At 46.1% G+C, this 82,752-nt stretch carries 67 protein-coding genes, 2 tRNA genes, 1 pseudogene and 1 riboswitch; of the genes and pseudogenes, 42 read left to right on the top strand and 28 right to left on the bottom strand.

The features are described from left to right. The 5 genes and pseudogenes from VM802_RS32500 to VM802_RS15575 form a co-directional block, all read right to left on the bottom strand. A partial coding sequence (locus VM802_RS32500) for a DUF6377 domain-containing protein (protein WP_524537095.1) occupies positions 1-463 on the bottom strand: 463 nt, incomplete at its 3' end. Positions 464-508: 45 nt separating this feature from the next. Further along, positions 509-1,372 (bottom strand): annotated as a pseudogene (locus VM802_RS15560) (SusR-related protein); the annotation flags it as partial. Positions 1,373-1,494: 122 nt separating this feature from the next. Next, positions 1,495-1,938, bottom strand: a complete 444-nt coding sequence (locus tag VM802_RS15565; protein ID WP_325532072.1) for a copper resistance protein NlpE N-terminal domain-containing protein — start codon at positions 1,936-1,938, stop codon at positions 1,495-1,497. Positions 1,939-1,989: 51 nt separating this feature from the next. Then, on the bottom strand, positions 1,990-3,141 hold the full coding sequence (locus VM802_RS15570) for an esterase-like activity of phytase family protein (protein WP_325532074.1): 1,152 nt from the start codon (positions 3,139-3,141) through the stop codon (positions 1,990-1,992). A 34-nt stretch (positions 3,142-3,175) separates the two neighbouring features. Next, the gene (locus tag VM802_RS15575; protein ID WP_325532075.1) at positions 3,176-3,328 is read right to left on the bottom strand and encodes a lmo0937 family membrane protein; all 153 of its coding nucleotides are present in this window, start codon (positions 3,326-3,328) and stop codon (positions 3,176-3,178) included. 259 nt (positions 3,329-3,587) lie between these two features. Between VM802_RS15575 and VM802_RS15580 the strand changes: the two genes are divergently transcribed. Next, entirely contained in the window at positions 3,588-4,049 is a 462-nt protein-coding gene (locus VM802_RS15580) for a ferritin-like domain-containing protein (protein WP_325532077.1), read from the top strand. Between the two features lie 448 nt (positions 4,050-4,497). Here the strand turns inward: VM802_RS15580 and thiH are convergent, their stop codons facing one another. From thiH to thiS, 7 genes are all read right to left on the bottom strand, one after another. Beyond that, positions 4,498-5,604 carry a 2-iminoacetate synthase ThiH gene (gene thiH / locus VM802_RS15585; protein WP_325532079.1) on the bottom strand — a complete coding sequence of 369 codons (1,107 nt, stop codon included), beginning with the start codon at positions 5,602-5,604 and terminating at the stop codon, positions 4,498-4,500. A 34-nt stretch (positions 5,605-5,638) separates the two neighbouring features. After that, the gene (locus VM802_RS15590) at positions 5,639-6,412 is read right to left on the bottom strand and encodes a thiazole synthase (protein ID WP_325532081.1); all 774 of its coding nucleotides are present in this window, start codon (positions 6,410-6,412) and stop codon (positions 5,639-5,641) included. After that, positions 6,400-7,044 carry a thiamine phosphate synthase gene (locus VM802_RS15595; RefSeq protein WP_325532083.1) on the bottom strand — a complete coding sequence of 215 codons (645 nt, stop codon included), beginning with the start codon at positions 7,042-7,044 and terminating at the stop codon, positions 6,400-6,402. Before VM802_RS15595 ends, VM802_RS15590 begins: the two co-directional genes overlap by 13 nt. After that, positions 7,041-7,793 (bottom strand): hydroxymethylpyrimidine/phosphomethylpyrimidine kinase, encoded by a 753-nt coding sequence (locus VM802_RS15600; RefSeq protein ID WP_325532085.1) that lies wholly within the window; start codon positions 7,791-7,793, stop codon positions 7,041-7,043. Before VM802_RS15600 ends, VM802_RS15595 begins: the two co-directional genes overlap by 4 nt. Then, complete coding sequence (locus tag VM802_RS15605; RefSeq protein WP_325532087.1) at positions 7,766-8,371, bottom strand: thiamine phosphate synthase; 606 nt, start codon at positions 8,369-8,371, stop codon at positions 7,766-7,768. Before VM802_RS15605 ends, VM802_RS15600 begins: the two co-directional genes overlap by 28 nt. 3 nt (positions 8,372-8,374) lie before the next feature. After that, the gene (thiC, locus tag VM802_RS15610; protein WP_325532089.1) at positions 8,375-10,219 is read right to left on the bottom strand and encodes a phosphomethylpyrimidine synthase ThiC; all 1,845 of its coding nucleotides are present in this window, start codon (positions 10,217-10,219) and stop codon (positions 8,375-8,377) included. Between the two features lie 83 nt (positions 10,220-10,302). Beyond that, positions 10,303-10,506, bottom strand: coding sequence for a sulfur carrier protein ThiS (gene thiS, locus VM802_RS15615; protein ID WP_325532091.1), 204 nt, complete (start codon positions 10,504-10,506; stop codon positions 10,303-10,305). A gap of 52 nt (positions 10,507-10,558) precedes the next feature. Then, positions 10,559-10,660: riboswitch (TPP riboswitch) on the bottom strand. A gap of 202 nt (positions 10,661-10,862) precedes the next feature. Here thiS and VM802_RS15620 point away from each other — a divergent pair. Further along, the gene (locus VM802_RS15620) at positions 10,863-11,339 is read left to right on the top strand and encodes a lipocalin-like domain-containing protein (RefSeq protein ID WP_325532093.1); all 477 of its coding nucleotides are present in this window, start codon (positions 10,863-10,865) and stop codon (positions 11,337-11,339) included. A gap of 13 nt (positions 11,340-11,352) precedes the next feature. Here the strand turns inward: VM802_RS15620 and VM802_RS15625 are convergent, their stop codons facing one another. From VM802_RS15625 to dnaN, 3 genes are all read right to left on the bottom strand, one after another. After that, complete coding sequence (locus tag VM802_RS15625) at positions 11,353-11,604, bottom strand: hypothetical protein (RefSeq protein WP_325532095.1); 252 nt, start codon at positions 11,602-11,604, stop codon at positions 11,353-11,355. Between the two features lie 41 nt (positions 11,605-11,645). Continuing rightward, positions 11,646-12,491, bottom strand: a complete 846-nt coding sequence (locus tag VM802_RS15630) for a sterol desaturase family protein (RefSeq protein WP_325532097.1) — start codon at positions 12,489-12,491, stop codon at positions 11,646-11,648. 315 nt (positions 12,492-12,806) lie between these two features. After that, on the bottom strand, positions 12,807-13,925 hold the full coding sequence (gene dnaN / locus VM802_RS15635) for a DNA polymerase III subunit beta (RefSeq protein ID WP_325532099.1): 1,119 nt from the start codon (positions 13,923-13,925) through the stop codon (positions 12,807-12,809). A gap of 382 nt (positions 13,926-14,307) precedes the next feature. On the opposite strand from dnaN, the gene VM802_RS15640 reads away from it, so the two are divergent. From VM802_RS15640 to VM802_RS15670, 7 genes are all read left to right on the top strand, one after another. Next, positions 14,308-15,567, top strand: coding sequence for a pyridoxal phosphate-dependent aminotransferase (locus tag VM802_RS15640; RefSeq protein WP_325532101.1), 1,260 nt, complete (start codon positions 14,308-14,310; stop codon positions 15,565-15,567). 283 nt (positions 15,568-15,850) lie between these two features. Then, complete coding sequence (locus tag VM802_RS15645; protein ID WP_325532103.1) at positions 15,851-16,516, top strand: TetR/AcrR family transcriptional regulator; 666 nt, start codon at positions 15,851-15,853, stop codon at positions 16,514-16,516. A gap of 11 nt (positions 16,517-16,527) precedes the next feature. Next, entirely contained in the window at positions 16,528-17,142 is a 615-nt protein-coding gene (locus VM802_RS15650; protein WP_325532105.1) for a TetR/AcrR family transcriptional regulator, read from the top strand. Between the two features lie 10 nt (positions 17,143-17,152). After that, positions 17,153-18,511: a TolC family protein gene (locus VM802_RS15655; protein WP_325532107.1), complete on the top strand. Its 1,359-nt coding sequence runs from the start codon at positions 17,153-17,155 to the stop codon at positions 18,509-18,511. Positions 18,512-18,579: 68 nt separating this feature from the next. Then, positions 18,580-19,650, top strand: coding sequence for an efflux RND transporter periplasmic adaptor subunit (locus VM802_RS15660; protein WP_325532109.1), 1,071 nt, complete (start codon positions 18,580-18,582; stop codon positions 19,648-19,650). 39 nt (positions 19,651-19,689) lie between these two features. Further along, a complete protein-coding gene (locus tag VM802_RS15665; RefSeq protein WP_325532111.1) occupies positions 19,690-22,872 on the top strand; it encodes an efflux RND transporter permease subunit in 3,183 nt (1,060 codons plus the stop codon). 282 nt (positions 22,873-23,154) lie between these two features. Further along, positions 23,155-24,027: an SMP-30/gluconolactonase/LRE family protein gene (locus tag VM802_RS15670; RefSeq protein WP_325532113.1), complete on the top strand. Its 873-nt coding sequence runs from the start codon at positions 23,155-23,157 to the stop codon at positions 24,025-24,027. 3 nt (positions 24,028-24,030) lie between these two features. Here VM802_RS15670 and VM802_RS15675 read toward each other — a convergent pair whose 3' ends face one another. The 6 genes from VM802_RS15675 to VM802_RS15700 all read right to left on the bottom strand — a co-directional run bounded on the left by VM802_RS15675 (position 24,031) and on the right by VM802_RS15700 (position 31,298). Further along, entirely contained in the window at positions 24,031-25,617 is a 1,587-nt protein-coding gene (locus VM802_RS15675; protein ID WP_325532115.1) for a class I SAM-dependent methyltransferase, read from the bottom strand. An 83-nt stretch (positions 25,618-25,700) separates the two neighbouring features. Continuing rightward, positions 25,701-27,116, bottom strand: coding sequence for a nicotinate phosphoribosyltransferase (locus VM802_RS15680; RefSeq protein WP_325532117.1), 1,416 nt, complete (start codon positions 27,114-27,116; stop codon positions 25,701-25,703). Between the two features lie 12 nt (positions 27,117-27,128). Further along, on the bottom strand, positions 27,129-28,037 hold the full coding sequence (locus VM802_RS15685) for an NUDIX domain-containing protein (protein WP_325532119.1): 909 nt from the start codon (positions 28,035-28,037) through the stop codon (positions 27,129-27,131). A 351-nt stretch (positions 28,038-28,388) separates the two neighbouring features. After that, positions 28,389-29,075 (bottom strand): NUDIX hydrolase, encoded by a 687-nt coding sequence (locus VM802_RS15690; RefSeq protein WP_325532121.1) that lies wholly within the window; start codon positions 29,073-29,075, stop codon positions 28,389-28,391. A gap of 11 nt (positions 29,076-29,086) precedes the next feature. Next, positions 29,087-29,494, bottom strand: coding sequence for a hypothetical protein (locus VM802_RS15695; RefSeq protein ID WP_325532123.1), 408 nt, complete (start codon positions 29,492-29,494; stop codon positions 29,087-29,089). Between the two features lie 451 nt (positions 29,495-29,945). After that, positions 29,946-31,298, bottom strand: a complete 1,353-nt coding sequence (locus tag VM802_RS15700) for a M28 family peptidase (RefSeq protein WP_325532125.1) — start codon at positions 31,296-31,298, stop codon at positions 29,946-29,948. 202 nt (positions 31,299-31,500) lie between these two features. On the opposite strand from VM802_RS15700, the gene gcvT reads away from it, so the two are divergent. The 13 genes from gcvT (at position 31,501) to VM802_RS15765 (ending at position 47,978) form a co-directional block, all read left to right on the top strand. Further along, positions 31,501-32,589 carry a glycine cleavage system aminomethyltransferase GcvT gene (gcvT, locus tag VM802_RS15705; protein ID WP_325532127.1) on the top strand — a complete coding sequence of 363 codons (1,089 nt, stop codon included), beginning with the start codon at positions 31,501-31,503 and terminating at the stop codon, positions 32,587-32,589. A gap of 100 nt (positions 32,590-32,689) precedes the next feature. Next, a complete protein-coding gene (locus VM802_RS15710; protein ID WP_325532129.1) occupies positions 32,690-33,163 on the top strand; it encodes an SRPBCC family protein in 474 nt (157 codons plus the stop codon). 19 nt (positions 33,164-33,182) lie between these two features. Next, positions 33,183-33,908 carry a 2-phosphosulfolactate phosphatase gene (locus VM802_RS15715; protein ID WP_325532130.1) on the top strand — a complete coding sequence of 242 codons (726 nt, stop codon included), beginning with the start codon at positions 33,183-33,185 and terminating at the stop codon, positions 33,906-33,908. A gap of 42 nt (positions 33,909-33,950) precedes the next feature. Continuing rightward, positions 33,951-34,745, top strand: coding sequence for an MBL fold metallo-hydrolase (locus tag VM802_RS15720; RefSeq protein ID WP_325532131.1), 795 nt, complete (start codon positions 33,951-33,953; stop codon positions 34,743-34,745). 186 nt (positions 34,746-34,931) lie between these two features. Further along, entirely contained in the window at positions 34,932-38,669 is a 3,738-nt protein-coding gene (locus VM802_RS15725) for a DEAD/DEAH box helicase (protein WP_325532133.1), read from the top strand. A 257-nt stretch (positions 38,670-38,926) separates the two neighbouring features. After that, positions 38,927-39,268 (top strand): DUF7674 family protein, encoded by a 342-nt coding sequence (locus VM802_RS15730; RefSeq protein WP_325532135.1) that lies wholly within the window; start codon positions 38,927-38,929, stop codon positions 39,266-39,268. A 122-nt stretch (positions 39,269-39,390) separates the two neighbouring features. Then, complete coding sequence (locus VM802_RS15735; protein WP_211092629.1) at positions 39,391-39,468, top strand: potassium-transporting ATPase subunit F; 78 nt, start codon at positions 39,391-39,393, stop codon at positions 39,466-39,468. Between the two features lie 40 nt (positions 39,469-39,508). Further along, complete coding sequence (gene kdpA / locus VM802_RS15740) at positions 39,509-41,227, top strand: potassium-transporting ATPase subunit KdpA (RefSeq protein WP_325532137.1); 1,719 nt, start codon at positions 39,509-39,511, stop codon at positions 41,225-41,227. 23 nt (positions 41,228-41,250) lie between these two features. Further along, a complete protein-coding gene (gene kdpB, locus VM802_RS15745) occupies positions 41,251-43,296 on the top strand; it encodes a potassium-transporting ATPase subunit KdpB (protein ID WP_325532139.1) in 2,046 nt (681 codons plus the stop codon). A 27-nt stretch (positions 43,297-43,323) separates the two neighbouring features. Continuing rightward, positions 43,324-43,887 carry a K(+)-transporting ATPase subunit C gene (locus VM802_RS15750; RefSeq protein WP_325532141.1) on the top strand — a complete coding sequence of 188 codons (564 nt, stop codon included), beginning with the start codon at positions 43,324-43,326 and terminating at the stop codon, positions 43,885-43,887. 162 nt (positions 43,888-44,049) lie between these two features. Further along, complete coding sequence (locus tag VM802_RS15755) at positions 44,050-45,132, top strand: porin (protein WP_325532143.1); 1,083 nt, start codon at positions 44,050-44,052, stop codon at positions 45,130-45,132. Between the two features lie 9 nt (positions 45,133-45,141). Beyond that, positions 45,142-46,266, top strand: coding sequence for a sensor protein KdpD (locus VM802_RS15760; RefSeq protein WP_325532145.1), 1,125 nt, complete (start codon positions 45,142-45,144; stop codon positions 46,264-46,266). After that, positions 46,263-47,978 (top strand): HAMP domain-containing sensor histidine kinase, encoded by a 1,716-nt coding sequence (locus VM802_RS15765; RefSeq protein ID WP_325532147.1) that lies wholly within the window; start codon positions 46,263-46,265, stop codon positions 47,976-47,978. The genes VM802_RS15760 and VM802_RS15765 overlap by 4 nt, the downstream gene beginning before the upstream one ends. Here VM802_RS15765 and VM802_RS15770 read toward each other — a convergent pair. Further along, a complete protein-coding gene (locus tag VM802_RS15770) occupies positions 47,954-50,926 on the bottom strand; it encodes a hybrid sensor histidine kinase/response regulator (RefSeq protein WP_325532149.1) in 2,973 nt (990 codons plus the stop codon). The genes VM802_RS15765 and VM802_RS15770 overlap by 25 nt on opposite strands. Positions 50,927-51,197: 271 nt before the next feature. On the opposite strand from VM802_RS15770, the gene VM802_RS15775 reads away from it, so the two are divergent. Beyond that, complete coding sequence (locus tag VM802_RS15775; protein ID WP_325532151.1) at positions 51,198-51,899, top strand: porin family protein; 702 nt, start codon at positions 51,198-51,200, stop codon at positions 51,897-51,899. Positions 51,900-51,978: 79 nt separating this feature from the next. Here the strand turns inward: VM802_RS15775 and VM802_RS15780 are convergent, their stop codons facing one another. Together VM802_RS15780 and VM802_RS15785 are read right to left on the bottom strand one after the other, a co-directional pair. Then, complete coding sequence (locus tag VM802_RS15780; RefSeq protein ID WP_325532153.1) at positions 51,979-52,752, bottom strand: enoyl-CoA hydratase-related protein; 774 nt, start codon at positions 52,750-52,752, stop codon at positions 51,979-51,981. A 22-nt stretch (positions 52,753-52,774) separates the two neighbouring features. Further along, positions 52,775-54,763 (bottom strand): S9 family peptidase, encoded by a 1,989-nt coding sequence (locus tag VM802_RS15785; protein WP_325532155.1) that lies wholly within the window; start codon positions 54,761-54,763, stop codon positions 52,775-52,777. A gap of 192 nt (positions 54,764-54,955) precedes the next feature. Here VM802_RS15785 and hflX point away from each other — a divergent pair, with 192 nt between their 5' ends. From hflX to VM802_RS15805, 4 genes are all read left to right on the top strand, one after another. Next, positions 54,956-56,146: a GTPase HflX gene (hflX, locus tag VM802_RS15790; protein ID WP_325532157.1), complete on the top strand. Its 1,191-nt coding sequence runs from the start codon at positions 54,956-54,958 to the stop codon at positions 56,144-56,146. Beyond that, positions 56,146-56,487: a Rieske (2Fe-2S) protein gene (locus VM802_RS15795; RefSeq protein WP_325532159.1), complete on the top strand. Its 342-nt coding sequence runs from the start codon at positions 56,146-56,148 to the stop codon at positions 56,485-56,487. The genes hflX and VM802_RS15795 overlap by 1 nt, the downstream gene beginning before the upstream one ends. 80 nt (positions 56,488-56,567) lie before the next feature. Continuing rightward, positions 56,568-58,208: an ArnT family glycosyltransferase gene (locus VM802_RS15800; RefSeq protein ID WP_325532161.1), complete on the top strand. Its 1,641-nt coding sequence runs from the start codon at positions 56,568-56,570 to the stop codon at positions 58,206-58,208. A 137-nt stretch (positions 58,209-58,345) separates the two neighbouring features. Further along, a tRNA-Asn gene (locus tag VM802_RS15805) sits at positions 58,346-58,419 on the top strand. A 900-nt stretch (positions 58,420-59,319) separates the two neighbouring features. Here VM802_RS15805 and VM802_RS15810 read toward each other — a convergent pair. Together VM802_RS15810 and VM802_RS15815 are read right to left on the bottom strand one after the other, a co-directional pair. Next, positions 59,320-60,084, bottom strand: coding sequence for a hypothetical protein (locus VM802_RS15810; RefSeq protein ID WP_325532163.1), 765 nt, complete (start codon positions 60,082-60,084; stop codon positions 59,320-59,322). A 564-nt stretch (positions 60,085-60,648) separates the two neighbouring features. Continuing rightward, positions 60,649-61,050, bottom strand: coding sequence for a nuclear transport factor 2 family protein (locus VM802_RS15815; RefSeq protein WP_325532165.1), 402 nt, complete (start codon positions 61,048-61,050; stop codon positions 60,649-60,651). Between the two features lie 87 nt (positions 61,051-61,137). On the opposite strand from VM802_RS15815, the gene VM802_RS15820 reads away from it, so the two are divergent. The 3 genes from VM802_RS15820 to VM802_RS15830 all read left to right on the top strand — a co-directional run bounded on the left by VM802_RS15820 (position 61,138) and on the right by VM802_RS15830 (position 62,921). After that, positions 61,138-62,106: an AraC family transcriptional regulator gene (locus VM802_RS15820; RefSeq protein WP_325532167.1), complete on the top strand. Its 969-nt coding sequence runs from the start codon at positions 61,138-61,140 to the stop codon at positions 62,104-62,106. Between the two features lie 258 nt (positions 62,107-62,364). Next, entirely contained in the window at positions 62,365-62,556 is a 192-nt protein-coding gene (locus tag VM802_RS15825; RefSeq protein WP_325532169.1) for a class I lanthipeptide, read from the top strand. A gap of 176 nt (positions 62,557-62,732) precedes the next feature. After that, the gene (locus VM802_RS15830) at positions 62,733-62,921 is read left to right on the top strand and encodes a class I lanthipeptide (protein ID WP_325532171.1); all 189 of its coding nucleotides are present in this window, start codon (positions 62,733-62,735) and stop codon (positions 62,919-62,921) included. Positions 62,922-62,989: 68 nt separating this feature from the next. On the opposite strand, the gene VM802_RS15835 is transcribed toward VM802_RS15830, so the two are convergent. Further along, positions 62,990-65,512, bottom strand: coding sequence for an eCIS core domain-containing protein (locus tag VM802_RS15835; protein ID WP_325532173.1), 2,523 nt, complete (start codon positions 65,510-65,512; stop codon positions 62,990-62,992). Between the two features lie 104 nt (positions 65,513-65,616). Next, complete coding sequence (locus VM802_RS15840) at positions 65,617-66,108, bottom strand: GNAT family N-acetyltransferase (protein ID WP_325532175.1); 492 nt, start codon at positions 66,106-66,108, stop codon at positions 65,617-65,619. 168 nt (positions 66,109-66,276) lie between these two features. On the opposite strand from VM802_RS15840, the gene VM802_RS15845 reads away from it, so the two are divergent. The 12 genes from VM802_RS15845 (at position 66,277) to VM802_RS15900 (ending at position 82,248) form a co-directional block, all read left to right on the top strand. After that, the gene (locus VM802_RS15845) at positions 66,277-66,801 is read left to right on the top strand and encodes an RNA polymerase sigma factor (protein WP_325532177.1); all 525 of its coding nucleotides are present in this window, start codon (positions 66,277-66,279) and stop codon (positions 66,799-66,801) included. A gap of 107 nt (positions 66,802-66,908) precedes the next feature. Then, entirely contained in the window at positions 66,909-68,093 is a 1,185-nt protein-coding gene (locus VM802_RS15850; RefSeq protein WP_325532179.1) for a FecR family protein, read from the top strand. Positions 68,094-68,402: 309 nt separating this feature from the next. Next, entirely contained in the window at positions 68,403-71,966 is a 3,564-nt protein-coding gene (locus VM802_RS15855; protein WP_325532181.1) for a SusC/RagA family TonB-linked outer membrane protein, read from the top strand. Between the two features lie 10 nt (positions 71,967-71,976). After that, on the top strand, positions 71,977-73,452 hold the full coding sequence (locus VM802_RS15860; RefSeq protein ID WP_325532183.1) for a RagB/SusD family nutrient uptake outer membrane protein: 1,476 nt from the start codon (positions 71,977-71,979) through the stop codon (positions 73,450-73,452). A 25-nt stretch (positions 73,453-73,477) separates the two neighbouring features. After that, positions 73,478-74,326 carry a putative zinc-binding metallopeptidase gene (locus tag VM802_RS15865; protein ID WP_325532185.1) on the top strand — a complete coding sequence of 283 codons (849 nt, stop codon included), beginning with the start codon at positions 73,478-73,480 and terminating at the stop codon, positions 74,324-74,326. A 40-nt stretch (positions 74,327-74,366) separates the two neighbouring features. Then, entirely contained in the window at positions 74,367-75,341 is a 975-nt protein-coding gene (locus VM802_RS15870; RefSeq protein WP_325532187.1) for a DUF4302 domain-containing protein, read from the top strand. Between the two features lie 533 nt (positions 75,342-75,874). Beyond that, on the top strand, positions 75,875-76,990 hold the full coding sequence (locus tag VM802_RS15875; protein ID WP_325532189.1) for a glycosyltransferase family 2 protein: 1,116 nt from the start codon (positions 75,875-75,877) through the stop codon (positions 76,988-76,990). Between the two features lie 136 nt (positions 76,991-77,126). Next, positions 77,127-77,636 carry a methyltransferase family protein gene (locus tag VM802_RS15880; RefSeq protein ID WP_325532190.1) on the top strand — a complete coding sequence of 170 codons (510 nt, stop codon included), beginning with the start codon at positions 77,127-77,129 and terminating at the stop codon, positions 77,634-77,636. 114 nt (positions 77,637-77,750) lie between these two features. Continuing rightward, complete coding sequence (locus VM802_RS15885; protein ID WP_325532192.1) at positions 77,751-78,914, top strand: glycoside hydrolase family 76 protein; 1,164 nt, start codon at positions 77,751-77,753, stop codon at positions 78,912-78,914. Between the two features lie 155 nt (positions 78,915-79,069). After that, a tRNA-Gly gene (locus VM802_RS15890) sits at positions 79,070-79,142 on the top strand. A 704-nt stretch (positions 79,143-79,846) separates the two neighbouring features. Then, positions 79,847-81,658, top strand: a complete 1,812-nt coding sequence (locus VM802_RS15895) for an ATP-binding response regulator (RefSeq protein WP_325532194.1) — start codon at positions 79,847-79,849, stop codon at positions 81,656-81,658. 35 nt (positions 81,659-81,693) lie between these two features. Further along, complete coding sequence (locus VM802_RS15900; protein WP_325532196.1) at positions 81,694-82,248, top strand: hypothetical protein; 555 nt, start codon at positions 81,694-81,696, stop codon at positions 82,246-82,248. The last annotated feature ends 504 nt before the right edge of the window (positions 82,249-82,752 follow it).

The raw sequence follows: 82,752 nt of genomic DNA on the forward strand, positions 1-82,752 counted from the left end.
AATTAAACTCTTCCACAAAGTGCGGGAATATTTTCAGGAACACGCGGTCAAAATTTGTAAACAACTCCTCCCTCTCCTTCCGGATATTGATATTATTTACAAGGTATTTTAGTTCTGAGGGTTTATTTTCTGATAATTTCTGTTCAAGGGTTTGTTTGATTTTTTCGATTTTGTTGATATAGCTCGCGTTGATGTTGAAGCAATAGCCTACATATTCTTCCTTGATCTTGTTGGCCTCCAGGAGTTGGTTGTTGATCTCCTGCTGTTTCAGGTGGGCTGCCGTGATGATCTCCTGCGCAGCCTTCAGTTTGCGGACCTGCCGGAACACCGTGATAGCCAATATTACGAGTGCAATCAGCAGCAGGGTCACCACAGCTGCATATATAAATACGGAGCGGGTTCTTTCTTCAGCGGTATTAATCCGCTCCTGCTCAATAATGGGGAGAATACTGCTTACCTGCACCTTTCGCTGTCGTGCGCCATAAAAGACCGCTTCTGAAACTGCCTTTTCTATAAATACAGATGCATTTTTAATGTCCCCCTTTTCAAACAAAAGGGTGGCCAGCATATATATGGCCATCGTTTCTTTGGTGGAAGAGCGGATGTCTGCGATGGCAGAACGTATCATCAGTGTGATGGCTGTATCCCGGCGGTGACTTTCGAGGTAGATATAACCCAGCGTACAAGCGGATACCGCCAGCTGTCTGTAATTCAGTCCTGGTTGATTAAGGTCGGGGAAACAGGCGATGGCAGCGTGGTGGTCTCCCATTTTGAATAGCTGCAGCCCCTTATTATATTTCTATTCAAACGAGGCGGTGTCCAGCAGATGCAGGGCGGAATCCATGAACATGCTGCCCTGTCTGATGTAGGTGGGAGAATAGAATTTATCCTGGCTGTAATCGGCTAAGTCATAATAGAACCTGCTCTTCATCAGGTAGAATTGTGTACGGATGCTGTCGGGCATGCCGGTCACATCTATATTATTCAGCAGTGAAGAGGTTTCTGTAAACATCCCTGACGATAGCAGCACATAGCCCTGCCTGGTTCTGGCATAGGTGAGGCGGACGGGGTCCTGCATGGTGGCTGCGACCTGCTCTAATTGCCGGGCATAATAGAAGGCTGAATCAAAGTTGAATACCTTGTATTCTTCATACAGGCGGCGATAGAGGTCAAACCGGAGCGGGAGGTTATTGCCAACAGAGGCGAGCCTGCGCCTGGTGCTGTCAATGCCGCGCAGCTTGGCGGCATCATACTCACCCGCCTTTGCTATATTATAATATAGTTCCTTCAGCAAACTATCCTGGCGGGTGTTTGCAAGTACGGCAATGTGCGACGATAACAGAAAAAACAAGCAAGCTACAATGCGCCTCATAGAAAACAGGATGATAAAATGTCACTGGTCAACGCTAAATTTAAGCGACTTTTTTGAAATAACCCCTGACGCTGGTTTTTTGAAACCAGTGTATACATTATAAATGATCATCCATTCCGGAGTTAGGGATTACTTTTGAGGGTATAGTTCAAGGCGCTTTCTATGGGTTGCTGGCTATTGTCCAGCATTTTCAGTTCGTGGAGGCCGGTTTGCTGAAACGACCGTTGCAGGTTTTTATCTTTATCCGGGTTCAGGAGTATACAGGGCTGGGGGCCACTTCCCTGTACAATACGGTATATGCCATCGCTGCGGAATACCTCATCTCTGCCGGACTTAGTGCCCTGATAGGTTTCCTTCAGTTTGAATTCTGCTTCGTTGCTCCCGGGCATTTCGTGTATGGTAAGCTCCGTGAGTATTCCGCCGCAGTCTGCGCAGGGTAGTGTTCCGGAGTAGGTTACCCAGGTGTCCGCTTTTTTCCCTGTGTCATCGTTTTTTCCTGTGCCGGACCCTGCATGCTGGCATGCGCCCAATGCCAGCGCTGCCACCAGTAAAGGTAGATACTTCATAGCGAGCTATTTTTCTACCATATATAACAAACTGTCGCTGCATTTGGTTGGTTACGGCACCAATTCAAACAGGAAGAACTGGCTTTCCTCCAGCGGGGAAAAGTTATTATCCGCCACAAACACCAGGCTGCGATGACCATTGGGGAGTACCGGCCCATAGGTCACACCTTCTATATTATCTATATAGGTATTCAGTGCAGTGAAATCGAAAAGCAGTTTTTTCTCAGCAGGCCTGAGGCCTTTAACAGATTTCAATGCGTTGTACCTGCTCACATCTGTAGTGTGACGCAGATCTGTCAGGTATACCTTGATAGTACAGTCTTTTACGCCGGTGGAAAAAGAACGTTCAATGGTTAGCAGCCGGTTGTCATCCAGTACCATTATATCAGAGATGCCATTTACCTTAAAGCCGCTTGTTGGTGTGGCAGGATGCGCCACCGGTTCCAACCGGTAGGCATATTGGGCCACAGCCTGCCGGGTGCTATTATCAAACTTAATGATACGGGTAAGCGCGGTGGTATCGTTTATATCCGCCCTTGGACCATCTTCATACCTGGGCTCTTCGAGACTTACGTACATGAAGCGATAATCGGGGGTAAATCCCAGGCCCTCAAATACGCCGTTACGTCTTGGACCTTTTTCCGCTGCCTGCATCCTGAACTGCGATGGCAATGCAAATGAATCAATGTATCTGCCAGCAGTAGTGATTTCATAGATGCCGGGGTTGGTGAGGATGGTATCTTTATTATTGACGATGCGTTCTCCCTCGCTGCTCCATACCAGGTATCCCTTCCGCGCATTGTACCGCATCGCTTCGGGGTCAGGGGTGAGAGCGGCATTGACTTTATTACCCGGGTAGGTTGCCCCGTTAGCCTGTAATAAAGGAGTTACGGCTGTAAACCTTATACTGTCAAATGAAGTTTGTGAGAAATATAGCTTTGCGGTATAGAAACGTGCCGGGTTATGTTCGGAACGGTCGTCACAGATCATGTAATATTGCTGACTGCGGGGATCGTAATCAATACCGGAAAGGCCGCCGGTTACAGTGCCTTCAAGCGGCATATTATAGGGAACCACCTGTTTACCGATATATTGCAACCGACCTATATTACCGGTCGTATTGCCTGTTGTTTTGCGGGTAGTAGTGCAGCCTGCGAGGGTACCGATCAGCACTGCGGCCATAAAAAACCGGGAATTTTTCATGGCCGCAATTTAGGTAATATCTGAAACTAATCTCTTACACCGCCCTACCTCTGATGATATTGATCAGGATAGCAATGATAGCCAATACCAGCAATGCATGAATTAGACTACCTGCTGAATAAACAAAGACGCCAAGTAACCATCCAATAATCAGAATGACAGCCAACAAATACAAAAGAGTGTTCATGACTAAATGGATTTGTTTCATTGTTGAAGGTTGGGAAAATTGTGCCAACCACTAATCCGCTTAAATACAATACAGGACTGTGCCAGCGCAACGGCTGAGTTGTGGAGGTGATTCCCCTATACGTGAAGCAAAAAGGGCGGAAGAAATGTATCCGTCATATGCTGAAGCCTGACTATTAAGGTTCTGCAAAATGGTCGCGTTTTTGGGCATATAAATATGATAATGTCAATCTGTTAATTAGTATAAAAGGTAATCGATTATGCAACAGGAGGAAACCCTAACCACAATTTTGAGTGATCTTGTCAGAATAAATAATGACAGGATTGATGGTTATAAGGAAGCGATCAAAGCCACGGAGAACATGGACCTCAAAGCATTGTTCCAGCGTATGATAGATGACAGCAGACTATATGCGGCACAGCTTAACCGGGAGCTCGTTGACTATGGTGGCTTTCCGGTTACAGTCACTTCGCTGTCCGGTGAACTATACCGTATCTGGACCAACATTAAAACAGCATTTACCGGATATAACAGGCATGCAATTTTTTCTTCCTGCGAATATGGTGAGGACGCAATACAGCGTACGTATTCAGAAGCACTTAGCATTGATATTGCAATGCCGTACAGCATACGGGAGTTGATAGCCTCGCAACGGGCCAGACTCAGGGATGCGCATGATACTATTAAAACATACAGGGATATAGTGAATGTGGTATATTGATCTGACGATATTTTGTGCAGTCGCTTTCAGGCTGTTCATTTTGTTCAAAGTGACCTGAAATCTGGTTGTTCAGGATTATCCATCTACTTTTAGGTAATGGTATTCCAATCATACTTATGTTGATAAGTAATATGGCAACTACGGGATTTTTCGGTACAGGGGCTGCTTCTTCATCGTTTGAAGCAGCCCTTTTTTATGCGGCCATGTATATTGGAAATCACTATTTATATCTCATGAATGCTATTTAGACTACGTTTTTATTCATTTTTACGCGCCCTGTTCATTTTGTTCATTTTATTCATGATGATTTTTGAAAGTGCCCAGGGTATTATCTTTATAGAGATTGAGAGAAGTTTACTCCCATAAAAATTTTAGACTGCTATAAAACAATCAGGGACGCATTTATGCGTCCCTGATTGCTTCTGGATATTATGTAAGGAATCCTTCCTTATGAAAATACCTGGTCCCAGTCTTTCCACACAGGTTCGTATCCCTGGTTTCTGAGCATGGCTGCAATCTCGGCGGCACTGCGTTCATCAGAGATTTCAAACTGCTCGAGCGATTGTCTGTCAACAGTGTACCCACCGGGGTTGGTCCTGGAACCGGCACTCATGGCTGTGACGCCCAGCTTTACAATATGGTTCCTGAAACGCTCTTCCTCCCGCGTGGAAATGCTCAGTTCAATATCCTGGTTGAGCAGGCGATAGGCACATATCAGCTGTACCAGTTCGCGGTCATTCATTTCCACTTTGGGAGCCAGTCCACCGGAGAATGGCCGCAGTCGCGGGAAAGAAATGCTGTACCGGGTTTGCCAATATTTTTTCTCCAGGTACTGAAGATGTAAGGCGGTGAAGAAGCTATCTGTGCGCCAGTCTTCCAGGCCGATAAGCACCCCCAGCCCAATCTTATGAATTCCTGCCTGACCCAGCCTGTCGGGGGTTTGCAGCCGGTAATCGAAATTTGATTTTCTGCCTTTGGGATGATGCTTCCGGTAGTCATCCTGATGATAAGTTTCCTGGTATACCAGTACTCCGTGCAGTCCCAGCGGAATAAGTTCCGCATAGTCTGTTTCATCCATTGGCTGTACTTCCATAGAGATGTTGGCAAAATGTGGCCGCAGTAACTGCAACGCCTTTTTGAAGTACTCTACTCCTACCTGCTGATGGGCCTCACCGGTGACGAGCAGTACATGATTATATCCCATCCCTTTGATGGCTGCGGCTTCCTGAACGATCTCCGCACTGCTGAGCGTTTTGCGCCGTATTTTATTATCGAGGCTGAAGCCGCAATAGGTGCATATATTCTGGCATTCGTTGGACAGATACATGGGAATATACAATTGCATGGTATTACCAAACCGTTGCAGGGTGAGCTCATGGCTGATGGCAGCCATATCTGGAAGAAATGCTGCCGCCGCTGGTGAAATGAGTGCGGCAAAATCGTCGAGTGTCCGCCGCTGGTTATGAAGCGCCTGTTCCACATCGGCCTTCGTTTTGGCATAGATGGCCGCTTTTATATCTTCCCACTTATGCTGTTCAAATATGCTTGTAAACATAGCGAATGATTTTTCTGAGTTGATTCAATATGCATCAGGCTTCATCCAGGAAAGCAACGAGCGGGCTGGATGCCACTGCATGTGTGGTTGCAGCCGGTAAGCCTGCTTCATAGGCCATGCGCCCCGCTTCCACAGCTGTTTTAAATGCTGCCGCCATTCGCACCGGATCTTTCGCAACTGCTATTGCAGTGTTCACCAATACGGCCGCAGCGCCCATCTCCATTGCTTGTGCCGCCTGCGAAGGGCTGCCGATACCGGCATCCACCACTACGGGCACATTGCTCTGTGAGATGATGATCTCCAGGAAATCAGCGGTGCGAAGTCCTTTATTGCTACCTATCGGTGAGCCAAGCGGCATCACTGCTGCGGTGCCAACTTCCTCAAGGCGTTTGCATAATACAGGATCGGCATGCACGTATGGTAATACAATGAATCCAAGTTTTACCAGTTCCGTGGCGGCCTGCAGGGTCTCCACAGGATCGGGCATCAGGTAGCGGGGATCTGGATGTATCTCCAGTTTTATCCAGTTGGTTTCAAGCGCTTCGCGTGCCAGCTGTGCTGCATATATTGCTTCCTTTGCGGTGCGTACACCGGATGTATTGGGCAGCAGCTGTATATGCGGATGCGACAGGTGCTGCAACATATCATCTGCCTTATTTTGCATATCCACTCTCTTTAGCGCCACTGTTACCAGTTCACTCTCAGAAGCCAGCAGTGCGGATTCCATGACTGCTGCGTTGGAGAATTTACCGGTGCCGGTGAAAAGCCTGGAGGAAAATTGCCTGCCGGCTATTATCAATGGTTCCATGTCAGCGGTTTTTGTGTGAGTGTATAGAGTTCTTTGACCAGTACCTGTTTATCAGGAGCAGATGTTACCAGTCCGCTGGCGGCGATGCCATGAATACCGGTTTGCATCAATGCCGGGATATCTTCCAGCAGTATACCTCCGATAGCTATAACCGGAATGGGTAGGCGTAGTTTATCCAGCTCCTGCATGATGCGCATATAGCCACCCAGGCCGAGTATCGGGCTGAGATTTTCCTTGGTGGTAGTAAAGCGGAAGGGCCCTACGCCTACATAGTTAGCGCCGTCTGTTACATGATTACGTATGTCCTCTACTGTGTTGGCAGTACCGCCAACAATCATACTGGTGCCCGTAATGGCCCGGGCTGCCGCCACAGTCATGTCGTTTTTACCTACGTGCACACCTGCTGCATTAACGGCAACTGCTATATGAGGATAATCATTGATGATGAGTGATGCCTGGTAGCGATCGCACACTGCTTTGGCCGCTTCTGCCACTGGCAGGATGTTTTGAGGCGTGTCATTTTTAATGCGGAGCTGTATCCATTTGCAGCCGGCTTCGCAGGCGGCGAGGATATTGTTGAGATGATCAGCCGGTGCTGATCCCTGTGATATGTAATGAAAGGTACTGATCATTGGTGGTGGTATCCTGTTAGTGATGAATGACTGGCCAATATTTTTTCCGTATATGCCTTACCGTTACAGCAGGCTTCCTGTATCGACTGTCCCAGCGCCAGCGATGCGGTGATGGCTGATGATAATACACAGCCTGAGCCGTGTTTCGGAAAAACAGCAGCACGCCCGGGACCATAAGTATGGACCATATTGCCTGTATACAGTATGTCTATACCCTGCTGCTGTGCATGATGACCGCCTTTGAGCAGCACTGCGCAAAAGGCTGAGAGCCGCCGGGCGGCTTCTTCTCCGTCGTTGCAGCCGGTGAGCAGCTGCGCTTCGGGGTAGTTGGGCGTGAGCAGGTAAAGCTGTTGCAGCAACTGTTGCCAGTGTTGCTGTTGTATATCGTTATGGAAGGAGAAGCCGGCGGAAGCTTTTAGTACAGGGTCCAGCACGATCCGGATGTCGGGCGCCAGTTGCTTAAGTCCGGAAACCACTTCCAGCATGGCTTTCACATCTTCCATAATTCCGATCTTACAATACCTGATCCGGTGATATTCCAGTAATGGCTTTACCTGTGCCAGTATCTTCGATACAGGCAGCCAGTCCACCGAAATGAAATCGGAAGCTGTTTGCACGGTAATGGCGGTGCATACACCGAGACCATACACGCGGTGTTGTTCAAACGTTTTTATATCTGCCAGCAGGCCGGCTCCGCCGCTGGGGTCAAGACCGGCGATGCTCAGTGCGTATGGGCGTTCTTTTTCCATAATTGCTGCATGTTATGATATGACGCTACCGCCCTGGCCGGATCTTTCCAGAGAGCGCCGAGTACGGCTGCGCCATCAAATCCCCATTGCTGTACACTTTCGATATTAGTACTGTCCACTCCGCCCAATGCAAGCACGGCATATGATCCTTTTGAGAGCGGGAGGCGTTCAAACCGGCCCTGGTAGCCTGGTTTGGAAATGCTGTCGAACACAGGACTTAACAGTAATGTGTTAAACGTGTTGCAATGTGCAACTAGTTGTGCCACGTTGTGCACGCCTGTACTGCTGCGGGAATAAGGCTGCAGGTGCTGCAGTAGCGCTGAGGCAGATATGCTTTCCCGCATCTGCTCACTGAGATGGATACCTCCCAACGCATATTTATTGCAGACCTGGAAGTTATCGCGGATGATCAGCCGTTGGTAATAACGGGGATCTATAGTCTCCACGAGTGCCTCATACTGAGCTGTGTTCCAGCCTGGTTTGCGCAGCAAGATGCCATCGGCGCCGGCTTCCAAAAGGGAAGACAGTATTCGTACTTCTTCGTGTACACGTTCGGGTGATGTGATAGCCCAGATCATGATTTACACAAGCGTTTCGCGGAATGACTTTGCCTTTTCTTCCAAACCAGCTTCCAGCGCTTCTTCAGTCTTAATGCCCTGTTGTTCGGCAAACTCCCGTACTTCCTGTGTGATCTTCATAGAGCAGAAGTGAGGTCCGCACATAGAGCAGAAGTGAGCTACTTTGGCGCCTTCTGAAGGTAATGTTTCGTCGTGGTAAGAGCGGGCTGTTTCCGGATCGAGGGAGAGATTGAACTGATCTTCCCAGCGGAACTCAAACCTGGCCTTGCTCAGTGCATTATCGCGATGCTGTGCACCGGGGTGACCTTTGGCGAGATCCGCAGCATGTGCCGCGATCTTATAGGTGATAACGCCCTGGCGTACGTCTTCTCTGTTGGGAAGTCCAAGATGCTCTTTGGGTGTTACATAACACAGCATGGCCGTGCCGAACCAGCCTATCATGGCTGCGCCTATACCGGATGTGATGTGATCGTATCCGGGAGCGATATCAGTAGTGAGTGGTCCGAGTGTGTAGAAAGGCGCTTCATGACAGCATTCCAGTTGCTTGTCCATATTTTCTTTTATCAGGTGCATCGGCACGTGACCGGGGCCTTCTATCATTACCTGCACCTGGTGTTGCCAGGCTTTTTTGGTGAGCTCGCCGAGTGTTTCCAGTTCGGCAAACTGTGCGGCATCATTAGCGTCGGCGATACTGCCGGGGCGGAGGCCATCACCGAGGGAGAAGGATACATCATATGCCTTCATGATTTCGCAGATCTCGTCGAAATGCGTATACAGGAAATTTTCTTTGTGATGAGCAAGACACCACTTGGCCATGATAGAGCCGCCGCGGGATACGATGCCGGTAGTGCGTTTAGCTGTTAGCGGTATATACCTCAGCAATACGCCTGCATGTATGGTAAAGTAGTCGACACCCTGTTCGGCCTGTTCAATGAGCGTGTCGCGGAATATCTCCCAGGTGAGGGCTTCGGCTTTACCGTTCACTTTTTCCAGCGCCTGGTAAATAGGTACGGTACCAATGGGTACAGGAGCGTTGCGGATGATCCATTCCCTGGTTTCATGTATGTTCTTTCCTGTGCTGAGATCCATAATGGTATCTGTGCCCCAGCGACAGGCCCATACTGCTTTTTCCACTTCTTCTTCTATGCTGGATGTAACGGCAGAGTTGCCAATGTTGGCATTTATTTTCACCAGGAAGTTGCGGCCGATGATCATCGGTTCGCTTTCCGGGTGATTTATATTAGCTGGTATGATGGCTCTGCCTGCGGCTACTTCCTGCCGTACAAATTCCGGTGTGATGAATTTCCCTGTCATGGCGGCGCCCATGGTATCGCCTTTATGTTGCTGCCACAGAGCGTTATTTTGCTGCCATAGCTGGTCTGCCAACTGGTTTTCACGGATAGCAATATATTCCATTTCGGGAGTGATAATGCCCTGTTGTGCGTAATACAACTGTGTAACATTTTTTCCCGGCTTTGCCTTCAGCGGTCTGCGGGAGATGCTCATGAGCGGCATCCGGCCACCTTCCTGCTGGAGCTGTCTGACATATTCACTGGAGTACTGGCTCAGGTGCTCAACGTCTTCCCTGCCGGTGATCCATTCGTGGCGCAACGGTGAGAGGCCTTGGGTTACATCGATGTCGGCCTGCAGGTCAGTGTAGGGGCCGCTTGTATCATATACTACTACAGGATCGTTAGGAGTGGATACGCCCTGTTTACCATGTAGGCGTGTATCCGTTAACGTTATACGGCGCATTGCTACCTTTATCGGATGAATGCTGCCATCCACATAAATTTTTTCTGATGCCGGAAATGGCGCACGGCTTATTGCCGCCTGCTGGTGTTGCATGTGATAAGAATTTTAGAGCAATAGAATCCCTTACCGTATTATCAATACGGTGACGGTTATACGATAATTAAAAGAATGGGCTGCTATCCGCCCTGTGTAGCGCGGATAATAGTTACGCTATCATCGGCGCATAGCGACTGATCATTCCAGGAATTTTTTGGTATTACCTGGTTGTTGACGGCTATGGCAATGCCTTTGTGAGTAGTGAGCTGAATAAACTGTAAGAGCGCAGCAATTGTAGTTCCCTGCTGCACCGCATAAAGTTTATTGTTTACAAGCACGTCCATATTGAATGGAAATTTAGGTGAAACAATAAACTTTAAGGATGTGGAAAGATGAGAAAGTTCAGTTACTTTTCCCTACGGCAGTATGAGCTGCTTCAGGTACTGAGGGTATCATCTCAGCTTATCCGGTGAAGGATAAACACCCCTAAAGTGAAAACAAAAGTAGTTTATTTTTTTGTCTGAACTGTGATTTTTTTGATTATTGAGATTCAGGTGATGTGCGAAGATTCTGTTTAGGGGATAGTTATCTTTAAAATTTTTTTCCAGCTACATAATTATCAGGATATAATCTTCGCACATCACCTGAATCTCAATAATCAAAAAAATCACAGTTCAGACATTATCTGTATTTTTAAGCCATGAGAAAGAACTGGTTCCTCTTATTATCTTTACTGGTAACGATGATGGCATGTAATTCCAGGAAGGGAGAGCAGCAGGAAGATATTGTACATGACAGCAGTCTGCTTGTGATAGCAGACAGCAGCAATGCCGGCGTTGCCGACAGCACTGCTGCTGTTATTGATACACTGCATGTTGATGCAGTTAAACTCATAGGAAAATGGATACAGCCTGTAGCAGGCCTTGATAGGGAGATGCAGGGTTTTCAATTAAGGAAGAACGGTGTAGCCCGTTCTATCAATATGTATACGCTTGTTTACGACAAATGGTCGCTGGCGCATGATACGTTATTGTTGTGGAGCCACTCAGAAGGAGTAAAAGATACATCCGCTATTATAGACACCACTATTATCAGGGAATTAACAGATACTTCCCTGGTGCTGTTCCCGGTAAAAGCCGCAGAAGGCTACACGGAAAAATACCACAGAAGCTACTAAAAGCTATTAGCTATCAGTTATAGATCTGCCATAACCCTACCAGGCAGGATACCACAGCCATAAAGATACCGGCGGCGGCAAGCTGCATATCATCGATATTTTTTCTGCCGATGTATAATGATACAAGGCCTATCAGTGTTGCTACAGCGCCAGCGGTTACTGCATAGGCAGGCGTTTTGGTGGTGAAGGCGAATGCTGCGGAGAGCACGCCGATCACCAGCGCCGCTATACAAGTTGTTTTCGTCAATGTTGTTGAGTGTTGCATATGTAGTTTAATTTAAAACAGGTTAAGGAATAGTATACAGTCTATAGGTGCTGTTGTCCGCTGAAGTTTGTTTCCTCCTTGGTATAAGGTGTCATAGTCTCCCAGGGCACTTTCATCAGTGGTCCTACTTCCTGGTAGCGGGCATCCTGGTATTCATCAAGCCCGTAACGGATAGAGGTGGTATCGGGTATCTTCACGAAAGTGCCGAACAACCTGTCCCATATAGAAAAGATGTTGGCATAATTAGAGTCTGTTTCCGGCTGATAATGGCTATGATGTACTTTATGCATGTCTGGTGATACAATGATCCAGCTGAGTGTATTATCGAGCCATTTGGGCAGCCTGATGTTTGCATGATTGAACTGCGACATGAAAGCGGACAGCGACTGGTAAAACATGATCATCCAGAAGGGGACGCCCATTGTGACGATAGCGACGAAGAGGGCCATTACCCGGAAGCCGCTTTCCACCGGATGATGCCGCAATGCAGTAGTGGCATCAATCTGTGTATCAATATGGTGTATCTTATGGAACTGCCACATCCATGCAGTTTTGTGCTGAACAAAATGGATAAGGTAAGCGCCTATCAGATCCAGCATTAATATGGCCAGCAGAGCATGCAGCCAGAGGGGCAGCTTCATGAGGTAGAACAGTCCGAAGCGATTTGCACTGGTCCATTGAGATGCTTTTACAATAAGAAAGGCACAAGCGGTGTTTATAACAATAGTAGTTAGCGTAAATACCAGGTTGGTGCCTGCATGGCGGTAGCGGCTGTTCCGGAAGCGGAAACGGGGAATCATTCCTTCAATGATCCACAATAGCAGCAGCCCGCCAACCAGTATAGCTGTGCGGTAATACGAAGGGATATTTTCGAAAAATGATACCATAACTGGTATTTATGGGTATATATGGAAATCCTGTCTTTATGTCTATAAATCTGATAACGGTTTTCCTTATCTGGCCAACAAAATCTCTGCTTTGGATATGGGGTCAATGATGAATAGTGACTGTTATTTTCTACGTTTTCAACAACTGTTTCTGATTATAAATTACAACTATTTGGGGAATTAATAAAGGCTGTTAAAGCCCGCCGGGAAAGAAAAAAGCAACCTCTTTGTGGGAGATTGCTTTATATATTAACTTAATGTTCTCAGCGTATGACTTACCGGAAAATTATTCTAGTATAGCCATTCCTGTTAGTATTAATTGTTGAGCATGAGAGGCATTACCAGCATGAGGAGGTCTTCATTTTCTTCTTTCTCGGAAGGTTTGAGAATACCTGCTTTGGTTGCAGTGGCCAGTTCCACGGAAATTTCGTCGCCTTCAGCAGCGTTGAGCATCTCGATAAGGAATTTGGCGTTGAAAGCGATCTGCATATCGTCGCCGGTATACTGGCAGCTCATGCGCTCGTTACCTTCAAAGGAGAAGTCAACGTCCTGGGCAGACAGCTGCAGTTCACTGCCGGTGATATTCAGTGCTACCTGGTTGGTGCTCTTGTTAGCGAATACGCCTACACGTTTCAGGGCGTTCTGGAAATCACTTTTTACCACAGTGAGGCGGTATGGATTATCCTTAGGTATTACCACTTTATAGTCAGGGAAACGTGCATCGATGAGGCGGCAGATCATCTGAGCGCCATCATGTTGTACGAAGAAATGGTTCTGGCTATAGGAGATTTTTATTTCAGAGTCGTTGTCCGGTACTGCGGATTTCAGGAGGTTCAGCGGTTTTTTAGGAACGATGAAACTGTCTGCACGCGGGCATTTCACATCTGTTCTCACGTATTTGACCAGGCGGTGAGCATCTGTGGCAACAAAGGTGAGGCTATCGGTACCGAGTTCGAAGAACACGCCGGTCATAGCGGGACGCAGGTCGTCGTTGCTAACGGCAAAGAGTGTTTTGTTGATAGCTGTTACCAGGCCGGTAGCGGTCATGGTAAAAGATGTGGTGTCGTCAGCAGCAGGTTCTTTCGGGAAGTTTTCAGGATTTTCACCCATTACTTTGTACTTACCGTTGTCTGAGGTGATTTCCACCGCATAGGAGTTAAGATCAATGTGGAAAGTGAGGGGCTGGTCCGGCAGGTTTTTGAGAGAATCCATCAGGATTTTTGCCGGGATACAGATCCGTCCGTTTTCCTTTGCTTCTACCTCCAGCTTCACGCGCATCACGGTTTCCAGATCAGTAGCTACTACGGTCAGCTCGTTTTTTTCAATCAGGAACAGAAAATCCTCCAGTATCGGCAATACTGTGTTGGAATTGATTACCCCGCTGATCTGTTGTAATTGTTTTAATAAAGTAGAGGAAGAAACAATAAATTTCATGGTCTATATAAGTTTGCTTGTCATTCTTGCTTAGTTGGTACCTGTACGTCTGTCCTGTCCGTTCACATGATACCTGTATAAAAGGTGTAAATGTAATGTAAAACAAAGATAGAAACTTTTGTTATTCTCCCGAATTTCATCACATCTTATACACGTAAAGGTAACCGGTTTTACACACGGGGGATGAGGATTGAACATATTTTGAATAAATTTAATGCTGAATGGATGAAGCAAAATGCCTGGTTTGATTGGATGAAATTTAATATTTTGTGCATCAATTTGATTGTTGTAAAAAGAATTGACCTATTCTTTTAAATTATGTTCAAATCGGTTACTTTTGCCGCGCGAAAAATTTATTCAAAAACAATAAAAAAAGCAGGTTATGAAACTGTCTCATTTAGCCGAAACATTGATAGGCTCCGAAATCATCAAGCTGGCAGCTGAGGTAAAGGAGAAACAGGCGAAAGGCGAGAAGATCTACAACTTCACCATCGGGGACTTTGACCCGAAGGTATTTCCTATTCCGGTTGAATTTGAACAGGAAATCATAACTGCCTATAAGGAACACCTGACGAACTATCCTCCGGCAGATGGTATTGCTGACCTGAGGCAGGCTGTAAGTGAGTTCATTTCCTCCAGGGAAGGGCTTACCTATAACCCTGCAAACGAGATCGTGATTTCCTGCGGCGGCCGCCCTATTATCTACGCTACCTTCCGGGCTATCGTAGACCGCGGTGAGAAAGTAGTATATGCTACTCCTTCCTGGAACAACAACCACTATACGCACTTCCTTGAAGCGGAACACGTAGTGCTGGAAACTACTCCTGAAAATGATTTCATGCCTACGGCGGCTGAGCTGAAACCCCTGCTGAAAGGTGCTACGCTCCTCGCTCTCTGCTCTCCGCAGAATCCTACCGGCACCGCCTTCGGTAAACAACAGCTGGAAGAGATCTGTGACCTCGTGATTGCTGAGAACAAAAGCAGGAGTGCCGACCAGAAGCCGCTGTACATCATGTTCGACCAGATGTACTGGGTGCTTACCTTCGGCAATACCCATCACTACAATCCCGTTCAACTGCGTCCTGAACTGAAAGACTATACGATCTTCATTGATGGTATGAGTAAGGCGTTTGCTGCTACCGGTGTAAGAGTGGGCTGGGCGCTGGGTCCCGCACACCTGATCGGTAAAATGAAGTCCATCCTCTCCCACGTAGGTGCATGGAGCCCGATGGCTGAACAGAAAGCTGCCGCCCGCTACCTGGTACAGACAGAGAATGTGGATAAGTACCTCCAGCACTTTAAAGGCGAAATTGAAGAACGACTGGTTAAAATATACGAAGGCTTCGATAATCTGAAGAAAGCAGGTCATCCGGTGGAGGCTATCGCGCCGCAGGCTGCTATCTATCTCACCGTGAAACTGGACCTCGTTGGTAAGAAAACTGCTGATGGCACTGTATTACAGGATCAGGCAGCCGTTACTTCTTACATCCTCAACGAAGCCAAACTGGCACTGGTACCATTCTATGCTTTCGGCGCCGCTAAGAATTCACCCTGGTACCGCCTCAGCGTTGGCACCTGTGTGAAGGAAGAGATCCCGGCTATGTTCGAGAAACTGCAAGCCGCCCTCAGCGTGATATCATAGTAATATTATTGATTCCCCACTGCGGGAAGATAAAGGTGTATGGCCCGTTTAGATTGAGTTCTAGACGGGCCATACGCATTTTATGATACTATTCTCCTTCTTCCCCGCCGGACATGACCATGTTACAGTACTGAGTTACAGTACTGATCAGTACAGGAATACCGGAGTATAGGCGGACTTGATGCGGACATGATATGGAGGTAAGATACTACCATAGGTCATTATTTTGACTTTTTGACTTTTCTCATTAAAAAGTTAAATGCTTGTTAAATGCCGAATACTTATGAATTTTATGGAAAATGGTACTAATTTTGACCTTGAAACAAAAAAAGTCAGAAAGTTAATGCAGGCAGAGAACAAAGATGAAATGCGGGACAAGATCCTGGAAGCCGCACTGCGGCGGTTCACTCATTATGGCGCCGCCAAAACGACCATGAATGAGATTGCCGATGATCTGCATTGCTCAAAAGCATCGTTATATTATTACTACCCTGATAAGAATGCAATGCACATAGCAGTATTGCAGAAAATTGCGGAATCGTTTTTCAGCGAAATGGAAGAAGAGGCGCGCAATGTTAAATCCGCCACCAGGGCATTGGAACGGATCATAGAAATAAGAGAAACCTTTCTGACTAAATTCTGCCGCCTTGAGATCTTCAAGATACTGCAGAACCCATCTCCCACCATTCTGGAAGAGATGGAAAAAGCAAAGAAAAGAGAAATAGAGATTCATACACAGGTTATAAAGGCTGGCGTTCAGTCAGGTGAGTTTAAGGTGAAGCATCCGGGTAAGACAGCAGAGTTGCTGGTGCTGGCCGTCAATGGTCTGCGCTTCTCGGTACCGAACCATGTAAGGCCTGACATGGAAATGGATGATGAGCTGTTTGCTGAAATCATAGACAAACAGAAACAATTACTGGAAATATTTATTAAAGGAATGAAGGCGTAAATACTGCAATCATGGTAGCTCGGCAAAGGATACTGGAAACGGCGTTAAAGATGTTCAGGATATATGGGATAAAAGGTGTTACCATGTTTGATATAGCCCGTGATTGCGGTATTTCCAAAAAAACAGTATACGAGCATTTTTCAGACAAACAGGCGCTCATTGATGAAGGCATGCAACAGTTGTTGCAGTCTCATACAGACTTCTTTCAGCATGCGATTGAAGAAGCCGATAACGCGATTGATGAGCTGGTGCGGAGTATGAAGTATATTACCGGTATTGCCAAAACACTGAACCCGGTTATGCTCTTCGAGATCCAGAAGTATCATCCGGAAACCTGGAGTACCATCGAAAGGTTTAGAGGAAATTGTATCCTTTTCGGTATCAAAGAAAATCTCAAACGAGGTATGGCGGAAGGTGTATACCGCCAGAATCTGAATATAGAAATTGTTGCCCGTATGCGCCAGTTACAGCTGGATGCTGCCTTTGACCCGGTGCAGTATCCTGCGGAGAATTTTGAAATGCACGAAGTGATGGAACAGGTGACAGCGCATTATATTCTGGGAATAGCTACAATAAAAGGACATAAACTGGTAAATCAGTACCTACAAATCAAAGAAGAAGAATAACATCAAATTTATGAAGCGATTAAAGTTAACGCTTATCCTCATGTTGGGGATAGGGGGGTACCATGCTGCTTATGCTCAGGCGCAGCTCACGCTCCAGGAGGCGTTGAAGTTTGCCCTGAACAACAATAAACAATTGGCCAGAACCAGGATGGAAGAGGACATGGGGAAGTTTAAAACACAACAGGTACGTTCTCAGGCTCTTCCACAGGTAAATGGAAATGCGAGCTATACTGATAATATAAAGCTGGCGCAGTCGCTGATTCCCGGAGACGCTTTGGGAAAACCTGATAGCTCCATATTGCTCACCTTTGGCGTACAATATCAGGCTACTGCCGGCGTGGAACTGAACCAGGAGATATTCAACCAGGCTGTATTTACCGGCCTCAAAGCTGCTAAATCCGGTGAGGAGTACTACTCATTGCAAACGCAGCAGTCTGAGGAAAGCGTTATCTACAGCGTATCACAGCTGTATTATCAGTTGCTGGTTACACAAGAGAAGATTACTACTATCAACAGCAACATTGAAAAGCTGAACCAACTGGTGACAGCTACCAAGTCTCAATACGATAACGGTCTGGCCAAAAAGATAGACCTGGACCGCATTAAAGTGAACCTCACCAACTACGTTACACAGCGCACACAATTGCTCAATCAGTACGCCATGCAGACCAATAATATGAAACGTATGATGGGCATGCCTTTGCAGTCGGCCTTTACGGTGCCCGCTGCATCGCTTAAAGAGATAGAGAACAAAGCCGCCGGTGTACTACAGTACGACGATATGAACCTCTCTGGCAGAACAGAATACAAGCTGCTGAAGAAACAGGAAGAACTGCAGCTGTTACAGAAGAAAGCATACCAGGCAGAATATTATCCTTCGTTATCACTCTTCGGGCGCTATTCCTATAATGGTATGAGTAAGCAATTTGTGTTCTCGAAAGATCCAGGCAATGCTACCTTCTGGTATGGCGCCGCGGCTGTAGGTCTTACGTTGCGTATTCCCATCTTCGATGGTTTTGGCCGCCGCTCTAAAGTGAGCCAGGCAAACGTAGCACTGCGCCAGATAAACAAACAACTGGAAGATACTGAGTTGTCGCTGAACACAGAATATGAAAATGCCAAACTACAGGTAAGAAGTAATCTTTCTACCATCAGCACACAGAAAGAAAATAAGGACCTGGCCAATGAAGTGTATTATTCTACACAGAATAACTACAAGCTAGGCCTCGCCAGTCTCACTGACCTGCTCAATGCTGAAACTTCGCTCACGGATGCACAGAACAGCTACAATGAAGCACTGCTGCAATACAAGCTGGCAGAGCTGGACATCATCAAGAGCAAAGGCAGCCTGAAACAACTTCTTAACTAATACGTATATACGAAATTAAATACACCCTGCGCATAGCGCAGCGACCTAAACACACAAACGATTTGCAGATGAAAAAATTTATTATCTGGGGCCTGGTAACTGTAGGTGCTGTAGTACTGATCCTGTGGAAGCTCAACGCTAATAAAAAAGCCAACGCAGCTAAAACTGAATTTGTAAAAGAAAGCAATACAGGAGAAGTACCGGTGCTGGTGCAGAAAGTAACCCGCAACGATTTCTCACAGGGGTTTCTGGCTAACGGCAACTTCGCTCCTATCCGTGAATTGACTTATCTCGCTGAAACATCCGGCCGTATCACCAAGCTGCTGATAGATGAAGGCAGCATGGTAAAACAGGGGCAGCCCATTGCCTACATCGACGGACAGATCGTAAATACAGACCTGGAGTCTGCAAAAGCCAACCTGCAGCAGCTGAAAATAGATAAAGAAAGATATGAAAGCGCATTTGAAACCGGCGGCGTTACCCGCAAGCAGGTGGATGATGCACGCCTTCAGTATGATATTGCCAAAACGCGCTATGAGGCGGCCAGCCGTCATGTGAGCGATACTTATGTAAAAGCGCCTATCTCCGGCGTGATCAATAAAAAATACATAGAGCAGGGAGCTTATCTCTCTCCGGGTACAAAAATGTTTGACATCGTGGATGTGTCCAGGCTGAAACTGGCGGTGGCTGTACCTGAAGCACAGGTGGTGCAGCTGAAGGAAGGACAGAAGGTGAACGTGACCTCCAATGTATATCCTGAAGCAAATTATGAAGGCACTATATCCTTCATTGCTGCCAAAGGCGACAACTCACTGAACTATCCGGTGGAAATGGTGGTGAACAATGTTGCCGGTAAACCGCTGAAGGCTGGTATGTATGGCACTGCGCATTTTGAATCACCGGAAACAGACAAGGCTATATTCATTTCACGCACGGCTTTCGTGGGGGGGGTGAACAGTAATGAGATATATGTGATGGATGGCAAGACCGCCAGGAAAAAGAAAGTAGTGGCAGGCCGCATTGTTGGCGACCAGGTGGAAGTAAGGGATGGGCTAAACGAAGGTGATACCGTGATCACCAGCGGTCAGATCAACCTTACAGATGGGGCAACGGTAACCGTACAGGGCGCCGGCAAGTAAATAAATATAGTATCCGGTGTTTGAACAAATTTTTGCGACATGAAGATTACTGAAGTATCCATAAAGCGGCCTACCATTGTGGTGGTGGTGTTTACCATCCTAACCCTGCTGGGGGTTATGAGTTATAAATCGCTGAACTATGAGCTGCTGCCCAAGTTCAGCTCCCCGATCGTCACTATTTCCACGGTATACCCGGGAGCGTCTCCCAATGAGGTGGAGAGTACGATTACCAAGAAGATTGAAGATGCGGTGGCGTCAATGGAAAAGATTAAGAAGATCAGTTCCAAATCTTCCGAAAGTCTTTCCGTGATTACCGTTGAATTGAATAACGATGCCAACGTGGATCTCGCACTGCAGGACGCGCAACGTAAGGTAAACTCCATCCTGGCCGATCTGCCGGGTGATGCGAAACCGCCTTCCCTCAATAAGTTTTCCATAGATGACCTTCCGATCATGACACTGTCCGCCACTGCAAAGATGGACGACAAGCAGTTTTTTGATCTCGTGGACAAGAAGCTGCAACCCATCTTATCCCGCTTGCCAGGCGTGGCGCAGGTGTCGCTGATCGGTGGCCAGGAGCGTGAGATACAGGTGAATGTGGACCCTGCAAAACTGCAGGCTTACAATATGTCCATCCTTCAGCTGCGTCAGATTATCACCAACGCCAACCTTGACTTCCCTACCGGTAAGATCAGGAACGCCAAAGAGCAAATCCTCATCAGGCTGGCAGGTAAATATAAAAATGTGGACCAGCTACGTAACCTGGTACTCACCACAACGGCAGACGGTACACAGGTGCGTCTGAAAGATGTAGCAGATGTGCAGGATGCCCAGAAAGATGCGGAACGTATTGCCCGTGTGGATGGCGTAAACGCCATTGCGCTCCAGGTACAGAAGCAGACAGACGCCAATGCTGTAACGGTGAGTGAGGAGATGAAGAAGACGATCAGCCGTATTGAAAAGGACTACGCAGCGAACAGCCTGAAGATACTGGTGGCCAATGACTCATCAGACTTTACACTGGAATCAGCTGACTCTGTGATACATGACCTTATCCTCGCAGTAATACTGGTGGCTGTGGTGATGTTATTATTCCTGCATAGCATACGCAGTGCGCTTTTTGTAATGATCTCCATCCCGGCGTCCCTGATCGCTACTTTTATCGGTATGAAGCTGATGGGCTTCTCTCTCAACCTGATGTCTTTATTAGGTTTGTCGCTGGTGGTAGGTATCCTGGTGGATGACGCCATCGTGGTGCTGGAGAATATATACCGGCATATGGAGATGGGGAAGAACCGTGTACGCGCGGCTTTTGACGGTGTGAAGGAAATAGGGTTTACTGTTACATCCATTACATTGGTAATTGTGGTGGTGTTCCTCCCGATCTCTCTGACTAACGAGCTGGTGTCAAAGATCCTGCGTGAGTTCTGCGTGGTGGTGATGATTTCCACGATGCTCAGTCTGTTGTCTTCCTTCATGATTGTTCCGCTGTTGTCATCCCGCTTCGGTAAACTGGAACATATAACAGGTAAGAACTTTTTTGAGAAATTCATTCTCTGGTTTGAAAAGCAACTACAGCACTTCACTGTATGGATGACCGGTATGCTGAAGTGGGCGCTGGCGCATAAGCTCGTCACTATTATTGTTTCGGTAGGATTACTGATTTCTTCATTCATGTTGATTGGTAAGGGTTATATCGGTGGAGAGTTTATTCCGAAAGGTGACCGTGGCCAGTTCATCGTGATGCTGGAGATGCCGAAAGATGCATCTGTAGAGCAATCTAACCAGGCTACCCGCAAGGTGGAGCAATATCTCAGCAAGAAATCGGAGATCACCAGGTTGATCACTACTGTGGGCCAGACCAGTGAAGACGGTTTTGGTACCTCACAATCCACTGCTTATAAGGCAGAGATTACCGTAATGCTGGTGGACCCGGAAAAGCGCAAAGATGCCTCTGATATTTATGCCGCTAAGATTAAGAAGGAGCTGAAAAGCATATTGCCTGGTGTGAAAGTGAAGACGACGGATGTGAGTATTCTTGGTACCGCGGAGAGAGCGCCGGTGGAACTGATCGTGATGGGCTCTGAACTGGATAGTGTAATGGCTTTCGCCAGAAAAGCGATGGATACCCTGAAGAGAATAGATGGGGCCAGTGAAGTGAAGCTGTCAGTGGAAGATGGTAACCCGGAGATTAATGTGCAGGTGGATCGTGATAAGATGTCGGCGCTTGGCCTTACCCTCGATCAGGTGGGGGGCACCATGCAGACTGCTTTCAGCGGTACTGCCGATGATGCCAAAGTGAAATTCCGCCAGGGTGATTACGAGTACGATATCAATATCCGCTTTGATGATTTCAACAGAAAAAATATTCAGAACGTTTCCAATATCCAGTTTGTGAACAACCAGGGGCAGTTGATTAAACTGTCGCAGTTTGCAGCGGTGACGGAAGGTTCGGGCCCCAGCCACCTGGAACGCAGGGATAAGAATACCTCTGTATCTGTACAGTCGCAGGTAATGGGACGCCCTTCCGGTACCGTGACGCAGGAGTTTGCAGCGCGGTTGGAAAAGATGGAGAAGCCCGCAGGTATCAGCTTTGTATTTGGCGGTGACGCAGAGAATCAGGGCGATTCCTTCGGTACACTGGGTGCAGCGTTACTGATTTCTATTGTGATGGTGTATCTGATTATGGTGGCATTGTACGACAACTATATTTATCCTTTTGTAGTTTTGTTCTCTATTCCGCTGGCTATTATCGGAGCATTGCTTGCACTTGCCCTCACCAACAATACGCTCAACATCTTTACCATTCTGGGTATGATCATGCTGATCGGTCTTGTTGCCAAGAACGCGATCATCCTGGTTGACTTTACGAACCAGATGAAAGAGCAGGGCCAGAGCACTTATGACGCGCTGATTCACGCGAACAACGCACGTCTGCGTCCGATCCTGATGACTACCATTGCGATGGTGATAGGTATGCTACCCATTGCGCTGGCAACAGGCGGTGTGGCCTCTACCAAGAATGGTCTGGCATGGGTGATCATCGGTGGACTGATCAGTTCCATGTTCCTGACGCTGATAGTGGTGCCGGTAGTTTATATGATAGTTGACAAAATAATGTCGAAATTTGGCATCGGAAAACTGTCGACCAAGCGCTATATCAGGCAGCGCATGGTGGCTTCCTATGTTGAAGTTCCTTTGAATGATCTTCATTCGAATTAAGATATTTTAAAGAGATGTTACTAACAGTGTAACAGTTGTAGGTTTAGGTAAATGGCCGGGATATTCATGTCCGCGGCCTTTTCATTTTATGATTTTTTTATGTTGTTATTTGGGTATTTGAAATGCGGCGAAATCGTTTTATTAACTCCGCTGCGTTTCAAATATCACAATAGCAACATAACTACATAGCAACATACCTTTGATTTTAACAATTATTTCTTTTAATTTCATAAGTGTTGTTGATGGCCCCGGGTTTAATTTTAATTCAAAAAAATCGTCTTTATGAAACTTTACCTTACACTGCTGGGCAGTTTGCTGCTTCATTTTTCAACACAAGCCCAGCATAGTATCAATGGCTTACAGAGCCCCGAGAGTGTTGTGTCCTACAAGAATGGCTATTTTGTATCTAACATCGGCCCTAAGCTAGAGCCTTTAGCTAAAGATGGCGACGGTACTATTGCGTGGATTAACGGAGAGAAACTAGTCACCCTGAAATATTTTGATGATACGTTGAATGCACCCAAAGGGCTGGACATTATCGGAGATATACTATATGTGGCAGACATTGACCATCTCAAAGGATATGATATCAACAGCCGTAAAAAAGTATTTGACCTTAACCTGGAAGGTCAGGCTGGCCTGCTGAATGATGTGAATGCTGCGAACGACAGTATGGTATTAATATCAGACACGTTTAAGGGAAATGTGCTGATGGTGAATGTGCGTGGCGGTAGCTATGAAGTGCTGAAAGGAGATGTGCCAGCTGCCAATGGCGTACTTTATGATCCAAAAACAGATATAGTGTATCTCAATACTTCTGGTCCCAACTTCGATGGTAACGGTAAGCTGTATGCAAAAAAACTATCTGACAAAGAAGCTGCCTTCACTGCCGTAGAAAACTCTCCTACGGGGCTTTTCGATGGTATTGTGTTATTGGATGATAACCGCATTGTGCTGTCGGATTGGATCACTGTAAAGAACCCCACAAGTGGCCGGCTTGTAATATATGATCTGAAGACAAAGCAATTTACCAGCATGGATGTCAAACATGGTGCTGCTGACATTGCGCTGGACAGGAAGAAACACATGCTGTTGCTTCCGCTGCTGCCGGATAATACACTGGAAATAATGCCACTGGCCAAGATCGGCCACTGACTGCTATTTGCGCGCTAGTAACAACATATGGGAATCAGGGAACCGCATCGGCTCTACGGTGCGGTTTTCGTTTATGCGCAGCAGTTGTACCTTCCCTTCCAAACGGTTCTTTACAATCCACTCGTTGCGGTAAGCATTGGAAAGGTTGTCCAGTCTGAAGCCGGCTTCTTCCAGTGCGGATTTCCAGTCGTTGAAATTCCAGAAGCAGAAGGTTTCGTGCATTTCGCTGAACCAGTTGTCGTGGTAATCTTTTTTGAAGAGGAACTCGCAGGCGTCCTGCATGGATAGTTTGCAATAGGTATTATCGTCGATGGTAACCCACTCATGAGGCAGGCGGTAGCCTTCGTGATGACGGAAATCCTGTGCAAAGCGTTTAAACAGTGCGGCGGTGGAGAGCTTCCCGAGCCATACCGCCAACTCGTGGGTGCCGGGGTTTTCCGGAGCGGGCAGGTCGTTCTCGCCGTCATTAGTATTGAGCCACAGCAATACGGTTTCATTCCTGTTTTCGGGACCTACAACGTCTCTGTTGATCCATACGCCGCCGGGTACCAGTTCCTGATAACGGTTATGTATAAACGCAATGAGATCTTTTCTGCTGCCGTATGATTCAATTTCGTGGGTCAGGGAGGAGGTGTGTATGGTGTTCATGCTACCGGCTTCGAAAACGAGGCTGGTAACTGCATTTTTCTGTGCAAAGAAAACGGAAGGATTGGCGAATTCGCGATTATGCTTACGTTGCAGGCATACATCGTAGAGGTGGCGCGATACTTCAATACCGTAAAAATCGCATTCATGGAGGCGGTCGTCTTCACAGCCTATTTTGATCCATGAACCGGCGGCGCAGCCAATATCCCCGATTTTTCCGGGTTGTATATAGGGGGCGGTTTCGCGGTACTTCATTGCAGCAATATCGTCCATCTGCTTCACGTAAACACTGTAATCCCGGGTAGCCGTAAGGTCGCCGTCAGCGCCAATGATAGGGTCTTTGAGTATCTGTTGTACCTTCTCTCCTATGCTATACAGCGACCAGATATGAAATGCCGCAGGATGCATCTGATCGAGGACCGTTTTATTTTTCCGCCACTCGCCTTCCTGTGCAATCAATTTCACCACATCCCAGGGCATAGGTTGTGTGAACGTATTGGTAACGGGGTCCAGCTCTGCCGGGAGTACACGGAAGCCACGCTTCAGATACATCTCCTTTACAGAGGTAGAGCAGATCACGATCGTATTATCAGGAGTAAGGCTATGCACACTTTCACTGGAATGGCGTATAGTCTTTACCGTATATTCAGAAAAGTCGGGGATAACACCCACGTCATCGATACCGTATACATACACCGGTACGTCCAGAGAGTTGGAGAACTCCTGTATCACCATCGCGCGGATATAGAATGGAACCGGGTTACGTTTGGTACCAAGGTGGTTGGCAGAGGTGACTGCGAAGATGATACCTTCAACAGTCTGCGCTTCCAGCGGTAGGCCATATACGTCTTTTTCTCCTTCGAGATTGCATTTGATCAGGCGGTTCAGGTATTTGAACTGAAAATCTGTAAGCAGGTGGTGACGGCCGGGAATAAGTAAATACATGACATGAAATTAAGGAAAAAACCCTCCTGCAGCGTATACCTGCGGAGGGAGGGGTAAAAACCTGGAAGAAATAAGCATCTCTTTTATATCGCGACGGTTTTGCGCACCTCTTCAAAGGTGTGGCTTTGGGTGACTATGCCGTTTTCAAATACTGTTGTGAGGAGATCTGGTAATTCAGGGGCATCGTTGACAGCAAGTGTTTTGAATTCCCCGTTTTCCTTTACTAATTTAAGTTTGCCGGCTTTTGATTTTTTGAAGGAAGTACGAAGCTCCCCGTTTTTATCCATCTCCACTGGCATCTTCTGTACATTGATACCTTGGCCATTCACTTCGGCATAGGAGCATTTAAGTGCGAACTCCTGTGTATCTCTGTTGACACGCTGCAATAATGCACCTCCCATTCCGAGCACGAGGTTTTCAGCGCTGATACCAGCCTCTTTCAATGCAGCAAAGATGGGCGGAATAGATGAGTAGCTGATACCATCGCCTTGTATCACACGAACCTGTGGTGGCAGTACCTTGTAGCCTTTTTCATTGACGGTGTAGCCGAATGTTTCCATGAGGATGTTGAAGATCGCCAGCAGCGTTTGTACAGGATCGCCGCTGTCGGGGCGGATAACGAGGGTACCGTTTCTGCTGAGAATCTGTTCTTTCAGTGCGTCACCCCAATATTCTTTGCATGCTCTGAAGATGTTGTAGGAATCGGACACGCAGGCGATCGTGCCGGTAGGGAAAGTATTGAGCACATGTCTGAATATGTCCAGCTCTCCTTCTTCACCGAGCAGCGTACAGATGGAGTGTTCTGTGGCGGGGATAGAGAGGCCCGGAGCGGTAGCAGCCTGATAATATCTTTTTGCAAATACAGAGCCGGGGATGGTATCACTGCCTGCAAAGCTGATGAGATGCGCGCTTCCGCCGATACCTGCGCTTTCTACTGAGCTGGCGCCCCGAAACCCGAAATCGTTCAGTACGAAGTCGATTCCTGCAAAGGCTGCTTCGCTGGCTGTTTCATCATAGTATTGCTTCACTACCTTTTTGATCTCACGTGATACAGAAGCAACTGTACATGGGTACCATACCTGCATCAGCAGTGTTTCCAGGAAGTTGGTGAGCCAGAAACATTCAGGGTCGGTATTTTCAATGGTCATCAGTACATTTCGTACAGGCACCACTGTGCCTTCAGCTACCGCCTTGATGCGGATGGGGAGTTTACCTCCATATTTGTTGATGATATACTCAAAGCGGCTGCGATCGAAGACATCGTTACGGCCAAAAACCTCCAGCAGTGTGGTTTCCGCTTCGTCGAGCTTTTCTTTTGTGATGACAACGCCTTCCAGGTATTCTTTTATGAAATATTGTAATCCATAGAACACTGTTTCATTGAATTTGCCTCCGCGGCTTTCCAGGTAAGAGTAGATGAGCTGTGTGCCTGGGATGTATAATTTGTGGTGAGAGTATTTGTATGCGTCAGCGAGGAGGATGAGATTTTCCTTTGTCATAGCTCTGAGTTTTTATCTGTTAGCATATTTCTCTGCCAGTTTTTCCAGCAGGGGGATGTGTGTATCATTGATTTCACCTTTGACAATCATTTCCGGTATATCCGTTACCGTTACCCAGCGAAGTTCTGCGAGATCGTCTCCTGGTGTGGGTTCACCGAAGAGGAGGTCTGCGCTGAACAGGGTGGTGATGATTTTGTTTGTTTCGTTGCGATAGCGCCAGTCGTTAACGCGTAGTGATGCTACGTAGGTCATGGTGCTGGTTTCCACCTGTCCGCATTCTTCCCGAAGCTCCCTGGCGGCGGCATTTTCAAAGCATTCATCGGTGGGGTCTGAGAAGCCGCCGGGCAGGCGCCAGCTTGTTTCGTTTGGTTTGCGGCCGAGCAGCAGTTGTTGTTTGTTGTTTTTGAAGAGGGCGATATCTACCGTAGCATATACTGACGGGAAGAGGTTGTAGGTATTGTAGATGATACCTGCGCGGAACTCTTCGGTGTCGAACACCTTATCAGATATGGCTTCGCGCATAGCTGTGGCGTTGTAATCCTTTACGGGAGGCAGCGCTTCCGTAGGGTATTTGCCCTGATAGGTGACCATGAAGCTATCGCGGCTGCCGTAGAGGACAAATGTTTCGTGTGGGAAATTGGTGTGAAGCAGTTCATCTAATTTCCTGGACCATACGATATCACTTTTCTGATCACTGAGCGGTAGTACGATCACTTCCGGAAACTGTTGTTTGATCATGCGTTCACGTGTATAGAAATCGAGCGGGTTTTTGCGGCTGCCTTTTACAGGACTTACTCCCAAGATGATCAGTATGCGGTTGTGTTTCTGCTTTACCTGCCTGATCAGCGCCAGGTGGCCTTCGTGGAGGGAAGGTGTTTGAAACCTGGCTATGATTACCCCTGTGGGCTTGGTGATTTGCATATCGGACAATTAATTTGTGTAATTGTTACACAAATATATAAAGGCATTTTATATTGCCAAAATATTTTCTGTAAAAAGTACACAAAATGAAAGATGAGAATAAAGCAGATGCACGATAATAATATACATCTGGATACGACCTTTAATTTCAGGTTGTTTTTAATTTCATTAATTTTTTCAAGGCGGCAGCAGCCCTTTCAGGAGGTATAATAATCCCTTCGATGCGGAAAGAAGCAACCATATCTTCCACTATTTTTTCTTTCAGCATTATTATTCTTTTTGTAGAAATCAAGTCTGGTTTCTTTTTTACTAGTGGAATTCATTTTATATAGGTTTTCAAAAGTATTATTCCTATATCTCAAACATCATCCCTTCTTTCTTCAATTTAAAATATTGTTGTTCATCAAAACTATAAAGTTTTGCGGGGCGGCCTTGTGAAACCTGTTTTTGTTTTTCGCTGTGGGCGATTAATATACCCAGGTGGTTGATCTTCTTCTGAAAGTTGCGACGGTCAATAGGCCTGTCGAGGAGCGTTTCGTATAGTTTTTCAAGATCGGTGATAGGGAATTTTTTATCGAGGAGCTCGAAGCCGATAGGCTCATAACGGATTTTATTGCGAAGGCGTTGTACTGCTACGTTGATGATGGCGGCATGATCAAAAGCGAGGGAAGGCAGTTCCTTGATATTGAACCAGGAGGCATCTTCTGCGTCGGAGCTGGCGGCCAGCTTAAAATTGGTGGGATTGACCAGACCGAAGTAAGCAATTGACACTACCCTGCCGCGGGGATCGCGCTCCGGCAATCCAAATGTATAGAGCTGCTCCAGGTAATTGATATTTACGCCCGCTTCGGTCAGTAACTCGCGGGTAACAGCAGATTCCAGGGATTCATTGTCCAGTACAAAACCGCCGGGAAGCGCCCAGCTGTGCATATAAGGATCTATGGTACGCTTGATGAGCAATACCACAATGCCTTCTTTTGGTATATATCCGAACACAACCGCATCAACGGTTAATCTGATGTTTTGTTTTACTGGCAAGCTTCAACGGATTATTTTGCTTTAATGTATTGTTCTATCTGGCTGGTGCCTTTGTGTAAATTTATGAACAAAGGGTTTTTCTGCGGATCAAAAACGATGATGGTATTGGCTTCCCAGGCATCTTGCGGAGCGGGCAGCTCTATCATCACCTCCAGACCATTGGCCCTGCGGAAGAGCAAACTGTCTTTACCGGCAATGTGTGCTTTGAACTGTTGCTGGTCCAGGTAATCAGTGATCTGTTTCCTCAGCTGCAGCACAGAGTCCATCAGCGGACTGGCGGCGGGTTTGAACTCTCTGTATACGTAGCACTTCCCGGTGATCACATCATACGCTGACTTATCAACCTGGTGATCATTACGTGTAGGGTTACACGCAAACAGTGCGGCGGTAACGAGAATAAATGATATTATTTTTTTCATAATGTCTGCCGTGGTTTTGCGTCGCAAAGCAACACAATGAAGACGAATATACCAAAAGATGCACAACTAAACGCAGTGTAACGAGGACAAAAATAAATGCAGGCATCCCTGGAAAGGGCCGGAGATGCCTGCTGGTGGAGGGAAACACGTAGATGCCCTCTATGCTGCAACTATATGTTACTGTGGTATTGGGTTATTGATTGGGTATGCAATATTGATGTAGAGCGTGTTGGAGTATTTGGTACCGACTGATTCGTAGTAGAAATTTTTCATAGAAGCGCCATTCACAAACAGTTGGTTGGTGCCAATTACAAGGCGTACTATTTTTTTATTTTATCAACCCAGTTCCCTGAACTTAGCAGTGAGTTTAACATTTGGCAATAAGAACTTGTTTAAAGTTCCGGCAAATCCTTTTACTGACGGTGGGTTCTGTGTCGTTTTTATCTTCCGGTTATTTCCTGGCTGTCGCCTGCAATTCACGGGTTGGGGTGAACGCAAGTTTTTCCATGTTATTGGTCTGGTCAATAATATCGTAAATCATTTTTACGATAGAAAGCGTGCCGTCGTAGTTGATCTTGTCAGCTACGTCACCGGGCTGATGGTAGTCGCTGTGGGCGCCGGTATAGAAGTAGAGTACCGGAATATTTTTTTTGTAGAAAGACGTATGATCTGATGGCCCGGTGCCGCTGGAATCGAGCACTACACGGGTTCCTTTGGAAGCGGTGGTTATGATGGAAGGCCAGCCGGGGGAGGTACCTATCCCGCCTATTTGCAGGCCTCTGCCGGGGTCGAGACGGCCGATCATGTCCATGTTGATCATGTAATTGACTTGAGCGGGATCGATATTGTTGTGGGATGCAAAATATTTTGAACCGCAGAGGCCCTGCTCCTTACCGGAGAAGGCGGCGATGATGTAGTTCTGGTTATGAAGGCGCGAGGCTTTCAGTATGCGGGCCAGCTCCAACAGGGCTGCAACACCGGAGGCATTGTCGTCTGCGCCATGGAATATGGTTTTGTCTTTTATTTGTTCATCCTCTCCTAATCCAAGATGGTCGTAATGAGCACCGATGATAATGGTCCTGGGTGCTTTATTGTCAATATAGCCAATCACGTTAGTACCGGTACGTTTCACTTTCTTCAGCGATACCTGCATATCTATCAGGAAGGCATTGGCTTCATCGTCACTGAGCTTTTTACTGATGTCTCCATTCACCCATACAGCTGGAATGGTGGCCGCAGGTGGATTGTGTTCGAGCCACTGGCTTACTTCCGCAGGGGTTTCCTTTCCATTGAAGAAGATGATACCTGTAGCGCCGGATTTGGCGGCGATCTGTGTTTGTTGTTGATATTGTTCCAGCCTGGACTTGCGTTTGTCTGTATCCAGCTCATTGATATTGATGAGCCAGATATTATCTGGTTCATTTGCGTTAGGAAGCACTTCGCCCTTGGCAGATTTGGCGGCGCTGAAAGGCAACGGAATGAATTGTGCGCCCACGTGCAGCTGCGTATGATTGAGGCTCATGGTGCAGTTTTCGGCGGGTTCGCGGCCTTCTTTAACGATAAATACCTGTTTGAATCCGTCGTCGCCTTGTGGTGCAACACCTATTTGCTGCAACTGTGTTGAAATGTAAGCTGCTGCCAGCTGCTCACCGGCGCCGCCTGTTCTGCGGCCTTCCAGCTTATCGCTGCTGAGATAAGTGATGTGTTGTTGCAGGTTATTCAGGGTTTTTCGGTCAGTCTTCTTCTGTGCATCGGCAATCATGGTAGTAAATACCAATGGTAACAGCCAGGTTGTCTTTTTCACGCCAACATTTTTTGGGTACTACTGCAAAAATACGGATTACCCCTTATTGATTGGCTATTTCAGCAGAAAGAAACTTTTACTATCTCATTGTATTTTAAGTATTTGTAATATAATGTCCGGTCTGAAAACAGTCATACGTCTGCGACTGTTCATGATTGGTAATTTTCAATTCGCTATTTTTGCCCCGTTTTAAAAACAAAGTATGAAAAACACGCCTTTTACTGAGAAACACATTGCGCTGGGCGCCAAGATGGCTGCTTTTGCGGGTTACAACATGCCTATTTCCTACTCTGGTATTAACGAAGAACATCATGCTGTGCGCACTAATGCCGGCGTGTTTGACGTTAGCCACATGGGTGAATTTATGCTGAAAGGCGAAAACGCCCTGGACCTGATCCAGCGCGTTACTTCCAACGATGCATCCAAACTGACTGGCGGTAAAGCCCAGTACAGTTGTCTTCCTAATAATGAAGGTGGTATCGTGGACGATTTGCTGGTATATTGTATTGAAGAAAATAAAGTTTATATGCTGGTGGTAAATGCCAGCAATATTGAAAAGGACTGGAACTGGATCAGCCAGTTCAACACGAAAGGTGTGGAAATGCACAATATTTCCGACAAAACTTGTCTGCTCGCTATTCAGGGGCCTAATGCCACCAGCATTCTGCAGCCGCTTACAGAAGTGGATCTTGTGAACCTGAAATATTACACCTTTGCAAAAGGCACTTTTGCGGGTGTAGACAATGTGCTGATCAGTGCTACGGGTTATACCGGTGCGGGCGGTATAGAGATTTATTTTGAAGATAAAGATGGTGCTGCTGATAAGATCTGGGACGCTATCTTTAACATTGGCGGTCCCAAAGGTCTGAAACCAATTGGTCTTGGCGCCCGTGATACTCTTCGCCTGGAAATGGGATTCTGCCTTTACGGTAACGATATTGACGACCGCACTTCTCCTCTGGAAGCAGGCCTTGGCTGGATCACCAAGTTTACCAAAGATTTCCCTTCTAAAGCGATCTTTGAAAAACAGAAAGCAGAAGGCATAACACAGAAACTGGTGGGCTTTGAAATGATCGATAAAGGGATTGCCCGTCACGACTACGAAATAAAAGATGCAGCCGGTAATGTGATTGGCCGCGTTACTTCCGGTACACAATCGCCTTCCCTGCAGAAAGCAGTTGGTCTTGGCTACGTGAAAACATCTTCAGCAGCACTGGATTCAGAAATATTTATTGCAGTAAGAGACAAGGCACTGAAGGCAAAAGTGGTGAAAGTACCCTTTTTAGGTTAAGATGGTTATGAATAGCCGGTGAAAGTTATTAATTTCGTGAGCTGCGGATAATATGCAGTTTTATCCCGGCTCATGAAATTATTTATTCATTACCATATCTATGCCTACTATTCACATAACTACCGTTATCCATGCGCCGCTGGAGCGGGTCTTCGACCTCAGCAGAAGTGTCACACTGCACAAGCGAAGCATGGAACATTTACAGGAGGAAGTGATAAAGGGTCGTACCAACGGCTTGATATCATATAATGAAACCGTTACCTGGCGCGCAAAGCACCTGGGTAAATTACGGGAGCTTACTACGAAGATCACAGCCATGCAATCTCCTGCATTCTTCAGCCATGAAATGACAGAAGGTGACTTCACTCACATGAAACACGAGCATCATTTCAAGGAGATTGACAATGGCACTGTCATGATTGATATCATGGACTTTGGTACGCCATATGGCTGGTTAGGAAGATTTTTTGAGCGGATCTACCTGGTGAAGTATATGACCAGGCTGCTACAACTCCGCAATGGTACTATCAAGGACTATGCAGAGAGTGAAAAGTGGCGCGTGATCCTTGATTAATACATAAAAGTAATTGTGAATGACAGAAAGCAATAAGCCCAGCCTGGAAGTTTGTCTATCTCCGGCTTTACTGAACCTGTTTGATGTAAAGAACAGTATTGTTGTAATTATTGATGTGCTGCGCGCTACGTCCACCATTTGTACAGCATTGTACAATGGCGCGACGAGAGTGATCCCGGTATCTTCTGTAGAAGAGTGCGTGAACATAGGACGCGCTATTGGCGGCATTACCGCAGGTGAGCGCGATGGTAAAATTGCTGAAGGTCTGGTACACGGTAATTCTCCCTTTGAATATCCGCGTGAATTTGTTGAAGGCAAAACACTGGTGCTCACTACTACCAACGGCACTAAACTATTGCATATGGCTAAAGATGCCGTGCAGATCGTTACGGGCTCTTTTCCCAACATCAGCGCCGTGTGCGATTACCTCGTAGCGCAGCAACAAAATGTAATACTGGGCTGTGCTGCCTGGAAAGACCGGGTGAACATAGAAGATACGCTATTTGCCGGCGCCGTGGTGAGCCGTATCCGGCAGCATTTTGATGTCAACTGTGACTCTGCCATTGCAGCCGAATCCCTTTACCAGATGGCCAGGGAAGACATATACAGTTTCATGAAGCAGGCATCCCACTACAAGCGCCTGGCGAATTATGGCCTCGAAAAAGATATTGAATACTGTCTCACTCCTGATGGGGCGAATGTATTGCCCGTCTTCAGGAATGGAGAACTGGTTGCTGCGGAATAGCAAAATTCTTACCTTGTAACTTTTGCGTGAAAATCCGAAACTATGCAACATTATCTATGCGTAACCTGCGGTGTACAATATGATGCCACCGAAACAGCTCCTGTAAATTGTCCTATCTGTGAAGACGAACGTCAGTATGTAAACCCGGCAGGGCAGTCCTGGACTACATTTGAACAGGTACAGCGATCACATAAGAATATCATTGAACTGGTTGCGCCCAATCTGTATGCTATTTACACTACACCCGACTTTGCCATCGGCCAGCGGGCACATCTGCTGATTACGCCACAGGGTAATATTCTGTGGGATTGTGTGGCCCACCTGGATGCTTCCACTATAGACATTATCAACCGCCTGGGAGGTATCAAAGCTATTGCTATTTCCCATCCGCACTATTTCTCCACTATCGTGGAATGGAGCCGGGTATTTGGCAATGCGCCGGTGTATGTTCACCAGCTGGATGAAGAGTGGCTGCAGCGCCACGATTCTGCTATTAGATTGTGGGAAGGCGGGGAATTGGAGCTGTGGGACGGTATCAGGCTTATACTCTGCCAGGGCCATTTCCCGGGTGCGAATGTACTGTATGCTCCGGCCGGCAAAGGTCTGTTGCTGGTAGGTGATGTAGTGCAGGTGTCCACAGACAGAAAAACGGTGTCTTTCATGTATAGCTATCCCAACAATATCCCGTTGTCAGCCCGTGAGGTAAAGGTCATTGAGCAGGCTTTGCAGCCTCTGGCTTACGATGGGATGTACGGTGCCTTCGGAAAGTATATCCAGACGGGTGCAAAGGATGCAGTTGCTTTTTCAGTGAAGAGATATATAGACCACATTTCTTAATTAACAATTTTTACAATACAACTATAATTTATTGAAAAACAGAGCATAAATGGCTACCTGGGGAAGCACGTTTTTAGCGGATTTATGCTTACTTTTGTGGATTGCCTTTTTATCAGTCGTTAAATATTTTTGATATATTATTTTACTTCCCCAGGGCTGATATTAAAAGAGGCAACAACGAATAGTATGTCGCTGCCCCATTTGCTAAAATATGTCTACAATAACGGCACTGATGAAGTGATCCGCAGGGGGAAGCGTATCTTTTCTACCGGGGGCGTTGAGCTTATTGAAGCAGACCCGGTATTAAAATCGGCGACCTTCCGCGTCAAGAGCGACACACATGCCAACTACTACCGCGTTTCCATCAACAAGTACGGAGAAACTACTGGCATGTCTATACGTTGCCAATGTCCCTATAACCTGGGTGACATTTGCCGGCATGAAGCTGCAGCATTATTTCAGTTGCAGGAGATGTTGGACAAGAATCATTTCGAGAGCTTTGAAACCAGTTTTGACCAGCAGCATACGCTGATCAAAATGAAATCCATCGATATTAAATCCATCAAACTGCTTACGTCCAGCGCCATCATGGCCGATGCTGAAGCCATCGTGCGCCGACATCCTGCAAAGGTTAAGCTGGCCAAGGATGAAAAAGCAGAGGCCCTCCTGGTTCTCGATGGAAAAGAATTCCCGCTGATCATACAGCGTAATGAGGAGCGCTTTTTTGATACACATTGCACCTGCGATGAGACTGAGCATGCGCTCTGTGTGCACAAAACAGCGCTGTTTCTGCAACTATTGCAGAAACATGGTCCTTTTTACTTTGATACACTCCGCAACTGGGACAAGGAGAAGAATAAATTGCTGTCGCTGTATGGCTATTCTCTCTCAGATGACCTGGATGGTAAATTTGCCTTCTCCTATATGGATGGCAAGCCCTTTCTGCGTGTACTGGACCCCAGCATCAAGCGTGTGGACGGCGCCGCTGCCGGACGCCAGCAGGCTGCCGCTACCCCACCGCCGGAAGAGACTATGACTATCACCCAGCGGTTGGCAGCTGTGTTCAATGCTAATGAAAGTTTATATCCTTATTTCAGGATTGATATAGTAAGCGGTGAAATCAATGAAGAGCAAACTTCTTTCGTTTCACTCGCCAGCAAGTTGGATCTCACCAAATACATAGATTTCTACCAGTTCAAGGAAAAAGACAGGGAACTGATAGCGCCCATACGAAAATTACAGGGCGCTGAAGTCAGCAAATTCCTCAGCAAAAACTCTCCATTCGCGGGCTTTTGGGAAAACATCACCAATGACAGTGCTGAAGAGCTGCCTACCGAAACAAAAGAGCTGATGCTGGAATACCTGCATCCCAAACTGGCCAAACTGTTCCCCCAGCTGGCAGAGCATGGCCTGGTGTTTACGCTGCCCAACAGGCAGACGTTCAAAACCAAGAGCCTGCACCATGTACAGATTGGAGGTGACAGACTGAAACTCGTCATTAAAACAACAACCGGTGATACGCATGTTGAAATCAGCTGTTTCGTTACTATCGAAGGTGAGCTGGTGAACGTAGCGGAAAATGGATGGGAAAGCCCCTTGCTGTTTCTGCACAACAACATGCTCTATCTCTTCGACAGCCCACAGGATGCCCTGCACGTGGAACTTTTCCGGCAAAATGGCAAGCTGCGTATCGCAAATGAAGAATGGCCGGTATACCTGAAAGATTACCTGCTGCCTCTGAGCAGGCAATATGATATTCAGTTCGATAAAGGACTGCTCGCTGAAGTGGATGATATTGTTCCTGAGTCCCGTGTATACCTGAAGGAGCTTGGAGAAACTTTCATCATCCAGCCGGGATTTGTCTATCGCGGCCAGGAAGTGGAATGGAACGAGGAAACCAGGATTACCGTTCAGGAAGGTAACAAAGTGCTGATCATTCATCGCAACAAGGAAGCAGAAGAAGCCTTTGTCAACAAGCTGCGTACACTGCATACCAATTTCGCGCAGCACGATAATCACAATTACTTCTACCTGCGCGCCAAGGAAGCGCTGAAGAACAACTGGTTCTTTCTTTTCTTCGATGCGCTGAAAGAAATGAACGTGCGTGTGTTTGGCTTCGACAACCTGCGCAATTTCAAATTCAGCTCGCACAAGCCGGTTACTAATCTGCAGATCAGCTCTGGTATCGATTGGTTTGATGCACAAATAGAAGTATTGTATGGTGATCAGAAAGTAAGTATCAAGGATATCAAACATGCGCTGGCCAACAAACAAAACTATGTTCAGCTGGCAGACGGTTCTCTGGGCCTCCTGCCGGAAGAATGGCTGCGCAAGTATTCCCTGCTGTTTAAAGTCGGCGAAGAGAAAGACAAAGGACTCAAGCTCAGTAAATATAACTTCAGTGTTATCGATGAACTGTATGAGTTTATTGACGATGAAGCCGTAGTAATAGAGCTGGAGCAGAAGCGAAAGAAACTGTTGCAGTTTGATGAGATCAGGAATATTGCGCTGCCGCATAATCTTCACGCCACCTTACGTCCTTACCAGGAAAGTGGTTTCCAGTGGCTTAACTACCTGGATGAGATCAAATGGGGCGGTATCCTGGCTGATGACATGGGTCTTGGTAAAACCATACAGGCCCTCACCTTCCTGCAATACTACAAAAACAAAAACAACGGCCGTTGTATGGCGCTGGTAGTATGTCCTACCACGCTGATCTACAACTGGGAAAATGAGGTGAGGAAATTCACTCCCGATATAAAACATCACATTCATCACGGGCCTGCCCGCCTCAAAAATTCGGAGGAGCTGGCGAAGTTTGATGTGATCATTACTACATACGGTACCCTGCGCAGTGACATCCAGACGTTGATGAAGCTGGAGTTTGACTATGTGATACTGGATGAATCACAGGCGATCAAGAATCCGCAATCCAAGGTGACCAAAGCCGCACAGCTGCTGCATACCAAAAACAGGCTGGCACTGAGCGGTACGCCTATGCAGAACAATACCTTCGACATCTACGCACAGATGAACTTCCTCAACCCCGGCATGCTCGGCAGTGTGGACTTCTTCAGGAATGAATTTGCCACACCAATCGATAAGTTCCAGGATGAAGAAAGAAAAGAACATTTGCGCAAACTGATATATCCGTTCATTCTGCGCCGTACCAAAGAACAGGTGGCCAAAGATCTGCCGGATAAGATTGAAACGGTAATATTCTGTGAGATGGACGCCGAGCAGCGTCATATCTACGATGCGTATCGCAATACCTATCGCTCAAAGATATTAGGCGTTATAGAAGACCAGGGTATGGAACGCTCACAGCTTACCATCCTGCAGGGCCTTATGAAGCTGCGCCAGATTTGCGATTCGCCTGCCATCCTCAATGATGCCGAGCAGTATCCCAATCATTCTGTGAAGCTCCATGAGCTGACGCGTGAAATATCTGAGAACATAGGCAACCATAAGGTGCTGGTGTTTTCACAGTTTCTGGGTATGCTGGGCCTCATACGTGAGCGACTGCAACACATGAAGATTCAATACGAATACTTTGATGGTAGTACGTCTACTATAGATCGTGAAAAGGCTATCCAGAACTTCCAGAACAACGATGAATGCCGTGTGTTCCTGATCTCGCTGAAAGCCGGTGGTGTGGGTCTTAACCTGACCGCTGCGGACTATGTGTATATCGTGGATCCGTGGTGGAACCCCGCTGTGGAACAACAGGCTATTGACCGTACCCACCGTATCGGGCAAACCAAAAATATCTTCGCTTACCGCATGATCTGTAAGGATACCGTAGAAGAAAAGATATTGCAGCTGCAGGAACGCAAGAAATCACTTGTGAAGGAGATCATTTCCGATGACAGCGGCTTTGTGAAGAAGCTGACGAAGGAAGATGTATTGTATTTGTTCTCGTAAGCATATTTATATTATTTATAGGAAAGCAGCAGACATGTTCTGCTGCTTTTTGTTTTATAATATCCGAAGACTCTCTTTCATTTTCTGCATATACCCTTCATTTTCTGCATGGTTTTTCACCTCTCCTATTTCTTCCTGCATCTACCTTTTGTTATTAAACTAATTGATAATCAATACTGTAAGAGTATTTTGTTCTTCGTTTTTCAATAATGGCATTCCGCTGGTATTGTCTATTGTGTATCAAACTATTTGATCGCATGTTACCAGACTCACGCATCCCGGAACTATTAGGATTACAGATTCCGGGCTTATCTTATCCAATGCAGCAGCTCCCTGCCAGAGAGCGCATCAGCAAAGTGATTCACACCTTTGCCGATTACACCAGCAATATGATCCGTGCAGAACAATTGCAGGAGGTAAAACGTTGTTTTACTGTTGCCGGCGTGTTATATAAAAATGGTAGCGGCGCATTGCGCAATGCCATCGAAAGTGTGTTCATGTACGCCCTCTCTCCTTTGCTGTGTTCAAAACACAAGCAACTGTTGCCGTCATCATTACAAACGATCAGGATACAACACTTACAAACAATAGCTATTTAATATCTAAACACTTTTTCTATGATGATGACTGTTCTTCTGGTGATAGCGGGCCTGGCCTGCTTCGCCGTATTCTTTAAATCGGTAGACTATTTCGAAAAGATCTGACTAAAACACCTGCAACTATGAATGCATTATTTGTGCTGTCAATACTGGTCTTCGGTTACATGATTTATGTATTGCTGAAGCCGGAAAAATTCTGAGCCGAACCTATACGCAAAGCGTTTTTAATTAATTACAGAAATGACAACTGAATTATTGGGCATTATTGCCACCTATGGCCTAACACTGCTGCTGGCCTGGCCTCTTGCGAGATACATCGTTAAAGTATTCAGAGGCGATAAAACCTGGTCCGACTTTATGGCGCCATTGGAGCGGCTTTTCTTTAAAATTTCAGGTATCAATCCGAATGAAGAGATGACCTGGAAGGAGCACCTGAAAGCACTTTTAACGATCAACCTGGTATGGTTTGTTTATGCTTTCTTCGCTTTAATGTTCCAGGATAAATTACCGCTCAATCCGGATGGTAATCCCGGGCAATCCGCAGATCTGGCTTTCAACACCGCTATCAGCTTCGTTGTGAACTGTAACCTGCAGCACTACTCCGGTGAAACCGGGGTGACCTATTTCACACAATTGTTTGTGCTGGCGTTCCTGCAGTTTGTAAGTGCAGCAACAGGTATTGCGGCACTGGTGGTGGTATTTAAGGCGCTGAAAGAAAAATCAACTACTAAATTGGGTAACTTCTGGAATTATTTCCTGAAGACCATTACCCGTATATTGTTACCGCTGAGCATCGTTATTGCCATCATTCTTATATTCAATGGTAGCCCTGCGAGCTTCGCCGGTAAAGATACCGTAATCACCATGCAGGGTGACACGGTGAATGTTTCCCGTGGCCCTGCCGCCGGATTCATTGCGATCAAACACCTCGGAACCAATGGTGGTGGCTGGTTTGGTGCCAACTCCGCCCATCCCCTGGAGAATCCCAGTTACATTACTTATATCACCGAAATGGTGGCACAGGTACTGATCCCTATTGCAATGATATTTGCCCTCGGCATGTTCATTAACAGAAGAAAATTTGCCTACGTCATGTTCGGGATAATGACGATTGGTACGATATGCCTGCTGATACCAACTATACAGGCGGAAGTAGGCGGCAACCCGGCCATTGCGCACATGGGCATACAACAGGCCACGGGCGCTATGGAAGGAAAGGAGGTGCGCTTCGGCCCTGCCGGCACCGCCTATTGGAGCGTTGTTACAACAATTATCTCCACCGGTTCTATCTGTGGCTTCCACGACAGCACGATGCCTATAAGTGGTCTGACGCAGCTGCTGGGTATGATGCTCAACTGCTTCTACGGTGGTTGTGGTGTAGGTATCCTTAACTATTACATATTTATCATCATAGCGGTATTCATTTCAGGATTGATGGTAGGCCGTACGCCTGAATTCATGGGGCACAAGCTGGAAGCAAGAGAAGTAAAAATAGCTGCGTTGATCACGCTGCTGTCTCCCTTCCTGATCCTTGCAGGTACAGCGCTGTCTTCCTGGGTGTTGGCGCACCATCCGGATATTAACTGGGCAGTGAAACCATCTGCATGGCTGAATAACCCCGGTTACCACGGTTTCTCCGAAATGCTGTATGAGTACACTTCGTCCAACGCTAACAACGGTTCTGGTTTTGAAGGTCTCGGAGATGGCAACATATTCTGGAACGTGAGTACGGGCTTTGTGCTGATACTGGGACGGTTTCTGCCGATCATTGGCCCTGTGGCTATTGCCGGCCTGATGGCGTCCAAGAAATATGTTCCTGAATCTGCAGGTACGCTGAGAACAGATTCACTCACATTTGGCGCCATGACTTTTGCAGTGATCATTATCCTGACAGCCTTGTCTTACTTCCCTGCACTGGCACTGGGCCCGATTGCAGAGTATTTTTCACTGTACAGATGATAATCTTATAACGACTAACGACCATGAAGAAAGATAATAAACTGTTTCCGAGAGATCAGGTAATGCAAAGCCTGAAACAGTCTTTCGTGAAACTGAATCCTAAACTGATGATCAAAAACCCGGTGATGTTCACCGTGGAAATAGGCACCGTTGTGATGTTGATAGTGGCACTGTATGCGCTTATCACAAAGCATACAGACCAGGGCAGCGTGGCTTATAACTTCACCATATTCATTATACTGTTCCTGACCGTGCTGTTTGCCAACTTTGCGGAAGCGATTGCAGAGGCCCGTGGTAAAGCGCAGGCGGAGAGCCTGCGTAAAACCAGGGAAGAAACACCAGCTAAAAAAGTAGAGCTGGTGGGAGAGATCTTCACGAATGAGATCAAGATCGTGTCTTCTTCTTCCCTGCGCAAAGGCGACATTTTCGTGTGTGATCCGGGAGATATTATCCCTGCTGACGGTGAGATTGTACAAGGTCTTGCCAGCATCGATGAATCTGCGATCACCGGCGAAAGCGCTCCTGTAATACGTGAAGCGGGCGGTGACAAATCCAGCGTGGTGGGTGGTACAAAAGTATTATCTGACCATATCAAAGTGCGCGTAAGCACTGAACCCGGTGAATCTTTCCTCGACAAAATGATTGCGCTTGTTGAGGGCGCCAGCCGCCAGAAAACGCCGAATGAAATTGCGTTGACTATCCTGCTGGCCAGCTTCACCCTGGTGTTCATTATTGTTTGCGTGACATTGAAACCATTTGCTGACTATGCACAAACTCCTATAACCATCGCAGCTTTCATCTCTTTGTTTGTTTGTCTGATCCCTACTACCATCGGTGGGCTGTTGTCTGCCATCGGTATAGCAGGTATGGACAGGGCCTTGCGTGCCAACGTGATCACAAAATCCGGGAAAGCCGTTGAAACTGCCGGCGATATTGACGTGCTGCTGCTCGACAAAACCGGTACTATCACTATTGGTAATCGTAAGGCCACTAACTTCTATGCTACCAATGGCATCGGACAGGAAGAGTTCATCAGGCTGTGCGCACTCAGCTCTCTGTCTGATGAAACGCCGGAAGGTAAATCTATCGTGGAGTTGGCTGGTAAAGATGTTGTGAATAAGCTGTCTACTGCAGGAGCAAGCCTGGTGAAGTTCACAGCAGAAACGCGCAGTAGCGGTATCGACCTGCCTGATGGAAACCGTATCCGTAAAGGCGCCTATGATGCCATTAGAAGACTTGCTGAAAAAGAAGGCTTCGACTTCCCTGCTGAAACAAAAGCCAAAGTAGAAGAGATTTCTAAAGACGGCGGTACTCCGCTGGTGGTAGCGCTCAACAGCAAAGTGCAGGGGGTGATTGAACTGCAAGATATCATAAAACCTGGTATCAGTGAGCGTTTTGAGCGCCTGCGCAAGATGGGTGTTAAAACCGTGATGGTAACCGGTGACAACCCACTCACCGCAAAATACATTGCCACCAAAGCAGGTGTGGACGATTTCATTGCGGAAGCAAAGCCTGAAGATAAGATGTCCTATATCCGCAAAGAGCAGCAGGAAGGCCGTCTCGTAGCCATGATGGGCGACGGTACCAATGATGCTCCTGCGCTGGCGCAGGCAGATGTGGGCGTGGCCATGAACAGCGGAACCCAGGCAGCAAAAGAAGCCGGTAACATGGTGGACCTCGATAACGACCCTACCAAGCTCATTGAAATTGTGGAGATAGGTAAGCAACTGCTCATGACACGCGGTACGCTCACTACGTTCTCTATTGCCAATGACGTAGCCAAATATTTCGCTATTGTGCCGGCACTGTTTGTGGCTTCCATCCCGGCGCTGCAAGGTATTAATATCATGAAATTACACAGTCCTGAAAGTGCTATCCTAAGTGCGGTGATCTTCAACGCCATCATTATACCTATGCTTATTCCGCTGGCATTGCGCGGCGTGGCCTACCGGCCGATTGGCGCCAGCGCTCTGCTACGCAGGAATCTGCTGGTATACGGCGTAGGTGGTATCGTAGCGCCTTTCATCGGGATTAAGTTGATAGATATGCTGATCGCGCTCTTCATGTAATAACATCATTTTGAACAAATATTTTTTATGAAAAAGTATCTCTTGCCCTCCATAAAGCTGACTATAATCCTGGTGGTTGTATTGGGCGGTTTATACCCCCTTCTCCTTGCCGGTATAGCCAAGATGGCTCCCGGTAAAGGTGACGGGGTAACGGTAACACATAATGGGAAAGTTGTAGGGTATGAAAGAATAGCACAGGCTTTTACCAGTGATAAATACTTTCAGCCACGTCCCAGCGCCGTAGGCTATAATGCCGGTGGCTCCGGTGGTTCCAATAAAGGCCCTTCCAACCCCGACTATCTGAAAACCGTACAGGAAAGAATAGACACTTTCCTGGTGCATAACCCGGATGTAAAGAAAGCAGATATTCCAGCTGAACTGGTCACTGCTTCTGCCAGTGGTCTTGACCCTGAGCTCTCTCCTGCCGGCGCTTACATACAGATAGCCCGTATTGCAAAGCTGAGAGGGATACCTGCTGATAAGCTCAAACAGTTAGTGGAAGCCAACACGAAAGGCCCGCTGCTGGGACTTTTAGGCCCCGCTACTGTAAATGTGCTGAAATTGAACGTAGCCCTTGATGAATTGAAATAAATAAAAAGCAACTATTGCGAAGTCTTAGAAGTTCGGGAATTAACAGATTTTGGAATTTGAAATGAGGAAAATGATCATTATTGGTTCAAGCAATTATCATCAGTCTTCTTAAAAAATTCCAAAATCTCAGATTCCGGAACCCACATTTAACCTAACCAACAGATGAAGAAATTAGTGATCCTTGCAGGCGTCATGTCTGCAGCAATGACTTCCTTTGCCCAGGAAGCAGCGGAAAAAGAAAAACAGAAAGGAAAGATTACTGTCTCCGGATATGCTGAAGCATACTACAGTTACGATTTCAATAAACCGAATGACCACCTGAAACCTGGTTTCCTGTATAGCTACAACAGGCATAACGAATTAAACTTAAACCTCGCCATGATCAAAGCCAATTATAGTGCAGACAGGGTGAGAGCCAATGTGGGCCTCATGGCTGGTACGTATACACAATACAACCTGGCGGCAGAACCTTCTGTTCTTCAGCACGTATATGAAGCTAACGTTGGTATCCGTGTAGGAAAGAACGTATGGATAGACGCCGGTATCATGCCTTCTCACATCGGTTTTGAAAGCGCTATAGGTAAAGATTGCTACACACTCACCCGCAGTATTCTCGCAGAGAACTCCCCTTACTACGAAACCGGCGCCAAAGTTACCTGGACGCCCAATGAAAAGTGGACATTCTCCGCTATGTATCTCAACGGATGGCAACGTATTAAAAGAGTGGATGGTAATCAAACGCCCAATTTCGGGACGCAGATCTCCTTCAAGCCGTCATCAAAAGTATTCCTGAACTGGAGCACTTACATTGGCAACGACATGCCAGACAGCTCACGCCGCATGCGTTACTTCAACAACCTGTATGGTACCTTTAATATCACTGATAAATTCAGCTTCATTGCAGGCATAGACTATGGGTTACAGCAGAAAGAAAAAGGGAAGAGTGATTTTTCCAACTGGTATTCGCCTATCGTGATTGCACGTTACGCATTTACACCTAAATTTGCAATGGCAGGAAGAGTGGAATATTTCAACGACCAGGATGGCGTAGTGATTGCGACCAATACTCCTAATGGTTTCCAGACCACCGGCTATTCACTCAATCTCGACTTCACTCCTGTAGATAACGTAATGTTCAGAATAGAAGGCAGGATGTTTAACGGTAAAGACAAGACATTCCTAAAAGCAACAGAGCTGAAAAATAACAATGCTGCCGTTACTGCATCACTTGCAGTATGGTTCTAACAAGTTATAATGACAGACAAAGAACAATCAGTACAGCATTACCTTGACCTGGCCAAACGCGCCGGCAGAGGCAAATTCAAGATCTACATCGGCATGAGTGCCGGCGTAGGTAAAACCTACCGCATGCTGCAGGAAGCGCATGCCATGTTAAGGAACGGCATTAATATCCAGATAGGGTACATCGAAACTCACGGGCGTGCGGAAACGCACGCCCTGCTGGATGGTCTCCCTGCTATCCCGCGACGCCAGGTTTTCTACAAAGGCAAGATGCTGGAAGAGATGGACCTTACCACTATCCTGCTGTTATCCCCTGAGTGGGTAGTGGTGGACGAACTGGCGCATACCAATATCCCCGGCTCCAAAAATGAAAAGAGATGGCAGGACGTAGTTGACCTGTTGAACAGTGGTATCAACGTGATCTCTGCTGTGAATATCCAGCACATCGAAAGTATTAACCTCGAAGTAAAAGCTATTACCGGCGTAGAAGTAAAAGAACGTATACCCGACAGCATGTTGCAGATGGCAGATGAGGTAGTGAACATCGACCTGACTGCTGATGAACTGATCACCCGTCTGAAAGAAGGAAAGATCTATGATCAGTCGAAAGTGGATACGGCTTTGCGTAATTTCTTCCAGGCCGAAAAGATCCTCCAATTGCGTGAACTGGCGCTCAAAGAAGTAACTACACAGGTAGAAAGAAAAGTAGAAACGGAAATACCGCGCAGTCAGCAGATGCGCCACGAGAGTTTCCTGGCCTGCATTTCATCAAATGACGAAGTGGCCCGCAAGGTGATCCGTAAAACATCCCGGCTGGCCGCATATTATCATGCAGACTGGTACGTGTTGTATGTACAAACACCCCGCGAAAGCGTAGATAAAATACCTCTGGCAGCGCAGCGCCATCTCATCAATAATCTTAAACTGGCTACAGAACTGGGTGCAGAAGTGATACAGGAACAGCATGCCAATATATCCGAAGCCATCATCAAAGTGGCACAGGAAAAGCAAATCACAACAGTCTGTATCGGGAAGCCGCATATCAGCCTTTTTCGTATTATTGTACGCACAAACCTCTTTAACCAGTTGCTGAAAACGCTTTCATCCAACGACATTGATCTTATTATATTATCATGAGCACACTCAGGCTAAAAACGAAGATCACACTGGGGGTATTATTCCTCTACATTATGCTGCTGATAGTGAGTGTACTGGGTTACTACTATCTGAACCGTCTCAATACCAAAGCAAAGATCATCCTGAAAGATAATTACGAGTCGCTTGAATATTCAAAAGATATGCTGGTGGCTCTTGAACAGATACCTGTAAACCGCGATGCTGCCTTGAAGCAGTTCTCGGCCAGTCTGAAAAAACAGGAAGCCAATATTACTGAACAGGGCGAAAGAAATGCGACGCTGGAAGTAAGCACTATCTTTCAGAAGCTGAGTGGCGACTCACTCAACAGCGCCGCCAATGTTGCCGCTATCAAGAGGAGTATCTTTGTGATCATGGATCTCAACATGAGTGCGATTGTTGGCAAGAATGAGCTGGTGAAGAAAACGGCTGACAATGCACTGTTGTACATCGCCATTATCAGCGGTGTTTGCTTCCTGCTGGGATTCACCTTCGTATACAACTTCCCCGGCTATATCGCCAATCCCATACATGAACTTACTGAAGGGATTAAAGGCATTGCCAATAAGCAATACGGACAACGCCTGTTTTTCAAATCGAGTGATGAGTTCGGAGAGCTGGCCACTGCATTTAATACCATGGCACAGCGGCTGGATGAATATGAGCATAGCAATGTGGCTCGTATCACTTTTGAAAAGCAACGCGCCGAAGCCGTTATCAGCAGCCTGAAAGATGCTACCATCGGTTTTGATACCAGAAATACCATCCTCTTTGCCAACACCCAGGCGTTGCAGTTGCTGAGTATGCCGGAGAAAGAACTGTTAGGACAATCAGCCACTGACATAAGCAAACAGAACGATCTGCTCAGGTTCCTGATAAACACCCAGGAGAATGCGCCCGTCAAAATTGTGGTAGAAGGAAAGGAATGCTTCTTCACCCGGGAGGTGGTGGATATACAACATGAGGAAAAACGTATAGGCTATGTTGTTATACTGAAGAATATTACTTCTTTCAAAGAACAGGATATTGCCAAAACGCATTTCATCGCTACTATCTCCCACGAACTGAAAACACCGTTGGCATCTTCTGACTTCAGTATCAAACTGCTGGAAGATGACCGCGTTGGAACGCTCTCCCATGAGCAGAAAGAACTGATAGAAAGCCTGAAGCAGGACAACCGCCGTATGATCAAGATAGTGGGTGAACTGCTCGATCTCTCACAGGTGGACAGCGGCAATATACAGCTGCAGCCACAGCCGGTAACTCCATTGAACATTGTACAATATGCAATGGATACGGTGCAGAAGCAGGCGGCGCAACATGAGATCACTATCAGGCAGGATGTACCCGATACCTTACCGCGTGTAAATGCAGATGTGGAAAAAACCGCATGGGTACTGGTAAACCTGCTCACCAACGCCATCCGCTATTCTTCTCCGAAATCAGTTATTGATATAACAGTGACGCCTACCGGCAGCAATATGTTGTCGTTCTCTGTACGGGATTACGGAAAGGGTATACCAGTCGCTTTCAAAGACAGGATTTTTGAACGCTTCTTCCAGGTGCCTGGCGCCAGGGGGCACAAGGGCAGTAAAGGCAGTGGCCTGGGCCTGGCTATTTCGAAAGAGTTTATTGAAGCGCAGGGCGGTGTGATAGGCGTTAATAGTGAAGAGGGAAAAGGGAGTATCTTTTATTTCACTCTGCCGGTAGCCTGACCACATTTTACGATTTCATCCAGGATGAATGATTTATGTTGATGATAGCTTGATTCCAGGCGATCTACTTTTTCTGGGATAGCTTCCAGGTTACGCAGCAGGCGGGCATCTGTTTCAATCTCCAGCGCGATGCTCACTGCTTCACGCATACATATCATATCAAGGTTGGATTTTATCTGATGAGATAATACAAACACTTCATCCCATTTCTTTTCACGGGCAATTTTCTGCAGTTCCCTGCACTTGCCGGGCATGGCTTCCATCAGCTCTTCCAGAAATACTTTCACGTGCTTTTTGTTGTTGCCCAGCATTTTATAGGCAGACTGGAAGCTCACCGGGTCCTGCTGTTCTACGGGGGGACTGACCTTGACAGCTGGACCGGGTCCGGTGGACACCTCTCCGGTGCCGATAAGAATCTTGTGAAAAAGCTCTTCCTGCTGAAATGGTTTGGAGAGATAATCATTCATACCGGCATTGAGACAGCGTTCGCGTTCGCCTTCTACCGCCGAAGCTGTTACCGCGATAACGTAGGTGTTTATTCCATTCTTCCGGATTGAGCGTGTAGCCTGGTATCCGTCCATTCCTGGCATTTGAAGATCCATAATAATACAGTCGTAATTGTTATATTTTAGCATTTCCAGTGCGATAATGCCTGTTTCTGCGATTTCTACTCTGGCGCCACCGTTTTGCAGTGCGTAATAGGCTACCTGCTGATTGATACGGTTGTCTTCTACCACAAGTATGTTTTTGTTTTTAAGCGGTTGCTTCGAAATATGCAGCGGGCCTGAATCGGGGCGGCCTCCTGTTGGAATGGGATTTTTGGTGAAAGGCAATTCAAAATAAAAGGTAGAGCCTTTGATTAACTCGCTGGCGGTCAGTTTCAGGGTTCCTCCCTGCTGCTCTACCAGATGCTTGCAGAGAGCCAGGCCCAGACCCGTGCCACCAAATTCCCGGTTGTGTGTATTGTTGTGGCTTTGTGAGAAACGTTCGAAGATGAGTGTCTGTTTTTCGGGAGGAATACCAACACCTGTATCTTTCACTTCAAAACCTATTCTTATTCCTGAATCATCTTTATCCGTTTTTATCAGTGATACTTTTATCCAGACAGTGCCCTCATTGGTAAACTTGATGGCGTTGCTGGCGATGTTGGTGAGTATCTGGCTCAGGCGGGTAGCGTCGCCGAGAAGATGTGCGGGGATAGATTGGTCTATCCTGATGAGAAGCGATACTCCTTTTTCCTGTGCTTTTAATTTCAGTGGGAATATCGTGTTACTAACGGTGTCGAATATATCAAAAGGTTCATTCTTTAGCAGCAGTCTGCCTGCTGTGATTTCAGAGAAATCGAGTATTTCATTGATGACCACCAGTAGGTCCGTGGCTGATTTCTTGATAGCGTAGGCGAACTCTTTCTGCCGGTTGGTAAGATGGGGTTCCTGCAGCAATAACTGGGTCATGCCAACAATCCCGTTCATCGGTGTACGTATTTCGTGGCTCATGTTGGCCAGGAATGTTTCCTGCGCTTTTTTGGTGTCTTCTGCAAGCTGCCTGGCTTCCTGCTCCTGCCGCAGATAGTTGATCTTTTCCGTGAGGTCCTGCCCGATGCCGCAGATTCCTATCAGGTCTTTGGCTACATTACGCAGCGGAAATTTGGTGATCAGAAAATGGCAGGTTTTACCATTTACGACAATGCTTTCTTCCAGCTTTTCCCTGGGGCTGCCGGCAAGTATTTTCCGGTCCATTTCGGCATAACGCTCTATCCACGGGAAGTTCAGCTCTTCATCAGCTTTACCGAGAATATCTTTCTTATCCAGCTGCATCACCTCTGTAAAGCGGTTATTTATCAGCAGGTATTTGCCGGGGACATCTTTTACAAACAGCATGGAAGGCATGTAATCAATGATTGCTTCGAGCCGCTTTTGGAGATACTCTTTGTGTTCGTCGATTTGCCTTTCTTTATCGGTGTCCTTTACAACGCACTGGAAAGATTTCAGGTGGCCGTTCTCTTTCCGGATGATAGTGGCCATCTGTTTCACCCATTTTCGTGTACCCGTTTTAGTAATGATCGGAAATTCCTTTACAGAGAACTCTTCGCCGCTCTGGTATTGATCGATATAAAAAGCTTCCAGTTCACGGTATACCTCATCTTCCAGCAGCAGGGAAAAGTGCTTTCCTACGAGATCAGTGTGCGGGTAGCCTGTAATGGCTGTTGCACGCGGACTTACAAAGGTGAAGAGTCCCCGGAAGTTGGCTTTGAAAACGATCATCTCGGATTCTTCCGATAGTTTTTTAAACGATTGCTCGTTTCGCAGCAGCCGGGAAGTCCATTGTTTTACTTTCCGGATGCCGTTGAGTATGTAAGTGGCTTCACCGGAGAGCAGGATGCAGGTAAGTATACTGATGGCGAGGGTGAACCAGAAGGAGTAGTTGGTGTAGAGTGAGTCCTCGTCCATCCGCTGTATGAGTACTGCATTCTCTTTTTGGAGAAGCTGATCGATCTCCTGTTGCAATTTCCGATTGAGCGCAGCAGCTTCCGGCGATACCGCCATTTTCCTGGCCTGGTCTGGCTGTGTACCTGCAATTTGGACAATGGCATTGTAGTAGTTGATCTTTTCTTGTAGTGCCTCACGAAGCTGCCACAGTGCGGAAGTGCGGGGCAGGTTGTTTGGCTCCTGCAGCAGCAGTTGTTGCAGGGTTACCTTCATGCTGTCCTGTAGCTGAGTGCGGGGCGGATGACTATCATCGAGGAGATAATGTTGTACGTCGTCTGTGTACTGCCGGTCGAGTTTGGCGATGTTTCTTGTCTGGTTAGTGAGGGTATGGCTGTTCTTTATCCAGGAGGTAGCTTCAGTAGTTCTTTTCTGGATCATCCACGCGTAAAATACAAAACCGCTGAAAGCCATTAGTACAGCTATTACGAGGAAAAACACTGTATATACAATTTTTCTCATGCGATTGAGGTTCGGTTTTTCGGGCAATACATAAACAGGTTTATTGAGGGCGACGTGTTATACCGTCCCGGAATTTAGGATAATTTGGGCTATTATTGTTGTTCATCTTGTTCAGTTTGATATAAATGTCTGGTGTGGAGATACAACTTTTCTGTAACTTCCGCCGCGAATGAAGGTATCCTGAATTTATTTTTGCAATATTTTAACCAATTCTTTTACAATCATTCCAATATATTTGCCTAATAATCTTTTTCCTAAGTATTAATATTTTATGAGAAAAATAATTTCTACCCTTGCTCTGGTAGCTCTTTCTTTAGGTGTATTCGCGCAGGAAGGCGGTTCTCCGATGAATAAAGCAGTAAACAGGGTCACTCATTCCAGGGACTTTCTGATGATCCAGTTATCTTACGATGGCTGGGCCGGAGCGCCGGATAGTATCAAAACCGGCTTCAACAGGGGCTTTAATATTGCGCTGATGTATGATTTCCCGTTTAAGAAGTCGCCGCTCAGCGTGGCTGCCGGTCTGGGTATCAGTACCAGTGGCGTTTTTCTGAAGGATCATACTTTCGATATTGCGGGGAAAGTGAATCCTAATACTCCTACCTTCCCTGCCAGCAATTCTTACAAGAGATTCAAAGTGGCTACCACTTATCTTGAAATTCCTATTGAGCTTCGCTTCCGTGCAGTGCCCGATAATGCTAACAAAGGCTTCAAAGCTGCACTGGGTGTGAAAGTAGGCGCATTACTCGATGCACATACAAAAGGCAAGAACAACGGCGGCAACGGCAACAAGAATACAGAGAAAGATGCTAATAAGGGCTTCTTCAATCCTTGGCGTTTTTCAGCCACTGCCCGTGTTGGTTATGGCAATTTCGCCCTGTTTGGCGCCTACTCTCTCAATCCTATGCTGAAAGACAATAGCAACCTGGATATCAGACCTTACCAGATTGGTATCTGTGTAAGCGGCTTATAATAGAAAGATTAGTTTATAGTAAAAAAGCAGCGGAGATAATCATCTCCGCTGCTTTTTTATTGTGGCTGAAACCTGAATACTAATTGCCTTTGAAAACTGGTTTGCGCTTTTCGAGGAAAGCGGTAATCCCTTCTGCGTTATCAGCCGAATTGCCTGCAATCTCCTGGCAATAGGCTTCATAGTCGAGCACGGCATCGAGGTTTTCGGTCATGCCTTTGGTGAGCATCTTTTTCATGAGCGCAATGGCTTTCGTAGGTGCATTGGCGTAGTACAATGCCTCCGCTTCTACGGTGGCATCCAGTTCAGCTGCAGGAACAACCTTGTTCACCAGCCCCAGTTGCAGGGCTTCTGTAGCGGTAACTTTAGATGCTTTGGTGGCCAGCTCAAATGCTTTATGGTAGCCAACGGTGCGTGGCAGAAAGTAAGACGATCCGGAATCCAGTACCAGTGCGATGTTTACAAAGATCTCTATCATAGTGGCTTCTTCACTGGCAATGATCAGATCGCAGGCCAGGGCAATGGAGCATCCGGCGCCTGCAGCCACACCATTGAGGCGGCAAATCACTGGCTTGGGCATGTTGCGGATGGCGCGTACGATTGGATTGTAGCGCTTATGCAATGATTCGCTGAGGTTACGCCTGGCGCCCAAAGACGCTTTCAGATCCTGGCCGCTGCTGAAGGCTTTGCCTGCGCCAGTGAGTACTACAGCTCTTACTGACTGGTCTTTCTCTGCCTGTTTTAGCGCGTCCTGCAGTTCGTAGCTGAGGGCATCATCAAAGGCATTATACACCTCCGGCCTGTTCAGCGTGATGGTAGCGATACCATCACGGATATCCAATAATAAAGAAGCCATATTATTTCAGGGTTTTTAAGATTTATTTCAACGTTTCTTTCAGCCAGCTGAAGAACTCACGCTGCCATGCAATAGCATTCTGTGGTTTCAGCACCCAGTGGTTTTCTTCCGGGAAATAGAGCAGTTTGCTCTTGATACCTTTCAGCTGCGCGAGCTGGAAGGCCTGTAAGCCTTGCTCAATAGGCACCCTGAAGTCGATGCCGCCCTGAATAATGAGGATAGGCGTATTCCATTTATTGGCGTGCTCGCTGGGATTGAAGTTCTTGTAAGTATTGTCGTTGGCTGCATCCCAGTAAGCGCCTAAGTCCCAATTGGCGAACCATAGCTCTTCAGTGGTACCGTACCAGCTTTTCAGGTCAAACAGGCCGTCGTGAGCGATGAAGGTTTTAAAGCGGTTTTCGTGTACGCCTGCCAGCATGTATACGGAGTATCCACCGTAGCTTGCACCTACAGCACCGAGACGGGATTTATCCACAAAGCTTTCCTTGCTGACATCGTCGATCGCGCTCAGGTAGTCGCGGATAGGTTGCCCGCCCCAGTCTTTACTGATGGAGGCATTCCATTTAACACCGTGGCCAGGCATACCGCGTCTGTTGGGGGCCACTACGATATAGCCCTGAGAGGCCATGAGCTGGAAGTTCCAGCGGTAAGAATAAATCTGAGACAGTGCAGACTGTGGTCCGCCCTGGCAATAGAGCAGGGTTGGGTATTTCTTCGCCGGATCGAAGTCGGGGGGAAATATCACCCAGGTAAGCATTTCCTTGCCATCAGTGGTTTTAACCCAGCGTTTCTCCACTTTGCAGGAGCCTATCTGGTCGTAGATGTTTTTATTGGTGTGGGTGAGCGGCTGTATGCTACCCTTCTGCAGGTCAACGGTAAATAGCTCGGCAGCATGATTCATATCAGTGCGGGTTACCACCAGGGTATTGCCGGTTTGGCCAATGATGCCGTTGATGTCGAAATCTCCGGTCGTGATTTGTCGTATATGCTTCTCCGTTGTAGCGGCCGGATCTTTCTGCAGCGCTATTTCCAGCAGTTGTTCGGTGCCTTTGATTACGGCGAGGAAGTAGATCTTTTTGCCATCAGTGCTGAATTGTGCAGCAGAGGCAGTACCGTCCCAGTTCTGGGTCAGGTTAGTTTTTTTACCACTGACACGATCCAGGATGACGATATCGTTTTTGTCTGCCTCATAGCCATCATGGGCCATGCTCAGCCAGAGCAAGTATTTGCCATCAGCGCTGAAAGCTGGGGCCATATCATAACCCATCAGGCCCTCTGCGAGGTTGCGGGTATTTTTGGTGGCGAGATCGTATTCGTAGATGTCTGTGTTGGTGCTGATAGCGTAATCTTTACCAGCTTTCTTTTTACATACATAAATGATGCTTTTGCCATCGGGGCTCCAGATCAGGTCTTCTGCACCGCCGTGGGGCATCTGGGGGCAGTCGTATGGTTCGTTGGCCATAATGTCCACAGGTGTGCCTACTTCACCGTTGTTGTAGGTGGCGTAGAATATATGTGAGAAGTTGCCGTCTTCCCAGGTATCCCAGTGGCGGTAGTTGAGGTTGTCGTATATCTGCACGTTGGATTTCGGAAGATCTGAATAGTGATCTTTGCCGGTGATCTTCTGTACTTTTACCTCTCTCGAAAACAAAATATGTTTTCCATCGGGGGAAATGCGGATATTCTGCATGTCGCCCTCCACTTTGGTTTTCTGTACCGGGTTGGAGCCATCGGCATTCATCTCCCACCACTGCCCTTTCAGTGAAAAGCCAATCTTATTACCGGGGAGTACAGCTACGTCGCCTTCTCCGCCTTTTGTAGTGGTGAGCTGACGAGGCTCTCCGCCTGCCAGGGGAATGGCATAAAGATTCTTTTCGCCTTTGTTTTCTTCCATATTCACCTGAGATATGCCATAGATAACGGTTTTGCCGTCGGCGCTCAGTGTTTCTCCACTTACTCTGCCCAGCTTCCATAGCAGTTCGGGCGTCATCCTGTTCTGGGCTGTTGCCATAGTTGAAATCAATAATCCTGTCAGTAAAAATGGTTTATACATATTTGCGGGATTGTTTTGGATCGTATAAATGTAGGGATAGATTTTTGATTTTCGGGACTCAGGGACCTTTGATTTGATGAATGGAATACTGACTGCGGAATGGGGAATCCCCCAAATTCTAAGTATTTTTGCAGCAAATTTTTAAATACCTTGATTGAGAAGAAACAAACGGTACAGAAAGAAGAAAGGGCCGTAATCGTGGGTGTTATTACGAAGGACCAGACTGAACGCCAGGTACAGGAATTCCTGGATGAGCTGGTATTTCTGGCGGAAACGGCCGGAGCCACTACAGTAAAGCGATTCACACAAAAGCTGGCGCACCCTGACAGAGCCACATTTGTAGGAAAGGGTAAGCTGGAAGAAATATTTCAGTTTATAACAGGAAGGGATATATCACTTGTAATTTTTGATGATGAGCTGACAGGCTCGCAAATCGCAAATATCGAGAAGGTCCTGAAGGTGAAAGTTATTGATCGCAGCGACCTTATCCTGGACATCTTTGCCCGCCGTGCGCGCACCGCACAGGCGAAAGTGCAGGTAGAGCTGGCGCAGTATCAGTATATATTGCCCCGCCTGCGTGGTATGTGGAGTCACCTGGAGCGCCAGGGAGGCGGTATCGGGAGCAGAGGCCCCGGTGAAACGGAAATTGAAACAGACCGTCGTATTGTAAAAGATAAGATCTCCCTCCTGCGTAAACGCCTGGCGGAGATAGACAAGCAGTCGCTTACCCAGCGTAAGGAACGCGGCGAATTTATCCGCGTGGCATTGGTGGGCTACACCAACGTGGGCAAGAGCACCATTATGAACCTACTCAGCAAAAGCGAAGTATTTGCAGAAAACAAGCTGTTTGCCACGCTGGATACCACTACCCGAAAAGTTGTGTTTGACCAGACGCCATTCCTCCTCAGCGATACTGTAGGATTTATCCGCAAGCTGCCGCATCACCTGGTAGAGAGCTTCAAATCCACACTGGATGAGGTGCGCGAAAGCGATGTACTGCTGCACGTGGTAGATATTTCCCACCCGCAATATGAAGAGCAGATCGAAGTGGTGAACCGCACGCTGCAGGAACTGAAAGCATTTGAAAAGCCCATTATCATGGTCTTTAACAAGATGGACCTGTATGAAGCCAACACCTTCGATAAGTGGCTGGAAGAAGATATAAAAAAAGATATCCTCGACTCGCTCAAGAACACCTGGGATATTAAAACACAGGGTAACACCGTGTTTATTTCGGCCTTGGAAAAAAGAAATGTGGAAGAGCTGCGCAAGACCATCATGGATAAAGTGATGCAACTTTACAGAGAGCGGTATCCTTATAAATCAGAATTTTTCTATTAATGGCCAAATCCTATTCCTGGCATAAGCTGGACGATGCTGCCCTGCCTCTCAAAGAAAATGATATCCACGAAATAGAAGTGAATGGAAAATTGATCTGTTGCGCCCTGCATCAGGGACAGTTGTATGCCTTCGCTTACAAGTGCCCGCATGCAGGCGCATTCATGGCTGATGGTTTCATTGATGCATCCGGAAATATCGTATGTCCTATACACCGCTACAGATTCAGTATGAAAAACGGATACAACTGCAGTGGTGAAGGTTATCACCTCAAAACCTATCCGCTCGAGCAACGAAAAGATGGCTACTACATTGGTTTTGAGAAAACCGGATGGTTCTGGTAGCAGCCTGGCTGCGCTTTATTTTTTTGTTAAATAGCATGGGGTACGTTCCTTCAGTCGGTGGATGCCAGTAACTTTTGGGCATGTTATCTACAACTGTTAAGCGACCCTTGATTATTACAGAAAAGCATATCTGTATATTTATCACCGTGCTGGTGATACTGTTGCAGTTTAGTGCCTTACAGGTGCCAATACTGGAGCCTGACGGTGCTTTATATGCCGGTATTGCCAAAACAATGGTACAGCGGCACGATTTCCTGAACCTCTATGCCGACAGTCACGACTGGCTGGATAAACCCCACTTCCCCTTCTGGATAACAGCCCTGAGCTTTCAGCTGTTTGGCTTTCATACCTGGTCGTATAAGCTGCCCGCAATACTTTTTTTGCTGATGGGCGCCTGGTATACTTACCGTTTTGCCTTATCATTATATGGTGAAAGAACCGCCCGTTGGGCGCTGTGTATATTACTTACCGCCGAGCATCTTGTTATATCCAACAACGATGTGAGGGCAGAGCCTTACCTCACCGGCCTTATCATTGCGGCCGTATATCATTTCTATCGAAGCATCCGTACGCCCTGGCATTTGGTGGCAGGCGCCTTGTTTACAGCCTGTGCAATTATGACCAAAGGCATGTTTGCCCTGATACCCGTGGGCGCAGCCATTGGAGGACATCTGCTCTTTACCCGTAACTGGAAGGAGATATTCCGCTGGAAATGGCTGCTGGCGCTAGTGTTGACAGGGATATTCATCATCCCGGAATTATATGCCCTCTACCAGCAATTTGACCTGCATCCGGAGAAAGTTGTGTTTGGCGCCACAGGAGTGTCTGGATTGCGTTTCTTTTTCTGGGACAGCCAGTTTGGGCGTTTCATGAACACCGGGCCAATCAAGGGCGCCGGCGACCCTTTCTTTTTCTTTCACACCTTGTTATGGGCATTTCTGCCGTGGTCAGTAATGTTATATGCTGCGGTGGTCATCTTTATAAAGAAATGGAGGCAACAACGGGAATATTATTGCATATGTGGCGCCCTGGCTACTTTCGTACTGTTTTCATTGTCCAGGTTTCAGTTGCCGCACTATCTGAATATTGTCTTTCCTTTCTTTGCTATCCTCACAGCACAATACATCTTATCATTACAAACGCCGCGGGGGCTGCGTTTCTTCAGAACCACACAGTATACTATCATTATCCTGGTAGCAATTGCCGGCGTGGTGCTGGACCTGCTCTATAAGCCTGCTATGGGTTACGCCTGGCTGATACCCGTAGCTGTGTTGATTTTGCTGTACATCCTGCTCCACTACTGGCTCGACAAAACCACCAAAGAGGCGGTGTTTTATCGTACAGTAGCCATCAGCATCCTGCTGAACCTCTATCTGAATACTATCCTCTATCCTGATATGATGCAGTATCAGAGCGGAAGTGAGGCGGCGCGTTATGCGAATGCCTCCTTCCCTGCTACGCCTGTGGGGATGTATAAAGTGAACTCTTATGCTTTTGAATTTTATATGAAGGCACCGGTTGCGCGCTACGATTCTGTTGGCAGCGGGATGATCTTCACTTCTCCTGAAGCTGTAGAAGAGCTGCGGCAGCAGGGACGTACCTGTACGCTTATTAAATCCTTTCCTCATTTCTATGTAAGCAAACTGGACCTGCCCTTTGTACGGAAAGCCACGCGGAGTGGCGCATTGGGAGAAAGAATGTTAGTACGGGTAGAAAAATGATTGTCTGTAATCCGCTGTGGTGGCATGTTTTATGTTTTGTTCAAAAAAATCTTGAAAAAAGTTCAAATAAGATTTTGCAAAAATGAAAATTTACCTATTTTTGCAATCCCAAATCGCACAAACGATACGGGAAACACTCCTCCTTAGCTCAGTTGGTTAGAGCATCTGACTGTTAATCAGAGGGTCGCTGGTTCAAGTCCAGCAGGGGGAGCGAAGAAAAGGGCAGTTACAAACATTCTGTTGTAATTGCCCTTTTTATTTATACTACAATATATCTTTAGCTGAACTCTTAAGCTTTCAATCCCTGACTTCTTTATAAATCAAATTACTGAGAAACCGCTCAATCGCCAATAAGTGGCCCTGGTTATATCATCGTTATAAATTATTCAAAGTTTCCTCTGTCAAATTTATCAATTCCGGGAAAGTGGCAATCTTGAGATCAACTATGTTTGATCCTACAATAGCAGCTGAATACCAGGCAGGATAAGTATCTGTATGGGGCATTAATGCCCAGATCAAAGGACTGTATGGACTTACGTTCTCAGCGGAGAGCTTACTTTGTAGTTGCTCCTGGTAAGATTTGCACGCTTGTAATGAAGCATGACCCGATGCAAGTTGTTCGATGAGTTTAAGTGCACCTTTACCCAGGTTATCTAAGTCTTTCTCGACAAGCAAACAAAGCTTATAGGCAATTATCCGCTGCTCCCTTTCAGTGAGAGGCCGGACTTTAGTCTCAAAGACTTACCAATACTGACCTGATTCTCTTTGCTCCATTGAATGATGGTTTGACTTTATAGATGATCGATTGTCACTTGTAAACGTAGCCAAGATACTATTTACTTTCTAAGAAACGGGCGGGCTAATTGAGACGAGAATACCTGTGATGCAGCTATGATCAGTATAGGAACATAGGCTTAAAGGTGGACTTGATGCGGGGATGTCGTGCTGAGGTGTAGCAGCTGTAATGTATACCAGAGAAGTGTTACGGTATGTATAATGGACATGCACCGGCGGCAGCCGCAGGTTAAGTCTGCCGGCAGGAGTGTGGTATGTAAAGTTTAATGGTAGTTATGGTTGCTCATCAATATTCAGTTGTCAGGCTTGAAGTAGTTCATTCCCGTTGAACGGTGGGAAGAAGATGCTGAGTTGATGTATTGACTGGTATGCTCTCTGATGCTGGCTTTAACCTGGGTCTCTTCTGGCCGGTTGGTTTACGCAGGATTGGCCGTATCTGAGGCGGTTGTACGGCGATAATATCTGCCGCCAGGTACCTTGTGTTATTAGAGGGAATACCGCCCAGTATGCCCCTTATTTGCAGCATAACCACCAATGTTCCTCTTCCTGGTACATCCATATCACAGGCTGCTCCTTCAAAAGGTTCTCCGGGTTTTACGATGAGCACGGCGCTTTCTGTACCAGTTACCTGATGTGTAGCAAAATGGATACGTGCAGCTATTACTTTTATTTCCAGGGCACTGATGCCGTTGTATGCCGGTAGTGTTTGCGGCGGAATGTACAGGATGTTATTCCGGGAAAGTCTGGGAGCAGCGGTGAGAAACTTGTCTGTTCCTGTTTTCCGGTTGAACCGGAAGCCGGTGATACAGCCGGTGTCCTTGCCGGCGGAAGGAATGAGGGCGCTGGTTAGCCGGTTGATATGTTCGCTGTTACAATGAACATCCAGCCTGGGAGCAAAAGCATTGCGGATAAGCGCGCCTTTGCTGCTGGCCATGCCGAATCGTTGGGCAGCGCGGCGGGTAGCTGCCGTCTGCCGGACGTGTGCGGGCATGCTGCGAAGGAAGTACCCGCTATTACGCCGGTAACCAATCAGGTTGCCAAGCTTGCCCGTGAAGGTGAGTAAAGAAGTTTGTTTTGCCATAACAATAAAATACTGATGTTATCTAAATATAAGATTATCAGCAGCAATCATTTGGAGCCTGTATTAAAGATTATCAAACTGCAAGCGAATGGCACTTAGAGAATATTCAAACCGGGAGTATGAGGCATTAGATAGCCGCTAAAGCCACTCGAACAACTGTTAGAAAATGGCGAAAATTCACTGCTGCTATACTGCCATTATCAGGAGGATATTTCAAAAAAGGTCTTTTTGATCGCAGTGATACCCTTTATTTTTCTTCTTTCCATCACTTCAAAAAACAGATCTATGAAAAAGATGAAATTATTGGGTAAAAGTTTAAAAAGAAATGAAATGAAAGCTGTTATTGGCGGAGCAAACGCCGCGAGAAACCAATGCTTTGACTTCTGTATGGACGGATGCACTAACACATATAGCGCCGGGTATTGCAGAATAATATGTCAGGGTTATTGCTACTAAGTTAGATATTGGTTACCGGAAGAGGGCATTTCCAGAACAGGATATGCCCTCTTCTATGAGATTTTCACTGTGATGCTACCAAAGCACTCTCCTCTCACTGTAACGGCTTTAATTATTCATTTTAGCATACCCTAACGCCTCTACGATCAATCCGTTCTGCACTTTCATAAGATTGACACCCCGCACATAGTCGTGTTCGCCATTGCCCCATTTGAAGTGCCAGCGAATGGTAGCAAATTCGCCATATACTTCAATTGCTTCCGGCGTAAATTGTTTTTCCATATCGCTGGCAAGTGCCTGCCAGAAAGTGACACACTCATCATATCCCACCGATTTTGCACCTTCAGGCCCTGTAATGTCTTCCATCACACAATCCTTGCCAATGAGCGCAGGTAGTACTGCCGGGTTGTGGTGAATAAAAGCACTATTGAATTTGTGCATTATTTGTTCCGTTTCAATTGATTTTTTGCCCATATTTTCTTTAGCTGATGGATTTGAATATTGCTTCATGGATTAATAATTTAGCGTGATAGATTGTTTTTCTGTGAAGCAAAACTATACTGATCAGGAATAAAGGAATTGATATAATACGACAAAATGAAAGTACTTGCCTCCCACCTTAACAGTTTCATTACCTACGCATCTGTAAAGAATGTTCCAGTAGATCAGCTGCCGGTCAGCATAAAAATGACGCCTGCCGATTTTAAAGTACCAGCGGCAACAGTGGAAATGTCAGATTTTTATGAAGTGGTATCCTATATTTCGACAGTGTTGCAGGATGAGATGCTTGGCATACATGTGGGCAATTTTGTAAACCTGAAACATCTGGGGGCGGTGTACGAGTTGTCGTTAAAAGCCACAACAGTGGAGGAAGCACTTCATTATTGCAGGATGTATCTGCAAAAAACATTCCCTGTAATGCAGGTAGATACTGAGCATGAAGAGGACGTTGTTGTTATCAGGTTGAGTATAGATAGTAATAAAACTGCTGAAAACCGCATATTGCTGGAGAACACACTGACATTAATGGCGCGTGAAATCGTGATCATCACAGGGAGTGATTGCCCTGTAACAACATGGTCGCCTTACTGTGGGAAGGGATATCCTGCATCGTGGGAAAAAGGGACTGATTTTGCCGTTGCGTTTCCCAAAACAATACTTAAGGCGGCGGTAAAACGTAATGGCCAATGGGGATTGGAAGTCCTGATTCCGGAATACCTGCAAATAATGGAAAGCCTTGACCCGGTTGAATCATTCAGTAACCGTGTAAAACTGACTATGTTAAGTATGGCGACGCCGGCATTGCCTGGTTTAGATCAGATCGCGTATACACTTAATCTGACGCCAAGAACATTACAGCGCCGCCTTACCGAAGAACGCACTAAGTTCCGGCATCTTCGTGATGAACTAACGCGTAAAATATGTGACTACCTGCTAAGGCATGACCGTTACTCTATTGCAGACGTTGCAGTTGTGCTGGGGTATGCTGAACCTGCCGCATTTATTCATGCGTTTAAAAAGTGGTATGGGGCGGCGCCAGGCAAGCTGAGGGAACAGATAATCTGAACCCAAGAGGGCTTACAGGTTTGTTGATTTCACTGTCAAAGAGCACTAAAACACTTCGCCGGTTTTCTTGCCGATGATTCTGATAATAAATGTAATGGATATACGAATTTGAGGTAACCAATTTACCATGATGCATTGCTATTGTTTGATTAACAATAGGTGCAATAAATATTTCGCGTGGCATGAAGCATATCTGCAATTATTATTTAACTTCATAAGCGTCACAATTTTATTTGGTTACCACCTAAAAAATCCCGTATGAAAAAGAAACAGAACACACCCCAAAAATTATCCCTGAAAAAAGTTACTATTGTTCCGTTGAATCATCGCAACCAAGACGTTGTGCGTGGTGGGGCTATTACTGCAAGATGCCCTTCAGTGATCGAAGTAACCTGTATCGACTGTGAACCATCTTTCTCCGGTTGTCTGGCAACATGGAATTGCGCATAAGATGTACATGTATTTAACCAGCGCTACTTCCCTTAATAAAAGCAGAAATAGCGCTGGCGTTTTATTTGTAATAATGAGCGCAATAAATATTTTGCGCGGCATGAAACAAATGAACAATTATTATCTATCTTCATAGCATTCACAACTTTTATTTGTTTACCGCCTAAAATCCCCGCATGAAAAAGAAACAGAACAACGCTAAATTATCCCTGAAGAAAATTGCTATCGCTCCATTGAACACTAACAGCCAGGAAGCTATAAACGGCGGAGCCGTTAGTATAAAATGTCAGACAATACACAATATAACCTGTATCGACTGTGTACCTTCTTTCTCAGGTTGCCCGATTACCTGGAATTGTGCATAAGACTGTAAATGCATTTAACCAACGCTACTTCCTGTAAAATGGAAGTAGCGTTGGTGTTTTATTGCCTATCAGCTATTTTGGGTACTTTTCTTTTCATATTTTTTGAGTTGCTCCTGTAGTTGTTTTATTTGTGCAGCTTGTTTTGCGAGCTCTTCATCCTTAGCTTCCAGTTCTTCCTCTTTTTCGGCAAGCGTTTCCTGAAGTTTCCTGTTTTTTTGTTTGAGATCTTCTATCTCTTTCATACTGGATTCTGCATTTCTTTGACCTTCCCGGAAACCTACCTGATGCTGTTTCTTACTTTCAGGTGTCATTGTATTGGAAGAGCTTAGCGCTGCCTTTTTGAGGTTCGCTCCGCTTTGTACTGCTTTAACACCGGATTGAAATCCTATTCCTACCGCCCTTTCCCTGCTTTCGATTTTACTACTTGCATACTGCTCAGAAAGTATTTCATATTTTTTCAGTTGTTTTTTTAATGCTGCATCCAGCGCTTTAACGTCTTCTTCATTAAGTTCCTGTTGGGCTTCCAGCTTATCAATCATCTCCTTCAGGTCTACATTCTCCTGCTGAGTGTCTTTCAGCTCTGCCTTATAAGCTTCCTTTTTTGAAGTCATCTCATCCAGTTTCTCGGTTAGCTCTTCACTTTCTATTTCTTTATCCTTTAAGGTTAATCGCAGGTCGGATATATCTGTGTTCAACGTATCGACTTCTTCTTCATGTTCTTCCTGTTCGGCTTCCATGTTTTTAATCTTTTCTGCGAGGCCGATGTTATCGAGTTGCGCGCTCTTAAAATCTTCTTTATAGGAATCCTTTTTTGCAGTCATTGCTTCCAGGTCTTCTTTTAATTCTTCTGTCTCACTTTCTTTATCCTTGAGCGCTCTCTGCTGCCTGGAGACTTTTTTGATCAGGTCGTCGATTTTCAGTTTATAAATGGCATATGAAAGGAATTCGAGTTTGATCTGGGAGGACGTTTTCAAGATTATATTCTTGCCGAAGTCAAACTCCATTATGGCGGGGTCAATGGCATTCTCAATGTCAGGTATGTCATAATCACTTTTACCAGGTCTGGTATAGCCTGTTCCCTGTTGGTTAATATTGAACCCTTTTTTCCCGGTTTTTTTATATTCGGATGGAGGGTTAATCGGAATTTTATATTCATACATTTCTTCAACATCTTTATCGGGGTCAGGAGATGCAAAGTCCTCCGTATCGGCCTTATAGATGCCAAATTTTATTGTAAACTTAGCAGCATAGTCAACATCTTCCGTTGTTGTTACCTTTTTACCTTTACCCTGCTCTTCCACTATTTCTATTTCATCTTCTGCATAGCTCACGTTAACCTTATAGTAAACTACATTGTGAAATTTGTTAACTCTTTCTATCACCTTATTCTCGACTTTCGCAGACATCTCGCTGTTAACGTCTTTGGGGATAGCAGCGAGATTTCTTGGGTCTGCGGGACCTCCGAGGTTGTTATTCAGCAGGTGACCGGCTATGTATTCCTTTCCGGTAGCCAATTTTAATTTAGAGGTAATGTCCTTTAAAACATTGCCCGGGGTGCTGCCCAGCGGATGGTCCGGAGCCAGCACTTTAGCCTCCATTTCCATACCCTGTCCGCTTTTATGTGCTGCTTTCCAGGCAATTTGTGTTTTCACCTCTCTTTTATCATCTTTATCCTTACTGGCGTCATCCTTGTGTGTACCTCCATAGCCTACAGCAGTCCGGCCTTTTATTTTAGTTTTGTATACATCCCATTCGGATCCGGATATATCAATTATAGCAAGTGCTTCCATCAACAGGCTTTCTTTTTTCTGCAATCTTTCATAGGTCAGGGTTTTTAGTCCCTGGTTGCGTTGTTCATTATAGAATTCCTCCTGTGTTCTGAATGTTTCATCCAGCAATTCCTGCAGATCAAGTATGCCCTCTTCGTCTAATGTCTGGGCAAAGGCAGCTGCCTGTGGATTGCCACCTTTTCCATTGAGATTAGCGATTCCTTTGACGACAGCCCATTTCAGCTGATCATTAAAGATATCCTCCTTGGTGAGGAGTACGCGTTGCGCTACATTTGAAGATGCAGGTACAGTGCTGAGCTTTCCTGAGTTGCCATCCGTCCTCATTGCCTCTTCCCCTTTTATATCTGCTTCATTTTCCAACCCGGGGCTATTATTTATACCAATTCCATTATGTTGAGCGGTGGGTTGTACACGCCCCTGCTTTTGCTGTACCACATGCCAGGCTTCGTGTGGAAGATGTTTTTCCTGACCGGGGCCAAGGTGAATATCGGGGCCCTGGGCATATGCGGCTGCCTGTAGCCGGGCAGGTTGGCCGGAGTTGTAATGTACGTTCACATCGTCCATCGCCAGTCCGGATAAGTGTTCTATGCCGGAGCGAAGCCCGTCTGGCAACCCCTGTTTATTAGCAGCCCTTCTGCCGGTAGCTGGTGCGGGTGAAAAGAATTTGCCCTGTATGGTGTTCTCCTGCCCTTTTGAAAAGAATGGTTCATGATCTGATGTTGACGCAGGAGGATTGAAAAATGGGGTGACGGAATGATGCGCAGCCGGCCTGGCGGCCGCCACGGGTTGTCTGGTTGACATAGGACGTAATTTTAGGGTTAACCAATTATATTACCAACAGTAATCTGATGTATACAAGTTAGTATAATATACTGCAGCCGCAGTTCAGGCGCTGCCGTATATCCTCATTGCTTCAGCAGCAGTTTCATACCCGCATGCGTATTTTTGAATCCTAATCTTTCATAGAAGCGGATTGCATCTACCCGCCGGAAGTCGGAGGTGAGCTGTATCAGGAAGGCGCCTTCCGTTTTGCCTCTTTCTATCACCCATTTGAACAGGGCCTCACCTATTCCTTGCCCGCGTTTGTCGTGCCTTACGCGTACATTTTCCACCAGCAGACGCGTGCCGCCCTGGTAGGTGAGATATTGTATGAAGGTAAGTTGTAATGTGGCTACAAGGTTACCGTCATTATCTTCCGCCACAATCAGTTCCTGGATAGGATTACTGCTTATTTTCTCAAAGGCAGTATAATATGACTGCGGTAAAGGATCGCAGTAATCTTCTCGTGTGGCTCCCAGGTTGTCGGCTGCCAGCATTTCCACTATAGCCGGTACATCTTCTCTTTTCGCTTTTCTGTAGATCATAATGTAGCTGTTGATGGCATAAAAATACGGCATGCAAGGATATTTTTCCAGTTGCATTTGGCAACTGGAAATTTGAAAAATTTCTAATCTCAGGATTATTGTTTGGTGGATAAAAAATCACTATCTTGTACGTGTTTATCAATCAAAATTCTGCCAATCCTGATCGCTTTGGGGTATACAGCTTTACATAATGAGCATTTGTTGTTAGAATCAATTGCCAACGGGGATGAGAATGCCTATACCACTGTTTATCTGCACTATGGTGGGCTGATCTATGACGCTGCGATGGTTTATCTCCAGAATAATACACAGGCAAAAGAGATCGTACAGGAAGTGTTTTACAAGATATGGGAAAAACGTGAGGGGTTGCGTAACGTCCGTAAGCTACAGGACTATCTCTTCATCATTGCCCGCAACTGTATATTTGATCATCTCCGGAAGAAAGCTGTAGAAGTCTCTGCTTACGAAATACTCCACCAGATACAACCAATAGATGTTGATAATACTGATCACCGCGTACGCGACCGGCAATTTGGGCAGTTGCTGCAATCGGCCATAGATAACCTTCCTCCCCAACGTCGCCGTATTTATCAGCTGGCAAAAGAGCAAGGTCATAGTTATCATGAGATTGCCCTGCAGCTCGGAATATCAGCGTTTACTGTCAAGAACCAAATGGCACAGGCACTTCAATATATCAGGTCATACATTCATGAGCATGTTCATTAACTGATCACACTGTTGTTTTTTTTCAGACCGGATAGTCCGTTTTAATTTTTCACCCGTCTTTAAATTAGATGCATTCCAATAATCCGGATGCATGAGGCAAATCTTTTATGAAGAATCAGGAGTTCCACATTCTTTTGGAAAAATTTAAAGCCAGACAGCTGGATGATGCATCAATCGCGAGATTCATGCAGCTGGTGGCCAGTGGAAGGTATGATGAGTTTCTGAAGGATGATATTGTGCAGTTGCTGGATGAGTATAAAACCCGCCAGCAAAGCGGGTGGACAGAGAAAGATCAGCAGATGGTATTGTTGCAGCTGCTGAAAAAAGTGAGGGAAGACCCAAGGCCAATAGTGGTACAGATGCGGCCACGGCGGCGTTTCGGGAATATTGCTGCCATTGCGCTGATCACGGCAGGTATCGGTGCGGGCGCATGGCTGATAAAAATGGAGAAGCGCCAGCAACAGGCGCCACAGCTGGCTGCAAAGCAGATAGCCCCCGGCGGCAACAAAGCGGTGCTGATGCTTGGCAACGGTACTATAGTGGAGCTGGATAGCAGCTCGATGGCCAGCAAGCAACTTGGACAGTTGGGCGCCGCCAATATACAGGTGGGTAATGGGAAGCTGAGTTATCAGCAAACTGCGTCCGCCACTCCCGGCGATACTGCCATCAATGTTCTGCGTGTACCGAAAGGCGGGCAATACCACCTCGCATTATCCGACGGCACGCAGGTATGGCTCAACTCCGGCTCCTCGCTTGAGTTTCCGGCCGTATTCAGTGGCAATGAAAGAATCGTACGACTGAAGGGCGAAGCCTATTTTGAAGTGGCCGCAAATGCCGCAAAGCCTTTCAGCGTTAAAGTGAACAATATGAATGTGGAAGTACTGGGCACCCATTTTAATGTTATGGCCTATGATGATGAAGAAACCATCAACACCACATTGATAGAAGGCGCCGTAAGAGTAAAACACGGCAACAACAGCGAATTGCTGAAACCCGGCCAGCAGGCTCAGTTACATCAGAATGGAAGCATAACAGTGGAAGCCGTAGATGTAGATGAAGAGATAGCATGGAAAAACGGCTTGTTTCTTTTTAAGGATGCAGATATTACCACCGTCATGCGCCAACTGAGCCGGTGGTATAATGTAGAAATAGTTTATGAAGGCAATGTAAAAACAAAAAAATTTACCGGAGAAGTTTATAGAAATTACAACCTTAATCAGATTTTAGCTGTATTTCAGGCTACCGGATTACATTTCAGAACGGAAGGGAATAAGCTTATTGTCACACCCTAACCAGACACTGACTTTAAAATAAGAATAGTAGGCTTATCATGGGCGATAGCGGCCCATGCCGATACCTATGTAATTGCTGTCATTACTAAACCCGCAATATGATAACATAATACATTCTGTACTGGCCTGTCCGGAAAGTAAAAACCGGAGGTGTTGGAAGCGCCCCCGGTGAGTGCTTAGGATAAGGCTTTCTGAATCCTGGAGAGATTACATGAAATATTACCTAAACGTCACAAAAGTATGCCTTTAAACTTTAATGGAAAAGTTCTGCGGCCACGCGGGATCTTGTCAACCAAAATGAGCATGGTTATGAGAATGACCACCGTCCTTATGCTTGTTGGCTGTTTGCATCTCAGCGCTACAGCCCTGTCGCAGAAGATTACGCTTTCTTTCAGGAACGCCCCTGTAGGAAAGGTATTGAACGAAATTTCCCGGCAATCGGGATACCTGCTGCTTTACGCGAATGGCGGGGAAAGCCAGATGCCTAACCGCTCTGGAAAAATAGATATATCGTTGAAGGATGTATCTGTCAGTGATGCCCTGAACGCCTGTCTTAAAAACCAGCCGCTGATGTATCAGCTGGTGGAGCGGAATATTATTATAAAGGAAAAGGCAACGGTGGCGGGGGCACCCGTTATTGTTGCCGACAGCAATGTGGTGGTTACCGGTATCGTTACGGATGAGAAGGGGACTCCTATGCCTGGTGTTGTTATACGTGCACTGCGTAGCCGGAAGACAGCCGTGACCAGTGCAGCAGGCGCCTTCAATATCGGCGTTGCAAAGGAAGACAGGCTGATGTTCTCTTTCATCGGATACAACACTGTTGAGAGAGAAACAAGAGGAAACAAGTCGCTCAATATAGCAATGAGCCCTTCCACAAAGGGACTCAGCGAAGTGGTGGTAACTGGTTTCCAGCAGATTGAGAATACAAAATTCACTGGTTCAGTGGGCAAAGTGGATAAGGCGTTGATCCAACGCGCCGGCGTTGGCGACGTTTCCAAAATGCTGCAGGGGGCTGTGGCTGGGGTGAGCGTGGAAAATGTGTCGTCCACATTTGGTACTACTCCCAAGATCAGGATCAGGGGTAGCGCTTCTATCAGTGCTAACCAGGAGCCGCTTTACGTAATAGATGGCGTGCCTATCTCCTCCCCTGCCAATATTCAACCCAGCCAGTTGTATTCGGGCGATCCTGCTGCTTTGCTTGGATCTGCCATCGCTGGTCTTAACCCTGCCGACGTAGAAGATATTGTTGTACTGAAAGATGGTTCTGCCACTTCACTCTACGGTACAAGGGCTGCGAATGGCGTTATCTCCATCACTACCAAGAAAGGTAAAAAAGGACAGATGTCGGTGAACGTGGGTACCGCACTCACACTCGGACTTAAGCCCAATGTAGCTACTTTCAACCTGATGGACTCAAAAGAGCAGATGGACCTGTCCAATGAGCTGTACAGATACGGTTATCTTTCTGTTCTCAATTACCCCAGCTCTACGGGTGCATTTACAGATATATACAATCAGTACACCCAGCGCAAAATAACAATGGACAAGGCCAATGAGCTGTTGAATAAAGCCCGGGGTGTTAACACAGATTGGTTTGATGTGCTGTTCAAGAACAACCTGATACAGGAGCATAACCTCTCCCTGCAAGGCGGCGGAGATAAAGCTACCTATTACCTGTCTGGCAGCTACCTGCACGATGACGGACAGGCAAAAAGCTATAATCTTAACAGGTACACGGCAAATTTGCGCACCGTCATTAATGTCACGGATAAGCTGGATGTTGACTTCCTCACCAATGTAACCTATCGGGATGGACTGGTGCCTGGTACCTTCAACAGTACTGTTAACAATGGAGAGGTTACCCGTAACTTTGAGCTGAACCCGTTCAGCTACGCCGCGAATACAAGCCGCGCTATGGTGCCGTATGATGAGAATGGCGATTATAAATATTACCTCCGCGATTTTGCTCCCTTCAATATCCTGCAGGAACTGAACGAAAACTTCAATACCCTCAAAGGGCTGGAAATAAGAACTGCGTTGAAGCTGAACTACAGGATCGTTCCGGGGCTTACTTATGAAACGCTGTTGTCTGCCAGGAAAACCAGCAATGACTACAGCCATGTAATGACAGAAAGATCCAATGTTGCCGCGGCTTACAGAGTGGATAATCCCCGCTCTATTGCAGACATGAACTCTTTACTGTATAAAGACCCTAACGATCCCAATGCGATCCCGCAAACCATCCTGCCTACGGGTGGCCTGCTGGAGCAGCGTACCAACAGGGCTACATTCCTGACGATGAGACACTCGCTCAACTGGAACCATGTATTTAATAAAGTGCATGCCGTGAATGTTTTCGGCGGATTTGAGATGGCCAGCGATAAAGTGAACAGCACCTACGTGAAAGGATTTGGTTACCAGTATTACTCTGGCAAGATCATTTCACCCAGTGTGCTGGCGCTGCGACAGGCTATCGAAAAGGATGAGAAATATTATTCAGAAGGATTTACGAGGGAAAATAAAACAGCCTTCTTCCTTAGCACCAACTATATCTACAAAGAGAAATATGTTGTAGACCTGGCGGCGAGGGTGGATGGCAGTAACCTTTTCGGTACCTCTGCGAAATCACATTTCCTTCCCAACTATAGTATTGGTCTCGCCTGGAATGCCCACAAAGAGAAATTCATAGAAGCACTCAGTGATAAGATTGACCTGCTGAAAGTACGCGGAAGCTACGCATTACGCGGTAACGCATGGCAAAGCTCTCCTGCGCTGAATGCTATATATGTCAATAATAACCGCGGAGATGTTAACTATAATGAACTGGGTATCAGGGTTGCTTCTCCTGAACTGTTTAACCTGAACTGGGAAAAGGACTTTACTACCAGTTTTGGTATAGACCTGGGGCTCTTCAACAAGTTTACGCTTACCGCCGAATACTACAGCAGGGAAAACAAGGACCTGGTGGCAGTAAGGAACGTGGCTTATGAAGACGGATTCAATACCAAGACGATCAACTGGGCGAGTATGACCAACAAAGGGGTAGATATAACATTGGGCATCCGCAATATTACCAACGGCAGAAACTTCCACTGGAACTTTAACGCATTGGTAGGACAGGTGAAGAACCGCGTTACCAACGGTGTGTTCTCTCCACTGCTGTCGCAGAAAACATCCCCTACCGGCTACGGCGCAATTGGCAAACCGCTTAATGGCCTCTACGCCTATCGCTTTGCAGGTCTTGACGCTGCAGGCCAGCCGCTTTTCTATGGCGCCAAAAACAGTGTGGTAAACAATATACAGCTGTCGTCTCAGGATGATTCCCTGATTGCTTATCAGGGCTCCAGGGACCCAACAGTCACCGGTTCATTTACCAACAGCTTTTCTTATAAGAGCTTTGAACTGAGGGTGTTTTTCACTTATAGTTTTGGCAACAAGGTATTCAGAAGTCCGGTTATCAGCAGATTGTACAACGACAACCTCGCAACACAGAAAGACGTTGCGGGCCGCTGGCGTATTCCGGGTGATGAGAACACTACCAATATTCCGGGACTTGTGTCTAACATACAGCAGGCATATAACAGTGCTGCATTTATTCAGCGTGAATTCGCCTACAACCGTAGCGATCTGATGGTGGTGGATGCAGGTGTGCTTCGTTTGAGCGAAGTGGCGCTTTCTTATGATTATGTTCCTAAAGGATCAGCGGGGAAGAATCTGGCGATCAGATCGGCACGTGTAACGCTTTCTGGTAACAACCTCTACTTCTGGGCTGATAAGCGTTTGAGAGGTGTAGATCCGCAGAGCATCATCACCGGCGTTAACCTGCCTAACCCAACTACCTATTCTCTTAGAATTAATGCTCAATTTTAAAAATTCAGAAATGATACGCACTGAGCTAAAGATAAAAAACGCAGTATTATACCTGTTCCTCCTCTGTTTTGCGGCGGCGGGCTGTAAGAAGTTCACGGATGAACCATATGATGACAGGGCGCAGCTTCGCAGCGCCGACCAGTATCAACAGGTGCTCGTGAATGCTTACCCGGTAAGGCACGATCTGTTTACGGACATCCTTACAGATGATTTTGACTATCATGCGCAGCTGGCACAAGCTTCCAGTGTGAGTAACTTTCTTCCTATATTCATGTGGAAGGATGATTACCCGGATAACATTGCTGCTGGTCCTGCCAATGCATATGCAGAATACTATGCAAAGATTTTCCTGGCTAACCTTGCGCTGGAAGGTATCGGGGCTGCCACTGGCAGTGATCAGCAGAAAGCGGCCGTTAAAGGGGAAGCATTGCTGATAAGGGCCTATTGCCATTTTATTCTCGTAAACATATTCGGCCAGCATTACAATACCGCAACATCAGGTTCCAACCTTGGTGTGCCGCTCATACTGACGAATGCGAAAGGGAATATCAATACGTACAAACGTAATTCTGTGAAGGAAGTGTACGACCAGGTGGAAGCTGATATTACCAACGGTCTCGAACAGCTGAAGAACGGAGGTTCATATGTATCCGTGAATCCTTATCACTTCTCTGTTGCCACTGGTAATGCCCTGATGGCAAGGGTTAAACTGTATAAGGGAGAATGGGATCAGGCTGTAAAATACAGTGATGCCGTTATCAAGGAGAAAGGCTATGTGGTTAGAAAGCTGTCGGAAGATATTCCATATCTGCAATCAAGCGGTATGTTGTTTTTCGCTACACGTTATATGGACCCGTCTTCACATCCGAATATCCTGTCGCTTTCCTATAATGCTACCATGGGGCCGCTCACGCCTACCGGTTATTTCATATGCGGATTTTTCCCCAGTGATTCTATCGTAAAACAGTATAATGCGGTTAATGGCGTATCAGACCTCCGTCAGCGTGTATTCACGTCTGTGGGTACTGTTATCGATGTAAGGGTGATTGCGCTCAAATTTGCTACCCAGGCGAACAGCCCCAGTAATACTCCGATCAGGGTACCGTACTTCAATATGGAAGAAGTGTTGCTGACGCATGCAGAGGCGCTGCTGAGAAGTAATGCAGGCAATGCTGTACAGGCTGCGCTCACAGATGTGGAAGCGATCCGCAAAGAGCGCTATCTGCCATACAAGCCATTAGACGCTGCCATTACAAAAGATGCCTTGCTGAATGTGGTGATGCTGGAGAGAAGAAAAGAGTTGATCAATGAGGGGTTGCGCTGGTATGATATTAAACGCCTGAACCTTCCGGTAGAACATCGCCTGGCCAGAGGCGGCGCTCCTGATGATGTGCTGAAGGCAAACGATCTGAGGAAAGCGATACAGATCCCCAGGCAGGAACAGGAGAGAAATGCTCCCATCGCATCTGAACTGAATCCAAGATAAGCGCACCGCTATAAAATATTTTGTTATGAAACAAGTTATCAAATTATTCATACTGACAGGCCTGGTGGCAATGACCTGCCTTTCATGCCTGAAAGACAAGTCGCCTGCAATAACTGATACTATTGACTACTTTGCTATTCCCAAGCCGGTCAATGGTCTCGATAGCCTCATTGATACGATCCAGCATACCTATGGTCTGCGTGTGATATATAAATTCGATCCCAGGGTGATTGATCCTACCACTTTCTTTGTGCCGGCTTCCTATGATAAAGCCAAAGGCTATACAAAATATGTGGTGGAAAAAATGTGGCTGCAACCTATCAGTATCTTTGCGCCTGACTTCGCGAAGAACCAGATACCGATAGAGTTCCTGACCGTGGGAACTGCCATTCATTTCAACTCCATCAGCTCTGGTGGCGCAGCGGGAGCGGGTCTTAATGCCCAATACTACCGCCTGGGTATGGGAGACGTGAACAGTTTCAGCATCAACAGAGCCTGGATCAGGGAGCATATCAATATCCTGTACCATGAACATGCACACCAGCTCGATCATAAGTTTGGGCGTCCCAAAGGATATGACCAGGTGTCACAGGGTACTTACTATGATCTCCAGTTTCAATATAAAACCGATGACCAGGCACAGAAAGATGGCTTTTTCAGGGCTTATGGCGGTTATCAGCCGGTAGAAGACTTCGCTACAACAGTGGAGGCTATCATGCGGTTCCCCAAAGATTCTGTAATGAAGATCATCGCAAAGAATCCCAAACTGGAAGTAAAGTATAAAATGGTGAATGCCTTTTATCTGAGTAAAGGGATTGACCTGCATATGATGCAGGTGAAGCTTGATTCTGTTGTAAAAGCGCTGGTTCCCTGACAGAACCTGTTCTTATCTGTTCATATTCCAAACCGGCAAGATGAAAACTATACATAAACTTTTCGCAGCTTTCTTCATAGGCATCGGGTTAACTGCCTGTGTAAAATATAAAAATGATATTAACCTGGAGGATGCCCAGGCGAAACAGGCGGCGCTGACCAGCAAAGTGCGTCAGCAACTCGGAGATGCGCCTAATGGATGGCTCCTGATGGTGCCTAACCTGGACCCTACTATCAGAACCGCTATTCCGATAGTATTGAAGTTCGACGTTGCCAAAGGGGTTGTTAACAGCACCTCCCCATTTCCGGCCTCCCTCTCATCGGTACCGTCACTGTTTGAGCTGAGCAGCGCTACAGGTGCACCATTGCTGAGCTTTGCCACCGGATCTATTTTTTCCGGATGGTATGAGGCTGGCGGTATCACGGATTACTATTTTAAGATATTGTCTGTATCTGCAGACAGTATCTCCATGCAACCTTACAGGAAGGGGAATGTATATGCCTCTGAAGGAGGTATCCCTATGGTGATGTATCGCCTGAAAACGCCGGCAACATGGTTTGACAAACCATATGACCTGAAAGCGATCCTCACGGGTAAAACGGCGCCTCTGTTTAACAACGCGAATAATCCTCTTAAACTGACCTACAAGGACGGATATCAACAGCCAGCCTGGAACATGGAGTTTGATGGTGTTGCAGCAGGAGATATGGCCTTTTGGCAGAGATATGTGCCTTTCACCAGGTATCTTGGTATGATACCGATTTACCTTTTTTCCAATGGGAACTACACAGTGCCAGGGGTATATTATTGTGGCAACAATGCGTTGGTGAGCCATTTGGACAATGGTTTCACTCCCGCCCCGTGGTTCATTGACCAGCCTAAAAAATTCATCAGCGCTATCAAAACTGATTACCTGCTGGTGCGTAACCTCAGCACCGACAGTGCAAAGGTGGAACTGTTTGCATTGGATAAGTATGGCAATGAAATCATTTCCGGAACACTGGAAGCGAAATAAGTTTTAGTAGTTATCAGCAGATGTTTATTATTTGATTGCTGTAGCATAAATAGACAAGGACTTTTGCATGGTGAGGTTTTCAGCGGAAAACCTGTTGAAAAAATACTGACCAGCCTTCCTTGACAACCCTATAGTAGCCGGCATATTATGCTGGCTGCTATAGCAGGTTGACCAGCCATCTATGACGTGGATAACGCCCGGGCCCTGTTATATGCAGGAGCAGACCTGACAACAACCGATGTACCTTAATCGCATGACTAAATAAACTAATGTGATTACCGGAGGCTGCTCCGGTACGGGAAATTTTTTTTTCTAGTGAATAGTCCTTGCAGGTTGCTGCGACGTCTTTATCATGTAAGGCAATCTGCATCGATACATGAGCACTATATAAATGACACCTTCCGAGTCCCTATATCCTGTTCATCCATTGTTTCCCCCCTTTTTGGAAACGCGCCCCTTACCCAACAATATTCCACGTATTTTGTTATTCCTCTTAAGCTATCCTCATTTCTATCCACTATTATTGAAAACCAATGGTATCCAAGAAAATTTCTTTCTGTATCGTCTGTATGAACAGGGTGGTACATCTGAAGGAAACATTGCCTCAGAATATACTTGACAATAAAGACTACCCCAATCTCGAATTTGTATTGCTGGATTACGGTTCGCGGGATGATCTCTATCACTGGGCGGACACTGTGCTCAGACCGCACATTGCTTCGGGCAGGCTGAATTTCTTTAGTACCCGCGACCCTGAGTTTTTTCACATGAGTCATTCCAAGAACATGGCCTTCCGCCTCGCCACTGGTGATATATTATGCAGTGTAGATGCTGATAACTTTACCGGGCCAGGCTTCGCTGCGTATGTAAATGAAATGTTCAGCAACAGTGACGATATCTTCCTTGCCCCTCCCGCCATCGGCGCCACAAAAAAGTGGTGGGATGTGCAGGGCAGGTTATGCCTCTGGCGTAGAGACTTCTATAAATTCAGGGGATATGATGAGCGTGTGATGGATTATGGCTATGAAGACTATGATTTCAAATACAGGCTGGAAGCGGGCCACAGGCAGCGAATGGTGATACGCAACCCGGCCTTCCTCAAGGCGATACCCCATGACGACAGCCTCCGTATATCAGAAGGCTTTTCTGCCAGGAAAACGAGGGAGTTGCTAATTGGCCCTGTTGACCATAACATTTCAGAAGTTATTTACCTCCAACAGAATAATATCTTCGAAAGATTTTATATTAATAATTGTCTGCTACAGCGGAGCAGTTCTCCCGATATTTCTGCCGGCGTAAGTGATAATACGATTATGAAGCCCAGGCACATGTATTCCGGAGAATATCACATCGAAAACAATATGATCCAGTTACTGAACAGGAAGAATGAGGTATTCCTGAAACTGGAATACCTTACCCCGGATTATCTCCTTTCCAGCGATAGCCGCAATTTTCAACGGGTTACGCATCTGCCGTTTTGTGAAACTTTCCTGTTGAAGCGGGCAGTTTACCTCGGCCGGAAAGTGTATTCCGACAACCGGCGTAACGGAACTATTGTGAATCCCGCCGGATTTGGCCGGGGTACCGTGTTCCAGAACTTTTCGGAAGAACCTGTTATCCTGAGTGGTGACGAGGTCTGGAATGAATAAAATGAACAGCAGTATTTTTGATAAATCCACATACCTTCATCCGTACATTGGATGTTATTATACTATGACCGAAAATATTACCACACCTGTTTGGATAACTGTTGTTTGTTGGATGCTTTTCTGCTTTTACTGGCTTATGCTCCGTAACAGAACCAAAGAGAACGTCCAGGTGAGAACAACCCGCCAGCGCATTATGGGCGCACTTGGATATGTAATCATTTTTACCTTTCTGTATCTCCCGTTGTTTGTAAAGGGCGGCTTTGCCGGCCGCATTATTCCTAATACTGCGTGGCTTCAGCTGACCGGCGCTTTGCTGTGTATAGTGGGGGTTGGTACCTGCATATGGTCGCGTGCCCTGCTGGGCAGTAACTGGAGTGGTGGCGTGACTGCCAAGAAAGATCATGAGCTGGTTGTAAAAGGCCCCTACCGCCTGGTAAGGCATCCGATCTATACCGGTTTTATCTGTGCGCTTGCCGGCACCTGCCTCGTTACAGGTGGATTGGGTGCTATCGTCATTACCAGCGTGTATACGTTGGGGTTATGCATGAAAATTAACCAGGAGGAAGTGCTATTAAGCGATATTTTCCCCGGCTCCTATGCTGCTTATCAGCAGCACACACGGAAGCTGATCCCGTTTATATGGTAATGTCTGCCATTCTTTTCATAATTTATCGTAAATATTTCTGTGAAGATCTGATGTCTGGTGCATAATATTGTTCTGACGATATCTTTTTCCACGTAAATCCAAAATGCGATAGTTATGAAAATCTCACTCAGGAAATCCTCTGCTGTACTGCATCTGGCAGCAGCGCTATCTCTTACACTTTTTGCCAGTTGCCAGAAAAAAGAAACTGCACTACAATCACTTGAAGGGCATACAAAGAATGCTGTGACCGCCAGTGCGCAACCTGACCGCAGTGAAGCAAAACTGGCCATGCAATGCTATAACAATGCTTTTTACAATCAGTATGGAACCTATGGTCCGTCTTTTAAAGCATACTATTATTCCGATGTGACCAAAAGCGGAAGGATGGATTTCTGGCGTCAGGCAGAAGCTATAGAAACCCTGATAGATGCCTGGAATGCCAATAACGATGTGGATTTTAAGAACAAGATCCAATACCTCTACAATGGTATGCGCGATGCTTACGGTCTGTTGTGGAGCAATAATAAATACAATGATGACATCATCTGGGGGGCGCTTATGTGCATTCGTGCTTTTCTTATTACGAATGATGGCGGCATGAAAGACATGGCAAAGAATAACTTTGACCTGGTCTGGTCACTGGCCTGGGATTCTTCACTGGGGGGTGGCTTGTGGTGGACAACAGACAAGACCACCAAGAATGCCTGTGTAAATGCTCCGGCGGCGATCTGTGCTATGTTCCTCTTCTACACCACCGGAGAAACCGCTTACCGCGACAAAGCCAAAATGATCATGGACTGGATGGTGAACAAACTGTACGTGGCTTCCACGGGAGAAGTAAAGGGGGCTATGAACGCTGCAGGCGTTATCACAGAAGGCGCGCGCACCTATACACAGGGTACATTTATCGGCGCCTGCGGAGAGCTGCATAACTACTATCCTTCAGACAACTGGAAAGCGCGCGGATCTAAAGCTATGGACTATACGAAAAGTGTGATGTGCAATGCCAGCGGATTATTGCCGGATGAATATGATACAGATGATACACAAGGGTTCAAAAGTATCTTTGCCAGATGGGCCTGTAAATTCACCCGGGATTTCGGGTATCAGGGCGTCTATGGCTCATGGCTCAACTACAATGCCGCACAGGCCTGGACTTACCGAAACTCTTCCGGTCTCATGTGGGCGCAGTGGTGGCGCCGTACCCCTGATAATTATGTAAACTCTTTTGAAACTACCTGTGGCGTTTCGATGATGAACTGCGTGTGGTTATTTTAGGATTTATGGATTATTTGATTTAGGAATTTTTAAATGCTTCAGAGATTGTGTTTTATTAATTTGAAATAATAATTGTTCTTCTTCGCAGTATTTAAAAATTCCTACATCAAATAATCCATAAATCCCAAAATATCCTATCTTTAACAGGTTTACCAGCGGAAGTAGCTCACCTGGTAGAGCGACAGCTTCCCAAGCTGTAGGTAGCGGGTTCGAGTCCCGTCTTCCGCTCAGATAATCATTCGACTATCAGCTGTATGTGTGGCTTTGGAATGTTAAGAATGATTGTAGCTTTTAAAACGTCGTTGTGAAAATTTGAAAGCTACTTAATGAACAAAGTTGGAAACGGCTGTTGGTGTAGCGAATTTAATGTTAACCCCAAGAACTGGAAAAGCACAAAGAAGACAAACTCTATCCGGGTAATCGAGTACTACTTTCACGATCCGGCCTTTAAATCCCTTTATCCGGGAGGATACCAGAAAACCATAAAAAGTGGAATTAATTGGCACAAGACCGCTATTGAGTGTCGTGCTGTCGTAAATGATTTAATTGAACTGGAGGCGAAAATGTTGCGCCTTCAGGGATATCTACATCGTTTGCGACAGCATTAAAAGCCATGAGATCCTGACTTTTTTCTCAACAGTTCGTTGAATAACAGTGAATTGTTAAATTGTATGTGGTAATTCATACTGCTTTTAAATTGCTAGTGTAATTGAATAAATTCAGCTAATTATACAGTCAGACAAATCTATCTTCAAGTGTATGATTGTATCCTGCCAAGATTTATATGACCTGCCAGATTTAACATGCATTGTTGTAAATTCATATGTGATTTAAATGCTGATGTTAATCACCATTGTATTTGCATCTGGTTAACATTTTAATGGTACGTTTATAATAAATTGCCCCATCTTTTCCCTGAAAACTCGATCATTATGAAGAAAGTACTCAAACCCTTGCTTCAGTTAGTCTACATAGGCAATTATGGTATCCAGGACATTCGAGAATTGAGAACTTTGCTTACGGTGAACTTTTTTAGTGTAATTACTTGCTCGGTTGTAGTATTTGCAGCAACACTGATATACTTTTTTGTAAGCACAACAGGGGCAATTCTTATTCCCGCAATTATAGAATTCGTGGCTTTTGCCCTTGTAATAGGATTAAATATGTGGCACAGGAACAAGTTGGCGACTATTCTTTTTTTCCTATTTCAAAATGCAGCTGTTTTATACTTTGGTTTGGTTTTACAGGTTAGTGTGTGGGTACATCTTATGACAGTTTTTCTATTTTCAATTTCATTGTTGCTTTTTCAATCTGCACTGGTGAAAGTTTTCACTGCTGCGAGTTCTTTACTTGTACTTGGTATTTTAATTATTAACTACAACTTTCACTTCATACAACCAGTGATACGGAGCGATGGGGGCCTTAACCCAATAAATTTTATTATTTATCCCGTGATGATGGCTAATATAGCCTTGGTGTTTGTTCTACATGAAGGAAACTATACTCATTTCATAAATAGATTACAATCTCTCGCAGATGAATTAAATGATCAGAAGCAACAGCTCGTAGAAGCAAATAGACAACTTGAGAAGGCTAATATTTCGAAAAGTATTTACGTAAGAGAGACAAGTCACGAGATGCGTCAGCCATTTAACACAATCATGGGGTCTATACAGCTTTTGATGCAAGCCGATCAAAGTAAAGAGCTGAAGATGTATCGCCCTTTAATTCAAAGTATGTATTCATCCGGTAATCAAGGATTGCGCATAATCAACAATGTGCTGGAGATGTCCAGGATTGAAGCTGGAAAGTTTGATGAATTACATAATGAGGTGTTTAGCATACGGCCCTGGTTAAAACAAGTTGTCGCCACCAACCAGTATCTCGCAGGAATTTATGGACTCAGTATCGTAACTGAGGTGGCCGAAAATGTTCCAGCTGTCATTCTTGGGGATAAGAATAAATTGAGCCAGGTTCTTATGAATCTCTTAGCAAATGCCATAAAATTTTCACCGACAAAGAAAGAGCTTGGGGCAATTCAGGTAAAGGTAGAATTACTCGATAGTCAGAAGTGGCGATTGGTGGTTAAAGATGACGGTGTAGGAATACCCGCGGAAAAAATTCCTCTGATATTTGATCCGTTTGTTACAACAAGATTGGAGAATGGGAAGCTTGATAGCTCTGGTTTGGGGCTTCCAATAACTAAAAAGCTTGTGACTATAATGAATGGAAGCATCAATGTGGAAAGCGAAGTAGGGAAAGGAACAATATTTTTTATAGAGCTACCATTGATCAAAGTTGATACAAAAACGGTCGTTGTTGCGGATGTGGAGGCCTCCATTGGGGATCTTAGTAGGATAAACGTACTGATAATTGAAGATGATAGATTGAGTGCCAATATGTATAGGCGTTTCCTTACTGAACTATGCAACAGAGTATTTATAGCGGAGAATGGAGAGGATGGTATTAGGCTAGCTTCAGAGCACCTACCCGATATAATTTTGCTCGATTCATTTTTGCCGGACATGACCGGCAAACAAATATTGGAAAGGCTTAAAGACGATGAGAATTTAGCTTCGATTCCGGTTATAATCGTGAGCGGTGCCGCAATGACAGAAGATAAACTGGAAATAATCAACGTGGGAGTCGCTGAATATTTTACGAAGCCTGTTAACTTGGATAATCTTCAGCGTGCTATGTTGAAATCCTTACCCGGTTCAAAGACATTGGACTTAGATCAATAGTGATCCTGCAATTATTTTGAGAAAACAACCGGCTAATGAAAAGAAAATTCTTGAGAGAATTAAGAGCATTTATGCGGTCAGGAATATTTGAATCGAAAGAGGTATTCTTTGCTACGAAATCGAATACAGAAGAGCAGTTTAATCGATTGAATAAAACGTTAGTTTTTTTGATGGATAAAAATAAAGAGCTCGAATCCATGATTTTTGATGCAGTCAGTAATATATCCTATGATGATAATGATAGTGTTTGTGAAGTAGATAATGTGCAGACGTGGGAGGCATTTTTGTGTAATCTCTATGTTTTTACAGTGAGGATGAGTTCCCTTGATGTTCTGGTTTTGGGTAAGAGGAGATATACTAACAGAGCACCTAGAACATCGGTTATTGTTAAAGAAGGTGACTTTAGACATCTGATGAGTCAGTATAGAATACTATGTGAGCAAACTAAGTTGTTGATGGTCAAGTGTATGAGATTTAAAGCTACTGATGAAGAAGAAAGGAGTGTACTTAATACTTGGATTGATAGAATAGCGATAGTTGTTAATTCTTTTGAAACATTTGAAAAAGTTATAGGAAAGTGTGCTGCGTAGAATGACATATTAAGGCATCTTAAATAAAGCATTTATGAAACAAATGTTACTAATGGCATTTTTTTGTTTCGGTATCGCAGGTAGTTGGGAGATAGCGTGTGGCCAATCTACTATAAAGAAGAAACCGATGAGGAAAATAACAAGTAAAATGATGAGAAGGAAAGCAATAAATATCGGGTGTGGGGATGGGGTACCTATCATCCTCAGGCCAAGGCCAGCATCAACCATCAATGATACGTCAAGTAAGGTTTATCTGCCCGTACTTATTCAGGATTAATTCGCTCTTGCTTTGCTGATGATTGGACAAGTTTAATGCCTGCATTTTTTTGATATAGTGTATCTGAATTGTGAGATAAATTTTTTAAAGTTCAGTATTTGTTTTTTGTAATTTAGTTTGGAATGATAACAAAAATTATTAAATTCATATTGTGTATATGAAACTCCTGTCTTTTTTCAGTACAATCCCTAAAATAAAAAGTAAGTTTTCAGTATTTAACCCAAGCC

Origin of the sequence: Chitinophaga sp., from assembly GCF_035538455.1 — a bacterium.
Classification (GTDB): domain Bacteria; phylum Bacteroidota; class Bacteroidia; order Chitinophagales; family Chitinophagaceae; genus Chitinophaga.

What these genes read in the sequence shown, in the direction of transcription:
- VM802_RS15895 (WP_325532194.1), top strand. Translation starts at nt 79,847, where the DNA reads ATGAAGAAAGTACTCAAACCCTTGCTTCAGTTAGTCTACATAGGCAAT.
- VM802_RS15785 (WP_325532155.1), bottom strand. Translation starts at nt 54,763, where the DNA reads ATGGCAACAGCCCAGAACAGGATGACGCCCGAACTGCTATGGAAGCTG.
- thiS (WP_325532091.1), bottom strand. Translation starts at nt 10,506, where the DNA reads ATGGACGTGCTTGTAAACAATAAACTTTATGCGGTGCAGCAGGGAACT.
- VM802_RS15590 (WP_325532081.1), bottom strand. Translation starts at nt 6,412, where the DNA reads ATGGAACCATTGATAATAGCCGGCAGGCAATTTTCCTCCAGGCTTTTC.
- VM802_RS15800 (WP_325532161.1), top strand. Translation starts at nt 56,568, where the DNA reads ATGTTATCTACAACTGTTAAGCGACCCTTGATTATTACAGAAAAGCAT.
- VM802_RS15685 (WP_325532119.1), bottom strand. Translation starts at nt 28,037, where the DNA reads ATGCAAATCACCAAGCCCACAGGGGTAATCATAGCCAGGTTTCAAACA.
- VM802_RS15640 (WP_325532101.1), top strand. Translation starts at nt 14,308, where the DNA reads ATGAAACTGTCTCATTTAGCCGAAACATTGATAGGCTCCGAAATCATC.
- VM802_RS15795 (WP_325532159.1), top strand. Translation starts at nt 56,146, where the DNA reads ATGGCCAAATCCTATTCCTGGCATAAGCTGGACGATGCTGCCCTGCCT.
- VM802_RS15680 (WP_325532117.1), bottom strand. Translation starts at nt 27,116, where the DNA reads ATGACAAAGGAAAATCTCATCCTCCTCGCTGACGCATACAAATACTCT.
- VM802_RS15860 (WP_325532183.1), top strand. Translation starts at nt 71,977, where the DNA reads ATGATACGCACTGAGCTAAAGATAAAAAACGCAGTATTATACCTGTTC.
- VM802_RS15810 (WP_325532163.1), bottom strand. Translation starts at nt 60,084, where the DNA reads ATGGCAAAACAAACTTCTTTACTCACCTTCACGGGCAAGCTTGGCAAC.
- VM802_RS15880 (WP_325532190.1), top strand. Translation starts at nt 77,127, where the DNA reads ATGCTCCGTAACAGAACCAAAGAGAACGTCCAGGTGAGAACAACCCGC.
- VM802_RS15710 (WP_325532129.1), top strand. Translation starts at nt 32,690, where the DNA reads ATGCCTACTATTCACATAACTACCGTTATCCATGCGCCGCTGGAGCGG.
- VM802_RS15770 (WP_325532149.1), bottom strand. Translation starts at nt 50,926, where the DNA reads ATGAGAAAAATTGTATATACAGTGTTTTTCCTCGTAATAGCTGTACTA.
- VM802_RS15815 (WP_325532165.1), bottom strand. Translation starts at nt 61,050, where the DNA reads ATGAAGCAATATTCAAATCCATCAGCTAAAGAAAATATGGGCAAAAAA.
- VM802_RS15865 (WP_325532185.1), top strand. Translation starts at nt 73,478, where the DNA reads ATGAAACAAGTTATCAAATTATTCATACTGACAGGCCTGGTGGCAATG.
- gcvT (WP_325532127.1), top strand. Translation starts at nt 31,501, where the DNA reads ATGAAAAACACGCCTTTTACTGAGAAACACATTGCGCTGGGCGCCAAG.
- VM802_RS15735 (WP_211092629.1), top strand. Translation starts at nt 39,391, where the DNA reads ATGAATGCATTATTTGTGCTGTCAATACTGGTCTTCGGTTACATGATT.
- VM802_RS15605 (WP_325532087.1), bottom strand. Translation starts at nt 8,371, where the DNA reads ATGATCTGGGCTATCACATCACCCGAACGTGTACACGAAGAAGTACGA.
- VM802_RS15575 (WP_325532075.1), bottom strand. Translation starts at nt 3,328, where the DNA reads ATGAACACTCTTTTGTATTTGTTGGCTGTCATTCTGATTATTGGATGG.
- VM802_RS15855 (WP_325532181.1), top strand. Translation starts at nt 68,403, where the DNA reads ATGAGAATGACCACCGTCCTTATGCTTGTTGGCTGTTTGCATCTCAGC.
- VM802_RS15665 (WP_325532111.1), top strand. Translation starts at nt 19,690, where the DNA reads ATGAAGATTACTGAAGTATCCATAAAGCGGCCTACCATTGTGGTGGTG.
- VM802_RS15765 (WP_325532147.1), top strand. Translation starts at nt 46,263, where the DNA reads ATGAGCACACTCAGGCTAAAAACGAAGATCACACTGGGGGTATTATTC.
- VM802_RS15625 (WP_325532095.1), bottom strand. Translation starts at nt 11,604, where the DNA reads ATGCAACACTCAACAACATTGACGAAAACAACTTGTATAGCGGCGCTG.
- dnaN (WP_325532099.1), bottom strand. Translation starts at nt 13,925, where the DNA reads ATGAAATTTATTGTTTCTTCCTCTACTTTATTAAAACAATTACAACAG.
- VM802_RS15620 (WP_325532093.1), top strand. Translation starts at nt 10,863, where the DNA reads ATGAGAAAGAACTGGTTCCTCTTATTATCTTTACTGGTAACGATGATG.
- VM802_RS15840 (WP_325532175.1), bottom strand. Translation starts at nt 66,108, where the DNA reads ATGCCGTATTTTTATGCCATCAACAGCTACATTATGATCTACAGAAAA.
- VM802_RS15730 (WP_325532135.1), top strand. Translation starts at nt 38,927, where the DNA reads ATGTTACCAGACTCACGCATCCCGGAACTATTAGGATTACAGATTCCG.
- VM802_RS15725 (WP_325532133.1), top strand. Translation starts at nt 34,932, where the DNA reads ATGTCGCTGCCCCATTTGCTAAAATATGTCTACAATAACGGCACTGAT.
- VM802_RS15660 (WP_325532109.1), top strand. Translation starts at nt 18,580, where the DNA reads ATGAAAAAATTTATTATCTGGGGCCTGGTAACTGTAGGTGCTGTAGTA.
- VM802_RS15720 (WP_325532131.1), top strand. Translation starts at nt 33,951, where the DNA reads ATGCAACATTATCTATGCGTAACCTGCGGTGTACAATATGATGCCACC.
- VM802_RS15780 (WP_325532153.1), bottom strand. Translation starts at nt 52,752, where the DNA reads ATGGCTTCTTTATTATTGGATATCCGTGATGGTATCGCTACCATCACG.
- VM802_RS15825 (WP_325532169.1), top strand. Translation starts at nt 62,365, where the DNA reads ATGAAAAAGAAACAGAACACACCCCAAAAATTATCCCTGAAAAAAGTT.
- VM802_RS15760 (WP_325532145.1), top strand. Translation starts at nt 45,142, where the DNA reads ATGACAGACAAAGAACAATCAGTACAGCATTACCTTGACCTGGCCAAA.
- VM802_RS15755 (WP_325532143.1), top strand. Translation starts at nt 44,050, where the DNA reads ATGAAGAAATTAGTGATCCTTGCAGGCGTCATGTCTGCAGCAATGACT.
- kdpA (WP_325532137.1), top strand. Translation starts at nt 39,509, where the DNA reads ATGACAACTGAATTATTGGGCATTATTGCCACCTATGGCCTAACACTG.
- VM802_RS15715 (WP_325532130.1), top strand. Translation starts at nt 33,183, where the DNA reads ATGACAGAAAGCAATAAGCCCAGCCTGGAAGTTTGTCTATCTCCGGCT.
- VM802_RS15630 (WP_325532097.1), bottom strand. Translation starts at nt 12,491, where the DNA reads ATGGTATCATTTTTCGAAAATATCCCTTCGTATTACCGCACAGCTATA.
- VM802_RS15875 (WP_325532189.1), top strand. Translation starts at nt 75,875, where the DNA reads ATGGTATCCAAGAAAATTTCTTTCTGTATCGTCTGTATGAACAGGGTG.
- VM802_RS15775 (WP_325532151.1), top strand. Translation starts at nt 51,198, where the DNA reads ATGAGAAAAATAATTTCTACCCTTGCTCTGGTAGCTCTTTCTTTAGGT.
- VM802_RS15750 (WP_325532141.1), top strand. Translation starts at nt 43,324, where the DNA reads ATGAAAAAGTATCTCTTGCCCTCCATAAAGCTGACTATAATCCTGGTG.
- VM802_RS15835 (WP_325532173.1), bottom strand. Translation starts at nt 65,512, where the DNA reads ATGTCAACCAGACAACCCGTGGCGGCCGCCAGGCCGGCTGCGCATCAT.
- VM802_RS15670 (WP_325532113.1), top strand. Translation starts at nt 23,155, where the DNA reads ATGAAACTTTACCTTACACTGCTGGGCAGTTTGCTGCTTCATTTTTCA.
- VM802_RS15570 (WP_325532074.1), bottom strand. Translation starts at nt 3,141, where the DNA reads ATGAAAAATTCCCGGTTTTTTATGGCCGCAGTGCTGATCGGTACCCTC.
- VM802_RS15695 (WP_325532123.1), bottom strand. Translation starts at nt 29,494, where the DNA reads ATGAAAAAAATAATATCATTTATTCTCGTTACCGCCGCACTGTTTGCG.
- VM802_RS15820 (WP_325532167.1), top strand. Translation starts at nt 61,138, where the DNA reads ATGAAAGTACTTGCCTCCCACCTTAACAGTTTCATTACCTACGCATCT.
- VM802_RS15870 (WP_325532187.1), top strand. Translation starts at nt 74,367, where the DNA reads ATGAAAACTATACATAAACTTTTCGCAGCTTTCTTCATAGGCATCGGG.
- thiC (WP_325532089.1), bottom strand. Translation starts at nt 10,219, where the DNA reads ATGCAACACCAGCAGGCGGCAATAAGCCGTGCGCCATTTCCGGCATCA.
- VM802_RS15650 (WP_325532105.1), top strand. Translation starts at nt 16,528, where the DNA reads ATGGTAGCTCGGCAAAGGATACTGGAAACGGCGTTAAAGATGTTCAGG.
- VM802_RS15850 (WP_325532179.1), top strand. Translation starts at nt 66,909, where the DNA reads ATGAAGAATCAGGAGTTCCACATTCTTTTGGAAAAATTTAAAGCCAGA.
- VM802_RS15655 (WP_325532107.1), top strand. Translation starts at nt 17,153, where the DNA reads ATGAAGCGATTAAAGTTAACGCTTATCCTCATGTTGGGGATAGGGGGG.
- VM802_RS15830 (WP_325532171.1), top strand. Translation starts at nt 62,733, where the DNA reads ATGAAAAAGAAACAGAACAACGCTAAATTATCCCTGAAGAAAATTGCT.
- VM802_RS15595 (WP_325532083.1), bottom strand. Translation starts at nt 7,044, where the DNA reads ATGATCAGTACCTTTCATTACATATCACAGGGATCAGCACCGGCTGAT.
- VM802_RS15565 (WP_325532072.1), bottom strand. Translation starts at nt 1,938, where the DNA reads ATGAAGTATCTACCTTTACTGGTGGCAGCGCTGGCATTGGGCGCATGC.
- VM802_RS15580 (WP_325532077.1), top strand. Translation starts at nt 3,588, where the DNA reads ATGCAACAGGAGGAAACCCTAACCACAATTTTGAGTGATCTTGTCAGA.
- kdpB (WP_325532139.1), top strand. Translation starts at nt 41,251, where the DNA reads ATGAAGAAAGATAATAAACTGTTTCCGAGAGATCAGGTAATGCAAAGC.
- VM802_RS15645 (WP_325532103.1), top strand. Translation starts at nt 15,851, where the DNA reads ATGAATTTTATGGAAAATGGTACTAATTTTGACCTTGAAACAAAAAAA.
- VM802_RS15675 (WP_325532115.1), bottom strand. Translation starts at nt 25,617, where the DNA reads ATGTATTTACTTATTCCCGGCCGTCACCACCTGCTTACAGATTTTCAG.
- VM802_RS15600 (WP_325532085.1), bottom strand. Translation starts at nt 7,793, where the DNA reads ATGGAAAAAGAACGCCCATACGCACTGAGCATCGCCGGTCTTGACCCC.
- VM802_RS15900 (WP_325532196.1), top strand. Translation starts at nt 81,694, where the DNA reads ATGAAAAGAAAATTCTTGAGAGAATTAAGAGCATTTATGCGGTCAGGA.
- thiH (WP_325532079.1), bottom strand. Translation starts at nt 5,604, where the DNA reads ATGTTTACAAGCATATTTGAACAGCATAAGTGGGAAGATATAAAAGCG.
- VM802_RS15885 (WP_325532192.1), top strand. Translation starts at nt 77,751, where the DNA reads ATGAAAATCTCACTCAGGAAATCCTCTGCTGTACTGCATCTGGCAGCA.